Source organism: Mesorhizobium sp. LNHC221B00 (assembly GCF_000502935.1).
GTDB lineage: Bacteria > Pseudomonadota > Alphaproteobacteria > Rhizobiales > Rhizobiaceae > Mesorhizobium > Mesorhizobium opportunistum.
Genome location: NZ_AYWR01000009.1, coordinates 55,420 through 169,460, shown reverse-complemented (window position 1 = coordinate 169,460; position 114,041 = coordinate 55,420). Strand labels below are relative to the sequence as shown.

Sequence of the window (114,041 nt, the reverse complement as noted above, 5' to 3'; positions counted from 1 at the left end):
CCCATTGGTCGGACACCGACGTCAACTGAACGTCGAGTTCGGGAAACAGCACCTGCCGGCAGAATTCGAGATGCTGCATCACCAGCCCGGCCTTCGCCGTGGTTGTCGTCAGGAAATAATGGTCCTCGGCCAGCCGCGACGTGGTGCCGTCGTCATACACGATGCCGTCCTCGCGCAGCATCAGCCCGTAACGCGCCTTGCCGACGGCGAGGTTGGAGAAGGTGTTGATGTAGACGCGGTCGAGGAAGGCGCCGGCATCCGGGCCATGCACGTCGATCTTGCCGAGCGTCGAGACATCGCAGAAGCCGACGCCCGAGCGCACTGCCTTGACCTCGCGCGTCACCGATTCCAGCCAGTCCTTCTCGCCGGCGCGAGGGTACCATTGCGCGCGCTTCCAGAGGCCGGTGTCGACGAAGATGGCGCCCTGTTCGGCGGCCCAGTGATGCGACGGCGTCAGCCGCGTCGCGTGGAAAGTCTCGTCGCGATGATGGCCGGCGAAGGCGCCGATGGCGACGGGTACGTAAGGCGGCCTGTAGATCGTCGTGCCGGTCTCCGGAATGGAGCGGCCGCTCACCGCCGCCATGATGGCGAGGCCGGCGACATTCGAGGTCTTGCCCTGGTCGGTCGCCATGCCGAGCGTGGTGTAGCGCTTCAGATGCTCGACCGATTCGAAACCCTCGCGCTGGGCGAGTTCGATGTCGGAGGCAGTGACATCGTGCTGCTGGTCGACGAACGCCTTGCCCTTGCCGCTGACGTGCCAGAGCGGCGTCAGCGAGAAAGCCTCGTCGTCGGCGATCGGCGCGGAGCCTGGCTTGCCGCTGCGCCCGGCGTCGAGCGCGGCCGTTGCGCCAGCGGCGAACCCTTCGGCCAAGCAGGCCCCGAGCCCGAAGGCGCCTGAAGCCGCGCCGGCGGCGACCATGCCGGGAGGCGCGCCATCGGGTACGAAGGCAGCAATGTCATCGCGCCATTTCGGCCGGCCGCGATGATAGGAGGTCAGCCCGACCGCCGGGTTCCAGCCGCCGGAAACAGCGAGCCCGTCCGCCTCGACCTCGGCGCGCGCGCCGCCGGTCAGCGACACCGCGATTTTCCTCACGCCATCCTTGCCGCCGTCGATGCCGCTGACGGCGCCATGCAGCACCGGGAAGCCGCCCTTGGATGCCAACGAACGGTGGGCCGGAGATACATCGGGCCGTGCGTCGATGACCGCCGCGATCTGCAGTCCGGCGCCGAGAGCCGCCTCGACCGTGCGCCAGCCATCCTCATTGTTGGTGAACAGCGCGATGCGCTTTGCCGGTGCTGCCGCGTAGCGCGTGACATAGGTCCGCATCGCGGAGGCCATCATCACGCCCGGCGTATCATTGCCGGCAAAGACGATCGGCCGTTCGATGGCGCCTGCGGCGACGACACAGCGCTTGGCCACGATCCGCCACAAGCGCTGGCGCACCTCATGCTCCGGCGGGGAGGGCAGATGATCGTTGACCCGCTCGATCGCGCCATAGGTGCCGCCGTCATAGACGCCGAACAGTGTCGTGCGGGTCATGATTTGGACGTCGGGCATGTCGGCCAGTTCCGCCAGCGTCTTCGACAGCCACTCGGCCGCCGGGACGCCATCGATCGTGCCGCCATCCGACAGCAGGCGGCCGCCAGGGACGAAATCCTCTTCGCACAGGATGACGCGGGCACCAGCGCGGCCGGCAGCCAGTGCCGCCGCCAGGCCGGTTGGGCCGGAACCGGCGATCAGCACGTCGCAATGCGCCCAGGCCTTGTCGTAGTGGTCGGGATCGGCAATGCCGGCGGCGCGGCCGAGGCCGGCGGCGCGGCGGATCGCCGGCTCGTAGATCGCTTCCCAGAACTTGGCCGGCCACATGAAGGTCTTGTAGTAGAAGCCGGCGACGAAGATCGGCGCGAACAATTGGTTCACCGACATCACATCGTGGCGCAGCGAGGGCCAGCGGTTCTGGCTGGCGGCCTCAAGCCCTTCATAGAGCTCGGCCGTCGTTGCCTTGGTGTTCGGTTCGCGGCGTGCGCCGGTGCGCAGTTCGACCAGTGCGTTGGGCTCTTCCGAACCTGCAGTCAGGATGCCGCGCGGGCGGTGATATTTGAACGAGCGGCCGACCAGCTTGACGCCATTGGCGACCAGCGCCGAGGCCAGCGTGTCGCCCTGGAAGCCGGAAAAGCTCTTCCCGTCAAAGCGAAAATGCAGCGACGCCGAGCGGTCGATGAGGCCGCCGGATGAGAGGCGATGGGATTGAGAGGTCACGATGTTCAGCCTCTCATCGATTTGACGTCATGGCGAAGGCCAGCGCTGCCCCTCATCGCCCTGCCGGGCACTTCTCCCCGTATAGGGACGGGGAGAAGGGGGCTGGCCGCTATGCCGGCTCCCTTCTTGTAACGCCGGTGATTGGCGAAAGCATTGGCGAGAGCGCCCCTCTCCCCGTCCCTATACGGGGAGAGGATGCCGGCAGGCAGGTGAGGGGCAGCACTGAAGTGGCGAGAATAGCTCATTTCCCAACCTGCCTCGCACCAACACCCGCCGCCGCCTCAACCGAAGAAATCTCGTGCGTCAGCGTGTTGCGGGTGATCTTCAGCCAGGCCCGGCAGCCGCCGCCATGATACCAGTGTTCGCTGGTGTCACCGGCGATGTTGTCGCGCAGATAGACGTAGTCGAAGACCTCGTCTTCCGAAGCGCCGGCTACTGGGCGCACCGGCTTGGCATCGCCGAGATAAGTGAACTCGCCGAGTTCGCGTTCACCGCAGAAGGGACAGACAATACGCATGTGACTCGTCCTCAGTGAAGGTTCGGTTGGGCGCCCTGGCCCTTCTCGTCGATCACGGCACCAGTCCGGAACCGGTCGAGGCGGAACCTTGCCGCCTCCTTGTGGGATTCTTCGCGAGCCAGGAGGTGTGCAAAGACGAAGCCCGAGCCCGGCGTCGCCTTGAAGCCGCCATAGCACCAGCCTGCATTGAGATAGAGCCCGTCCACCGGCGTCTTGTCGATGATCGGCGAGCCGTCCATCGACATGTCCATGATGCCGCCCCACTGGCGCAGCAGGCGCACGCGGCCGATCATCGGCATCAGCGCCATGCCGCCCTCGCAGACATCCTCCATGACCGGCAGGTTGCCGCGCTGGGCGTAGGAATTATAGCCATCGATGTCGCCGCCGAAGACCAGCCCGCCCTTGTCCGACTGGCTGACATAGAAATGGCCGGCGCCGAAGGTCATGACACCGGGAATGAGCGGCTTGATCGCCTCGGAAACGAAGGCCTGCAGCACATGGCTTTCGATCGGCAGGCGCAAGCCGGCCATCGCCGCGACGCGCGAGGAGGAACCAGCCACCGCCATGCCGACCTTGCCGGCGCCGATCTTGCCGCGCGAGGTCTCGACGCCGGTCACCTTGCCGTTGGAGTCACGGACAAAGCCCGTCACCTCGCAGTTCTGGATGATATCGACGCCGAGCGCGCTTGCCGCATGGGCATAGCCCCAGACCACGGCATCGTGCCGTGCCGTGCCGCCGCGCCGCTGCAGCAATCCGCCCTGCACGGGAAAACGCGCATTGTCGTAGTTCAGGAACGGGATCATCTTCTTGACGGCGGCGAGGTCGAGCAGTTCGGCATCGATACCGTTGATGCGCATGGTGTTGCCGCGCCGCGCATAGGCGTCGCGCTGTGCGTCGGAATGATAGAGGTTGATGACGCCGCGCTGGCTGACCATCGTGTTGTAGTTGAGGTCCTGCTCCATCCGCTCCCACAGCTTCATCGACAATTCGTAGAAGCCGGTATTCCCGGGCAGGCCGTAATTGGAGCGGATGATGGTGGTGTTGCGGCCGGCATTGCCGGAGCCGATCCAGCCCTTTTCGAGCACGGCGACATTCCTGATGCCGTATTCGCTGGCGAGGAACCATGCGGTCGCGAGGCCATGGCCGCCGCCGCCGATGATCACCACGTCGTAGCGATCCTTCGGCGTGGCATCGCGCCAGGTGCGCTGCCAGTTCTTGTGGCCGGAAAGGGCGGCGCGGGCGAGCGAGAAGATCGAGTATTTCATTGCGTCATTCCAAGGCCGCTCGCCCTACGCCGGATTCTTTTTGACGCATCGGATTTACCCGAAAACCGCTTCACACTTTTCGGTCCGATGCTTCTAGATATCCAGCGTGTGGTCGCGCTCCCATTGCGTGAAGTGCGAAGCATAGGAATTCCATTCCTGATGCTTCAGCTTTAGGTATGCCGACGAAAATTCCTCACCCAGCGCCGCCTTGAGCGATTTGTCGTTGTCGAACTCGCGCAGCGCGTCCAGCAGGTTGAGCGGCAGCTTTGGTGCGTCCGTGACGGTATGGCCAAGCTGGTACATGTCGATGTCGTAGCGCTTGCCCGGATCGGCCTTGGAGCGGATGCCGTCGAGACCGGCGGCGATGATGACGGCTTGCAGCAAATAGGGGTTGGCCGCGCCGTCGGGCAGGCGCAGTTCGAAGCGGCCGGGTCCCGGCACGCGCACCATGTGGGTGCGGTTGTTGCCGGTCCAGGTGACCGTGTTCGGCGCCCAGGTCGCGCCCGAGATGGTGCGCGGCGCGTTGATGCGCTTATAGGAATTGACCGTCGGATTGGTGATCGCGGCAAGCGCCGAGGCGTGCTTCATGATGCCGCCGAGGAAGTTTTTGCCCTTGGCCGACAGGCCGAGTTCCATCGAGTTGTCGGCGAACACATTGGTCTTGCCGGTCTCGTCCCACACCGAGATATGGGCATGGCAGCCATTGCCGGTCAGCCCCTGGAAGGGCTTTGGCATGAAGGTCGCGCGCAGGCCGTGCTTTTCCGCGATCGACTTGACCATGAACTTGAAGAAGGAGTGCTTGTCGGCGGTCGCCAGCGCATCGTCGAAGGCCCAATTCATCTCGAACTGGCCGTTGGCATCCTCGTGGTCGTTTTGATAGGCGCCCCAGCCGAGCGCCAGCATGTGGTCGCAGATCTCGGCGATGACATCGTAGCGCCGCATCACCGCTTGCTGGTCGTAACAAGGTTTCGAGGCCGTGTCGTATTCGTCGGAAATCGTCTTGCCGTCGGGCGAGATCAGGAAGAACTCGGCCTCGACGCCGGTCTTCACATGCATGCCGTCGCTGGCGGCTTCCGTGATCAATCGCTTCAGTGTGTTGCGCGGCGCCTGGTCGACCTCCTTGTCGTCCATGATGCAGTTGGCGGCGACCCAGGCGACTTCGGGCTTCCATGGCAACTGGATCACCGAGGCGGGATCCGGAACCGCCAGCATGTCGGGATGCGCCGGCGTCAGGTCGAGCCATGTGGCGAACCCGGCAAAGCCGGCACCATCCTTCTGCATGTCGGCGATTGCCTGCGCCGGCACCAGCTTGGCGCGCTGCCCACTGAACAGGTCAGTGTAGGAAATCATGAAGTATTTGACGTTTTTCGCCCTTGCGAATTCTGCAAGATCAGCTGTCACGGAAGTTCCCCATTTTGTCGATTGTTGGCCCTAGAGCATAGGGCCTTCGGCCCTTCGTTGATTAGAAGCCGTTCTTCCCCGGTATCCAGTTGGTGCCGGCCAGCGGCACGCCGGCCATGGCGGCTGCCTCGATCGTCAGCGCGACGAGGTCCTCGGGTTCGAGATTGTGCAGGCTGTTCTTGCCGCAGGCGCGGGCGATGGTCTGTGCCTCGAGCGTCATCACCTTGAGGTAGTTCGCCAGCCGGCGGCCGGCGGCGACCGGATCGACCCGCTTCATCAATTCCGGGTCCTGCGTGGTGATGCCGGCGGGGTCGCGGCCCTCATGCCAGTCGTCATAGGCGCCGGCCGTCGTGCCGAGCTCGTTGTACTCCGCCTCCCAGCGCGGATCATTGTCGCCGAGCGCGACAAGTGCGGCCGTGCCGATCGAGACCGCGTCGACGCCAAGCGCCAGCGCCTTGGCGACATCGGCGCCGTTGCGGATGCCGCCCGAGACGATCAGCTGCACCTTGCGGTGCATGCCCAGATCCTGCAGCGCCTGCACCGCCGGCCTGATGCAGGCAAGCGTCGGCTGGCCGACATTCTCGATGAACACTTCCTGAGTGGCGGCAGTGCCGCCCTGCATGCCGTCGACGACGACGACATCGGCGCCGGCCTTCACCGCAAGCGCTGTGTCGTAATAGGGCCGGGCGCCGCCGACCTTGACGTAGATCGGTTTTTCCCAGTCGGTGATTTCGCGCAATTCCAGGATCTTGATCTCGAGATCGTCCGGGCCCGTCCAGTCGGGGTGACGCGAGGCCGAGCGCTGGTCGATGCCTTTCGGCAGCGTGCGCATCTCGGCGACGCGATCGGAAATCTTCTGGCCAAGCAGCATGCCGCCGCCGCCCGGCTTGGCGCCCTGGCCGACGACGACTTCGATCGCGTCGGCGCGGCGCAGGTCGCGCAGGTTCATGCCGTAGCGCGACGGCAGATATTGATAGACCAGCTGCTTGGAATGGCCGCGCTCTTCCTCGGTCATGCCGCCATCACCGGTCGTGGTCGAGGTGCCGGACAGTGTCGCGCCGCGCCCGAGCGCCTCCTTGGCCGGACCGGACAGCGAACCGAAGCTCATGCCGGCGATGGTGATCGGGATCTTCAGCTCGATCGGCTTCTTGGCATGGCGCGAACCCAAGACGACACTGGTGTCGCAGCGCTCGCGATAGCCTTCGAGCGGATAGCGCGAGATCGAGGCGCCCAGGAACAGGAGGTCGTCGAAATGTGGCAGCTTGCGCTTGGCGCCGGCGCCACGGATGTCATAGATGCCGGTCGCCGCGGCGCGGCGGATTTCGGAAAGCGTGTAGTCGTCGAAGGTCGCGGATTTGCGCGGCGTCGTCGGCGGGTTGCGATAGGTCATGCTGCCTCAATACGCGTCGGCGTTGTCGATATTGAAATTGTAGAGGGTGCGCGCCGAGCCATAGCGCTTGAACTCAGACGGCTTGACGCCGGTGATGCCGGCGCGGTCGAGCAGCCCCTGCAGCAATTGCAGATGTTCGGGCCGCATCTCCTTGGCGATGCAGTCGGCGCCCAGGCTGCCGACGTTGCCGCGCACGAAGAGGCGCGCCTCGTAGATGGAATCGCCCAGGGCATCGCCGGCATCGCCCAGCACCACCAGATTGCCGGATTGTGCCATGAAGGCCGACATGTGGCCGATATTGCCATGCACGACGATGTCGATGCCCTTCATCGAAATGCCGCAGCGCGACGAAGCGTTGCCCTCGATGACCAGCAGGCCACCCTTGCCGGTGGCGCCGGCATACTGGCTGGCATCTCCCTTGATGGTGATCGAGCCCGACATCATGTTCTCGCCGACGCCGGGGCCGGCCGAGCCATGCACGGTGATGGCGCTGCCGGAATTCATACCGCCGCAATAGTAGCCGACGCTGCCGCGCACATCGATGGTGACCGGCTGGTCGACGCCGACGGCGACCGAATGGCTGCCTTTCGGGTTCAACACTTCCCACGCGGTCTCGTTCGAGCCGGGAGTCAGGTTGTGCAGCGCCTGGTTGAGCTCGCGCAGTGACATCTGGTCGAGATCGAACACCCGAGAGGCGTGGTCGCTCGCCGCCGTCTTTGAAAGGTTAATTGCCGGCATGAATTCAATGCTCCCAGAAATAGACAGTTGCGGGTTCCGGTTCCCAGACCCTCGCATTGTCTATGCCGGGCAGTTTGGTCAGCGCGCGGTATTCCGAGCCGAAGGCGACATACTGGTCGGTCTCGGCCATCACCGCGGGCTTGCAGGCGATCGGATCGCGCACCACGCCAAAGCCGTTCTTGGTGCCGACGACGAAGGTGAAGAAGCCGTCGAGGTCGGAGAGCGTACCCTCCAGCGCCTCGCCCAGGTTCTTGCCATGCGCCATCTGCGATGAGAGATAGGCGGCCGCCACCTCGGTGTCGTTCTCGGTCTCGAATTTCATGCCTTCGCGGATCAGCTCGCGGCGGACATTGTTGTGGTTGGACAGCGAGCCATTGTGCACCAGGCAATGGTCGGCGCCGGTCGAGAATGGGTGCGCGCCCATCGTCGTCACCGCCGATTCCGTCGCCATGCGGGTGTGGCCGATGCCATGCGTGCCGGTCATCTTGCGGACGTCGAAGCGGTCGACGACCGCTTCTGGTAGGCCAACTTCCTTGTATATCTCGACGACGTCGCCGGCGCCCATGATGCGAATATCGGGACGCAGCGCCTGGATGGCCTCGCGTGCTTGGTCGATCTTGGCGGGCTCGGTCCTGACGACGGCGTGCGTCGATTTCACCGCGATCTTCACCGGCGCGCCGATAGCCTTGGCAAGGTCGGCTTCAAGGCCGCGGAAATCATGTTCCGGCTTGGCTGACTGGATGGTGATCTTGGCCTCGTTGCCTGACGGAGCGCCATAGATTGCAATGCCTGCGCTGTCGGGGCCGCGATCGCTGAGCGATACCAGCATTTCCGACAGCATGGCGCCGAGCTTCGGCTCCAGCGCCTTGTCCTTCAAGAAAAGTCCGACGATTCCGCACATGTCAGCCTCCCGACGTTTGTGGCTCCGAAATGATGTATCGAATGAATGTCCTAAATTCAATCGTATGAAAAAAATTTTCCTCTAGTTACATATGCGGCGCAATGCCGCCTTGTGGGTCATCGCCTCTGTCGCGGGTCTTGTGAATCCAAAGCGCATGGCGGACCCGGGCGAGTTTGTAAGCGTCGAGGATGGACAGCGCGTAGATCAGGACGCCGCCGGCATGGCGGCCGATGAAGCTGGCGTCGGGCGGCGCGAACTTGGCGGTCACCCACGCCAAAATCACCATGAAGAAGAGAAACTGCAGGCCACGCACCGGCACGCCGAGAATGACATGTCCACTTGCCGGCAACAGGATTGCGGCGCCGAGAACAAGGTAGGGATTGGTCGGGGCGGAAATCGTGGCGGAGTCGGTCATGCGGCCTGCCGTTCATGTCTGTTGATGGCATCGCGAAGCGCCGACATCGACACCAGCAGCCTTTCGATCAGCGCCGGATCGAGTGCCGTGCCGCCAAATTCGGCTTGCCGGAAAACACCGTAACGGGCCCGCTCGGCCTCGGCCAGCAGCCAGACGATGCGCACACCGTTCGGCGTGATCAGCAATTCCTTGGCGCGTCCTTCGGTGAAGATCTCGATATGGCTGGCGATGAGGCTCTGGGGAAAGCGCGCGCCTCTCTTGTCGGTGCGCAGGATTGCCTCGGCTGGAAATCCAGGAGCCTTGGGCAGCGTATGCTCGAGGTGATCGAAATTGGAGAACGTCGTCGGCGAGCCTGGCCGCATCATCATGTCGAAAATGGCTGGGACCGTGACCTTTTCGGTGAGCGAGACGCTGAGCCAGCGCGCCGGCAGCTTTCTTGTCGCCAGCGTATCGACAATGGTGCGCAGCTGAACGCGCTGGCCGTTCCACGAGCCTTCCCAGGTGATCACGCCGATAGTGCCGTCCGAGACATTGGCGGCGTCGGCGATGACAGCGCGAACGCGGGCCTCTTCGCCGGCGAGCGCCGCTAAATCTCTCTTGCGGCTGCGGCGCGCCAGCCACGCAAGGTGAAGGACGAGAGCCAGGACAATTACCCCGGCGAGCAGTGCTGACGTCACCTCGGACATGTTGTCATGCCAGGTCTGCCCGGGATCCGGACGGACCTTCTCCCATCAATAGCCCTGCGGTTTTGGCCACGGCATGGTGAACTGTTCGCCGCGCCGCACGAATTTGTAGCGGTAGAAATGGAACCACAGCGAGATCAGGAAGTAGAAGGCGACCATGGCGATCAGCTGCGAGCCGAAGCCGAGGAAGATGGCGAAGAAGGTCACCACGCACAGGCAGAACAGCACGATCGCCGGCAGCGGATGGAAGGGGTGGGTGTAACCGCGGCGGATCGAGCCCAGCGGCCACTTCTTGCGGAACATCATGATGTTGATGCTCATGAACGTGTATTGCAGCACGCCCGACAGGATCGAGAAGGTGATCGCCTGGTTGAGGTCGGCGATGAAGGCGAAGGCCAGCGCGATCGGCAGCAGGAACAGGATCGAACGGTAGGGCGTGCGGTATTTCGGATGCACGGCCGAGAACCAGCTCGGCAGATATCGGTCGCGGCCAAGCGAGAACCACGCGCGCGCTGCGTCATTGATGCAGCCATTGGCCGATGCCAGAGCCGCAAGCAGCGTGGCGACGAACAACAGGTTTTCCAGCAGCGGGCTGCCGGTCAGCTTGCCCGCGTCCCACAGCGGGTAATAGGTGATGCCGAGATATTCCCAGGGCATCAGCGAGGCGCAGACATACCAGGTCATGGCGGCTGCGATCAGAAGCGTGATCATGCCGGCCATGGTTCCGTAGGGCAGCGAGCGGGCCGGCGAGCGCACTTCCTCGGCGGCCTGCGTGGTGCCCTCGATGCCGAGATAATACCAGATGCCGAACTGGAAGGCGGCGATGACGCCGATCCAGCCATAGGGCAGCGCATTGCCGGGCGTGACCAGCTCGTTGAGCTTCAGCACCGCCCCTTGCGTCCAAGGGCTGACCGAGAAGAACAGGATGACGATCGAGACATAGGCGATCGCGGTGATGACGAAATTGACGTTGAGCGTCATCAGCACGCCGCGGTAGTTGAGCCATGCCAGCACCACGATGGTGGCGGCGATGAAGGAATTGTGCGTGAGCCCTTCGACGCCGGCCTTGGCGACGATGGTGTCGCCGAGCAGGATGGCATCCGACACTTCCAGCATCGTATAGGCAAAGACCAGGAACAGCGCGACGTTGAAGGCCATCAGCGGTCCGACGATGTGCTTGGCCTGCGCATACTGGCCGCCGGCGGCGGCGACTGTCGACGTCACCTCGGAATCGATCATGGCGACCGAGGTGTAGAGCAGCCCGACCACCCAGCAGACGATCAGGGCTGCCAGCGCGCCGCCCTTGTCGGCCGAGAAGTTCCAGCCGGTGAACTCGCCGACCAGGACGATGCCGACCCCGAGCGCCCAGACATGGGCCGGGCCGAGTACCCTCAGCAGCGATACCCGGTCGCCGTGAATGGTGGTGGTGATGGTATTCTCAACCGCGGCGGTCATCGATCAATCCCCACTCAGATCCGGTGTTTTTCGGAGGCGGCTTCAAGCTCGCCTTCGCGCGACGAGGTCAGAACGTCCTCGGAGTAGGTCGTATCGACCTTGAACCAGTCGTAAAGCATCCACAGCGCGAGCACGATCGAAATGCCCCAGCATGCGTAAGAGAGTGCCACCCACATGATCTTGCCCCCGATTGCGCGTCGTCGAAACTTTTATTTGTCTTCGAACTTCTCGTTGATGACATCGCGATATTCACGGTCGGATGCCCGGAACAAGAACACGAAATAGCCGATCAGGACCGCTGCCATGACGATCAGCGTCGGCCAGTCGATGATGTAGTGGAAGCGGTTCTGGATGATGTCGTGCGCCGTCTCCGGCGTATAGCCGAGCTTTTCCCAGATCGACGCCATGGTCGGATTCTGGCCGAGCGCTTCCCATGTCTTGGCGTCGAGCGCGTCGATGGATTTCGCGGCACCGGCAAGGCCGAGCTTCAGCGGCAGCCACAGGGCCACGAAGATGGCGACGACAACGACGGCGATATCGAAGACTTGCCCGGCCTTGCTCTGCTCCGGCGGCGTGTAGCGCGGCATGTTCTTGATCCTCAGGAGTTGCTGTTGCGGGCCGCGTCGGCATTCTTGATGTCGAGGCCGTAGATGAATTCCTTGTCTTCCTTGTAGTGTTTGACCATCGCCAGGATGGCGGCCGTGTTGAAGATCAGCACGGCGGCGGCGGCAATCGCGACGACGGCCTTGATGCCGCCATGCGGAATGTATGGCCATGTCATGAAGAGGACGAAGAGGATCGTCGCCCACAGGCAGATGATCAGCAGCGCGGATCCGCGCAAGTCGGAACGATACAGCGCCTCGATGCGCTGCTGCAGGTCTGACATCGGTTTTCCCCTTTTTCCGGCGAACGGTCTTGAATCCTCCGCGCGCCGCTCTCTTTCAAGAGAGTGAAATTTTTTTCATAAATTCAGGCCGATTTCCGCAATTGTCAAGACGAATTTACGCAGAGTTAATCGTTTGGTTGGGTCGGTCGATTTTGCCTGACAATGAAATTATTTGCATTCAGGGGATTGCGGCTCTCTCGTGTTTGCGGTCAATATTCAACCCAAAGCTCCGGCCTCCGCGCCAAGGAGCAGGGAACAAATGGATTTTTGAACGGAGGACGAGCGGATGACGGCATCCTGGAGATTTTCGACCCTGGCGGATCGCCATCGCGCGCTGGGTTCGAAGCTCGAAGACTGGAGCGGCATGGGGACCGCCTGGACCTACGACAAGGACGCCGACGAGGAATACATCGCCATCCGCACCAAGGCCGGGCTGATGGATGTGTCGGGCCTCAAGAAGGTCCACATCACCGGGCCGCACGCTTCGCATCTCATCGATCTCGCCACCACGCGCGATGTCGAAAAGATCTATCCCGGCAAATCGGCCTATGCCTGCATGCTGAACGAGGCGGGAAAATTCACCGACGACTGCATCCTCTACCGCACCGGGCCGAACGCCTGGATGGTGGTGCACGGCTCGGGCACCGGCCATGAGGAGTTGCAGCGCGCGGCGATGGGCAGGGACGTGTCGTTGCGCTTCGACGACAATCTGCATGATCTGTCGCTGCAGGGGCCGGCCGCGGTCGACTATCTCGCCAAGCATGTTCCGGGCATCCGCGATCTCAACTACTTCCATCACATGCAGACGCAGCTGTTCGGTTTTCCGGTGATGATTTCGCGCACCGGCTACACCGGCGAGCGCGGCTACGAGATATTCTGCCGTGGCCAGGATGCCGGTACGATCTGGGACAGGATCCTCGAGGAGGGCAAGAGCGCCGGCATCATTCCCTGCCGCTTCACCACGCTCGATATGCTGCGCGTCGAAAGTTATCTGCTCTTCTACCCCTACGACAATTCGCAAAAATACCCGTTCGAGAACGAAGGTCCCGGCGACACGCTGTGGGAACTCGGCCTCGACTTCACCGTCAGCCCTGGCAAGACTGGTTTCCGCGGCGCCGAGGAGCACTATCGCCTGAAGGGCAAGGAGCGCTTCAAGATTTATGGCGTGCTGCTCGACGGCAAGGAGCCGGCGGACGAGGGCGCGCCGGTCTACCGCGACGGCAAAAAGGTCGGCGTGGTGACCTGCGCAATGTATTCGCCGCTGGTCGAGAAATCGATGGGCATCGCGCGCCTCGACGTCGACTGCGCCGTCAAGGACACCAGGCTCGAGATCCGCAACAAGAGCGGATCGATCAAGGCGACGGCGCAGCCATTGCCGTTCGATGATCCCAAGAAGACCAAGCGCACGGCGAAAGGCTGAGGCACAAACAACAGCGAGGGGTTCGAGGCACGAAGACGTAAATGGCAGCCAAAAGCATCATCAGCCGGCCGGTCTACGGAACGCTTTCTCCGCAGCCCGGCAAGCACCATCTTTTCATCGCCGATGCCGAAGGGGCGCTCGCTATTTCAGACATGGCCGCAAGAGCCCCGGCCGGGTTTTTCGACGATGCCGAGATCGTCTTCATCCCCGGTCCCGATGGCAAGCACGTCGCCGCCCTCGAGGCGCTGAAGCCGGCGCAGTTCCACCAGGCGCCGTCCTTCGCCAGCCTGCTGCCGAGGCTCAGGCATACCTTGGCCAACGCCCATATGGGCTTGCGCCTCTACCTCGCCGGCACCGAAGGCCTGATCGGCCAGGCGATGCAGGTGGCGCTCGAAGCCGGCATCGATCACACCTCGATGCAAACAGAACATCGCGGCTCGCTGGCACGGCGCATGCAGTGCGTTCATTGCAAGGGCATCACCGAGAATGTGACGACGCAGCCGGCGACCTGCGCGCATTGCGGCCTGCTGCTTCTGGTGCGCGATCATTATTCCCGGCGCCTCGCCGCCTTCCAGGGCGTCTGCATCAATGCCGAGGACCGCAGTGAAATTCCTCCGATCGAGGAGGCCTTCCCATGAGCACCGGCACCACCAAGCTCGATGTCGTCGTCAGCGATGTCGTCCCGGTCAATGACCTCGTCACCCGTTTCCATTTCCGGCGGCGCGACGGTGAATTGCTGCCGACCTTCTCCGGCGGCGCCCATGTCGTGGTCGAGATGCGCGACGGCGAGCGCACAAGGCTCAATCCCTATTCGCTGATGGGCTCGCCGCTTGATACCGCCGAATACACGATCTCCGTGCGCCGCGACGATGTCGGGCGTGGCGGCTCGCTGTTCATGCATCGCAATGTCAGCCCCGGCCTGGAGATGGTGATCAGCTATCCCGTCAACTTGTTCTCGCTCGACCTCAGGGCGAAGAAGCATCTGATGCTGGCCGGCGGCATCGGCATCACGCCGTTCATGGCGCAGACCGCACAGCTGGCGGGAGAGGGCGGCAATTTCGAGCTGCACTACACCTGCCGCACGGCCTCGCTCGGCACCTATGCCGATGTCCTGCGGCAGCGCTACGGTCGCAGGGTCCAGCTCTATCATGACGACAGCGAGGAGCGCATCGATCTCGACCGGCTCTTGTCTTCGCAGCCGCTCGGCACGCATCTCTACGTCTGTGGCCCGGCCGGCATGATAAACTGGGTGCGCGACCGCGCGGCAAGCCTGGGCTGGCCGTCGGAGACCGTGCATTTCGAGCATTTCGCTGCACCGCAGCCAGGATTGCCTTTTGACGTGACGCTGGCCGTCAGCGGCAAGGCGATCCGGGTCGGCGAACAGCAGAGCCTGCTCGAGGCGATCGAGGCGGCCGGTGTCGATCCGCCCTATCTCTGCCGCGGTGGTGTCTGCGGCCAATGCGAAACCAATGTCATCTCATCCGATGGCAAGTTCATCCACAACGACCACTGGCTGAGCGAGGAAGACCACCGCTCCGGCTGCAAGATCATGCCGTGCGTGTCTCGCTTCGAGGGCCGGTCGCTGGTCTTGGAAAGATAGGAGGCGAAGATGGGCATCACCTTTCGCAAGGAAACGTTCCGCGACGACTTCACCTTCAAGAACAGCCCTGAGCACATTAGGCGGTTCCCGTTTCCGTTCCACGAAGACAGCTACATGTATGCCGTCAACATCGAGCCGCATGTCGTCGGCCCGAAGGGCAGCGTGCTGGAGAACCTGATCGACGTCGACGAGCACTATGTCGCCGAGATGCAGGACCGTGCGCTGGTGCTGGCCGAGGATCCGCTGCGCTGCCAATCGCTGCCGCACATGACGCTGGCCGGCTGGGACCTGCTGGAACTCCTGATGGAGCAGCAGGCGCTGGGCTATCCCGAACATTTCACGCTGACCCGCGATGGCGACCGCTGGCGTTGGATCAACCGGCCGCTCGGTATCGACGACACCTTCACCTTCGGCGACACCTCGACCTTGCCTTACGGGCCGATGGAATACATCACCCGCCAGAGCCAGGGCGATTTCTGCATCCTCGACCAGCGCGACGGCAATCTGTGGATGGATGCCGGCATGGTCACCACCCAGGCCGACTGGTCGCTCGACTTCGACATCGGCATGAATTTCTTCGAGTGGCACGCGCCGGTGCCGCTGGCACACGAGAAGGGGATTTTCGTCAGGGCGCTGAAGTTTCTCACCAACATCCAGCAAGGCAAGCCGGCAAGGCGGCTGAACTGGACGATGACCATCAATCCGCGCCTCGACACCAGCCCGGAGAACTACCACAAATGGGGTCCGGACCGGGCGACGGTGACGCCGGAGAATGTCGGCGACAAGGTGCATCTGCGCGTCGAACTGCAGAGCTTCTGGCGGCTGCCACGCTCGAACGGCATCGTCTTCCCGATCCGCTGCTATCTGATCAAGATGGACGAACTGGTGACGCAGCCGAAATGGGCACGCCGCCTGCACCGCGTCATCCGCGACCTGCCCGATGAGCTGGCCAACTACAAAGGCCTGACGCGGTATAGGCCGACACTGGTGGAGTGGCTGTCGAAGCTTGATGATGGCAGCCCGACGAGCGCGGGGTTTGGCCCGGATTGAATTACTGATGTCGGCGCTGCCCCAAAGCAGCCAATCTCCCCCCAAGAGGGGGAGATGCCCGGCAGGGCAGAGGGGGGCGCCGTAGAGCGCCGGCCCTGCCCAATGTCCCGCTTCCGCGATGCTCACGACGCGTCGCTTAGCCCAGCCACAATCACGACGTGCTGGCAGACATTGTCGATATCGCGAATGACATCGTCGTTCCAGAAGCGCAGGACCGTCCAGCCAAGCGCTTCAAACTTGGCGGTTCTTGCAGCGTCCGATTCCGACGTTTCCGCTTGGCCATGCTGGGACCCATCAAGCTCGATGATCAGCTTTTTATCCGGGCATGCAAAATCGGCGATATGGCCAGCGATAGGCATCTGGCGCCGAAACCCCAGTCCCATCAGCCTGTGTGCCCTGATCGCATTCCAAAGCTTGAGTTCGGCATCGGTCATCACCTTGCGCATCCTGCGTGCATTGCGGCGATTGTTGGCGGACACCAGATTATGCGTCATCGCGGTTCGCCCCCCCCTCTGTCCTGCCGGACATCTCCCCCTCAAGGGGGTGTTTGGACCGGGGACATCGCGAACAGGTGTGCGAGGACATCGCGAACAGTTTGGCGTGCTTTGCGCCGGGAGGTTCGCGATGCCATTTGGGGACACCAGTGTGATGGATGGGAAGTTGGAGTTTGTGCGTCTTGCTGCGCAGGACGGCAGCAATGTCAGTGCGCTTTGTCGTCGTTTCGGGATCGGCCGCACCTGTGGTCACAAGTTGATTGCGCGGTATCGCGCCCATGGCGAGGCCGGGCTCGCGGAGCAGTCGCGCCGCCCGGCGACGAGCCCGTCGCGCAGCGTCGATGCGGTCGAGGCGGCGGTTCTTGGCATGCGCCGGGCACACCCGGCCTGGGGCGGACGCAAGATCACCAAGGTGCTGCGGCGCGAAGGAACCGGTTCGCCTGCACCCTCCACGGTGACCGGGATCCTGCATCGCAACGGCGTCGAGCTGGGCTTGCTGGGGGGTGGAGCCAAGCCGTTCGGGCGGTTCGAGCATGCCGCCCCCAACGATCTGTGGCAGATGGACTTCAAAGGCCATGTGGCATTGCGGCAGGGCGGCCGGCTGCATCCGCTGACCGCGCTCGACGATCATTCGCGCTTCTCTGTCGTGCTGCAGGCTTGCATCAACGAGACCGGCGAAACGGTCAAAGCCCACCTGATTGCCGCCTTTCGCCGCTATGGACAGCCGCAGCGCATGGCTTTCGACAACGGTCCGCCATGGGGAGATGGTGGACGAAGCAACTTCACACGTTTCACCGTCTGGCTGATCGAACACGGCGTCGCCGTCTCCCACTCCAGGCCCCTGCACCCGCAGACGCTGGGCAAGGAGGAACGCTTTCACCGCTCGCTCAAGGCCGAGGCGATGGCCGGACCTGCCTTCGAAAATATCGAGGGCGCGCAGAATGCCTTCGATGCCTGGCGCGACCTCTACAACGCCGAGAGACCTCACGATGGCCTCAACGGCTGCGTCCCCCTCGACAGATACACACCCTCGCCGCGCTCCTTCAGCGAGGCCGTCGAAGCTNGATGGCCTCAACGGCTGCGTCCCCCTCGACAGATACACACCCTCGCCGCGCTCCTTCAGCGAGGCCGTCGAAGCTTTCGACTACCCAAAAGGCGCCATCGTTCGCAAGGTCCAGAAAGAGGGCCGCGTCGCCTTGTGTGGCTACATCCTGCGCCTCTCCAAGGCTTTTGGCGGAAAAGCCGTGGCCTTCATCCCCACCGGAAAGGACGGCGTCNCGATGGCCTCAACGGCTGCGTCCCCCTCGACAGATACACACCCTCGCCGCGCTCCTTCAGCGAGGCCGTCGAAGCCTTCGACTACCCAAAAGGCGCCATCGTTCGCAAGGTCCAGAAAGAGGGCCGCGTCGCCTTGTGTCGCTACATCCTGCGCCTCTCCAAGGCTTTTGGCGGAAAAGCCGTGGCCTTCATCCCCACCGGAAAGGACGGCGTCTTCCAAGCCTTCTTCAGACATCAGAAAATAGAAACAGTCGACCTCAACCTCTGCAGACGATAAGTGACAAAACTGTTCGCGATGTCCTCGCACACCTGTTCGCGATGTCCCCGGTCCAAACAGGGGGGAGATTGGCAGCTTGGGCCTTGCCGCCCTTTCTGCAACGTCGGTGATTGGCGAAACCGAGAGTGACGTCCGATCTCTCCCCTTGAGGGGGAGATGTCCGGCAGGACAGAGGGGGGCGCTGTCCCGCCGACCTCTCAATATGGCGCCGCCACGTCCCCCGTCTCGACGTAGACCGATTTCAGCTGCGAGTAGAGTGCCAGCGCCGCCAGCGAATTTTCCCGGCCGATGCCGGACTGCTTGAAGCCGCCGAACGGGAGTTCGACCGGCGTCAGATTGTAGGTGTTGATCCAGCAGGTGCCCGCCTGCAACTCGGCGATGACGCGGTGGGCGCGCGGCAGGTCGCGTGTGAACACGCCCGCTGCCAGACCGAATTCGGTGTCGTTGGCCCGGTCGATCACCTCGTCTTCGCCATCGAACTTCAGCACGCTCATGACAGGTCCGAAAATCTCCTCGCGGGCAATGCGCATGGTGTCGGTGACGCCGGTGAACACGGTCGGCTCGACGAAGAAGCCGCCATCGAAACCTTGCAGCGAAGGCACGTTGCCGCCGCAAGCCAGCGTGGCGCCATCCTGCTTGCCGATGCCGATATAGCCGACGACCTTCTCATGCTGCGCTTTCGAGACCAACGGCCCCATCTGGGTCTCGGGATCGAGTGGATCGCCGATACGGATTTTCTTCGTCCGCTCGACCAACCTTTCGACAAAGCGGTCGTGAATGCCGCTCTGCACGAAGACGCGCGTGCCGTTCGAGCAGATCTGGCCGGTCGAATAGAAATTGCCGAGCATGGCGCCGCCAATGGCGTTCTCGATGTCGGCATCGTCGAAGACGATCAGCGGCGACTTGCCGCCGAGCTCCATCGTCGCGTGCTTCATCTTGGAGCCGGCAAGCGACAGCACCTTGCGGCCGGTCGGCACCGAGCCGGTCACCGAAACCTTGGCGACGACATCGTGGCCGATGAGGCCGGCGCCGACATCGCCATAGCCCTGCACGACATTGAACAGCCCGTCAGGCAGGCCGGCCTCGCTGTAGATCTCGGCCAGCGCCAGCGCCGACAACGGTGTGTTTTCCGATGGCTTGAACACCATGGCGTTGCCCATGGCGAGTGCGGGCGCGGACTTCCAGCCGGCGATCTGGATCGGATAGTTCCAGGCGCCGATGCCGACGCAGACGCCGAGGGCCTCGCGCCGCGTATAGGCGAAGGGGCCGCCGAGGTCGACGGATTCGCCATTGTAGGCGGCGACCGCGCTTCCGAAATATTCAAGGCAATCGGCTGCTGAAGGCGCGTCCGCCACCAGCGTTTCCTGGATCGCCTTGCCGGTATCGAGCGTCTCGATGCGGGCAAGGTCGGCGTTGCGGGCGCGCAAAATGTCGGCGGCGCGGCGCAGGATGCGGCCGCGCTCGACCGGCTTCAGCCGTGCCCAGGCGGGTTGTGCTGCCCTTGCTGCCTCGATGGCCAACTCAAGCACGTTCGGCGTCGCCGCGCGCAGCATGGCGATGGTCTCGCCGGTGGCCGGATAGATGACCGGCAGTGGCGCGCCTTGCTCGTCGTCAACGTAGCGTCCGTTGACATAGTGCGATGCCGTGGGCTGGGCGCGCATGGGAAGTCTCCAAATTCTATTCGCCTGGGCCGGACGTTCGCCGGATCATGCTCTATCTGTCCGACGCCTGCCAGCGCGGATTGATCCATGGTTCCTGGTTGGACGGCGCCAGCGGCGTGCGGCCCAGTATGTGGTCGGATGCCTTTTCGCCGGTCATGATCGACGGTGCATTGAGATTGCCGTTGGTGACGCGCGGGAAGATTGAGGAGTCCGCGACCCGCAATCCTTCGACGCCGATCACCCGGCACTCCGGATCGACGACGCTCATCGCATCGTCGGCGCGCCCCATCTTGCAGGTGCCGCAGGGATGGTAGGCGCTTTCGGCGTGATCCCTGATGAAGACATCGAGATCGTCGTCCGACTGCACATGGCTGCCCGGCGAGATTTCCTGGCCGCGATAGGCATCGAATGCCTTCTGGCCGAAGATTTCGCGGGTCAGCCGGATGCAATGGCGGAACTCCACCCAGTCGTCCGGATGCGACATGTAGTTGAAGCGGATCACCGGCTTCGATTTCGGATCGGGCGACCGCAGCGTCACCGAGCCACGCGACTTCGAGCGCATCGGCCCGACATGCGCCTGGAAACCATGCGACTTGGCCGCCGCCTTGCCGTCATAGCGAACCGCCGCCGGGATGAAGTGGTACTGGATATCGGGATAGTCGATGCCGGCGCGCGAGCGCACGAAGGCGGCTGCCTCGAAATGGTTGGTGGCGCCGAGGCCCGACTTGAAGAACAGCCATTGCGCGCCGATGAGCGCCTTCGAGAACGGGTTCAGCACCGAATTGAGCGTGATCGGCTTGGTCGATTCCTGCTGGATGTAGAGCTCCATGTGATCCTGCAGATTGCGGCCGACGCCGGGCCTGTCGGCGAGCACGGCAATGCCGTTTTCGCGCAAATGCTCCGCCGGGCCGATGCCGGACAGCATCAGGATCTTGGGCGAATTGATCGACGAGGCGGCGACGATCACCTCGCGTCGCGCCTTAACGACCTGAATCTGTTTGTGAGCTTCGATCTCGACGCCGATGGCGCGTTGATTCTCGATGATCACCCGGCGGGCAAAGCCCTTGACCAGATTCACGTTTTTGCGCCTGAGCGCCGGCCTCAGATAGGCTGATGCCGCCGACCAGCGGCGGCCGCCCTGGATGGTCTGCTCCATCGGCCCGAAGCCTTCCTGCTTCGATCCGTTGTAATCGTCGGTCAGTTCGAACCCGGCCTGGCGGCCCGCGTCGACGAAGGCGCCATAAAGGGGATTGCGCCGCGAGCCGCGCTGCACGTGCAGCGGCCCGCCGCGGCCGCGCCAGCCGTCCTCGCCGCCGTCCGAATCCTCCATGCGCTTGAAGTAGGGAAGGACGTCGGCAAAGCCCCAGCCGGCCGCGCCCTGTTCGGCCCAATGGTCGAAGTCACGGGCGTGGCCGCGCACATAGACCATGCCGTTGATCGAGGATGAACCGCCGATCACCTTGCCGCGCGGCGTCGCCAGCACGCGGCCACCCAGATGCGGCTCCGGCTCGCTGGCAAAGCCCCAGTCGTAGAGGCTCATGTTGAGCGGGATCGACAGCGCCGACGGCATCTGGATCAGCGGGCCGATATCCGAGCCGCCGAACTCGATGACGATCACAGAATGCTTGCCGTCCTCCGACAGCCTGTAGGCCATGGCCGAGCCGGCCGAGCCGGAGCCGATGATGACGAAATCCGCTTCAAGCATGGTTCATATGCGCCATAAAATCGGCGAGCGAGACGTTGCCGCCAGTTGCCACCACGAGCACGGTCTTGCCCCGCACATCCACCTTGCCGCCGAGCAACGCCGCCAGCGACGCAGCGCCCGACGGTTCGAGCACCAGCTTCATCCGCTCGAAGGCGATTCGCATGGCGCGCCGCACCGATTGATCGTCGACCGTGATACCTCGCACGCCGGCGGTCTTGACCGCCGCGAAGGGCGCGTCGCCCGGCCGCCGCGACATCAATCCGTCGCAGATCGACTTCGGGGCGATCGGCATGGTCTCGATGCTGCCATGCGCCAGCGATGAACCCATGCCATTGAAACCTTCGGGCTCGACGCCAATGATCTCGGTTGCCGGCGACACATAATGGAATGCGAGCGACACGCCGCCGATCAGTCCGCCGCCGCCGACCGAGCAGAACAACAGGTCGGCGCTGGCGTCCTTGGCCGAGAGCTGGTCGAGCGCCTCGAGGCCGGCGCCCGCCTGGCCGGCGACGATCTCCGGATCGTCGAACGGATGCAGCAGTGCCAGGCCTTCCGTCTCGGCGATCTCGCGCGCCTTGGCGGCGGCAACCTCTTCACGCGCGCGCTCGCCATGATCGGTCAGCACGACGCGTGCGCCGTAGCCGGCCGTGGCATCGCGCTTGGCGGCCGGCGCATCGATCGGCATGACGATGGTGACCGGAATGCCGAGCGCCTGGCCGGCGGCCGCCAGCCCTTGCGCGAAATTGCCGGAGGAATAGGCGACGACGCCCTTCTTCGCCTCCTCGGCGGAAAGCCGCTTCAGCCGCCAATAAGCGCCGCGTATCTTGAACGATCCCGCCCATTGCAGCGATTCCGGCTTGATGAAGACGCGGGCCGCACCGGTCTCGCGGGCAAGGGCCGCCGATTCCAGCAGCGGCGTGATCTGCGTCGCCCTGGATGTGACCGCATAGGCCTCCTTGAGATGGTCGAGGGAGGGGACAGGACTTGTCATCATTCGCCCCGCGGATACCTTTTGCTTTCCTCGAGATTGTCGAGGTTCATGTGGTTGCGCATGTAGCGCTCGGATGCCTTCTGCAGCGGCTGGAAATCCCAGGGGTAATAGGCGCCGTTGCGCAGCGCCGGATAGACTACCCAGCGCCGCGCCTGGCTCTCGCGCACGGCGGCATCGAATTTGGCCATGTCCCAGCGCGCCCGGACCTTGTCCATGAAGGCCGACACCAACGCCGCCTTGGCTGGATCGTTGGCCATATTGATCCGCTCCAGCGGATCGGCTTCGAGGTCGAACAGCTGCGGCGGGTCGAGCTCGCAGTGGATGAATTTGTATCCGCCGTCGCGGATCGCCACCAGCGGCGCGTAGGAGCCTTCGGCGGCATATTCGATCAACACAGGGGCGCTGCGTTGCCCACCTTTGGTGAGCGGCAGCAGCGACTGGCCGTCGGTCCACGGCGCGATTGCATCGATGTCGATGCCGGCGAGGTCACAGAGCGTCGGCGTCACGTCGAGATTGGAGACCGGCGCCTCGATCAGCCCGGCTGGCACACCCTTGCCGGCGATCATCAGCGGCACCCGCGCCGAGCCCTCGAAGAAGCTCATCTTGAACCACAGGCCGCGCTCGCCAAGCATGTCGCCATGGTCCGAGCAGAACAGGATGATGGTGTCGTCGAGCATACGCGTGCGCTTGAGGACGTCCAGAACCTCTCCGAGCTTGTCGTCGACATAGGAGATGTTGGCGAAATAACCGCGCCGCGAGCGACGTACCTGCTCGGGCGTGATCTCGAACGACGGATAATCGCTGGCGAGGTATAGCCGCTGTGAATGCGTGTCCTGTTCGTCCTGCGCGATAAAACCCGTTTCCGGGTCGAGCGCCTGGCAGTGCTCGTAGAGATCCCAATACTGCTTGCGCGCGACATAGGGGTCGTGAGGGTGCGACAGCGAAACGGTGAGGCACCAGGGCCGATGGTTCGCATCGTCCTGTTCGCGCGAAAGCTGATAGAGCTTCTGCGTGGCCAGGAACACGACCTCATCGTCATATTCCATCTGGTTGGTGGTCTCGGCGACGCCGGCGCCGGTGACCGAACCCAGATTGTGGTACCACCATTCGATGCGTTCGCCGGGTTTGCGGTAGTCCGGCGTCCAGCCGAAGTCGGCCGGATAGATGTCGGTGGTCAAGCGCTCCTCGAACCCATGCATCTGGTCCGGCCCGACGAAATGCATCTTGCCAGAGAGGCAGGTGTAATAGCCGGCGGCGCGCAGATGGTGGGCGAAGGTCGGGATCGACGAGGCGAATTCGGCCGCATTGTCATAGACCCCGGTGCGCGACGGCAACTGACCGGTCATGAACGAGGCACGGCCCGGCGCGCAGAGCGGCGAGGCGGTGTAGTTGTTGGCAAAGCGTGCCGAGCGGGCAGCGAGCGCCCTGAGATGCGGCACGTGCAGGAAGTCCGCCGGCCCGTCCGGGAACAAGGTTCCATTGAGCTGATCGACCATGACGATCAGGAAATTGGGTCGCTTCGCTGTCACTGCTTCCGCCGCTCGCCGAGTTTGATTTCGAGATAGTCTTCGACGAGCGCGATCGCGGTCGCCGCGTCGGGCACGCCGTCCTTCAACGCCCGCCTGATATAGAGCCCGTCGATCATCGCCGCGGTCGCCTCGGCGGCGCGGTCGGCCTCGGCCCTGGGCAGGATGCCGATGAGCCCGCTCATCAGGTTCGAGTGCAGCCGCCGCGCATAGACCCTGAGCAGGCGGCGCAGCGCGGACGACTTCTGTGCCTCGACGTAGAAGGCGAGCCATGCGGCGATGGTTTGCGGCTGGAACTGGATGTCGGAGAAGTTGACGGCCACCACCGCCGAAACGCGTTCACGCGGGGAAGCGGCGGATTGAAGCGCACGCCGCATGTCGATGGTCAGTTCGGCCAGTATGTGCCGCATCGTCGCCAGCAGCAATTCGTCCTTGGCGCCGAAATAGTGATGGGCAAGCGCCGAGGATACGCCAGCCCGCCCGGCGATCTCGGACATGGTCACGTCGAGCGAACCGCGCTCGCCGATCGCAGAGATCGTCGCGTCGATGAGCGCCTTGCGGCGCAGTGGCTCCATTCCGATTTTCGGCATGCTGTTCCCGGCTTTTGCGGGGCAGATTATTTTTTATTGACGCGTCAATCAACAAAAAATCAACGCTGGCGCAACCTGTACCAAGCGATTGTCCGGTTCCGGCCCCTTCACTGCCGAGGCAGGAATGTTTATATTTGAACAATACAGACGACGTGAGCCGTAAGCCAGTGCCAGGCTGGCGCTAACGATGGAGACCGCCATGACCGCATGCATCGTCGGATGGGCGCATTCGCGCTTTGGCAAGCTCGAAGGCGAGACGCTCGAAAACCTGATCGTCAAGGTGGCGACCGACGCACTCGACCATGCCGGCATCGGCCCGGACGAAGTCGACGAGATTGTCCTCGGCCATTTCAACGCCGGCTTTTCGGCGCAGGATTTCACCGCCAGCCTGGTGCTTCAGGCTGATGACCGGCTGCGCTTCAAGCCGGCGACACGTGTCGAGAATGCTTGCGCCACCGGGTCGGCGGCGGTCAGGCAAGGCATCCGCGCCATCGACGCCAATGCCGCTCGCGTCGTGCTGGTGGTCGGTGCCGAGCAGATGACGACGACGCCCGGTCCCGAAATCGGCAAGAACCTGCTGAAGGCATCCTATCTGCCGGAGGATGGCGAGACGCCGGCCGGCTTCGCCGGCGTCTTCGGCAAGATCGCGCAGGCCTATTTCCAGCGCTATGGCGACCAGTCCGACGCGCTGGCGATGATCGCCGCCAAGAACCACAAGAACGGCGTCGACAATCCCTATGCGCAGATGCGCAAGGATTTCGGCTATGAGTTCTGCCGGCAGGAAAGCGAGAAGAACCCCTTTGTCGCTGGTCCGCTCAAGCGTACCGACTGTTCGCTGGTTTCGGACGGCGCCGCCGCCCTTATCCTCGCCGACACGGCGACGGCTCTGAAAATGCGCCGGGCGGTTGCCTTCCGCGCCAATGAGCATGTCCAGGATTTCCTGCCGATGTCGAAGCGCGACATCCTGACCTTCGAAGGCTGCGAGCAGGCCTGGACCCGGGCACTGAAGAGTGCCGGCGTGACGCTCGACGATCTCTCTTTCGTCGAGACGCATGACTGCTTCACCATTGCCGAACTGATCGAGTATGAAGCGATGGGCCTCGCCAGGCCGGGCGAGGGCGCGAAGCTGGCGCTGGACGGCACCACGGCCAAGGACGGCCGCCTGCCGGTCAACCCCTCCGGTGGATTGAAGGCCAAGGGCCACCCGATCGGCGCCACCGGTGTCTCCATGCACGTGCTGACCGCCATGCAGCTTGTCGGCGAGGCCGGCGGCATCCAGGTGCCCGGCGCAAAGCTCGGCGGCATCTTCAACATGGGCGGTGCTGCGGTCGCCAACTACGTTTCCATTCTCGACCGGATCAGGTAAACCGCCCGCATCTACGGGAGGTGGCATGACAAATCCGGTTCTGATCGAGGTTCTGCGCGGCGCCGTCGTCGAGAGCGCGCATCGTGGGGCCGTCGCGGTCTTCGATGCCGACGGCAAGCCGTTGCTGGAGATCGGTGATACCTCGAAACCGGTGTTTCCACGCTCGGCGGTCAAGGCGATCCAGGCCTTGCCGCTGGTCGAAACGGGTGCTGCCGATGCCTACGGCTTCGGTGACCGCGAGCTGGCACTCGCCTGTGCGTCCCATTCGGGCGAGCCGGCGCATGTCGAGTTGGCACGTTCGATGTTGGCTAGGGCCGGGCTGGATGGCTCAGCGCTCGAATGCGGTGCGCATTGGCCCTCGAACCACGACGCGGAGATTGCGCTCGCCCGGGCCGGCGGCTCGCCCAACGCGCTGCACAACAACTGCTCCGGCAAGCATTCCGGCTTCCTCTGCACCTGCGTGCACTCCGGCATCGCGCACAGCGGCTACGTCAAGGCGGGACACGCTCTGCAGGAAATGGTGCGCGACGCCATGGAGGCCGTTACCGGCGCTGTGCACGGCGCGGATGAGCGGGCAACCGATGGCTGTTCGATCCCGACCTATGCCGTGCCGCTGAAAAGTTTCGCGCTCGGCTTTGCCCGCATGGCCACGACGAATGGCTTTGGCCCTGAGCGAGCCAAGGCCGCGAAACGCCTGCTCTCGGCCTGCATGGCGGAACCGTTCTTTGTCGCCGGCACCGGCCGTGCCGATGTCGCTTTGATGGAAGCCGCACCCGGGCGGATATTTGCGAAAGGCGGCGCCGAAGGTGTCCACTGTAGCGCGATACCTGAACTTGGCCTCGGCATAGCGATCAAATGCGATGATGGTGCCGGCCGCGCCGGCGAGGCCATGGCTGCTGCCGTCCTTGCCAAGCTGCTGCATGCGGACGAGGCCCTGTCGGCGAAGCTGGCCGCAATGGCAAATGCCCCGATCGAAAGCCGGATCGGCGCCAAGGTCGGAGCGCTGAGGCCGACCGCAGCCCTCGATTGAGGACGGTCTTCAGCTGACGTGATTGCGCTCGACGGTCAGATGGGCATAGCCGGTATTGTCGGATGACGTCAGGTCGCCTGTCGCGGGATCGGCCCAGCGCTGGCCGACGATGGCGCCCTTCAGCGGGCCGTCGATGACGTTGTCTGATATGATGGCCGTACCGGCGCCCTCGACCACGCTGACGACGATGCCGGTTCCAGCCTTGCGGATGATGTTGCCGGTGGCAACGACATTGCGTAGGTACGGCCCCCAGCCGATCTGCATGCCGTAGAGCGGTGCGTTCTCGATGACGTTGTTGGAAACGGTGGTGTCGGCCTCCACGCCGATGCCGACGCCGAACCCAGGCGCGTCGGCGGGGTAGGGGCCGCTGGTCGACAGATTGCGCACGATGTTGCCCGAGCAGACACCCATGCGGCCGCCTTCGTTGAAGTTGACGATCGAGATGCCGTTGGCCGCGCTGTCGACGATGTTGTTGCTGATGACGGCGCCCTCGAAGGAGAATTCGGAATAGACGGCCGTTTCGCCCGAGCGCGAGCAGGTGTTGCCTGATACCTGCAGGTTGCTGGAACTGTTGGCGCGGATCGCCGAAAAAGCGCAGTCGGAGACGACATTTCCCGAGATGATGACATTTCCGGCTCGGAAGGCGTTGATGCCGTTGCCGTTCTGGCCGGTTCCGCCGCTGCGCGCGCCGATGCGTTCGACGCGGTTGCCGGTGACCATGGTGCCGTCTTCCGCCGCCTGCCAGCGGTGTACGAGGATGCCGCCATTGGCACAGTCGGAGACGGTGTTATCAGTGATCGACAGGCCGGCGGCTTCGACCGAATAGATGCCGGCATCGGCGGCGCCCGATATGTCCGAGCGTTCGATGCGGCCCGCGGCGTGTTCCAGCGCAAGTCCGTTCTTGCCGCTGCCGGTTACCTGGCAATTGTCGACGACCAGATGCGCGACCCGGCGCAGATCGAGCAGTCCCTGCGCATAATCGCCCATCGACCGGTTCGAACCATCGAAAACCAGCCCGCTCAGTTCGATGTGGTCGGCCTGTTCGGCCATGAACAGATGGCCGTCGCCGCCGTAGACGATCCGCGTTGCCCCAGGCACGCCCGAAAGACGCACGCGGCTGGGCAGCGAAAGATTGGACACCACATAGGTGCCGGCTGGCAGGAAAACCGGCAAATCGCGGCTGTTTGCGTCGCGCAGCAGCTTGGCAAAGGCTTTGCTCTGGTCGTCGAAAGTGCCGGGCTGCACGCCGAGTTCGGTGGCGTTGATCGAGCCGCGCATCGAGGCTTTCTCGATGCCGGCAAGGGTGGCAGCCGCCGCCTTGCCAAGCGAGAGGCCGATGACGGCAAAGCCGGCGGTCTGCATCAGCAGCGTTCGTCTGTTCAACATCGGCACAGGGTCCTGGTGTTCAACCCCGGCATCGCAGGAATCGTGCCAGACGACTGGGCTGTCTTTCGCGGGGCCGGCAATGGCTTGTCGAACAGCCACTCGGAGCCTAAATTCAATTGATGAGCAGAGCTTTTACTCGCGAGGAAGACAGCGAAAACGCCATCGCCGGCGTCGGAGAGCGACCGATCAGCACGCACCGCAATCTGGTGACGCAGCGTGGCTTGGCGCAGATCGAGGACAATCTGGGCGATTTGCGCGACATTCTGGCGAAAGCCGAACGGAAAGGCGACCGCGAGCGCATAGCGGTGGTATCGCGCGACCTGCGCTACTGGACCGCCCGGCGCGAGAGCGCTGAACTGTCCGTGCCCGAGCCGGGCAGCGACCTCGTTCGCTTCGGCATGGGCGTCACGCTCGAGGGCGATGACGGCAGGAAGGTGCACTGGAAGATCGTCGGCGAGGATGAAGCCGATCCGACCAAGGGCTCAATTTCCCATGTGTCGCCGATGGCCGTCGCTCTGTTCGGCAAGAAGGTCGGCGACTTGGCCGTGGTCAACGGCAAGGAATGGGAGATCGCTAAGCTCTCGGATGGCTGACGCCAGTCGGCTTTGTCTACTTGGCCAATGTTTCGCTCACCCCGCCAGCAGCCGATCCATCAGACGATCCGCCGCTTCCGGAATAACCGTACCCGGCGGGAAGATCTCGGCAGCGCCAGCCCGCAGCACCGCGTCATAGTCCTGGGGCGGGATGACGCCGCCTGCCACGATCAGCATGTCGCCTCGGCCGAGCTTTTTCAGCGCATCGCGCAACTCGGGGATCAGCGTCAGGTGCCCCGCCGCTAGCGAGGAGGCGCCGATAATATGGATGTCATGCTCGACCGCCAGTTTCGCGATCTCTTCCGGTGTCTGGAACATCGGGCCGACCGTGACGTCGAAGCCGAGATCGGCGAAGGCCGTGGCGATCACCTTCTGCCCGCGGTCGTGCCCGTCCTGTCCCATCTTGGCCACCAGGATGCGCGGCTTGCCGCCAAATTTCTTCCCGAAAGCATCGAGCTTGTCCTGCAGCCCGTCGACCACCGGGCTGTCGCCAAGCGCCTTGCGATAGACGCCGGAAATGGTCTGCACCGTAGCAATGTGCCGGCCGAAGACTTTCTCCAGGGCAAACGAGATTTCGCCGACCGTGGCATTGGCGCGCGCGGCGCGGATGGCGAATTCCAGCAGGTTTTCATTGCCCTGCGCGGCATGGGTCAGCGCGTCGAGCGCGCTTTCGACGGCGGCGACGTCGCGTGTGCCCTTCAGCCGCTGCAGCTTCGACAATTGCCGGGCCCTGACCTCGGCATTGTCGATCTTGAGCACGTCGACCGCGATGTCGTTCTCCGGCCGATGCGCATTGACCCCGACCAGCATCTGCTCGCCGGAATCGATGCGTGCCTGCGTGCGCGCCGCCGCTTCCTCGATGCGCAGCTTCGGAATGCCCTGCTCGGTCGCGGCGGCCATGCCACCAAGCGTCTCGACCTCCTCGATATGGCTCAGCGCGCGTGCCGCCAGATCATGCGTCAGCCGTTCGAGGTAAGCCGACCCGCCCCACGGATCTATGATGCGCGTGGTGCCGGATTCCTTTTGCAGGATCAACTGCGTGTTGCGGGCGATGCGCGCCGAATGGTCGGTCGGCAGCGCCATAGCCTCGTCGAAGGAATTGGTGTGCAGCGACTGGGTGTGGCCCTGCGTGGCCGCCATCGCCTCGATCATGGTGCGGATGATGTTGTTGTAGGGGTCCTGCGCCGTCAGCGACCAGCCGGACGTCTGGCAATGGGTGCGCAGCGACAGCGAGCGCTCGTCCTTTGGCGCAAAATTCTTCTTCATCAAGGTCGCCCACAGCAGGCGCGCGGCTCTGAGCTTGGCGACTTCCATGAAGTAGTTCATGCCGATCGCCCAGAAGAAGGACAGGCGCGGCGCGAAGCGGTCGATATCGAGGCCCGCCGCGACACCGGCACGGGCATATTCGATGCCGTCGGCGATCGTATAGGCAAGCTCCAGGTCGGCCGTCGCACCCGCTTCCTGCATGTGGTAGCCGGAGATCGATATCGAATTGAACTTCGGCATGTTCTTCGACGTGTAGGAGAAGATGTCCGAAACGATCCGCATCGATGGTTTTGGCGGATAGATGTAGGTGTTGCGAACCATGAACTCCTTCAGAATGTCGTTCTGAATGGTGCCCGCCAGATCCTTCTGCGCGACCCCCTGTTCTTCCGCCGCGACGATGTAAAGCGCCATGATCGGCAGCACCGCGCCGTTCATCGTCATCGACACCGTCATCTCGCCGAGCGGAATCCCGTCGAAGAGTTGCCGCATGTCGAGCATGGAATCGATGGCGACGCCCGCCATGCCGACATCGCCGGCGACGCGCGGATGGTCGCTGTCATAGCCGCGATGGGTGGCGAGATCGAAGGCGACCGACAGGCCTTTCTGACCGGCGGCTAGATTGCGCCGGTAGAAGGCGTTGGACTCCTCGGCCGTCGAGAAGCCGGCATATTGCCGGATCGTCCACGGCTGCTGGACATACATGGTCGGGTAGGGACCCCGCACGAAGGGCGGCAGGCCCGGATAGGTATCGAGAAATGGCAGGCCCTTGAGGTCGGCCTGACTGTACAGATGCTTGACGGCGAGACCTTCGGGCGTCGTCCGCTGCCCCTTGACCTCGACGGGAGCCCGCCGTGGCGGCGTCCAGCCGATCTGACTGAAATCCGGAATCAAGAAGCGGCCCCGATGGATTGGTCGATGCGTACGGGAAATAGCGGTTCGCACAGGACGATGCCTTCGGTGAAGGCTGGCCGATGCTGCGCGTCCAGCGTCTCGACCGGGCGTTCGCCCTGCTGCTGCGGATAGAGCGTGGTGCCGATCAGGGCCCGCTCGCCCGTCTTGAAGGCGGCGTCGCGCCGTGCGGCGGCAGCACGGACACGCTGCTGGATATGCCCGCCATGAAGGCTGGACAGCACACCTCCTTCAGCCTCGATCGCCTGCAACTCCGCCCACGCTGCCTCGCAGAGATCGGTGGTCAAGGCTTCGACCGCGCCGGAACCAAAGGCAGGATCGGCGACATGATCGACATGGCTTTCATTGGCCATGATCAGCTGCGTGTTGCGCGCGACGCGGCGGGCAAAAGGTGCCGGCAGGCCGTGCGCGATCGTATGTGGCAGGATGGAGATCGAATCGGCGCCCCCCGCGGCCGCGGCGAAGCAGCCGATCGTCGTGCGCAGTATGTTGGTTTCCGGGTCCAGCGCGGTCATCATGCGAAACGATGTCTCGGCATGGATGTTGGCCGTGGAATTGGGGATCGAGCAGGCCTCCTGCACCCGAGCCCACAGCCTGCGCAGTGCCCGGACCTTGGCCATAGAGAGGAACTGGTCCTGGTCGACGCTGAGCGCGAAGCCGATATGAGGTGCGGCATAGACGAGCGGCTGCCGCGCCTTCTCGAACATCCTCAGATACGAGACCGCCGAAGCCAGCATGATGCCGAGCTCCTGGGCTTCCGTTGCGCCGGCATTGTGGAAGACGCGTCCATCCGCCTCGAGCAGCACGCCGGGAACGCCCATCGAGAAGAAATGCGCCAGCGATTGCGGCATCGATTCCTGCAGCGCCTCGATCGACATGCGCAGCCGGCCGGTTCCGGCAAGGATTGCCGCCGGGTCGATGCCGAACGAAAGGTTGAGCTTTGCCGGATCGGAGCGGCGCTTGCTCAGGAACGCCACCAGCCAGTCGGCCATCGGGCGGCTCCAGGGATGGGTGTCGATGCGGATCTGGACGCGGTTGAGGGGCACGCCATCCAGCACCGTCTCCAGTGCCTGCGCCGTTCTCGGCAGGCCGTAGCCGAATGCGTTCGGAGCCCCTTCGAAGACCAGCGACAGTCCGGTCGCGCCCTGTGCGATGTCTTCCAGGGCCTGGGCCTTGGCGCGATCGATATCGGGGTCGTCGACGCGCTGGCTGACGATCCAGGGCGATCGGGGATTGGTACGCACGATCGGCTCGGTTCCGGTCGCGCGGTCGTAGAGCGGCTCGATGCGGATGTTGTCGTCGGTGTGCGAGACCAGCTTTTCCTCGAAGGACGCACCGGCCAACGCCTTTTCCGCCAAGGCCAGCCATCGCTGGCGCTCGGCATCCGCTGGTTCTGCATTCCTGGTCAAGGCTCCGGCGCCCATCCATTTTCCTCGCTTTACGTGGCCGCACCAGCCCGGTCACATCAGTCTACGGTCCCCGGTCGGTTATCGCAATGCAATGTGCTTCGAGGTCCCGAATACGATCCCTTCAGATATAGGTTCGCCTGCGTGGACGGACCATGAACGATTGCCAAACACCAGCAAAATCCGCAAGTTCCAAAAATCCGATTTTGGCGATTGGTCCGATTTGGACGATTGGCCCGGACGTTTGGCCCGGACATTTGGCCCGGACATTTGGCCCGGACATTTGGCATTGTCGCTGCGCGGCAGCCTGACTATACCTGCGGCTTGGCCAATGGCTTTAGACACACCCGTTTGCGGAGACCGGATACATGGCTGACGACACCAGTATTTTCATCGGCGCCAGCCGCAAGCCCGACGACAGCTATCAGCGTCCCGAGCAATTGCTGCTGCAATATGGAAATCGCCACGGCCTGGTCACCGGCGCCACCGGCACCGGCAAGACCGTCACCTTGCAGATCTTGGCCGAAGGTTTTTCCAATGCCGGCGTGCCGGTGTTCTGCGCCGACATCAAGGGCGACCTGTCCGGCATCGCCATGATCGGCTCGGCCCAGGATTTCCTGGTCAAGCGAGCCGAACAGGTCAAGCTCGACCCTTATGACTTCCAGGAATTTCCGGTCATCTTCTGGGATCTGTTCGGCGAGCAGGGTCATCCGATCCGCGCCACGGTCTCAGAAATGGGGCCGCTGCTTCTGTCGCGCCTGATGAACCTCACCGAGGCACAGGAAGGCATCATGAACATCGCTTTCCGCCTGGCCGACGAGGAAGGCCTGCTGCTGCTCGACATGAAGGACCTGCAGGCGCTGCTCGCCCACGTCGCCGAGCGCGCCGACGAGATCGGATCGCGCTACGGCAATGTGACGAAGCCTTCCGTGGGGGCCATCCAGCGTACCCTGCTGGTCCTGGAGCAGCAAGGCGCGGCAAACTTCTTCGGCGAGCCGGCCTTGCGAATCTCCGACATCATGCGCACCACCCGCGACGGGCGCGGCGCCATCAGCGTGCTTGCCGCCGATAAGCTGATGATGAACCCGCGGCTCTACGCCACCTTCCTGTTGTGGCTGATGTCGGAACTGTTCGAGGTGCTGCCCGAAGTCGGCGACCCCGACAAGCCGAAGCTGGTGTTCTTCTTCGACGAGGCGCATCTGCTGTTCGACGAAGCGCCGAAGGTGCTGATCGACCGCGTCGAACAGGTTGTCCGCCTGATCCGTTCGAAAGGGGTGGGCGTCTATTTCGTCACGCAGAACCCCCTCGATATTCCCGAAAAGGTCCTGGCCCAGCTCGGCAATCGCGTCCAGCACGCGCTGCGCGCCTATACGCCGCGTGAGCAGCAGGCGGTGAGGACGGCGGCAGAGACGTTCCGGCCGAACCCCGATTTCGACTGCGCCACAACCATCACCCAACTCGCCACCGGCGAGGCGCTGGTCTCGACGCTGGAGGCCAAGGGCGTGCCGTCCATGGTGCAACGCACTTTGATTCGCCCACCGTCGTCGCGGCTTGGGCCCATAACCCCCGCCGAGCGGCAAAAGCTGATCGCTGAAAGTCCGGTCATCGGCCAGTATGATGAGGTCATCGATCGCGAATCGGCTTTCGAGATGCTGCAGAAGAAAGCCAAGGAGGCGCAGGACGCCGAACAGCAGGCGCAGCAGGCTGGCACAGGCGGCTCGCGCTGGACCATCCCGGGCTTCGGCAATGACGATCCGCCGCAATCCGGCGGCAGGCGGGCACCCGCGCCGCGCCCCTCCAATCGCCAGACCGTGGCCGAGGCCGCGATCAAGTCGGTGGTGCGTTCGGTCGGCTCATCTGTCGGTCGCGCGATCGTGCGCGGGATCCTGGGGAGCCTGTCGAGGGGACGCTGAGCTTCCGGCCGGGGAGGGAGCCAAGGCCCCACTCCCTACAGCGCCGCGCGTCCGCTGGACACATGGCGCCGGAGCCCGTCCATAGATGTTGTCGGCTCAGAAAATCGAATCCGTGATCGCCTTGACCGGCCCGAGCAGTACCGATCCGTCCGGCACGCCGGCGTCGATCGGAATGGCCTTGTGGTTTGTCGTCGCCGCCGCAACCATCGGCTGCCTGGCATCGCTGGTCACGATGACCGGTGATTTCGACGGCACGCGGTCGTAGAGATCGATGATGTCCTGGTTCATCAGGCGCACGCAGCCCGACGAAACCGATTTGCCGATCGAGCGCCACTCCGGCGAGCCGTGCAAGCGGTAGAGCGTGTCGACGTTGCCTTGGAAGAGATAGAGCGCGCGCGCGCCGAGCGGGTTTTTCAGCCCGCCGGGCATGCCGCCATTGTCGGCGCTGTATTGCTTCAACTCCGGCTGCCGGGCGATCATTTCATCCGGCGGTGTCCATTTCGGCCATTTCTGCTTCCACTGGACGACGGCGTCGCCCGACCATTCGAAGCCGGCACGACCGAGACCGACGCCATAGCGGATGGCCTGGCCGCCCGGGCGGACCAGATAGAGGAAATGGCCTGTCGTATCGACGACGATGGTTCCCGGCTTCTGTCCGGTCGGGTCGGGAACGATCTGGCGCAGGAACTGCGGATCGATCCTGTCGACCGGGATGGCCGGCAGATCGAAGCCACCATCGCTGACCGCGGCATACATCGAGGCATAGTCGGCAAGCGGTGGCTCGACATAGGTGGGCGGCGGCGGTTCCACCGGGCCTGGCCCGGTGGTGGCGCATGCGGAAACCGCGATCGAGGCGGCGCCCAGCGCGGCGGCGTTGAGGAAGCCGCGACGGCTCAGGCGAAAGGATTCGATTTCGGTTATGGACATAGTTGCCTTCTTTAGGACTCAAATTCCAACAAAGCGTGAATACACCGACCGCTGTTGCGGGTGCTTGACAACACCTGGCGCGATAGGCGGTTCCGATTCTGGCCCGAACGTGGACAAACAAAGGCGAAGCTGTGACCGTCCCGCCACTGTGGCGCCATGGCCACAGCCTGTGACCGGCCACAGCCTGTGGCCTAGCCGCCGGATACCAGGGCTTCGAGGCTCGGCAAGATCAAGGCCGGCGGAAAGTCCCGGTATTCCTCTGGCTGGTTGGAACGGTTGATCCACACCGTGCGGAAGCCGAATTTGGTGGCGCCTGCGATGTCCCAGCGATTGGAGGACTGGAAGGAAACCGCGCCGGGATAGAGGCGCCAGCCGGTGGCGACCATGTCGTAGACCGCTGGATCGGTCTTGAAGCGCCGCACCGCATCGACCGAATAGACGTCGTCCAGCACCTGGTCGAGCGCGGCGGACTTGACCGCGGCCTGCAGCATTTCGGGCGAGCCGTTGGAGAGGATCGCCAGCCGGGCGCCCGAAGCCTTGAGCGCTTTCAGCACCGCCGGCACTTCGGGATAGCAATCCAGCCGCCAGTAGGCTTCCAGCAGGTTCGCCTTGAGCCCTGGATCGGCCGAGGGCACCTTGCGCAAGGCGAAATCGAGCGCTTGCTCGGTCAACTGCCAGAAATCGGCATAGCCGCCCATCAACGTTCGCACCCAGGAATATTCGAGCTGCTTGGCGCGCCAGATTTCGGACAGCAACTGGCCGTCCGGCCCGATCTGGTCGGCATGGCGGCGCACTGCGGCATGCACGTCGAACAGCGTGCCGTAGGCGTCGAAAACATAGGCCGCGTATTGCATAGCGACAGTTTTGGGGCGAGGCGGGGCAAGGTGCAAGCCCCGATTGCATCGCGCCTGCCTCTGGCCTCAACAAAACTCCCCTATGCCGGTTGACGGCGCCGGCCAAAGCGTCATCCAATGCTGCCATACGATTGATCGGAACGGGAAAAACGCGATGACACTGGCGGCCGCAGCGCAATCCGCGACATGGACTTTCGTCGATGGCGACTGGTACGAGGGCAACGTCGCCATCCTGGGGCCGCGCAGCCACGCCATGTGGCTTGGCACCAGCGTGTTCGACGGCGGCCGCTGGTTCGAAGGCGTGGCGCCCGACCTCGACCTTCATGCCAAGAGAGTGAACGCCTCGGCCATCGCGCTCGGCCTCAAGCCGAACATGACGCCGGAGCAGATCGTCGGGCTGACCTGGGACGGCTTGAAGAAATTCGACGGCAAGACGGCTGTTTACATCAGGCCGATGTACTGGGCCGAGCATGGCGGCTACATGGGCGTGCCGGCCGATCCTGCTTCGACCCGTTTCTGCCTCTGCCTCTACGAATCGCCGATGATCCCGCCGTCCGGTTTTTCGGTGACCGTGTCGCCGTTCCGGCGCCCGACCATCGAAACCATGCCGACCAACGCCAAGGCCGGTTGCCTTTACCCCAACAATGGCCGTGCCATTCTCGAGGCCAAGATGCGCGGCTTCGACAACGCGATGGTGCTCGACATGCTTGGCAACGTCGCCGAGACGGGCACCTCGAACATCTTCCTGGTCAAGGATGGTCATGTCTTTACGCCGGCGCCGAACGGCACCTTCCTGTCCGGTATAACCCGCTCGCGCACGATAAATTTGCTTGGCGAGTATGGCTTCAAAACCACCGAAAAGACGTTGTCCGTGCGCGAGTTCCTGGAGGCGGACGAGATATTCTCCACCGGAAACCATTCCAAGGTGGTGCCGATCACCCGCATCGAGGACCGCAATCTGCAACCCGGGCCGGTGGCCAAGAAGGCGCGCGAGCTCTATTGGGACTGGGCGCATTCGACGACAACCGGCTGAGGCGCCGGCCCGGTCGTTTTGTCGCTGCCCGGTTTGTTGCCGCAAAACCGTGTGACAGTTTTCCGCAACCCGCCTAGAAAGGGACCGGCGCTTCATTTCCGGAGTTGTTCCAGCTCAATCCAGACCTATGTTAATCCGGTATCAACACCGGATTTTTCCACGAGGGAGTACCATCCATGGCTTTCGAATTGCCCGCTCTGCCCTACGACTACGAGGCCCTGCAGCCCTATATGTCGAAAGAGACGCTGGAGTATCACCACGACAAGCACCACAAGGCCTATGTCGACAACGGCAACAAGCTGGCCGCCGAAGCCGGTCTTGGGGATCTGTCGGTCGAAGAGGTGGTTAAGCAGTCGTTCGGCAAGAACGCCGGTCTCTTCAACAATGCCGCGCAGCACTACAACCACATCCATTTCTGGAAGTGGATGAAGAAGGGCGGCGGCGGCAACAAGCTCCCCGGCGCACTGCAGAAGGCGGTCGACAGCGACCTCGGCGGTTACGACAAGTTCAAGGCCGACTTCATCGCCGCCGGCACGACGCAGTTCGGTTCTGGCTGGGCCTGGGTCTCGGTCAAGGACGGCAAGCTGGCGATCTCGAAGACCCCGAACGGTGAAAATCCTCTCGTCCACGGCGCATCGCCGATCCTCGGCGTCGACGTCTGGGAACATTCCTATTACATCGACTATCGCAACGCCCGGCCGAAATATCTCGAGGCGTTCGTCGACAGCCTCATCAACTGGGACCACGTCCTGGAGATGTACGAAAAGGCGAAGTGATCGATCGTTAGAAAAGCCCCGGCACTCCGGGGCTTTTCTTTTCCGCGTCGAAGTCACGCAATAGCAAAGGTCCGGCAGAAATCATTCAGGCGAAGGGGAATATTCCACCCGTCGCATCCGTTAACGTTTCGTCCCGAAATGCCTTCATCATGGAGCCAATGAATGAGAAAGCTTGTCATCGCCATCTCAATGCTCGCCTTCGCCGGTTCGGCCGCCTTTGCCGATCCGATCCTCGACCGGCAGGCTCTGATGAAGGAGCGCGGAAAGATCGTCGGCGGCTTGGCGAAAGTGGCCAAGGGCGAGGAGCCCTTCGATGCCGCGGCCGTGCTGACGCAACTGCAGGCGCTGCAGGCGAATGCCGAGAAGTTCGACGCCGACGCTTTGTTCCCGAAAGGCAGCGATACCGGCGACACGACCGCGGCGCCAAAAATCTGGGAAGACATGGCCGGCTTCAAGGCCACCGAGGACAAGTATCTTGCCGACGTCAAGGCGGCGGTCGCGGCGGCTCCCGCCAACGTCGACGCGCTGAAAGCGCAAGTCGGCGCCATCGGCTCGGATTGCGGCACCTGCCACCAGACCTATCGCGTGAAGAAGGGCTGATAGCGGGCAATGTCCCTGCTGAAAAAACTCGTCGGCGCCCTCGTCATCCTGGGTGGCGTCGGCGCGGTTGCAGGCTGGATCCTGTCGGCGCCGACGACGCTGGACACGCAGGCCCTGGCCAAGCTTGGGCCAGGTGACGCAGCCAAGGGCAAGCGCATTTTCTACGCGGGCGGCTGCACCTCCTGCCATGCAAAACCGGGCTCGCAAGGCGATGCCCGGCTTCAGTTGGCGGGCGGCCTCGAACTCAAGACGCCGTTCGGCACCTTCGTTCCCCCCAACATTTCGCAGGATCCCAAGGACGGCATCGGCGCATGGTCGATCGAGGATCTCGCGAACGCCATGCTGAAGGGCGTGTCGCCCTCGGGTCAGCATTTCTATCCGGCATTCCCTTACGCTTCCTACGCGCGCATGAATCCGGCTGATATCGCCGACCTCTACGCTTTCCTGAAGACGCTGCCCGCGGTCGCCGGCAAGGCGCCGGACAACTCGCTGGCATTCCCGTTCAACATCCGACGTGGCATCGGCCTGTGGAAGCGCCTCTATCTCAGCGATCAGCCGGTCATTCCTCTGCCCGATGGCACGCCTGAACCGGTGATGGCTGGCCGTTATCTGGTCGAGGGACCCGGCCATTGCGGCGAATGCCATACGCCGCGTGACCTTGCCGGAGGCACCAGGAAAAGTGAATGGCTGGCCGGCGCCGTCGCCGCCGAAGGCAAGGGCGTCGTGCCGAACATCACGTCGGGCGAGGGCGGCATCGGCAACTGGTCGGAATCCGACATCGCCAACTATCTCGAGACCGGCTTCACGCCCGATTTCGATTCCGTCGGCGGCGCCATGGTCGACGTGCAGCGCAACATGGCCGAGCTGACGCCGCAGGATCGGGCGTCCATCGCCGCTTACCTCAAGGCTGTACCGCCACATCCAAACGGCTATCCGGCGCGCAAGCCGGCGAGCTGACTATCGACTATAGGTGGCGGTCCCCCAGGAAATCAAAGCCCGTCTCGAAGAAGTGGTTGTAGTTGCAGGTCAACTCCTCGCCCGCTGCGATGTCGCGCAAGGCATAGGTTTCCTCAGGCGAGGAGACGTCGCAATTCGGCTCGTCGTCATGGTTCATGTAGCGGGCATCGTCCGCTTCGAAGACGATATAGGCCGGGTCGCGCCTGTCGGGGTAGGAATAGCGGTCGAGATAGTTCTTCACCGGCCCCGTCTCGCCCTCATAGGTTTCCACGTCGATGATCCGGTCGAACCTGGGGTCGAGCTTCCAGACCAGTGTGCCCTTGGGGATGTGGTTCTTGGCAAAGACGCCGATGCCCTGGATCGGCGATTTGTCGAGATAGACGTCGACGAGCAGCATAGTGGACCCTTATGCGAGTATGGGCTCATCGCCCGGGAAAATCGTGCTTTGGGTAGCGCGCGACCGTCGCAATTGCGAGCGGAAATCAGCAGCTCGGAATTCAAAAAATCATGATCGTCGTGCCTGGCAGAAGATGCGAGCCGCCCGCCGTCAGCGCTGCTGCAAAGCCAGGCGAACACCCAAGGCGCAGTAGATGCCGCCGACAACCTTGCCCTGCCATTTCAGCACCGTCGGGTTTCGGCGCAGGAAGGTGCCGAGCCGCCCGGCGCTCACCGCAAAAACGACCGTGCTGAAAAGGCCGAGCAGAACGAAGATCACCCCGAGCGTCATCAACTGGAGCATCACCGATCCGTTTTCAGGCCGCACGAACTGAGGCAGGAAGGCAAGAAAGAAAAGCGCGGTCTTGGGATTGAGCACTTCGGTCAGGACAGCTTGCCGGAATGCCTTGCCGGCGGAGATCGCAAGCTTGCCGGCAGTCGGATCGGCGGGCGTCTTTTCGAAGATCGCGCGGATGCCGAGATAAACGAGGTAGGCAGCGCCGATATACTTCACGACGCTGAACAGCGTCGCCGAGGTGGCGATGACGGCCGAAATGCCGATCATCGCCATGGCTGTGTGAAACATGTCGCCGGCCGCGATCCCTGCACCCGTTGCGATCCCGACCTTCGTGCCCGAACTCGTTGCGCGGGCGATCGTCAGCAGGGTGGCCGGACCCGGAATAAAGACAAAGCCGAACACAAGGGCGACATAGGCGATCAATGTGGACAGATCGATCATCGGCGGGTCTCCTAGGCAGGCTGGGCCTTGCCCGTCACCTTCAGTGTAAAGGCATAGGTATAGGCTATCTCTTCCAGGCGTGAAAACCGGCCCGAAGCACCGGCGTGGCCGGAATCCATATTGATCTTGAACAGCACCGGATTGTCGCCGCTCTTGCGGTCGCGCAGCCGCGCCACCCATTTGGCAGGCTCCCAATAGGTGACGCGCGGATCGGTGAGGCCGGCGAGCGCCAGGATCGGCGGGTAGTCGAGCGCCGCGACGTTGTCGTAGGGCGAGTAGGCGGCGATCGTCCGGTAGTCGTCGGCTGACGCGATCGGATTGCCCCATTCCGGCCATTCAGGCGGGGTCAGCGGCAGGGTCGCGTCGAGCATGGTGGTGAGCACGTCCACGAACGGAACCTCGGCGACGATGCCGCCGAAACAGTCCGGCGCCATGTTGGCGATGGCGCCCATCAGCATGCCGCCGGCCGAGCCGCCTTGCGCGACGATGCGGTCATGCGCCGTATAGCGCTCGGCAACGAGGTGACGCGCACAGGCTATGAAGTCGGTGAACGTGTTCATCTTGTGCTCACGCTTGCCGTCATCGTACCAGCCGTAGCCCTTGTCCTTGCCGCCACGGACATGAGCGATGGCAAAGACGATGCCGCGGTCGACCAAGGAGAACCAGTTGGTGTTGAAGGCGGCCGGCACGGCGATGCCGTAGGAACCGTAGCCATAGAGCAGACAAGGTGCGGATCCATCCAGCGGCGTGTCGCGGTGGTGCAGAAGGGAGATCGGCACCAGTTCGCCATCGGCGGCGGGCGCCATCAAGCGCCTCGTGACATAGTGGTCCGGGTCGTGGCCGGACGGCACTTCCTGGGTCTTGAGCAGCACCCGCTCGCGCGTGCGCATGTTGTAGTCGAACACCTGCGACGGCGTCGTCATCGACGAATAGGAAAAGCGCATGGTCTCGGTGTCGTATTCGTACGACCCTGAAAGGCCGAGCGAAAAGGCTTCTTCATCAAAAGAAATCAGGTGCTCCTCTCCATTCGCGCGATCGCGCACGACGATGCGCGGCAGGCCCTCCTTGCGCTCGAGCCGGACCATGTGGTCTTTGAAGCCGATCACCGACAGGACCAGCCGGCCCGGCTCGTGCGGCACCAGCTCCTGCCAGTTGGCACGCACCGGATCGCTTGCCGGCGCGGTCATGATCTTGAAGTCCTTCGCCCCATCCGCGTTGGTCAGGATGAAGAAGATGTCGCCGCCTTCCTCCAGCTCATATTGAAGGCCGGTCTCGCGCGCCGAAACAAGCTTGGGTTCGGCAAACGGATCGCTTGCGCTCAACAGCCGGTATTCCGAGGTCTCGTGATCGTTGATGCCGATCATGATCCATTCGTTGTTGCGGGTGCCGTCGACATTCATGAAGAAACCGGGGTCGGTCTCCTCATAGATCAGACGGTCGTCCTCAGGGTTCTGTCCCAATGCATGGAACAGCACCTTCGATGGCCGGTGGTTGGGGTCGAGACGGGTGTAGAAGAACCCGTCATTGCCGGCGTCCCACACGCCCGACCCGCCCGTGGCTTGTATCTGGTCCGCCAGATCCTTGCCGTCGGCAAGGTCGCGCACGCGCAGCGTGTAGAATTCGGAGCCCTTGTCGTCGAAGGCCCACAGCAGCTTGGCGTGGTCGGACGAATGATCGACACCGCCGAGCCGGAAATAGGCCTTGCCCTCCGCCTCTGCGTCGCCGTCGAGCAGGATCCGCTCGGTGCCGCCGTCGCGCGGCGTGCGGAAATAGCGCGGCTGCTCGCCGCCGAGCTTGAAGGAGGAACCATAGGCATAGGGCCCGTCCTTCATGGGAACCGAAGAATCATCCTCCTTGATGCGGCCCTTCATTTCTTTGAAAAGCTGCTTCCGCAGGTCTGAAGTATCGGCCATCAGCTTCGACTGGTAGGCGTTCTCGGCTTCGAGTTCGGCACGTATCCCCGCATCGAGCAGGGAAGGATCCCGGAACATCTCCTGCCAATTGTCGGCCCGCAGCCAGGCATACTCATCTGTTCGCGTGATGCCGTGATGCGTGTCGGTAACCGTCCGCTTCTCGGGCACCGGCGGGCTGACGGATGGAAATGCGGAAGTCTTGGTCATTGCGTCTCGCTGTGCCCGTGTCTCTGGTCTTTGCCGGCCCGTCTCATGCGACCGTATTCGCGGCTTGGCAAGTGGCCAATCGAGGCGGCCCGCCGGCGGACATCTCGCCTGGTTGCCTTGCGCGAAAAAGACGATCAGCAACCTGTGGTTTTGTGGACAGATGTGAACAACCAAGGTTGCAAGCGCGATGGCTAAGCAAATCCGAGCATTCAAACCCGTTTCGTGAGTTATCTCGAATGTAACGGCGAGCTGACGCCACGTCAGCCTTTGCCCGTTTGGCCGAAAAATATCGAAAAATTACATGATGCACGAAAGATTGAAGCTGAACGACGAATAGTTGATCAACATTCGTAAATATAATGCAGTGAGTGAATTGACTTACTTGAGCCATGGCCGCATTGATGTGCCCGCGACACGAATCGCAGAAGCTCTACCTGCACAAAATTCGTGCAATGCCCTGCCTGCAAAAATGGGCACAATCGACGTCACTCTTGTTGGGGCCTGAAGACCATGGATATTGTCGAATCACCTTCCCGAAACAATGAAGCGCTGATCGAGCTCACCGCCGATGTGGTGGCTGCCTATGTCAGCAACAATCCGGTGCCGGTCGGCGAACTGCCGAACCTGATATCCGATGTCCACGCTGCCCTCGGGCGTGTGGGCGGAACCGCCGAGCAGCCCCCTGCCGACAAGCAGAAGCCGGCTGTAAACCCGAAGCGTTCCGTCCATGACGACTACATCGTCTGTCTCGAGGACGGCAAGAAGTTCAAGTCGCTCAAGCGTCACCTGATGACCCACTATGATCTGACGCCGGAGCAGTATCGCGAAAAGTGGAACCTCGACCCGAGCTATCCGATGGTTGCCCCCAACTACGCGGCGGCCCGTTCGCAGCTCGCCAAGAAGATGGGCCTTGGCCGCAAGCGCAAGGCGCGGTAATCGCTCCTCGTCAGGCCTAACCGACATCAACGGCGCCTTCGGGCGCCGTTTGATTTTGCGGCTTGGTAGACGGGCAGAGGATGTAGACGGACAGGGTATTCAGGCGGTCTGTTCGAGCGCCATCTCGGCATCGCGCTTGATGCGCTTGACCATCGAGCGGAGGCCATTGGCGCGCTGGGGCGACAGGTGTTCGTCCAGGCCGAGCGCCTTCAGCGTCGCTTCGGCATCGGTCTTCTGGATTTCGCTGGCGGTCCGTCCCGAAAACAGCGCCAGCACGATCGCGACCAGTCCGCGCACGATATGGGCATCGGAATCGCCCCTGAACGCAATGACCGGATCGGGACCCGGTCCCCGTTCGGTGGTCAGCCAAACCTGGCTGACGCAGCCGGGCACCTTGTTGGCGGCGTTGCGTTCCTCATCGGGAAATGGAGGCAATGCTTCGCCGAGTTCGATGACATAGCGATAGCGGTCCTCCCATTCGTCAAGGAAGGAGAAGTCGTCGCGGATCGTCTGGATCGAGGCCGTCATGACCCGGATATAGTGACCCGGCGGCGCCGCGTCACGAAAAAACCCCAGTGGCGCCGCGTCACGGAAAAACAAGGACACCGCGGGCGTCGAGAGGGCAGACGGCCCGCGGTGCGCCGTCGAGACGGCTTAATTCTTTACCGGCAGGTTGACTGTCTCAGGCAGCACGATGTTCTCGGCCACGCTGCCGGTCATTGTCGAAGTGTCGGGGCCGGCGGACTTGTCGTCCAGCATCGCCGCCGCGATCTTGGCGGTCTCCTTGGCGCGTGCCGTGATGGTGTGCATGGCGGACTTGCCGGTTTCGCAGACATCGGGCTTGCGCTCGCAAATGCCGGCAATGTCACCGACTGCGTCGCGTGCCGCGAACAAGGCCTGGATCGGCCCGACGCTTTCCTGCCCTGGTTCGTCCGAACCGGCAGTCAGGGGCAGCGCCAGCAGCACCAGGGAAAACCAGAAAGCCATTCTTATCAGGAAGAACATGCCTTGCCTCTCGTCGTGACCGGACCATGCATCACATGGCATGACCTCTTTTATGGCAGGATGTTGGCACAGAGGCACGAAGGACGGCTTGCGGGTCATCCGACAATTTTCCTCAAATTTTAGGCAAATTCGAAACGAAGCATTTTGCGATTGATTTGTCTCATATCGGGGCGATTTTCGTTACCGACCAATAACCATTTATCTGGCTGTTTCCATTGCGCTTTTATAAAACTCGAGCGTTTTCGTGCCCACCCCTGGTCCACTGTGGGCAGGCATTCCCGGATAACCCTCCATTTACTATGGCGGCATTTGACCGGGTTTTCGAGGGCAAGCATCCCGATATTTGACACGGGCCGGGCTTTGGTCGGGCCTGCCCTTATCCATTCCTTAAACGCTGGATGAGAGTTTCAGAGCCAATCAAAACAATCTGCGGAAGCAGAGCTGTTCACGACGAGTGCGAGTGCGTTGAGTTGATGCCGATCAAGGCCAGATACGCTGAATTGCCTGGCGCGATTGCCGCCGGTTGCGAACGTATGGTCCATCCCTCCATTCTCGGTCAGGGCGACCGCGAGCGCCAGCGCCGCTTCATCGGCGTCATGCTGGCGGCGCCGTTCTTCGCAGCCGGTGCCGCGGTCACGCTGGTTACATCGGGCATGGGCGCCGCGGTGACCATGGCCGCCATCTTCGCGGCCTTCGGTCTGTGCTGGTTCATCGCCCTGCTGGCGGCGGCGACCGGCAGGATGGCCGTGGCGGCACGGATCGCACTGGCGATGGCGGCCGTCGCGCTTGGTGGCCTTATCAGTGCCGCCGGCGGCTTGAGCTCTCCTGTCGCCATGCTCGTCGTGGCGCTGCCGTTCGAAGCCTGGTGGATCGGCGCCTCGCGCCGTGCGGCGCTGGGGGGGGCTGCCTCGGCCGTCGTCGCGATTGCCCTTCAGCCGCTGTCCGCGGCCTTCCTTCCATTCGCGGGCGCGCAGATCGCCGCCTGGCATTGGCTGGTGCCGCTGGCCTGGGCGCTCACGGTCGTGCCGCGCATATCGGCGTTTCGCGACACCGCCGGTGCGGCCGATAGAGCCGATACGGGGGATCGGCTGGAAGATATCATCGATGCGGTGGTCCTGCGCGTCGCTCGCCATGGCGAAGTCCTGGACGCCTCGGCCAGAGCACGGACGCTTTTGAAATTGCCGCCGGAGTTGCTTTCGGGAACCGGCTTCTTCGACCGCGTCCATCTGTCCGACCGTGTCGCCTATCTCAGCGCCTTGGCCGACATGCGCGATGGCGCCCTGTCGCGCCGCCTCGAACTGCGCATCAGGTTGCCCCAGAACGGCAATGGCCAAGGTGACAATCGCCTGATGGCTGACAATTATCGGCCGTTCGCGCTCGAACTGGTGCGCGGCGAAGAGCAGGGCGATGTCTTCACGCTGGTCCTGCGCGAGAATGACGAGACCGCCCGGCTGCGCGAAGAACTGGCGCGGGCCAATGAGGCGGCGGCCGCCGCCGAAGTGGCCAAGGGCCGGTTCCTGGCGGTGGTGAGCCATGAACTGCGCACGCCGTTGAATGCCATCATCGGCTTCTCGGACATGCTGCTGCACGAGATGTTCGGCGCCTTCAAGGACCCGCGCCAGAAGGAATATGTCGGCCTGGTGCGCGATTCCGGCCAACATCTGCTGGCCGTCGTGACATCCATACTCGACGTATCGAGGATCGAATCGGGCGCCTACGCAACGGAACCGGAGCCGTTCCGGTTCATGGAAGCCGTGGAAATGTGCCAGTCGATGATGCGGCTGCAGGCGCAAGCCAAGAACATCGACCTGCAGACGCAGATCGCGCCGGACGCCGGCGACATCAACGCCGATCGCCGGGCCGTGCAGCAGATCCTCATCAATCTCGTTTCCAACGCGGTCAAGTTCACGCCTGACGGCGGCGATGTCGTCGTCGGCGCCAAGCGGATCGGCTCGCGTCTGCATTTCTGGGTCAGGGACACCGGCATCGGCATCGCCGAGGAGGATTTCGCAAATCTCGGCAAGCCCTTCATGCAGATCCAGAACGACTACACCCGCCGTTTCGAGGGCACCGGTCTTGGTCTTTCCCTGGTGAAGGGCCTGGTGGCGCTGCACGAAGGCACGATGTCGATCGAAAGCATGCCGGGCGAGGGCACCACGGTGACCATCAGCCTGCCGGTCAACGGGCCGAAGGGGCGCCCAGTCAATCAGACCGGAGTGCTGACGATGCCGGTGATGAGGGCGAAAGGGGACAGGGATGGCTCGCTCCGCAAGACGGCCTAAGGCGGTCAAACGCCGCAGCAATGCCTTCCAGGACGGCGCCATTGCCGTCGGCGGCATGATTTCGCGCAATCCTGTCCTGGTGGGCGGATCGACGGCATTCCTGGTGACGCTGTTCTATGTCTCGGCGAATGCGCTGTGGTATCAGCCTTTCCCGCATGCCGGGGCGTTTTTCGCCACCCGCAGCTTCCAGGGATTTCCGCATACGGCCGCCGACGAGCCCGAGACCACGATCAACATCGTGCGGCCTAATGCGGCGCCCGCCCCGATCAAGGGCGATCCGGTGGTCGAGCAGGTGCAAGGCATATTGAAGGACCTCGACTTCTATTCCGGCACGGTCGACGGCATTTCGGGCCCCAATACGCGCAAGGCCATAGAAGCCTACCAGCAGAAGGTCGGGCTCAACGCCTCCGGCGAGATCGACGCGCTGCTGCTGGATCAACTGGGCGCGACGCCGAAGACCGCCGCCGTGCCGAAACCGCAGCCGCGTCCGGGCACGCCGGCCGCCGTTCCGGTGTCTTTGCAGACAGGTTCTGGGCAGACAAGTTCTGGGCAGAATGACTTGGAGACGAATGCAGCGTTGCAGGGGCCTGATCCTCGCATCGTCAAGATCCAGGCCGGACTGAAGGCGTTCGGCAATGACGACATGCAACTGGATGGGGTCGTCGGCGCCCGCACCAAGGCGGCGATCAAGGAATTCCAGTCGCTGTTCGGGTTGCCGCAGACTGGCGAACCCGATGAGATCGTCTACGTCAAGATGCGCGAGATCGGCCTGACCAACTAACGGCGAAATGACGGCTCGCCGAGCCGCGGAAACAGCGATACATAGCCCCGCACGCTTTGCGGAGTTTTCATGCGCGTCACATCGGATCTGTGGGTTTCGGCCCTGTTGCGCCGGATTTTCAGCGCCGGCGGATTTGCCGCCGTGGTCAAGCGCGGGGCGACCGAGGCAGGTGCTGTTTTCGTGCTGGCGCGGGACAGGATGGGTGAAATGGCCCTCTATGGACCGGCGCCGCAGACCAGCTACGATTCGGCCAGGCCCGACGATCGCTTCTTCACCCTGCTTGCCGCCGGCGACGATGCCGCCGTGCTCGACGCGCGCCTCGAAAGGGAAAAGAAATTCGATCCCGACATTTGGGTGGTCGAAATCGAGGCCGGCGCCGTCCCCGTCGAGCAGCTTATTTCCGTGAAGATGCCCTGAGGCCGGAGGACGTCACGGCATCGTCGCTGTTCGATGCCGTGCGGCTGTCGCCGTTTGCAGGCGCGGCCTCGCGAACCACTTTATGCAGCATTTCGGCCTTCCAGCCCCGCACCCTCTCCAGCGCCACGTCGCGATGCAGCAGCCGGTAGCGGTCGAGGTAGGTGCGGATCGCCTGCGGATGCGGGAACAGGCCGGGATAGACGGCGACCGTGATCAGGAATGCCCGATCCTCGCTGAAATCGAGCGAGCGCAGCGCCGCAAGCAGCGGGGCATAATTCTGGTTGGCGGTCAGCGATCGCGCGGTCGAGAAATCGATGTCGAGGGCATCCGCAAGCGCGGTCTGGAAGAAGGCGGCGTTTCCCGTCAGCGCCGTCTCGCGCAGTTTGACATAGGTATCCGAGCCAGGGAACGCATCGACCTGCGCGGCCAAGGCCTCGTCGCCGGTGCGCATCATGGAGCGCAGCCTGCGCCGTGCGTTCTCGGCGGCAATGCCGGAGGCCTGTTGTGCTGCCGCACTGTCTTGCGCCACGTCCGCGGTGGTGGTGGCCGCGATCGGCGCCGTCGGCGCCGCTGGAGCTTGCGCCTCTGGATCGCGCACGCGCACCAGGGTCGGTCTTTCAAGCGCCCTGATCAGGTCGGCGATGGTCGGGTTCAGATCCTTGCGCCGCGCGATGGCGCGTGCGTGCGGCAGGCCATGCCGGCCGATCAGCGCAATGAGGTCGATATCACTGACTGCGCGCGAGCGGATGAGCAGCGGCGCGGCGACGTCGACCGGTTCCTCGCACAGGCGGCGCACCAGCGCGGCGGGCGCATATTCGCATTCGGAAAGGGCGGCTGCCACGTAGCGTCGCGATTCAAGGGACACATCGTCGAACAGCGGCAGCGTCAGGTCCTCGAGCTGGCCGATCTCGCGGCGGGACGGGCGTGTCAGCGAGCAGAATGCCGACACAGCGGCGCGGAACAGCCTTTCGGCCCTTCCCGATTCCGTTCGAACAGCGATTTGCCTGAAGTCCGAAGATGACACGAAGGATACGCCCGATACTCGATACACACTTGGCCACGCTCAACCGGGCTGTGCCGGTTTCGCGATTGCCTCGGTCAGAACGTGCTGACCTCGGAACAAAGATCAAGTTAGCGATGATCCGTTAGCGCTCCGTTAACCCTCTGCCGGCCTTAATAACATTTGGAGGCGTTGCGTTGTGCTCCGGGGAAACCGAGAGGAATGCGCGAATCATGGGCATGGTACTGTCTTTCGTGCCGCGAACGGCACCGACCAATCGAGTAAAGCAAGCCACCGAAATACCGGCGGCGGTGATCATCTTTCCCGGCATCCGCTACGAGCGGTCCCAGGCCTGCGAGGTGCGGCCTGTCGATCCGGACACGCCGGGATCATCGCGGACGAAGCCTGTTCCGCACCATTGAAGCGTGGTGCTCAAACGGATCTAGGCGGCGCTAGAGGTCCTGCAGCTCGCAGGAACTCTGATCGAGAAAGCGCGACACGATCGGCTTCCAGCTGTCGTCCGGCACGAAGCTGCGGATGACGAAAATGCCCTCGTTGATCGGCGCCTCGACGAAGATCGCTCCCTGCATATCCTCGGGAAGGTCCTTGCGCACGTCGATCATCTGCGCCGGCGTCAGCACCACGGCATCCAGTTTGCCGCCTGTCGCGGTATGGTCGTTGAAGGAATAGATGTTGTGGCCGCTGCGGTCATAGACCGACACCGACCAGAAGGGCACGTTTCCCGGCGCCCTGATCCGGACAATTCCCTCGTCAAGGTCGAAACGGCAGGCCGTGGCATAAAACAGCGGATCGACCGATTTCACCACCGGCGCACCGCCCGCCTCGGCATCGAGCCGGTTCATCCTGTAGAGATCCGAGGCCATGGAAAGACGCGACCAGGCGTCACGTTCCGAAAATTCCGGCACCAGAAGCAAGACGACGATGTGGACGATGCCGGCGCCGACGAGGCCGAGCAGGACGGCGTGAAAGAGCCTTCGCATCGCGGCATGGACACTACGCATCGCAGCCCACCTTCACGATCTTGGGCAACGAAACGTCCGACAGGCCGGTGCTGCTGGCGATCGGCGTGTCGTAGAAGGTCAAGACGAAATACATCCGCCCAGAACCGTCGGTCAGAAGCCAGTTGCCGGACATTGGGTGGTGGCCGGCGGAAATGATCACCGAATTGTCGGGCTGGCGAACCACCTCGTAGGACTGAAGTGCCGCAAGTCGCGGTTTGCCGGTTTCGACGACGCCGAGCGATTGATCGGCGGCATAAAGCGTCCAGAAGCGGGCGGTCGGAAACCCTCCCTCTATCGTGTAGGTGCATTGCCGCTTGAGCTGATCGCCGGCAGCGTCATTTTCCGCGACGAAGGACAGGCCTTCCGCACGGCCGAGCGTTAGCACACCCTCGCGTGCCACGCGCGCCTTGGCATAGGGATCCGCGGCCGGCGTGCCAATGTCGGGAAAAGCGGTCCATTGGCCGATCCTGATCGCGCCGACACCGTCCTGGATCTTCAGCGCATACCAGACGCTGGCGCTGCCGCCGCCAATGGCTATGGCAAGCGAAAGCAGCATCAGGAAGGCATTTTTGAGCATGAAGGGCCGGGTTCACAGAGATTGCCGCTCGGGGATATCGCGGCGCGGGGCCTCGTGGCAAGCCGGCGAGATGGATTTGCCTGTCGGCCTGCTCCGCGCCGGACGGTGTCACAACGCCGAAAGCGTTTCGGGCGTGGTGGAGGCGTCGAGCCTGGGGGCCGTCTGGAACAGTTGGGTCATGTCCCTCAGCGTCTGCGTGGTTCGGCTGGACAGCACCGGCGGGCGTTCGGCGGCGGCTTCGGCTGCCGCCTGGTCCTCGCTCTTCTTCTGGGCTTCCGCGGCCTTGGCCGCGATCTCCTCGTCGACGAACGGTTTGTCGATGCCGGGGATCGGCTTCAAGTCGATGTTCTGATGCGCGTAGACCATCAGCCGCTGCCACACCATCGCCGGCAGCGAGCCACCAGTCATGTTCTTGGTTGGGGTGAAGTCATCGTTGCCTAGCCACACGGCCGCCGTGTAGTTGCCGGTGAAGCCGACAAACCAGGCATCGCGGTAGGATTGCGTCGTGCCAGTCTTACCGGCGACGACGATGTTGGGGATCTGGGCGCGCCGTGCCGTGCCTATCACCGGTACGGCCGTCAGCATGGTGTTCATGGATTTCAACGCCTGCTCGGAGAGCACACGATGCGGCGGCGGCGCGTCCTTGGTCCAGTCATACACCACGTCGCCAGTACGGGTGACGAGCTGCGTGATGCCATGCCTGGAGCCGACGAAGCCGTTCTGGGCAAACACGCTGTAGCCGGTCGCCTGGTCCATCACGGTCATGCCCGAAGTGCCGAGCACCATCGTCTTGTGTCCCTCGAGCGGCGATTCCACGCCAAACGCTTCCGCCATCGCCTTGATGGGAGCGATGCCGAGATGGTCCTTGGCCAGTCGCACCGGCACCGTGTTGATCGACTTCGCCATCGCCATGAGCAACGTGACGTTGCCAGCCGACCCGCCGCTGTAATTGTGCGGCGACCAGTTGCCCCAGCTGATCGGCCCGCCCGAGATGATCGAGTTCGGCGTAAAACCGTGTTCCATCGCCGTGGCGTAGACGTAGGGCTTGAACGACGAGCCGGTTTGGCGCAGCGCCTTGGTGGCGCGGTTGAACTGGCTGGCGCCGTAGTCGCGGCCGCCGACGATCGCCCGCACGGCGCCGTTGGTCTCGATGACCACCACGGCACCCTCGGTGACGTTGTACTCCTTGCCGAACTGGCGCAGGTGGAACTCGACGGACTCCTCCGCCGCCTTCTGGATGTTGGCGTCGAAGGTGGTGTGGGCAACCAGCGAATGCTGGCCAGGCTTGGCGATCTTCTTGACCTCATCGAAGGCCCAGTCGAGATAGTAATCCGGGCTCTTCTGTTCGCCGCGATCGACGACGTCGGCGGGATGCAGCCTGGCCTGCAGCACCTGGCCCTCGGTCATGAAGCCGGAATCGACAAGGTTGGACAGCACCACATTGGCGCGCGCGCGCGCCGCCGGCAGGTTGATGTGCGGCGCATATTTGGTCGGCGCCTTGAACAGGCCGGCCAGCATGGCGGCCTCGGCGAGGTTCAGGTCCTTGACGCTCTTGCCGAAATAGAAATCCGCCGCCGCCTCGATGCCGAACGTGCCGCCGCCCATATAGGCGCGGTCGAGATAGAGCTGCAGGATTTCCTTCTTCGACAAATTGGCCTCGAGCCACAGCGACAGGAAGGCTTCCTTGATCTTGCGCTCGAAGGTCCGCTCATTGGTCAGGAACAGGTTCTTGGCCAGTTGCTGGGTGATGCTGGAGCCGCCCTGGACGACCGAGTTCGCCCGCACATTCTCGAAGATGGCCCTGGAAAGGCCGAGCACGTCGATGCCGTAATGGTCGAAAAAGCGGCGATCCTCGGTGGCGAGCACCGCCTTGATGACATGATCGGGCATCTCGTCGACCGGCACGGAATCGCGCTGGATGATGCCGCGCTGGCCGATCTCGTTGCCGTAACGGTCGAGGAAGGTGACGGCGAAGTCGCCCTGCGCCCGCCAGTCGCCCGACGTATCCTGGAAGGCCGGAATGGCCAGCGCCAGCATGACGACGATGCCGCCGGCACCGAGCGTAAAGCCTTCGCTCAAAAGTTCGACGATGCCGCGGCGCCAACCCTTGAGCCGGAAACGCCGTGAGAAGATCGTCGCGGCTTCCCAGAACTGGCGCGCCTTGAACCCGATCTCGTAGAGCGAGGAATCGAGCCAAGCGTCCAGCGCCAGCAGCCGGGCGGCGAGCGGACCTCTTCTCTTGCGTGGCTCAGGATCGACCATTCAAAAACCCGGCTCGGCTGTGACGCAACCTGAAAACCGCAAGCAGGCAATTTCAGGGCCGCGCCCTGTCCTGACTATTCATCCATTTTGCCGGCGCTCACAAGGGCGGCGAGGACACAGCCGCAAGGTTTGTTGGAAATGATTATCGCCGCAGTCCGAGCGACGAAGCCGCCGCGATGGCCGCCAGCAGCAGGACCCGCGTTCCGGTGATCGCGTCCGCGGGCTCCACATATTCCGCCTCGTTGTGGCTGAGCCCATCGCGGCACGGCACGAAGATCATCGCGGCAGGCGCCACGCGGGCGATGAACAGTGCGTCATGGAAGGCGCCCGATATCATCCGCTTGTGCGACAGCCCAAGCGACCTGACGGCGTCTTCGACGATCTTGATCATATCGGCGGAGAAAGCAGCGCCGGGCATGTCGAAGGATCGTTTGATCGTTGCCATGCAGCCCTGTGCCTCCGCCTCGGCCGTGCAGGCCTGGCGCGCCTCGGCCTCGATGGCATCAAGCCGCTCAGGCCGCGGATGCCTGAGGTCAACGGTGAAGGTCACCGACTGCGGTATGGCGTTGATCGATCCTGGTTGAGCGGCGATCCGGCCAACGGTCAGCCGCGCGCTGCTGTCGAGCGGCATGATCGTCGTCTGCAGCCTGTGTATCGCGGCAATCGCGGCGACCATCGGATCCCTACGGTAGGCAAGGCCGGTGGTGCCGGCGTGACCGGCAGTGCCCTCGATGGAAACCTCCAGCCAGCGCGTGCCCTGGACGGCGGTCACGACACCGATCGGCAACTGCTCCTTTTCCAGGGAAGGCCCCTGTTCGATATGCAGCTCGATGTAACCTGATATCGGCACGCCGATCGGACGCAGGGCAGCCTCCGGCAAGGCTGCTATCGTCGCGTCGAGCTCCTTTGCGAGGGAGGCACCGTCGCTGCCGACGATCGATTTCCATGCGGCGGTGTCGGCGCCGGTGAACGCCATGGAGCCCATCACGCCCGGGGCAAAGCGGCTGCCCTCTTCATTGGCCCAGGCGACGACCTCGATCGGCATACGGGTCTCAGCCCTCGCGTCCTCGAGGGCTTCGAGCACCTCGAAGGCGGAAAGCGTGCCGAGCGCCCCATCGAAGCGGCCGCCCGTAGGTTGGCTGTCGAGATGGCTGCCGATCAGGAGCGGCGGCAGTGCTGCGTCCGCGCCCTCTCGACGGACGAAGAGGTTCGCGATCCCGTCCTGGAAAACGGTGAACCCGCGCTCCAGCGCCAGTTCCGCCAGCAGGCGCCGGGCGCCTCGATCCTTGACGCTGAACGCCTGCCGGTTAACGCCTCCGGCCGGCGTCGCGCCGATCCGGGCAAACGCGTCGAGCCGTCGGAGCAGTCTTTCGCCGTCGATCTGCGGCGCAAGCCTCATCGCTTGAGACCACGGATGAAGGCGCTCACCCGTTGCGGGTCGACCTGGTTCCACCAAACCCCGTCATGCTTCAGGGAACTCGCGACAATGACGCCGTCGACGATGTCGAGGATGTCGTTGGCGTTGTCGGGCGTCACGCCGCTGCCGACAAGCGTCGGCAATCCGGCCGCGTCCTTGATCATCCTGATATAGCCGAGGTCGGCGGCATGGCCGGTGCGCTGTCCGGTGGCGATGACCGCATCGGCATCGAAGAACACCAGGTCCTTGACCTGTTCCTCGACCGGCCGGTCGCCGACGATCGCATGGGCGCCATGCTTGACATGCGCGTCGGCGAAGATGCGGATGCCGTTGGCCCGAAGCCTGGCACGGAAGCGCATGGCGCGCGCCGCTTCGCCTTCGATAAAGCCCTCATTGGCGACATAGGCGTTGGCCCATTGATTGACGCGCACGAAGGAAGAACCGGAGGCACTGGCGATCGACAGCGCGGGAATGGCGGCATTGGCGAGCACGTTGATGCCGACCGGCCGGCCAAGCTCGCGGCGGATACGGTCGGCGATAACGGACATGTAGGCGGAGGTTTCTGGGCCGATGTCATCTGGCTTGGCGAACGGCACGTCGCCGTGGTTCTCGACGATCACGCCGTCGCAACCGCCATCGAGATAGGCTTTGGCATCGTCGAGGCCGCGTTGGTAGATGGCCTCGATCGCCTCGCCATCATAGCGCGGCGCGCCCGGCAGGGGTGCGAGATGGACGACGCCGATCACCACCTTGCTTCTGCCGAAGATCGATCGCAGCGCGTCGTTCTCGCCCTGCTTGGAGCCGATGGATTTGGGGGATTTTGTCATGCGGTTTCCGCTTCCGTCGTTTCCATGAGCGTTTTCATCTCCTGCCTGTCGGGGCAGGAGCCGAGCGTTCCGGCGCGTCCGACCGAGACGGCCGCTGCGCGAACCGCAACCCTGGCCGCCGCAGCGAGATCCATGCCAGCGGCAAGGCAGCCGGCGAGGCAACCGCAAAACACGTCACCCGCGCCGCTGGTGTCCGTCACAGCCACCTTGGGCGCCATGATCCGCTCGATCCGTCCTTCACCATCGGCGACGAGGCAGCCAAGCGCCCCAAGCGTCACGACAGCGGTGCCTGCGCCTCGACGGATCAGCTCGCGGGCGGCCGCGTCAGGATCGCCTGTTCCGGTCAGTTGCGCCGCTTCGCCCGCATTGGCGATGACGAGGCTGACATCGCTCAAATGCGGCGTCGTGCCAGTTGCGAGCGGGCTTGGATTGAAGATGGTCATGACGGCCGCTTCATGCGTCGTCCGCAGACAGGCCGTCGTTGCATCCGGATGGAGATTGCCCTGCATCACGACGATGTCGCCGCGTTCGATCGAGGCCGCGAAACCACTTTCTGCCAGGGGATCGAAGGCAGTGGCGCAACTGGCACCCGTCACGATGAGGTTCTCGCCCCGCGCATCGACCATGATCGTCGAACGGTCGCTCTCCTTGGGCAGCATCGTCAGATGGCTGGTGTCGAGGTCGCGGCGCAATTGTTCCCTTATCCATGCCCCGGCGGCATCATTGCCGATCGCCGTCCAGAACCGGACGTCGGCTCCGGTGCGCGCGGCGGCCACCGCCTGGTTCGCACCCTTGCCGCCAAGCCCGTCGGCATGTTCCGATGCGTTCAGCGTCTCGCCCGGCCGCGGGAACCGGTCCAGCCGAAACGTCGTATCGACGCAGACATTGCCGACGACATGGACGCGCATGGCTAATCCCTTGCTAGTCCTTGGCCGTTGCCCAGCCCAGCATCTGTTCGAACAGTGTCTTGTAGCCGTGCCAGGCGATGAAGCCCGGAGGCAGCCAGTGCGGGCCGACATCCGAGGTCCAGGCGACGGTCCGGCCCTTGCCATATTTGCCGGTTACCAGCAGCGGCAGCGAACGGTAGTCGGAAGATACGGTGGCCAGAACCTCCGCACCGTCCTTGACCGTGACCTCGTTGAAGCCGAGCAGGATCGGCCAATCCTTGCCCAAGCCCTTGAGAATTGGATGGTCCTGCGGACCGACGACGGCCGGCGCATAGCCCTCCGGAACCTCGACACGGTCGTCGATGGGCAGGCACGTGACCGGCAGGACATCCTCGACCGGCGTCTTGTGATAGCGCGCGCCGCCGTTGATCCCTTGGAAACTGTAATAGCCGCCGAACATCAGCAGGCCGCCGCCATTGCCGACATACTCGCGCAGCAGGCGCAGCCGGTTCGGCGTCGGCTTGGAATGAATCCAGGTGTCGGGGTGAAGCAACAGCGTGTTGGCGCCGAGATCGGAAAGCACGACCGCGTCATAGGCCGAAAGCGCGTCCATGGTCTGCGGGAAATTCCGCTGCGCCTCATGCGCCGGCATGAAGGTGACGTCGAACGGGCCGTCCTTCAGCGCGGCCAGCAGTTCATCGGCGCCGGTGTGATAGGTCACGGTCGGAAACTGGTCGAAGCCCTTGATATGGGTCGCGGTCGAGACCCAGGACTCGCCTGCGAGAAGAACTTTCTTCCTGGACATGTATACTCCCTCGATTGCTTTGATCCGCGGCTCAGGGGCCTTCGGCGAACACGGTCTTTGGATTGTCGATGAGCATGCGGTCGATGGCCGACTGCTCGACGCCATGGCGTTTCAGCCTCGGCACGAAATGCTTGAGCAGGAAGCCGTAGCCGAAGCCGCCAAAGCGCGTCAGCATGATCTTCAAAAACACGTCTTGCGACAGAAGAAGCCGATCGATCAAGCCCATGTCGATCAGCGAGCGGATTGCCCGCGCATTCTGCTCATCCGAAGGCGACTGCGCATCCTGGTCCGCATAATAGAAATCCATGCCGATCATGTCGTATTCCAGGAAGACGCCGCGCGCGGCAAGGCTTCTCTGGTAGGCGAGATCGTCGTGGCTCGGGTTCATATGGCAAAGCACCGTGTGCCTGAGATCGGCGCCTTCCGCCTCGACGACGTCGAGCACGTCATGCGCCAGCCGTTCCCAGCCGGGCAGGTGAATGGTCAGCGGCACGCCGGTTATCCTGGCCGCGCGCGCCGAGGCCCGCAGCGACTTGCGTTCCTCGTCGGTGAAATCCTTGCTGACACCGACCTCGCCGATGATGCCGGCCATGATCTCGGGCTGCGCCGCCCCGCCGCCGACATCGTTGACGAGGAATTCGGTGACATCGTCGACGTCCATCGCCTTCAGCCAGTCGGGGTGGGTGTGCTGCAGGTAGAAGCCCGTGCCCATGACGATCCGCAATCCGGAACTGCGGGCGATGCGCGCCAGCTTCACCGGATCGCGGCCGATGCCGAAATTGGTCGCATCGACGACGGTGTGGCCACCGAGGGCCCTGTACTTCGCCAGCTCCGAAAGCGCCAGGTCGCTGTCGTCGAGCGAGACGTTGTCGCGGTTCATGTAGGGGTTCATCCGCAGCTCGCCGATGATCTCCATGCTGACCGGCTGCTCGGCGATCTTCTTCTCGTCGGGATGACAAGGACATTTCCAGGATGTCGAGCCATCGAGTAGGATATGCTCATGCATCAGCGTCACGCCCATGTCGACGATCGCGACCGGGCCGGTAACGGTCATCACGGTGCCGGAGCGAACACCGATCGGCGCCCTTTGCCTTGGCGTGTCGTCGAACAGATGCTCCATGTCAGCGGCTCCGCGTTGCGCCCTTGAACAGCCGGAAATTCAGCCAGATGGCAACGAGAATGATTGTGCCGGTAACGATCGGCGTCAGGAAGGGCGACATATGTGCCAGGATCAGGCCGTTGCCGATGACCGCGACGGTCAGCGCGCCGAGTATGGTGCCGATGATCGTGCCGCGCCCGCCGAACAGGCTGGTGCCGCCAAGCACCACGGCGGCGATGACATCGAGCTCGAAACCCTGGCCGGAATTCGATGAGCCGGAGCCGAGCCGGGCCGCCAGGATGACACCGGCGACCGCCGCCGCCATGCCCGACAGGATGTAGACGAACAGCGTCATGAAGCGTGTGTCGACACCGGCGCGGCGCACGGCTTCGGCATTGGCCCCGATGCCGGTGACATAGCGGCCGAACGGCGTCTGGTTGAAGGCGAGATAGGCGACGATCAGGACGAGTAGGGCGAGCAGCGCCGGCACCGGCACGCCGAGGAACCAGGCCCTGCCGATGTTGACGAAGAAACTGCTCGGTTCGACCGGGATCGAATAGCCGCCGGTGATCAGCAGCGCTACGCCACGGATGACGGAAAGCCCGGCAAGCGTGACGATGAAGGCCGGTATGCGCTCATAGGCGATGAAGAAGCCCTGCAAGGCGCCGATCGCCGCTCCAAGCGCCAGCATGGCGACGACGACCAGCGGCCACGGCAGGCCAGCTTGCAGGGCAACGGCCGAGAGCGTTGCCGTCAGCGCCAGCACCGAGCCGACCGAGAGATCGATGCCGCCGGTGGTTATGACGAAGGTCATCGCCGCCGCGACGATCAGCAGCGGCGCCGACTGGCGCACGATGTTGAGCAGATTGGGCGTCGTCAGGAAGGAACCGGTAACCAGAGAGAAGATCACGCAGACGACGATGAAGAACAGCGCGATGGAGACGACGCTGCCATTGGCTATCGCCACATCCTTCCATGTGCCCTTGTGGGCGCGTTTGGGTGGCGAAACGCCAAGCTCGGCGGACGGCGAGGTGGCGTTCATGGCTGTACCCCCTCATCGCGGCTGGCACGCGCCGACCGCGCATTGAATTTTCGGCCGACGATCAGGTTGACGACCTCCTCGATGCTGGTGTCGCCGATCTTGCGTTCTGCGACATTGCGGCCCTCGTACATGACCTGGATGCGGTCGCAGACCAGGAACAGATCCTGCAGCCGATGGGTGATGAGGATGACGCTGACGCCGCGGGCGCTGACGGCGCGGATGAGCTCCAGGACCGCCTCGACTTCCGCCACCGCAAGGGCCGCCGTCGGTTCGTCCATGATCAGCACCGACGGGTCGAAGGAGGCGGCACGGCCGATGGCGATCGACTGCCGCTGGCCGCCGGAGAGGTTTTCCACCTTGAGCCTGGTATCGGCGATGACGATGCCGAGCCGGTCGAGCATCTCGCGAGTCTCGCCATGCATGCGCCTGTTGTCGAGAAAGGGGACGCCAAGAACGTGGCGGCGCGGTTCGCGGCCGAGAAAGAGATTGCCCGCCACATCCACCGTGTCGCAGAGCGAAAGGTCCTGGTAGACCATCTCCACCCGAGCGGCGCGGGCATCGGCCGGCGAGGAAAAGGACACGGCCTTGCCATCGATCTCGATGCTGCCGGCATCCGGAATGACCGCGCCGGACAAAACTTTGCTCAGCGTGGATTTGCCGGCGCCATTGTCGCCGACCAGGCCGAGCACCTCGCCGGGCTTCAATGTCAGCGAAACATCATCCAGCGTCTGGATGGGGCCGTATCGTTTGGAAATACCGGTCATCCTGACGCGGTAGGTCTCGCCATCGCTCATCATGGTTCCAGTTCTCGAAGGACGACATGTTCAATCGGTCGTCGGGCCGCGCGGCCAACCAATCAGGTCGATGCGCGGCCCGGCGGTCCGGGGAGGATACTACTTGAACATGTCCTTGAACTGGCCGACATTTTCCTTGGTCACGATGGTGATCGGAACATTGATGATCGGATCGATCTTCTCGCCCTTCTTGAGCTTGCCGAAGGCCTCGATGGCGGCCTTGCCTTCGCCAGCCGGATCCTGCTGGACGACGGCGACCACCCAGCCTTCCTCGAGACCTTGCACCGCCGATTTGGTCAGGTCCCATCCGAACACCTTGACGTCGCCGGTGCGGCCCTGGCTGGTGACGGCGGAAACCGCACCGAGCAGTGCCGGCTCGCCGGTCGCATAGAGCGTCGTCATGTCGGCATTGGCGGTCATCAGGTTTTCCGAGGCGGAAAGGGCCACGTCCTGCACGTTCTGACCGTCGACCGTATCGAGGAAGGTGACCTTCTGGCCGCTGTCGGCGACGGCCTTCTTGAAACCGTCGAGGCGCTGGTTCTGGATGAAGGAGTTGAGCGCGCCGACAACGCCGATCTTGGCGGTTCCATTCATCTTGGTCTTGACATAGTCGGCGTAGAATTTGCCGATATCCTCACCCGCCTTGGTGTTGTCGACGCCGACGAAGGCGACATTATCGCCATTCGGGATCTGCGCGTCGATGGCAATGACCGGAATGCCGGCGGCCTTGGCCGCGGTGATCGCCGGTTTCACACCGTTGACGTCGATGGCGACGAGAATGATGCCGTCGACCTTCTGGGTGATGTAGTTCTCGATCGCGTCGTTCTGCGCGCTCGGCACGTTATTGGCGTTGAAGATGACGAGGTCGACGCCGGCAGCCTTCGCAGCGGCTGTCGCTCCGTCATTGATCTGGTTGAAGAAAAGAGCCTGCTGGTTGATGGTGACGAGTGCATAAGTCTCGGCCATGGCGGAGCCAGAACCAAGCGCGAAGGTCATGGCGATGGCCGCGGCGCAGCCTGAAAGGATCTTTGTAAGACGCATTCCGGTTCCCCTTGGTTTTGCGAAAAAGGCCCTTGATCGGGCTCACATGGCGCCTGAGCGCATGGGCATAATTCAAGATACTTGATTTCTTGTCAAGTGACTTGAATTAGCGTCGGCGAAGGGAGACCGGGGCGCGCCTGTCAGAATGTCGCGGGCGTGTTCACCCAGAAAATGCTGGCGCGTTCGTCGCCGACATTGCGGTACCAATGGGGCAATTCCGAATTGAAGACGAAGGAATCGCCGGCGGACAGGCGAAACGTCTTCTCACCGACCATCAGTTCGATGGCGCCTTCCAGGAGATAGCCGACTTCCTCGCCGGCATGCTGGATTGGGCCGGCGCTTTCACCGCCCGCCTCGATATGATGGATGTTGCACTGCAGGAGATGACCCGGCGAATAGGGGATGACACGCTCGAGCGAAATGCCTTCGCCGCGCCGGAGCGGATCGAGCGCGATCAACGGCCGCGCTCCAGCCCGAAAGACGATGCCTTCCTCGCCATCGGACTCCTCGAACATCCAGCCAATGTTCGTGCCGAGCACCTCGACAAGCCGGTGGAGCATGGGAAGCGACGGCGAGACCTTGCCGTTCTCGACCTTGGAAAGCAGGCTCTCGGAGCAGTTGGCGGCGGTGGCGAGCGCCTTCAGGGTCAGGCCCCGTGTCTGCCGGGAGAGCTTCAGCCTCGTGCCAAGCCGCAAGAGGCTGGTGGCGGTCGAGCGCTCGTCACTGCCCTTGCTGTTGTGGGTATCGATCTTGTTCATTGGGGGAGGCGAACATCTCCGCTGGTTGGGCCGACTCGTAAAACTGATCCGACGCGTTGTCCATCCTGCGATCATGGGCAACGCATCGATCGGCATCACGGACCCGTCCAGGGCAAACGTCGCGCACGCCTTCTCGATACTGGCGAGCGCGCGGTCTCAGGCCGCTTCGCGCTTCAGCGCCTGCGCCATGCAGTGGATGCCGCCGCCGGTCTTGGAGATCTCGCTCATGTCGACCGCCGCGACCTCGAAGCCGCGCGCCTTGAGCTGGCCGATCAGCGTTTGGCTGGAGGTCGGCGCGATGACCCGGTCCTTGCCGAGCGACATGAAGTTGCAGCCGAGTGCCATCGTGTCCTGGAACGGCACGTCGATGATCTCGTGGCCCTTGCCCTTCAGCCAGTCGACGATGCCCGGCTCGGTGCAGGCGAGGCAGACGGCGGTGAGCTTCTCGGCGATCGGCACCACCATCAGGTCGATATGGACGTAATACTCGTCGATGAAGGCGATGCGTGTCTCCCAACCTTCCTTCTCGAACCAGGCCTGTACCTGGCGGGCGCCTTCCTCCTGCGTGCGGGCGCCACCGCAGCCGATCAGCACCACGCCGTCCTCGATGACGTTGAAGTCGCCGCCCTCGAACGTGCCCGCCGTGACCATGTCGTAGATCGGGATGCCGAGTTTCTCGTAAGTGCGGATGGCGGCGTAGTTCTCGCCGCGCCGCCACCAGTTGGCCATGGCGGTGACGATGGCGCCATATGGCGTCATCACGCTGGAATCGCGCGAGTAGACTTGCATCGGCAGTTCCGGCGTCGGCTCGTGCCAATGGATGTTGACGCCGAAATGCTCGTAGGCGGCGACCAGGTCCTTGTGCTGCGCCTGCGCGATCTGGACGTTGCAGGGCGCCTCGCGCAGATGCTTGCGCGACAGCGAACTGGTCGACAGATGGCGCAGGAAATTGGGCGAGCCGAGCAGGACGTCGGTCAAGACATCGGTTTCGTTGGCGAAGCCCCAGACGGTCAGCGGCTTGGTGCCGCCGGCCGGGTTGCGGCGCTGCAGCGAGAACGGTTCGGCGACGATGCGATCATGGACGGTCATGGGGCTCTCCTCGTGCTTTGATCATGTGGTTTGCTCGGTATCCACCAGTCGCGGCCGCGCGCGGTGGTGATATATTCGGGCCAGCGGAAATGGATCGGCGGTTCGTAGTCGCAGAGCGGCGCGATCCAGTTCGTACCGCCGATGCCGCCGCCGGTACGGGTGACGAACTCGTCCATCGCCGCATCGCGTGCGGTTTTGTCCTGGAGCAGGCGCAGCGCCGCCAGCGCGACCGTCTTGGCCGCACAGATGACCATCGGATCGATCGTCGCGGCAATGCCGCCAAGCGCGTTCATCACCCAGGCCGGGTAGGGCTGGCCGCTTGCCGAACGCAGCGCCGGACGGGCGACATAGAGCCTTGCCGTCGGTGCATGCCAGCTCATATCGGTGTAATCGTCGGAGGTCGAATTCAGCTGCGAGGGCGGCAGATCACGGCGCAGGACTTCCTCGGCCTCCTGTGGCGAAATCAGCCGTTCCAGCTCGTCGATGAACGGGTTCTCGGTCGCGGTACCCCCGGCATTGACCTGGATTTCGCGCCCGAGCGCCTTGGCGGCTTCGTCCCAGCGCGGCGGCCCGACCGTCGACAGCGCCGTATAGGCGATCTCGGCCATGGCGTGGTTGGCAAGCCCCGGCCGCGACTTCGATACCCAGTGACGCTCGAATCGACAGCCGCTGATAGCGGCGGAGGCTGTGGCATTGCGATCGAGCACGGCAGTGACCTGTTCGGCCATGGCAATGGTCGGCACGCGGATCATGTATTGGATCTCGGCCAGGCCCGCCGGCAGATTGTCGGCGGTGGCCTGGCCGGCGGTCAGGATCGCCTCGCTGATCGACCAGCCGCCCTGGTGCGGCAGCATCGAATCGCGCAGCGCCTTGGAGGTCATGTACATCGTCATCAGCGCGTCGTTGGCGCCGGGCGCCCGCACCGCCGAATGCGCCTGCGGGATCGGTGCACCGTCGCCTGCGCGAACCCAATTTTCGGGTTCGTCGCAGACGAAGCGGTAGATCATCGAATAGGCCGCACCGCAATGCGTGTCCCAGCGCGCCGTGTTGCAGAGCGGCAGCATGTAGAAGGGATGGAATGAAATCATGCCGGAAAGGCCGTCATAATAGCCCTTGGCCGCGTGGATCGGCTTCGAGCCGCGCACCTTCTCGGCGGGTTCGCCCGTGAAGCGCAACGTGCCCGCAATGCCATGCCGCTGCATGGCCGCCTTGACGGCAAGCAGGCCGCCGAGGCTCGCCATGCCGAGCCCTGAATGCGGATCGGTGTGTCCCCCGGCCTCGAAGCCAAGGCCGGGCCGCGGCTGCTTCACGGTCACTGCGTCCTGGCAGTTGCCGGGCACCGCGTCATATTCGGCATAAAGGCCGATCGTCGGCCCGGCGCCATTCGTCCAGTGGGCGCAGAACGCGGTCGGCATGCCGCCCGAGCCTTCCTCGACGGAAAAGCCCTCATGCTTCAGCCGCGCGACATACCAGGCGGCCGACTGGTATTCGCGCCATGCGGTCTCGCCGAAATCGAAGATGGTGCGCGTCCACTGCGACAGCGACGGCCGGATGCCGTCGAGGCAGGCAAGCGCGGTCTCCTGCGCTGATGTCGTCACCGGTTTGTCCATGCGTCAAAGAAAGCAGTGAAGCGGCTCGCCAAAAAGTGATATGTTTTCCCGGTTCGTGCAAATTCGGTTCACCTCTTGAGAATTCCCTCCACACAGGCGCTGCGCGCCCTCGACAGCTTCGCCCGTCATGGCAGCGTCTGGCGCGCTGCCGACGAATTGCACCTCACCCGCAGCGCGGTGAGCCATCAACTGCGTCTGCTGGAGCGCGATCTCGGCTTCGACCTGCTTGAGCGCATCGGCAAGGGCGTGGCGCTGACGCCGCGCGGCCAGCGTTATGCCAGCGACGTGCGCAAGGCGCTGACAGTGCTTGGCGATGCGGTGACGCGCGATGCCGGCACCGGCGTCGGCGGCTCGTTCGCCATCTCCTGCACGCCGGGCTTCGCCTCGTTGTTTTTATGCACCCATATCGGCGAGTTCCGGCAGATGTACCCTGACGTGGCGCTGCGCATCCTGACGCCCAGGCGGCTCGACGATGTCAGCAATGCCGACGCCGATGCCTTCATCGCTTTCGGTGTCGGCAACTGGCCGAACCGCGCCGTCGAGCCGCTCTGTGAAATCTCGTTCACGCCGCTCTGCAGTCCGACGCTGCTCAACAAGGTCGGCGGCTTCTCCAGGCCGGCCGATGTGCTGCGCGCCAATCTGCTTCACCTCGACGACACCGAGGATTGGGCGCGCTGGCTGGCGCTGTCCAAGGTGGAAAACCCCGACACCGAGGGCGGCATCTTCTTTTCGGACATGAACCTCGTCTTCTCTGCGGCGATCGCCGGCCAGGGCATTGCCATGGGCGACGAACTGACGAGCCGGCGCGCTTTGAGCGAAGGCCGGCTGGTCAGGCCGTTCGACATCGCGATAAAGTCCCCGCGTTCCTATTACCTGGTCTCCGAGCACGCAAAAACGAGCCATCCGGTGCTGGAGGCGTTCGGGGGCTGGCTGAGATCGAAGCTCTCGGAGAACCCGGTCAGGCCGTATTGACCGAGCATAGATGAATCAAATTTGCCGATCAGGCGAAAACTATTCGGTTGCGGTGAGCCTCCGGCCTGCCTACGATTTCCTCTTGGGACTGAGGAAGAAGGCAGGATGCAGCAACCCGGCCGGGCCGCAGAGATCAAGGCAATCGGGATCGGCAAGAGCTTCGGCTCGTTCCGTGCGTTGGACGATCTGACGCTCAATATCGGCCGCGGCGAGTTCCTGACCCTGCTTGGCCCCTCCGGTTCGGGCAAGACCACCTTCCTGATGATCCTCGCCGGCTTCGTGCAGCCGACCGAGGGCCGCCTCCTGAGCGACGGCACAGACATCACCAACCGTCCGGCCGAGCAGCGCGCCGCCGGCATGGTGTTCCAGGGCTATGCGTTGTTCCCGCATATGAGCGTCGAGGCCAACATCGCTTTCCCGCTTAAGGTCCGCAAGAAATCGGCCTCCGAGATCAAGAAGCGCGTCGGCGAGATGATCGAGCGCGTCGGGCTGGTTGGCCATGAGAAGAAATTGCCGTCGCAGCTCTCCGGCGGCCAGCAGCAGCGCGTGGCTCTGGCTCGCGCGCTGGTGTTCGAGCCGGGCGTGCTTTTGCTCGACGAGCCGTTCTCGGCGCTGGACAAGAGCCTGCGCGGACAGATGCAGGCCGAGATGAAGCGCCTGCATCAGGAAACCGGCACCACTTTCGTCTTTGTCACCCACGACCAGAGCGAGGCGCTGGCCCTGTCGTCGCGCGTCGCCATCTTCAACCACGGCAAATTGCTGCAGGTCGGCGCGCCTGATGAGGTCTACGACCGGCCGGACAACCGCTTCGTCGCCGAGTTCCTCGGCGAGATCAACATGCTGCCGCTGAAAGGAGTCAAGCCCACCGGCAGTGGTTCGACGGGCGTCTGCGAGGACCGCGCGGTCAGCATGCATTGCAAGGCCGAGAAAGTCCGTGGCGACGCAATCCTGGCAATCCGCCCCGAATATATGTCGATCGCAGGTGAGGCCGCCGCCGGCGAGAACGGCATTGCCGCGACCGCCACCGCCTCGACCTATCTGGGTGCGGCGACCAAGCTCGACCTCACGACGCGGCAGGGCGCCAGGGTGACTGTCTCGGTGCCCAACGAGGTCGCGGCCGCGGCGCTGAGCAAAGGCAATTCCGTCTGGCTGACCTGGCCGGCGGAAAAGGGTTTCCTCCTTCCGGAAGGAGGACAATGACCGCCGGCGTGGGCCGATGGGACACGCAGGCTTCCGGGAATGATCAACGACAAAAAAAGGGGAACTGACATGACAAACGATACCAAGAAACAAGCCATCGAGACGCTGTCCGCCAGGGCCGGTCGCGGCGAGATCTCGCGCCGCCAGTTCACGCAACTGGCAGCACTCGTGCTCGCCGGCACGCCGATGCTTTTGCGCTCGACCGGTGCCTTTGCACAGGCCAAGGAACTGGTTCTGGTGAACTGGGGTGGCGACGCCATCACGGCTTACGACGCCGCCTACGGCCAGGCTTTCACCAAGGACACCGGCATCACCGTCAAGATGGACGGCTCCGGCCCGACCGAGGGTGCTATCGCCGCGCAGTCCAAGAGCGGCGCCCCGACCTGGGACCTCGTCGACGTCGATCCATTCTCGGCCATCACGCTCGGCGCCCAGGGCGCGCTGGAGCCGATCGACTACAAGATCGTCGACAAGACGAAGATGCGGCCGGGCTTCGGCTGGGAGTATGCCGCCTCGACCTATTTCTTCTCCTACGTCATCGCCTATGATTCCGAGAAATACGGCAAGGACGCACCGACCGGCATGGCCGATTTCTTCGATGTGAAGAAGTTCCCCGGCAAGCGCTCGCTCTACAAATGGGGCGTTTCGAGCTGGGAAGCCGCACTGCTGGCGGACGGCATCGCCCCGGCCTCGCTCTATCCGCTCGACCTCAAGCGCGCGCATGACAAGATCGCTGCCTTCAAGGAGAACGTCGTCGCCTATTGGGGCGGCGGCGCCGAGAGCCAGAGCGTGCTGCTCAACGGCGAGGCGTCGATGGCCATCGTCTGGTCGACCCGCGCCTCGCTGATCGAGCAGGACTCGGGCGGCAAGATCAAGTTCATCTGGGACCAGGGCCTGATCTCGCCCGGTGCCCTTGCCGTGCTCAAGAACAACCCCGGCGGCAAGGACGCGGCGATGAAGTTCATCGCCAGCGCGCAGGATCCGCAAAAGCAGCTCGTCATGTTCGACAAGCTGGGGCAGGGCCCGGCCAATCCGGCCGCCGACGCACTGATCCCCGCCGACAAGAAGCGCATCAACCCGGTCGACCCGGAGAACATGAAGAAGCAGATCGCGCTCGACATGGACTGGTACGCCAAGAACTACGGGCCGGCGCTCGACGAATACACCAAGATCATCTCGGCCTGACCAAGGCCGGGATCATCGGGTCCAGATGAGAGCATATCTCTCCGACAGGATGGGAGCGGCGCTGTTGATGGCGCCGCTGCTCCTGTTTCTTGTCCTCGCCTATGCATGGCCGTTCCTCGGTGTCGTGAAGTGGAGCTTCACACTGCCGACGCCGGGGCTCGGCCAGTACGAGGCACTGCTCACCGACGATCTGGTGCAGTCGGTGTTCATCCGCACATTGCGCATCGCGGCCATCGTCACGGTCGTCTCGGTTGCCGCCGCCTATGCGATAACAGTCGTCTGGGTGCGCGGCACGCCGGCGCAGCGCCTTGTCGCCGAGTTCTGCATCCTGGTGCCGTTCTGGATCTCGGTTTTGACGCGCGCCTTCGGCTGGGTGGCGCTTTTGTCCAATCGCGGTCTGATCAACACCTGGCTGCAGGCGATCGGCTTCATCTCCGAACCGCTGACCCTGGTGCGCAACGAGTTCGGCGTCATCGTCGGCATGACGCATTTCCTCATTCCGTTCGCCGTCTTTCCGCTGGCCTCGGCCATGCGCAGCCTCGACGACCGGGTGCTGCTGGCGGCACGCGGGCTCGGCTCAAGCCGTGTGCGCACTTTCTGGACCGTGTTCGTGCCGATGACCCGCTCCGGCATCATCGGCTCGGCGATGATCGTGTTCGTCTTCTCGCTTGGCTTCTTCGTCACGCCAGCGATCCTCGGTGGCGGCCGCAGCGTGATGATCGCCGAACTGATCTATCTCCGCATCTTCCAGAGCCCGGATTGGGGGCTGGGTGCGGCGATCAGCGTCGTACTGGTGCTGTTCGTCGGTGCGCTGATGGCGCTTCTGTTCCGTTATGTCAGACCGAAGCAGTTGATCTGATGCCGACCTATCGCCCCGGACCCGTCTCGCTGGTCCTCGCCGTTCTGGTGGCGCTGTTCCTGCTTTTGCCGCTGCTCGCCGTCATCCCGGTGTCGCTGACGCCGAGCCGCATGCTGGCGATGCCGTCGGGCGAACTGTCGCTGCGCCACTATCGTTCGCTGATCGAGGATCCGCGCTGGCTTCAGTCGATCCTGCTGTCGATCAGGATCGGCATCGTCAGCAGCGCTATTTCAACCGTGCTGGCGCTCTGCTTCAGCCTTGGCGTGTGGATGTTCCAGCCGCGTTTCACCGCGGCCCTCGTCGGCTTCGTGCTGCTGCCGATGGTGGTGCCGCCGGTGGTCTCGGCGGTGACGCTCTATTTCCTGCTCACCTCGATCTCCGGTGTCAGCTCCTTCTTCGGATACGATACATGGCTTGGCGTCGCCATGGCGCATTCGGTGATGACGGTGCCTTTCGCCACGGTGCTGATCCTGGTTTCGCTCAGCCAACTCGACCGGCGCATCGACCTTGCCGCGCGCGGCCTCGGCGCCTCGGTGTGGGAGCGCGCCACCCGCGTCATCATGCCCAACATCAAGTTCGGCATCGTCACCGCGGCACTGCTGTCCTTCGTGCTGTCCTGGGAAGAGATCGGCGTCACGCTGTTCATCACCTCGGTCAACGCCATCACCCTGCCAAGGCTGATGTGGATGGGCCTGCGCGACAACATCGATCCGGCAATCGCCGCCCTCTCGGTGATCCTGATCATCATCACCGTGCTGGTGCTGGCGGTGCGCAGCTTCGTGGTCCGGTTGCGCGGCAGGCCTTGACCGCGGCCAGTGGTCATCCTTCAAGGGTTTCGGGCTACCCCATCGCGCGGCGGATCGTGCTGGACAGGCTGGCAAGGAATCTCGGCCGGGACGATGCGTCGAGCTTCCACGACAGCACCGCCATGGCCATTTGCCGCGGCAGCATGCCGACCGACAGGAACCAGCCGGCAAGCACGGCGCGGCGGCGCAGGGACGCCGACATTTCGAGGCTGGCGACAGCGCCCGTCGCGGCGAGCGCCAGCCGGGAATCATCGGCCACGGGGTGCCGGTGCCTGTCCGCGCAGAGCGACGCCAGCCGTTCTTCCAGGTGGACCGGATCATGGCGAACAACGTCTGCCGGCACGACGGTCAGGCCTACCTGCGATGCCTGGTCCGACAGCGCCTCCATGCGGTGGAAATCGTGCTCCACCCGCCAGCGCGCCCGCTCGGCGAGCTTTTCACCGAAAACCGAATGGTTGGCGCCGTGGATCCGGTAAGCCCCGACACATTCATCGATGGACTGGACGTGGCCATGGAGTGGCGCCAGCGTCGCAAGATAGCCGTCGGCGCCCTGACGGAAATCCGGTTCCGGAATCGGCATGATCGATTCCAGGGTCGTCCGGTCGAAGGCCAGCCCGCTGGTCACGGTCGTCTGGTAGCGTCCCTTGTGCATCAGTTTCGGCACGACATCACCGCTGTCGAAGGGCAGTTCGGGCGGCGGAAAGACGTCCTTGATGTGTTGCCGCTCATCGACAATGTGTAGTCTGGATTGCACCTGGGTAGTTGCCGCGTCCCAGGTGTCGACGATCCTGGAGACGGCCCCCGGATAAAGATAATCATCGGCGTCGAGGAAGAGGATGATTCTGCCCGAACTGGCGGCAAAGCCGGTATTGAAGGCAGCCGCATGCCCGCCATTCTTTCGTCTCGGACAAGCAAGGATCCTGTCGCCGTAGGATTCCATGATGGCCGTGGAATTGTCCTGCGATGCATCGTCGACGACGATGACTTCGACGTCGTCGTGGTCCTGCTCCAAGGCGCTGTCGATGCTGCGTTCAAGGAAACGCGCGTAATTGTAGTTCGGGATAATGATGGATACCGGGATTTTGTGGGCGGTGGACTGCATCGCATTCGACCTCGCGTCTTACGTTGATTTTGGCAAAACCCGCCCGTGGGCTGGCTCCTCTTCAAGCTCGTGCCGATCCGTCGGGAGACGGATCACCTCTCTCTTTTGCGACTTCATGCAAAGCCGCAATTGCCTTCGGGGATCGCGGTGGCCGACTGGGTCAAGTGTGTGGCCGGCCAGCAAACGCCGACGCTCCCGGCCATCGGCCAAGGTTGACGAAAATGGCGTCGCGTTCGATCGCAGTGGGACCGAAGCGGACGCCTTGAAGGCACGGTCGATGCTGGCCTTCAAATGCGGCTGGAACAAGCCCGCCGTCTGAAAACTGGCATGTGGATGTTTGCGCTTGGCGATTTCATCGTTAGTTTGCGCGACATCGACTGAACGGGGTATCGGCAGGTTCTGAGACGAATCGCCATCGTCTTCGCGTCGCGAACGTTTATATCTGGCGGAACATGCAGACGGACAGGCTTGCGAAAGCCGATGTCGGTGGCGCAAGGCTTGAGGAAAAGGACGATGACCGCGCCCGGCGATTTGCAGCAGGCACTTTTTCTGAGACTGAAAGGCGACGCCTCCCTGTCGGCGTTGCTCGGCGGTGCCGGGCTGCTGGAACGGGCGGCCGACAATGCCGCTTTTCCCTATGTGACCTGCGGTCAGACCAGTGCCTTCGACTGGGATACCGGCGTCGAGAACAACGACGATCAGCTGATCACGCTGCATGTCTGGTCGAAAGCCCAGGGCGAAGCCGAAACGCTTGCCATCATGGACGCCATCAAGGCACGCCTTGCAGACGCGGTGCTCGTCATCGGTCCTCGCGGCCAGACGCGTCTGTCGCTCGAGTTCACCGAAGCCCGCTACGACGAGGAGCTCCTGGTGCATCACGGGCTGCTGCGGTTTCGCGCCCTGACGCAGGAAAATGCCTGACGCGCTTTCAATATGACCGAAACAGAGTCTAGACTGCCATTTCCCGGATTTCGTCGGGTTGGGGCGTCGAAATCACGATTGGTCATCTGTGTTTTCAGGGGGTGTAGCGGACATGTTTTGTGCTTCGATCACCGTTCATTTCACGTTCAGCACCGATGCGTTACAACGCTGGCCATGAAAACGCTCCGCTCCCATTTCCGAACCGCGACACTGGCGCTATGTGCTGCCGGGCTGTTTGCGTCGCAGGCGGTGGCGATGCCGGTCATTGCCCCCGACCAGGTCAGCCCGATCGTTCTGGCCGCATCCGACTGCTATGCGATCGGCCAGCAGGTTGCCCAGCAGAATGGCGGAACGCTGGCCAAGGCCTCGCAGTCGACGCGCGGCGGCCAACCGGTCTGCGTCATCGTCGTGCTGGTGCCCGGCAAGGACGGGCAGCGTCCGCGCCGTTCCGAGATCGTCGTGCCGCAGAACTGACCCGATCTTTCATCTTACAGGCCTCGTTTCCCACGCCGTCGGAATCGGCCTATATCTGACCCCAATCTTCAATCCGACCCCAACCTTCGATTTCAACAGGTATCGATCTCCGCATGCGCGTACTCGTCGTCGAGGATGACAAGGATCTCAACCGCCAGATAGCCGACGCGCTGGTCGATGCCGGCTATGTCGTCGACCGTGCCTTCGATGGCGAGGAAGGCCATTTCCTCGGCGACACCGAGCCTTACGACGCCGTCGTGCTCGACATCGGCCTGCCGCAGATGGACGGCATCAGCGTGGTCGAGCGCTGGCGCCGCGGCGGCCGCAAGATGCCCGTGCTGATCCTGACGGCGCGCGACCGCTGGAGCGACAAGGTTTCCGGCATCGATGCCGGCGCCGACGACTATGTCACCAAGCCGTTCCATATCGAAGAAGTGCTGGCCAGGGTCAGGGCGCTTATCCGCCGGGCCGCCGGCCATGCTTCGTCCGAACTCACCTGCGGGCCGCTGCGTCTCGACACCAAGGCGTCGAAGGCCGATGTCGACGGTGTGCCGCTGAAGCTGACCTCGCACGAATTCCGCCTGCTCGCTTACCTGATGCACCATATGGGCGATGTGGTCTCGCGGACCGAACTGGTCGAGCATCTCTACGACCAGGATTTCGACCGCGATTCCAACACCATCGAGGTCTTTGTCGGGCGGCTGCGCAAGAAAGTGGGCATCGACATGATCGAAACCGTGCGCGGCATGGGCTACCGCATGCGTGAGCCGGAGGCGTAACTCGGAACCGCTCAAACCAATCGCAAGGACGCCGCTTTCGCTGCGTTTGTGGCCGCGCTCGCTGACGTTCCGCGTCATCGCCTTCTCCACGGTCTGGGCGATCCTGACCCTGGTCGTCATCTTCACCCTGATCACCACGCTGTACCGCCAGGCCAGCGAACGCGGTTTCGACAGCCTGCTTTCGGCGCATCTGTTCAATCTGATCGGCTCCATCGGCATTTCCGATACCGGAGCGCTCACCGGCGCCCCCGATCTCGGCGACCTCCGCTTCTCCGAGCCCAATTCGGGCTGGTACTGGTCGGTGGAACCGGCCTCGGAAGGCGTGCATGGCGATCTCCATTCTTCTTCGATGACCAGGGCCATCCCGTCGCCAAGCGTCGCCGAAGTGCCTTTCAATGCCAGCTTCCAGCGCAGCTATTCGGCCGAGGGTATCGACGGCGAGCAACTCGAAGTGTTCGAGAGCGAATTCGTCCTCGACGCCAAGAACCGTGCCGCGCGTTTCCGTGTCATGGGCAACCAGAGCGAACTCGAACAGGAAATCGGAACCTTCCAGCGCCGCCTGCTGACCTATCTCGGCCTGTTCGGCATCGGCATGATCGCCATCAACGCTATCGCCATCCTGCTCGGTCTGCAGCCGCTGCGCCGGGTCAGGAACGCGCTCGCCATGGTGCGCGAGGGCACCGCGCAGCGGCTCGACGGCCGCTTTCCAGCCGAGATCGAACCGTTAGCCAACGAAACCAACGCATTGATCGAAAACAACAAACGCATCGTCGAGCGGTCGCGAACCCAGGTCGGCAATCTCGCCCATTCGCTGAAGACGCCGCTCGCGGTGCTGCTCAACGAGGGCCGCGCGCTTGGCGGCGCCAAGGGGCAGTTGATCGCCGAACAGGCCGCCTCCATGCAGAAGCAGGTCGATCATTACCTGCAGCGCGCCCGCGTCGCGGCGCAGCGCGACAGCGTCGTCTACCGCACGCCGGTGGCGCCGCTGGTGCAGCGCATGGTGCGGGTCTTGCAGAAGCTCAATCCGCAGACAAGCCTGTCGCTGACGCTGCCGGCATCCGAGATCGTTTTTGCCGGCGAGCGCGAGGATCTCGAGGAACTGCTCGGCAATCTTCTTGAAAATGCGATGAAATGGGCAAGGAGCGCGGTGTCGGTCTCGGTCGTCCCCTTGGTCGGCAAGGATGACCATCTGTTCGAGATCAGCATCGACGACGACGGCCCCGGCATTCCCGAGGACAGAGCGCGCGACGCGCTGAAGCGCGGAAGACGCCTGGACGAGACAAAACCGGGCACAGGTCTGGGGCTTGCCATTGTCGCCGACCTCGTCAACGAGTATGGAGGCGTTCTCGCGCTCGAACGGTCCGGCATGGGTGGATTGAAGGCGGTGGTGCGGTTGCGGAGCCTTCAGTGACGTTTCCCAGGGCCAATCGACACCGATGGACGGCACATGTTATGGCGGCATATCGATTGGTCCCGGAGCGGCCGGCAATGGCCAAATTTCCGACAAATATCAATACTATGGCGACGCTCACTTCTCCGATGACGCGGCCCCAGGCGCATCCATGGCAGGCTCCAACTCAAGAAAACCGGTTGTTGGCATGAAGATTCGCGTCGCGCTTGTTTCCGCATTGCTGGCCGTGTCCGGCTGCACCACCTTGAGCGGCAAGGGCCCCACCGTCGCGCCGACGCCGACCTCGACGCCTCCTTCGGGCGGCAAGGTCACCACCTCGATCATATCCGCGATGGGCGGTGGCCTGATTGGCGGTTCGATCGGCAGCAGCCTCAGCGCAACGGAGAAGCGCAGTGCGCTCGAGGCCGAATACAAGGCGCTCGAATATACGACAAGCGGCCAGAAGGTGACGTGGAAAGGCGACCAGGCCTCGCGCTATGGTGAGGTGGTGCCGGCCCAGCCCTATCGCGTCGGTTCACAGGACTGCCGCCAGTACACGCAGACGGTGTTCACCGGCGGAGCCGGCGTCACCGCCCGCGGAACCGCTTGCCGCAACACCGACGGCAGCTGGACGCCGCTGACCTGATATCCGGTTGGGAGCTGGTCGCTTGACGTCGATCAAGGACGTCAGGCGCGTCTGCCGTCAAAGCGTCGCAGGATGGACATGTTGGCAGGGCAAGTCTCTGCCTTTATTGGAAGAGCCATGCTGTTCTGGGTCATAGCCGCAATCCTGACGCTGGGCGCGAGCCTGGCGGTGCTGTTGCCGTTGGCTGCCGGCCCGAAAGGCGGCGCGTCGAGCGGCGACCACGATCTGGAAGTCTATCGCGATCAACTGTCCGAGCTTGACCGCGACGCCGCGCGGGGCCTGATCCAGCCGGCGGAAGCGGCCGAGGCGCGCGCCGAGATCGCCCGCCGCATCCTGCGCCTCGACAATGCGGATCCAGCCGGCAAGGCATCGGCCAGGCCGGCGTCGGCCACGTCAAGACTTGTCGCGACCGTCGCGGTGCTGGCGGTGCCGTTGGTCAGCTGGGGTCTTTACAGCCAGCTCGGTTCGCCCGACCTGCCGTCACAGCCACTCAGCGAGCGTTTGGCCAAGAACCCGGCCGACAGCTCGGTCGACGAGTTGGTCGCGCGGGCGGAGGCTCACCTTGCCGCCAATCCTTCCGACGGCCGGGGGTGGGATGTGCTGGCCCCGGTCTATCTGCGCATGCAGCGCTTTTCCGACGCGGCCGCCGCCTACCGCAACGCCATTCGCCTCGACGGCGACAGTGCTGTCCGCCAGGCCGGCCTTGGCGAAGCGATCGCCGGTGCGGCAGGCGGCATTGTTTCGGCCGATGCCCAGGATGCTTTCGAGGCGGCGCTGAAACTTGATCCGGCCAATGCGAAGGCCAGTTTCTATCTGACGGTGGCCTGGGCGCAGGAGGGGCGAACCAAGGAAGCGGTTGCCTCCTGGCAGGCGATGCTCGGCACGCTGCCGCCGGATTCACCGTGGCGCGGCGCCGTCGAGCAAGCATTGGCCAAATCCGGCAACCCTGAAGTCGCTTCAAGCGCGGCCGCGAAAGGTCCCGATGCCGCCGATGTCGACGCCGCGTCCTCCATGTCGCCGCAGGACCGCGAAGCCATGATCAACACCATGGTCGCGGGTCTCGACGACAAACTGCGGCAAAATCCGCGTGACGCGGAAGGATGGATGCGGCTCGTTCGTTCCTACGTCGTGCTGGGCAAGGCCGATGAGGCGCGCGATGCTCTTCATCGCGCCATTGCCGTTTTTGGGGCCGACAGTGACGAAGCGAAGAAATTCACCACCTTTGCCGCCTCGCTCGGCCTGGCGGCGACGGAGTAGAGCATGACGCGCAAGCAGAAACGATTGTCGGTCATCGTGGGCGGACTGGCTTTCCTGGGCGCCGCCACCGGACTGACCTTCTACGCGCTCGGCCAGAAGGCGTCCTATTTCTACATGCCGGCCGATCTCGCCACAGCCAGCGTCCAGCCCGGACAGCGCATCAGGCTGGGAGGGCTGGTCGAGAAGGGCACCATCGAGCGCGGGCAGGGCGCGACCGTCGCCTTTTCGGTCACCGATACACATAAATCGGTCAAGGTCACTTACACTGGCATCCTGCCGGACCTTTTCCGCGAAGAACAGGGCGTCATCACCGAGGGCACCTTCGGCCCGGACGGCGTCTTTGTCGCCGACAGCGTGCTGGCCAAGCACGACGAGCGCTACATGCCCAAGGAAGTGGCCGATGGCCTGAAGGCCAAGGGCGTCTGGCAGGAGAGCAAGAGTGAATAGCTCTGGCAGGAGAGCAACGGTGAATTACAGGTACAGTCATGGTTGAAACCGGACATTTCGCCCTGGTCCTGGCGTTCGCGCTTTCGCTGGTGCAGACGATCGTGCCGCTGTTTGGCGCGCGCCTGAACAACCAGCGCCTGATGGCTGTCGGCGGCCCGGTCGCGGTGACCGGTTTTGCGCTGACGGCGCTCTCTTTCGTCGCGCTGGCCAGCGCTTATGCGAATTCCGACTTCTCGGTGGCGAGTGTCTGGGAAAACTCGCATTCGTTGCAGCCGCTGATCTACAAGATCACCGGGACCTGGGGCAACCACGAAGGCTCGATGCTGCTCTGGGTGCTGATCCTGACCTTTTTCGGCGCGCTTGTCGCCGCTTTCGGCTCCAACCTGCCGGCAACGCTGCGGGCTAATGTTCTGGCCGTGCAGGGCGCCATCGGCGCTACCTTCTTCCTGTTCATCCTGGCGACGTCCAATCCGTTCATCCGGCTCAATCCGGCGCCAATCGAGGGCCGCGATCTCAACCCGGTCTTGCAGGATCTCGGCCTCGCCATTCACCCGCCGCTGCTCTATCTCGGTTATGTCGGCTTCTCGATCTGCTTCTCCTTCTCGGTCGCGGCCCTCATCGAAGGCCGCATCGATGCCTCCTGGGCGCGCTGGGTGCGGCCATGGACGCTGGTCGCCTGGATGTTCCTGACCGGCGGCATCGCCATGGGCTCGTACTGGGCCTATTACGAACTCGGCTGGGGTGGCTTCTGGTTCTGGGATCCGGTCGAGAACGCCTCCTTCATGCCGTGGCTGGCAGGCACCGCGCTGCTGCATTCGGCCATCGTCATGGAAAAGCGCTCGGCCTTGAAGATCTGGACACTGCTGCTTGCCATCCTCACCTTCTCGCTGTCGCTGCTCGGCACCTTCCTGGTGCGCTCGGGCGTCCTGACCTCCGTCCATGCCTTCGCCACCGATCCGACACGCGGCATTTTCATCCTGTGCATATTGACGCTGTTCATCGGCGGCTCGCTGTCGCTGTTTGCGTTGCGCGCCTCGAAGCTGACAGCCGGCGGCCTGTTCCATCCGATTTCGCGCGAAGGCGCGCTCGTCCTCAACAATCTGTTCCTGACGACGGCGACCGCCACCGTGCTCGTTGGCACGCTTTATCCGCTGGTGGTCGAGGCCCTTTCCTCGGACAAGATTTCGGTCGGAGCGCCATTCTTCAACCTGACCTTCGCACCACTGATGGTGCCCCTGCTGGTGATGGTTCCCTTTGGGCCGCTGCTGGCCTGGAAACGCGGCGATGTCTTCGCGGTCGCGCAGCGCCTGATGGTGGCATTCGCGGGTGCCCTCCTGACGGCACTGGTCACCGCCCTGTTCATCGACGGCGCTTCGGTATTGGCGGCCATTGGGGTTGGTCTTGCCGTCTGGCTGATCCTTGGTGCGCTCACCGACATCGCCGTCAAGGCGGGGTTCGGCAATGTCACGACGGGGAACATGGTCCGGCGCCTGCTTGGCTTGCCGCGCTCGGTCTTCGGCACGGCTTTCGCCCATCTCGGCCTTGGCCTGACCACGCTGGGCATAGTCGGCACGCTTTGCTTCGGTACCGAGAAAATCCTGTCGATGCATGCCGGCGAGACGGTGGAATTGTCCGGCAACACGCTGCGTTTCGTCGGGCTCTATCCGGCCCAGGGCCCCAACTACAGCGAGGATCGCGGCCGCTTCGAGCTGATCGGTGTCAGCGGCAGTCCCATCGGCGAAATCAGCTCGGCCAAGCGCTTCTTTCCGGTGCGGCAGACGACGACGACGGAATCCGGCATCAAGACCCTTGGTCTTTCCCAGCTCTACATTTCGCTCGGTGACGAAGGCAAGGATGGCTCCGTCGTGGTGCGCTTGTGGTGGAAGCCGCTGGTGACGCTGATCTGGGGCGGTGGCCTGATGATGATGGCGGGCGCGGCCATGTCGCTGATGGACAGGCGCTTGCGGGTCGGCGCGCCCTCGCGCCGCCGCAAGCCGGCGGTCGCGCCAACGGGTCTGCCATGAAGGCAAGGTTTTCGCTGACGTCGATTGTCCTGCTTCTGGCGCTGCTCTTCGCCGGCGCGGCGCAAGCGGTGAAGCCTGACGAGATGCTGGCCGATCCGGCGCTGGAGGCGCGAGCCCGGGCGCTGTCGGAAGGCCTGCGCTGCATGGTCTGCCAGAACCAGTCTATCGACGAATCCGATGCCGATCTGGCCCGCGACCTGCGCATCCTGGTGCGCCAGCGCCTCGTCGCCGGCGATACCGACCAGCAGGTGATGTACTATGTGGTTTCGCGCTACGGCGAGTTCGTGCTTTTGAAGCCGCGCTTTGACCTGCGCAACGCGCTGCTTTGGGGCACGCCCCTCATTCTGCTTCTGGCAGGCGGCATCTTTATCGCCTTCAACGCCCGTTCCCGCCGGCAACTGGCGACGAAATCCCTCTCCGCCGATGAACAGGCGGCGCTGGACGCGATCCTGCGCCGGGACTGACTGCGAAATGGCGTGAAGGGTGAGGTCTTCCGACAGACAGGGTCGACCGCCAACATTACCAAAGTTTCATGCGTCGGAAATGGCGTTGTAATGTGCGCCATTCTAATTCTCCTTTCCTGAGGATGCCTATCAAGGCGCGTCCCTTCGAAAAGAGGATCAGAGACCCATGAATATTGCCCCCAATTCATATTCCCGCACCCGCAAGCGTCTCCTGGCTGCCGTCGCATCCGTTGCGGTTGCCGGTGCGATCGGCGTAGGCGCGCTGACCAGCGGAACCAGCCCCGTCCTGGCCGACGCGGTGCGCGTCGAGGCGCCGCAGGTTCCAAGCTTCGCCGACGTCGTCGAGCGCGTTTCCCCAGCCGTGGTCAGCGTCAAGGTCAAGGCCAAGATCCAGCCGACCGCCGATGACGGCTCCGACGATCAGGACGGTCTCGACAATCTTCCCAACAATCCGCAGCTGCGCCGCTTCTTCAAGGAATTCCGAGGCTTTGGCGACCAGGGCGGTCAAAACGACGAAGGTCACCGCCGCTTCGGTCACCGCGACCGCAACAACGGCCAGCCGCGTCCGGTGGCGCAGGGCTCCGGCTTCTTCATTTCCGAGGACGGCTACCTCGTCACCAACAACCACGTCGTTGAAGAGGGCACCGCCTTCACCGTTGTGACCAATGACGGCAAGGAGCTCGACGCCAAGCTGGTCGGCACCGATCCGCGCACCGATCTCGCCGTGCTCAAGGTCGACGGTGGCGGCAAGTTCACCTATGTCGATTTCGCCGACGATTCGAAGGTTCGTGTCGGTGACTGGGTCGTGGCTGTCGGCAATCCGTTCGGTCTCGGTGGCACGGTCACCGCCGGCATCGTGTCGGCGCGCGGCCGTGACATCGGCGCTGGCCCCTATGACGATTTCCTTCAGATCGATGCCTCGGTCAACCGCGGCAACTCGGGTGGCCCGACCTTCAATCTCAACGGCCAGGTGGTCGGCATCAACACGGCGATCTTCTCGCCGTCGGGCGGCAGCGTCGGCATCGCCTTCGACATCCCGGCCTCGACCGCCAGGCAGGTTGTTGGCGACCTGATGAAGAACGGTGCCGTGCAGCGCGGCTGGCTCGGTGTCGAAATCCAGCCGGTCACCTCGGACATCGCCGAATCGCTCGGCCTGAAGTCCAACAATGGCGCGTTGGTGTCCAGCGCCCAGGACGATGGCCCCGGCAAGAAGGCCGGCATCACCGCTGGCGATGTGATCACCCAGGTCGATGGCAAGGACGTCGCTTCGCCGAAAGAGCTTGCCCGCCTGATCGGCGCCTATTCGCCGGGCAAGCCGGTCGACGTCACCGTCTGGCGTGACGGCAAGAGCCAGACGGTCAAGGTCGATCTCGGCAAGCTGCCCGCCAGCGACAAGCAGGCCTCGAACGACCAGCAACAGCAGCCTGCCGCTCCGGCAAAGCCCGATACGCTTGCCGATCTCGGCCTCACCGTCACCAAGTCCGAAAACGGCAAGGGTCTCGTGGTGACCGACGTCGATCCCGACAGCGATGCCGCCGATCGCGGCATCCAGCCGGGCGACGTCATCACCGCGGTCAACTCGACCGAAGTCAACGGCACCGAGGACGTCACCAAGGCGATGACCGAAGCGGTGAAGTCCGGACGTAAGGCCGTGCTGATGCAGATCACGCATGACGACAACAACCGCTTCGTCGCCTTGCCGGTCGCCAAGGGCTGAAACGACTTTTCCGATGCGGCGGTATCAAACACCCCCGAACCGCCGCATGGGAAAGCATGGAGCCGGGTACGTTAGTCAGTCATCGTGCTCTCCTCCGGCGGCAGCGGGCCTCCCATCGCCCGCTGCCGCACATCTTATAGGCTGTCCAGAAGCGCTCCCTCCGGCCACGTGCGAGGAGATGCCGCGATTGCGGATAGCGACATGCGCTAAAACAGGCATGTCACGATGAAGACACCAGAGAACAAGATTTAATTGCGCACGCTCGGTATCATCTTGATCGCGATGCGCTTTGGCAAAGGCTAGAATGCAGATGCCTGCTACTCAACCTTCCAGCGAAATCGCGTATAACGAGCCTATGAAGATTCTCGTCATAGAAGATGATCGCGAGGCTGCGGATTATCTGCAGAAAGCCTTCAACGAGGCTGGTCATACCGCGCATGTCGCTGGTGACGGCGAGACCGGCTTCGCGCTTGCAGATGCCGGCGACTATGACGTGATGGTGATCGACCGGATGATGCCGCGCCGTGACGGCCTGTCGGTGATTGCCGGCCTTCGCTCAAGGGGCAACACCACGCCGGTGCTGATCCTGTCGGCGCTGGGTGAGGTCGACGACCGGGTCACCGGTCTGCGCGCCGGCGGCGACGATTATCTGACCAAGCCCTATGCATTCTCCGAACTTCTGGCCCGCGTCGAGGTGTTGAATCGCCGGGCCAGCGCCAAGGAGGCCGAAACCGTCTACCGGGTGGGCGACCTCGAGCTCGACAGGCTGTCGCATTCGGTCCGCCGGGCGGCGCGCGAGATCACGCTGCAGCCGCGCGAATTCCGGCTGCTCGAATATCTGATGCGCCATGCCGGCCAGGTGGTGACGCGCACCATGCTGCTCGAAAACGTCTGGGATTATCATTTCGATCCGCAGACCAATGTCATCGACGTCCACGTCTCGCGGCTGCGCGGCAAGATCGAGAAGGGCTTCGACAAGCCCATCCTGCATACGGTTCGCGGCGCAGGCTACATGCTGAAGAGCGGCTAGAGTATGATCCCGAAAAGTGGGTACCGGTTTTCTCGGACGAACGGTTTCCGTTTGTCTAGAGATCATGCTCCAACAAAGAGCTGGATCAGCATGAGGGCTCTACCAAACGTCATGCTGATCTAGGCGGCGGCATGGCCTTATCCGTGCCAGCCATCATGAAGACGACGGCAGCGCGGCTTTCGGCGCTCTACCTTCTTTTGTTCGCGATCTGCGCCGTGTCGCTCGTCTTCTACATGACCTCGCTGTCGGCACGCATGCTGACCGCGCAGACGCAGGAGACCATCAACGACGAAGTGCTCGGTCTCGCCCGTGCCTATCAGCGTGGTGGTCTGCCGGTGCTGGTCCGTGTGGTCGAGGCGCGCTCGCGCCAGCCTGGCGCCAACCTCTACCTGATCGCCGATGCCAACGGCCAGATCCTGACCGGCAATGTGCAGAGCCTGGAGCCGGGCGTGATCGAGGCCGAGGGTTGGACGACCGAGCCGTTCTCCTACAAGCGTTTCGGAGAAGGCGAGCTTGATCGCCTGCGCAGCGGAACGTCCGACCAGACAACATCTCCTTCAACTGGCGAAAACGCAGCGCAGGCCGAGGGCGAGAAGGGTCACAACGCCATTGCGCTGGTGCTGCGGCTGCCGAACCAGATGATCATGCTGGTCGGCCGCGATCTTGGCGAGCCGGAGCGCTTTCGCGCCGTCATCCGCCGTGCCCTGACGCTGGCGCTCGGCATGATGGGCCTGGGCGGCATCCTGATCTGGTTCTTTGTCGGCCGCGCGGCACTGAAGCGCATCGACGGCGTTTCGGAAGCGAGCCGTCGCATCATGGGCGGTGATCTTTCCGGCCGGCTGCCGGTGACCGGCGCCGGAGACGAGTTCGACCGGCTTTCGGAAAACCTCAACGCCATGCTGGCCAGGATCGCAACGCTCAACGAAGGCCTGAAGCAGGTTTCCGACAACATCGCGCATGATTTGAAGACGCCGCTGACCCGACTGCGCAACCGGGCCGAGGCGATACTTTCCGGCAAGCACACGACATCCGATTACCGCCAGGCTCTCGAAGGCACCATTGCCGAGTCCGACCAACTGATAAAGACGTTCAACGCCATACTGATGATCTCGCGGCTGGAGGCCGGGTATTCGTCTGAGCATACTGCTCGCGTCGATCTGGCGGCAACCGTGCGCGACGTGGTCGAACTCTACGAGCCGGTGGCGGAAGAGGCTGGGGTCTCGCTGGAAGCCAAGGTCAACGGCGCTTTTATCGTCGACGGCAACCGCGAGCTCATCGGCCAGGCGCTGTCCAACATCGTCGACAATGCGATCAAGTATTCGACGGATTCCACGTCCAAACCGGCGGTCCGTGTGACGCTCGCGCGCACGAATGGCGAGATCAGGCTCACCGTCGCCGACAACGGCCAGGGCATCCCGGACGATGCCGATCGTGCCCGGGCGACCGAACGTTTCGTGCGGCTGGAGAAGAGCCGTTCACAACCGGGTTCCGGCCTTGGCCTCAGCCTCGCCAAGGCCGTCATGACTTTCCACTACGGTCGGCTTGACCTGTTGCCCGGCAATCCGGGACTATCCGTGGTCATGAGTTTCCCCACACGCGAGGATCACTGATGGCGGCCGTTGCCAAGCGCAGCAAGACCGACTGGCTGCTGAGGCCCGAGGTCGCGCTTGTTCCCCTTGACGCAAGCCGGGCGCGGCAGGAACTGGCCGAGATCGCGGCAGCGGCACGCGAGGAAGGCCTGACACGGCTGGCCAAGTTCCTGGCCGGCAAGGGGAGGGGTCAGGATTTCCTGGCCGCCGTCTTCGACCTCTCGCCATTCCTGCGCGATACGGCGCGGCGCCGGCCCCGGATCCTGGACAGTCTTTTCGACCAGCCGGTGGAGGCTCGTCTGAAAGCGATCACCGCTGCGATCGACAAGGAGCCACTAGCGGAGGCGATCTCGGAATCCGGCCTGATGATGGAGTTGCGCCAGTGCAAGGCCGAGGCGCATTTCCTGATCGCGCTCGCCGATCTCGCCGGCGAGGCCGAAACGTCGCTGACGGTGCGGCGGCTGAGCGACCTTGCCGATGCCTGCACCCGTGCGGCGGTCGACTTCCTGCTGCGTGACGCCCATGGCCAGGGCAAGCTCAGGCTGCCGGACCTCGACAACCCGTCGCGGCAGTCGGGCTGGATCCTGCTCGGCATGGGCAAGCTCGGCGCGCACGAGTTGAATTTCTCTTCCGACATCGACCTCGTCGTGTTCTTCGATCCGGAAGTCCCTGCCGTCGTCGATCCCCTCGACGCCACCGAGCTGTTTTCGCGCCTGACGCGCCGGCTGGTGCGCATCTTGCAGGACCGCACCGAGCACGGTTATGTCTTCCGAACCGATCTGAGATTGCGCCCCGATCCCGGTTCGACGCCGCTGGCGATCCCGGTCGAAGCCGCGCTGCGCTACTACGAAGCGCGCGGCCAGAACTGGGAGCGTGCCGCCATGATCAAGGCGCGTCCGGTGGCCGGCGATCTGGCCGCGGGCGCCGCCTTCCTCAAGGAGCTCCAGCCCTATATCTGGCGCAAATACATGGACTACGCCGCGATTGCCGATGTCCATTCCATCAAGCGCCAGATCCACGCCCATAAGGGATATGGCGAGATCGCCGTGAAGGGCCACAACGTCAAGCTCGGCCGCGGCGGCATCCGCGAGATCGAGTTCTTCGTCCAGACACAGCAGCTCATCGCCGGCGGCCGCTTCCCGGAACTGCGCGGCCGCGAGACCGTACCGATGCTCGGCCAACTCGCGGCGCGCGGCTGGATCACCACCGAAGCGCGCGACGCGCTTGCCCGCCAGTATTGGTTCCTGCGCCGTGTCGAACACGCCATCCAGATGGTGGCCGATGAGCAGACGCACACATTGCCGGAAGACGATGAGGGGCTGGAGCGCATTGCCCGCATGCTGGGCTTTGCCGATGCGGCAATCTTCGCCGGGGCGTTTCGTGCCTCGCTGCAACAGGTCGAGCGCCACTATGCGGCGCTGTTTGAAACGGCACCCGAGCTTTCGGCGGGCATCGGCAATCTGGTCTTCACCGGCGACGTCGACGACCCAGACACATTGCAGACCTTGCATGGTCTCGGCTTCCAGCGGCCGAGCGACATTTGCCGTGTCATTCGTGGCTGGCATTTCGGCCGCTATCGCGTCACCCAGTCGGCGGAGGCGCGCGAGCGCCTGACGGAGTTGACGCCGGCCCTGCTCAAGGCGTTCGGCCAGACACGGCGGGCGGACGAAGCCTTGATCCGTTTCGATGAATTCCTTGCCGGACTGCCGGCCGGCATCCAGCTGTTCTCCCTGTTGCAGTCGAACCCGGCGCTGCTCAAGCTGATGGCCACGATCATGGGCGCCGCACCCCGGCTGGCCGCTATCATCACGCGCCGGCCCCATGTCTTCGACGGCCTGCTTGATCCAGCCCTTCTCAGCGAATTGCCGGACCGTGCCTATCTCTCAGGCCGGCTGTCGGCCTTTATCGAAGGCGACAGGGCCTACGAGGACGTGCTCGACCGCTTGCGCATCTTCGCCTCGGAGCAGAAATTCCTGATCGGTGTGCGCCTGCTCGCCGGTTCGATCGATCCGGCTCGCGCCGGCCGCGCCTTTTCCGACCTGGCCGACCTCACCATCGAGGCCGCGCTACGGGCGGTGATGGCCGAATTCGCAGGGCGTCACGGCATGATTGCCGGCGGCGTGGTAGCGTTGCTCGGCATGGGCAAGCTTGGCAGCCGCGAATTGACGGCCGGGTCGGATGTCGACCTCATCCTGCTCTACGACCACGATGCGGACGCCGAGGATTCCGACGGGGAAAAGCCGCTGGCGCCTTCGCATTACTACACCCGCATGACGCAGCGGCTGATTTCGGCCGTATCGGCGCCGACGGCGGAAGGCGTGCTCTACGAACTCGACCTGCGCTTGCGCCCGTCCGGCAACAAGGGGCCGGTGGCCACCCATATCGACGCCTTCAAGAAATACCAGCGCCAGGAGGCCTGGACCTGGGAGCACATGGCACTGGCACGGGCCCGTGCCATCGCCGGCGATATCGGGCTCTGCGCCGAGGTCGAGGCGGAAGTCGCGGCGGTGCTGGGCCAGCCGCGCGATGCGGCAAAGGTGAGGGCCGAGGCCTCGGACATGCGGGCCATGATCGAGAAGGAAAAGCCGCCGCGCGACCTGTGGGACATCAAGCTTGTTCCCGGAGGACTGATCGATCTCGAATTCATCGCCCAGGTGGCCGTGATCACTGGCCAGGTCGAGACCGGGTCGCGTGTGACTGGTACGGCCGAGATACTGTCCCGCCTGGCCCCTCGCTTTGCCGATTCCGGGGTGAGGCAGGAGCTTTGCGAAGCCTATGGCCTCTATCTGGCGCTGACCCAGATGACGCGGCTGTGCCTCACCGGAGCCTTTGAGCGCGACGACGTTCCGCCGGGGCTTTCGGATATGCTTCTGGCGGTCACCGATCTGCCGGATTTCAGCGTGCTGGAAGCACATCTCAAGGAGACGTCGCAGAAGGTCAGGCGGGACTTTGGCCTTTTGCTTCGTGCCGGGCGACCATAGCTGGCCTGGTTCTCAGGCGGCGACCTTGACCACCGCAGGCGCCTTCTTCACCGGTATGCGCACCGACACGATCGTGCCGACACCTTCGGTCGAACGGATTTTCAGCGCGCCGCCCTGGAGCTCGGCCAGCGAACGCGAGATAGCGAGGCCGAGGCCGGATCCGGCATGGTTCTTGGAGAACTGGTTCTGCACCTGTTCGAAGGGCCGCCCGAGCTTGCCGAGCGCCTCCTTCGGGATGCCGCAGCCATTGTCCTCGATCGTCAGCACCAGCGCGCCCGATGTGTTGCGGGCCCTGACCGATATGTGACCGCCCTGGCCGGTGAATTTCACCGCATTGGACAGGAGGTTGATGACGATCTGCTTGATCGCCCGGCGATCGGCGAACAGTGTCAGCGCGTCGGCGATGCGCGTTTCCACGGTTATCGCCTTTTGCGCGGCTTGCAGCGAGACGACGCGCACCGTCTCGCTGATCAGCGGGCCAAGGTCGATCTGCTCCTGGTCCAGCGAGAACTGGCCGGCCTCGATCTTGGACATGTCGAGAATGTCGTTGATGACGCCGAGCAGGTATTTGCCGCTGCTGTTGATGTCGGTGGCATATTCCTCATAGCGCGACGAACCCAGCGGGCCGAACAGTCCTTGTTCCATCAGTTCGGAGAAGCCGATGATGGCGTTCAGCGGCGTGCGCAGTTCGTGCGACATGTTGGCCAGGAACTCGGATTTGGCCCGGTTCGCCGCCTCGGCGCGCTCGGTTTCCTTCATGTATTTGCGGTTGAGGTCGACCAGTTCGCGCGACCGTTCCTCTTCGGCCCGGCGGGCGAGGCTCAAATCATGGATCGTCGCCATCAGCCGGCGCTCGCTGTCGACCAGCTTCTCCTGGTGCAGCTTGATCTGGGTGATGTCCGAGCCGACAGAGACGATGCCGCCATCCCTGGTCTTCAGCTCGTTGACCTGCAGCCAGCGGCCGTCGGACAGCTGCCGCTCGAAAGTGGCGCCGCCTTGCGGACCATTGGTGTTGGCGAGCCGGCGCTCTGAAGCAAAGGCCAGCATCCGCTCTTCCAGCGACACCCGCGTCACACCTGGCATCACGTCGCGATCCGAGAGCCCGTTGTCCTGCTGGTATTTGGAGTTGCACATGATCAGGCGCTGCGCGGAATCCCACAGCACGAAGGACTCATTGATGTTCTCGATTGCGGTCCTCAGGCGAAGATCGGCCGCCTCCGAACGCAGCGCCAGATGGCGCTGCTCGGTGACGTCGACGGCGATGCCGATCAGCTGGATCTCCGGCGCCTCCGGATCCATGACTTGTGCGCGGGCGCGCATCCACACCCATTGGCCGTCGGCATGCCGCATCCGGAACACCTGGTCGATGTGGTCGATTTCGCGCGCGACAATTCTGTTGGCGAGCTCGAACAGGTCTCCGTCCTCGGGATGAATGATCTCGTCGACCTCGCCGAAGGACAGCATCGTCTCGCAAGGCTCGTAGCCGAGCATGTCGTACATCGAACGCGACCAGTACATCTTGCCGCGCACCATGTCCCAGTCCCACAGGCCGCAGCGGCCGCGAACCAGCGCCATGTCGATGCGCTGATGCGCTTCGAGGTAGATGCGGTCGGCTGCCTGGGCGCGCGCCGCCTGCCCGAAATAGGCATAGAGGATGATGATCAGCACGCCGGCGGTCAGCACNGACGGTCTTGCGCCAGGTGTCGAAGACGGCTTCCTGCGGCACCAGCGCCGCTGCGGCTCCTTTCCCGTCCTTGGCCACGCTTACTGCCGCGTACCAGTCTTGCCCGCCGATGCTGACCTCCATGACCCCGGCGCGGTCGCCGAACATGAACAGAGGCTGGCCGCCCTCGACGAGGCCGTCGAGCGAGTGGCCCTGCCAGGGCGTCGAGCGTGGCGTTACCGCGGTGATCTTGAAGGCGCCGTCGGTGATGACGAGCACATGGCTGCGGCCCATCGCGCCCTGGCGGCTGGTGGTCTCCAGCAGGTCCTGGATGGCGCCTGGCGGCGTATCGGTGACGGTGGCGAGCGAACTGGCCAGTTGGCCGGCCGCCAGTGTGAGGATCGCCTTGGCGTCGCGCTCCACATCGTCGCGTTCGTTCATCAGCGACAGCACGCGCAGCGCCGCGATGACGATCAGGAAGATGACGATGAGGGCCGGTATCGACCGACGCAGCAACGGTTCGGCAGCCAGAAGCCGCTTGTAGGCTGGTTCGGCGATGAGCCGCGTATTCCCGGCAAGGCCATCGCTTCGCGTCTCGCGACGCGCAAAAGCCATCCCTCCGGGCGCGCCCCACGCGTCCGCCTTCGCCATAAATGGCACTCCCCGATTTCAGTATGCCCGACTCTGCAGGCTTGACGATCCGGCAACGCCGCACTTCCGAATCGCCATTAAAGAATCAAAGGTGATTCGCCTTGTCCAGTGCTCCGGCGAAAAAAGATTAAAAATCGACTAAAATAATGCCGAAGCGGCTCGACCAAGCCCTTCTGGAACGCCACACCCAGAAAAAGGATATCAAGACCGCGAAACGTCTGGCACAAGAATAGAGCGAATGAAATGGCTGAAAAACTGACAAGCTTTGATCCGGCTGAAGGCCTGACCTCTGATGAAGCGATTGCGGCATTCATGGCGGAGGCGTTTGCTTCCGAAGATTCCGGCTATATCGCGCATGCTCTGGGTGTCGTTGCCCGCGCCAAGGGCATGGCCCAAATAGCAAGCCAGACAGGGCTTTCGCGTGAACAGCTTTACCGTTCGTTCAGTGAGAACGGCAATCCGACCCTGAAAACGACGATCGCTGTGATGAAGGCCCTTGGAATCGAGTTGACCGCTAAGGCACAGCCTCATCAGTCGGTTTGACAGACTCTGGGCACGGAAGCCTTTCGATAGGAAGCAGAGCCCTCCTAAGCCAGTGTACGCTCGACAATGTCCCTTAAGTCCGCCGACAGGTTTTCGGCATTGGCGATCGAAAGCAGCGCCTCCCGGGCCTTGGCTTGCCGGCCTTGTTCGAGCGAACGCCAGGACCTGAGCGCCGTTGCCAGCCTTGCCGCCACTTGCGGGTTGCGCTTTTCGACCTCGAGCACCGTCTGCGCGAAAAACCGATAGCCTTCGCCGTCGGGTCGATGGAAGCCGGTCTGGTTGGCGCTGGAGAATGTGCCGATCAGCGAGCGCACCCGGTTTGGATTGCCCATCGAGAAGGCCGGATGAGCGGTTAGCGCCCGGACCGTGTCCACCGCCTGCGGCCCCGGCACGCTTGCCTGGATCTGGAACCATTTGTCCATGATCAGCGGGTCGGACGAATACCTCGTTTCGAATGCCGCCAGCGCCTTTTTTGCCTCCGGCGAACCGTGGTGTCGATGGGCGAGCACGCCAAGGGCTGCCGCGCGGTCGGTCATGTTGGTCGCCGACTGGAAATGCCCGGCGGCCAATGCCGCGCCGCCAGGCAGCAGCGAGAGATAATCCAGCAAAGTGTTGCGCAGGGCGCGTCGTCCAGCGCTCGCTGCGTCGGGGCTGAACGCGGTCATGTCTGCAAGGCTGTCGTAGAGGCCGGAAAACGCCGCGCCATTGGCGGTGCCGATGGCGAGCGCAAGAGCCTGCCGGGCCGTGTGGATGGCGTCGGGATCGATGTTCCTGCCGATGTCGCGGGCGATGTCGGCATCGCCGGGCAGCGCCAGTGCCAGCGCCCGGTAGGCCGGCTCCAGCGTCTCGTCGGCGGCAATGCTGCCAGCGAGCTCGGTCAGCCGTTTCGCGAAGACCGGTTGCTTGCCGCCGAGGATCTCGCGGAAGGCTGAAATCAGCGTATCGGTGAGCAGCGTGTTGAATGCCTGCCAGCGCGAGAAGGCGTCGCTGTCATGGCGGGCAAGGAAGAACTGGTCGTCAGCCTTCTGCTCGACCGACAGCGTCACCGGTGCCGAGAAGCCGCGGTTGAGCGACACCGCCGGGCGTTCCGCCACGCCAGAGAAACGCACCATGTGCCGGCGCTTGCGGACATGGATGACGCCATCGTCGACACTGGCTCCCTCGACGCCGCTGTACGACACCGGCTTGCCGCCGGCGCCGATCAGGCCGAAGGCGAGCGGGATGTGCATCAGCCGCTTGCGGCTTTCGGAGGGTGTCGGCGGCACCGACTGTTCGATCTCGAGCGTGAATTCCTGCAAAGCCGGATTGTGCGTCGAACTGACCGTCAGATTGGGCGTGCCGGCCTGATGATACCAGAGCGCGAACTGCGACAGGTCGCGGCCGGATGCATCCTCGAACACCTTGATGAAATCCTCGATCGTCGCCGCTTCACCGTCATGCCGCTCGAAATAGAGGTCCATGCCGGCACGAAAGACATCCGGGCCGAGAATGGTGCGGATCATGCGCACCACTTCGGAGCCCTTCTCGTAAACTGTCGCCGTGTAGAAATTGTTGATCTCGCGGTAGCGGCGCGGCCGCACCGGATGCGCCAACGGACCCTGGTCCTCGGGGAACTGGTGAGCGCGCAGCGTGCGCACCTCGGCGATGCGCTTGACCGCGCGCGAGCGCTGGTCGGCGGAGAATTCGTGATCGCGGAAGACCGTCAGCCCTTCCTTCAGGCAAAGCTGGAACCAGTCGCGGCAAGTGATTCTGTTGCCTGTCCAATTGTGGAAATATTCATGCGCGATGATCGCCTCGATATTGGCGAAATCGGCATCCGTCGCGGTCTCCTGGTCGGCCAGCACGTATTTGTCGTTGAAGATGTTGAGGCCCTTGTTCTCCATCGCGCCCATGTTGAAGTCGGATACGGCGACGATGTTGAAGACGTCGAGGTCGTATTCCCGGCCGAACGCCTCCTCGTCCCATTGCATCGATCGCTTCAGCGCATCCATGGCGTAGCCGGCGAGCTTCTCCTTGCCGGGCTCGACATAGATGCCGAGCTCGACCGTGCGGCCCGACATCGTGACGAAACTGTCGGCGACCTGGCCGAGATTGCCGGCCACCAGCGCGAACAGATAGGACGGCTTGGGGAAGGGATCGTGCCAGACGGCATAGTGCCGGCCATCGCCGAGGTCGCCCTTGCCGACCGGATTTCCGTTGGACAGAAGCAGCGGCGCCTCGGCGCGCAAGGCCTCGATCCGCACCGTGTAGACGGACAGGATATCGGGGCGATCGAGGAAATAGGTGATGCGGCGGAAGCCCTCGGCCTCGCACTGCGTGCAATAGACATTGCTTGAGCGATAGAGGCCCATCAAGGCTTCATTGTTCGCCGGTGCCAGCTCGGTTTCGATGCGCAGCTGGAAACGGCTCGCGGCCGGCGGCTTGAGAATGGTGAGTTGGTCGGGGCTGGCCAGCAGGTCCGCCGGTTTCACTTTCTTGCCGTTGATCTCGACGCGCTTGAGCACCAGCCCATCGCCGTCGAGCACCAGCGGAGCCGACACCGAAACGCCATCACGACGCTCGATCGTCACTGTTGCGGTGACGATCGTTGCCTGTGGCGAGAGACGGAATTCAAGGTTCGTTTCCGGAATGAGGTAGTCGCTGGGGCGATAGTCTTCGAGTTTGAAGACCTGGCCTGTGTCGATGCGCATTCCGGGTTTTTTCCTGTCGATTGCGTTGGAGGCGGATTGTTTCCGCTGATCCAAGAAATTTGAAGTCCGCGCTCTTTACACGAAACAGCCCCTCGACAAAACTACGACAGGGCCTATTTCAGGCCTTCCTTTCCAGCATCGCGAGGCAGTCATGACCATCGTCACACCGAAGTTCGGGATGGGCGCTTCCGTGTTGCGGCGCGAGGATGCCGCTTTCATCCAGGGGCAGGGCCGCTATACCGATGACATCCAGCCGGCCGGCGTGCTGCACGGCTATGTCCTGCGCTCGCCGGTGGCCAAGGCCAGCTTCACCGTCGGCTCGACCGATGCAGCCAAGGCGGCTCCAGGCGTCCATCTGGTGCTGACGGCCAAGGATATTGCCCATCTCGGCGATCTCAAATCCGGCGTCATGCAGGAACAGCCCGACGGCACCAAGGCGCCGACCCGCGACATTCCGGTCCTGTGCCGTGATCGCGTCAATTATGTCGGCGATGCCGTTGCCTTTGTTGTCGCCGACAGCCGTGCCCTGGCGCAGGATGCCGCCGAACTGATCGATGTCGATTATGACAGCGAGGATGCTGCGTCCGGCACGGCGACCGCGCTTGCCGAAGGCACGCCGCTGGTGTGGCCCGAGCTCGGCTCCAACCGCGCCTTCACCTACCATATGGGCGACAAGGCCAAGACGGCGGCGGCTTTCGCCAGGGCGGCTCATGTCACCCGCATCGAGTTCGTCAACAACCGGCTGGTCTGCAATTACATGGAGCCGCGCTCGGCGATCGGCGAGTGGAACGCCGGCGAGAACCGTTTCGTGCTGACCACCGGGTCGCAAGGCGTGCATTCCATGCAGTACATCCTGGCCAGCGTGTTCAAGATCAAGAAGAACCAGCTGCGTGTCATCACGCCGGATGTCGGCGGCGGTTTCGGGCCGAAGAGCTTCGTCTATCGCGAATATCCGCTGGTGCTGGAGGCAGCGAAGCGGCTTGGCCGTCCGGTGAAATGGGCCGGCGACCGCACGGAACATTTTTTGACCGACGCGCAAGGCCGCGACAATGCCGTGACGGCTGAGATGGCTTTGGACAAGGATGGCCGCTTCCTCGGCATGCGGGTCGATCTGCTGGCCAATATGGGCGCCTATGTCTCGCAATACGGTCCGTTCATACCCTATATCGGCGTCACCATGTCGACCGGCGTCTATGACATCAGGGCGCTCGATGTCACGGTGACCGGCCTTTACACCAACACCTGTCCCGTCGATGCCTATCGTGGCGCCGGCCGGCCGGAAGCGGCATTCCTGCTGGAAAAGCTGGTCGATGCCTGCGCCCATGATCTCGGCCTGCCCGTCGAAGAGATCCGCCGCCGCAATTTCATCCGGCCGGAGCAGTTTCCCTATCGCACGCAGACCGGTCGTCTCTACGACAATGGTGAGTTCGAGGGCCATATGGAGCGTGCCATCGAACGGTCTGAGTGGAAGGCGTTTCCGCAGCGGCTCGAACAGTCGAAAGCCGGCGGCAAGATCCGGGGCATCGGCATGGCGACCTACATCGAGGCCTGCGCCTTCCCGGGCTCGGAGCCGGCGTTTGTCGAGCTCAATGGGGACGGCACGGTGACGCTCAAGATCGGTACCCAGACCAACGGACAGGGTCATGCCACCGCCTATGCGCAGTTCCTGGCGGAAAAGCTCAATCTCGACATCGACAAGATCCATGTCCGCCAGGGCGATACCGACGAATTGAAGGCTGGCGGCGGCACCGGCGGCTCGCGCTCCATTCCGCTCGGGGGTGTATCCGCTTCCCGTGCGGGCGAGGATCTGGCCAACAAGATCAAGCGCATCGCCGCTGACGAGCTGGAGGCTTCCGCCGGCGACATCGAGCTGTCCGACGGTGTTGCCCGGATCGTCGGCACCGACCGCACGATCGATTTTTCCACCATCGCCAAGGCCGCGAAAAACCCCGATGACCTCAAGGGGTTCGGCGAGTTCGTCCAGGACGAATGCACCTATCCGAACGGCACCCACATCTGCGAGGTCGAGATCGATCCCGACACCGGCACGACCGAGATCGTGCGCTACACCATCGTCGACGATTTCGGCGTCACGGTGAACCCGATCCTGCTCGCCGGCCAGGTTCATGGCGGCGTCGTGCAAGGCGTCGGCCAGGCGCTGACCGAAAACACCGTCCATGGCGAGGATGGGCAATTGCTGACGGCGAGCTTCATGGACTACGCCATGCCGCGCGCCGACAATTTCCCGTTCTTCCATTTCGAAACCCGCAATGTGCCGTCGACCACCAATGCGCTGGGCGTCAAGGGCGCGGGCGAGGCCGGCACGATCGGCTCGACACCGGCGGCGCTCAACGCGGTCACCGATGCGCTATGGCGCGCCTATGGTGTCAGGCATATCGAGATGCCGGCGACACCAGCGCGCATCTGGGCGACCATCCAGGAAGCGGCGCCAAGGTGACAGCAAGGGCGGGGGCGGCACCAGAAACGGCGGGCGGCCACGACACGCTGAGGGGCATTGCCCTGAAGATCGTGTCCGTCGCGGTTTTTGTCGGAATGCAAACCTGCATCAAGGCGGCCGGCGAGGTGCCGGCCGGGCAGATCGTCTTCTTCCGCTCGTTTTTTGCCATCTTCCCGATCATTGCTTTTCTGGCATTTAAGGGACAGTTGCCGACGGCATTCGTCACCAAACGTCCCTTCAACCACGTCGCGCGCGGTATTGTCGGCGTCGGCGCCATGGGGCTTGGCTTCTTCGCGCTCACCAGGCTGCCGCTACCGGAGGCAATCACCCTGAACTATGCACAGCCGCTGTTGGTCGTGGTGTTCTCCTCCGTTTTCCTTGGCGAGACGATCCGCGTCTACCGCTGGAGCGCGGTGGCAGTCGGTCTGATCGGCGTGCTCATTATTTCCTGGCCGGAACTCACTCTGCTCAATTCGGATGAAGCGCTCGACGATCAGGAGGTCCTCGGCGTCATGGCGGCGCTGGTGGCGGCGGCGATCTCGGCCGTCGCCATGCTGCTTGTGCGCAACCTCGTGCAGACGGAGAGGACGGCGACCATCGTGTTATGGTTCTCGTCGACAGCGAGTGTGCTCTCGCTGCTGACGCTGCCTTTCGGCTGGCAATCGCTGACGCCGGTGCAAGCCGCGCTGCTCATCATGGCCGGCTTTTGCGGTGGCCTCGGCCAGATCCTGATGACCTCGGCCTATCGCCACGCAGAAGCCTCGGTGGTGGCGCCGTTCGAATACACCTCGATGATCCTCGGCGTGGTCGTCGGCTACTTCGTCTTCGGCGACGTGACCTCGCTCAGCACGCTGGTCGGCGGTGTGATCGTGGTAGCCGCCGGCATCTTCATCATCTGGCGCGAGCGGCAGCTGGGCCTGGAACGCACCCGCACGCGCAAGGCAGCGCTGCCGCAGGGATAGTCAGGACCGTTCGGCCCGTTCCCTTGCCAGCCGTACCAGCACCGCCCGTGTCTGTTCATCCGCCGGGAAGAACGATTCGATCGCCAGTTCCGACAGCGTCACGTCGAGCGGCGTGCCGAATACGGTTATGGTGCTGATGAACGACAGAACCTGGTCGCCATGCGCAAGCCTGAGCGGATGCACGATCGCATTCGGCTCGACCGGCGCCGGCCGGCTGCCCTTCAAGCCGGACGGATAGCCGCGCAGCTCGCGCTCCAGATCGATCAGCACGGGGTCACCGGTGGCGTCATTCTGGTGCTTGAGGCGCTCGAGCAAATGCGTGCGCCATTCCTGGAGGTTGACGATGCGCGGCGCGATGCCGCCCGGGTGCAGGCTGAGGCGAAGCACATTGACCGGCGCCGCCAGCAAGGAGGCCTCGCTGACATCGGCGAGGAAGGGGCTAATCGCCGCGTTCGCCGAAACCAGGTTCCAGTGCCGGTCGACAGCCAGCGCCGGAAACGGCTCATGCCCCTTGAGCACGGTCTCGACGGCGGCAAGCGCCGGCGCGAGCGTGGCATCGGTGAGCGGCCGTTCGCCGAAGCTCGGCGCAAAGCCCGCGGCCAGCAGCAGCTGGTTGCGCTGCCTGAGCGGGATCGAAAGCTGCTCGGCCAGATGCAGCACCATGTCGCGCGAGGGCGCGGCACGCCCGCTTTCGACGAAGGAGAGATGGCGCTGCGAGATCTCGGCCTCCATGGCGAGGTCGAGCTGGCTCATGCGCCGGCGCGTGCGCCATTCGCGGATCAGGCTGCCGGCGGAGGTTTGGGCTGTTGTCATGAGAGGGATGACTAGGGCGGCGAGTGCCCCATTTCAATTACTTGGAAGGTTATCAGCATGGCATTTACGGCGAAGATTGGCGAAAGCGGATATTGCAGCCAATCTCCCCCCTGTGGGGGAGATGCCTGGCAAGGCAGAGGGGGGGGCACTGTCCCGCCGACTTATCGCTTTCGGCAGTTCCTTGCCATGCGGGACTAAGAGAAAGGCCGCGTTCCTTCACGCCCCCCTCTGTCCTGCCGGACATCTCCCCCACGAGGGGGGAGATCGGCTATTCACTCTAGCGCCTTCAGTTTCGCCTTGACCTCGAGGAAATCTCGCCACGCCAGTTTCTTGTGCGCCGGCGTCCGCAAGAGATAGGCCGGGTGCAGCGTCGGCATCGCTGGAATGGCGGTGCCCGACGCCGTCGTGTGCACGCGCCAGTTGCCGCGCAGGCGCAGAATACCCTCAGTCGTGTTGAGCAGCGTCTTGGCGGAAGGCCCGCCGAGATTGACCAGAACCTTGGGATTGACCAGTTCGATCTGCCGCTCGATGAACGGCCGGCAGATCTCGGTCTCGTGCGGCGTTGGCGTGCGGTTTCCCGGCGGCCGCCATGGAATGACGTTGGCGATGTAGACCGAAGAACGATCGAGCCCGATCGCAGCCAGCATGCGGTCGAGCAGCCGGCCGGAGCGGCCGACGAAGGGCAGGCCCTCTATGTCCTCGTCACGTCCGGGCGCCTCGCCGACCAGCATGACCGCGGCTTCCGGGTTGCCGTCGGCGAAGACGAGGTTCTTGGCGGTGGCCTTGAGATTGCAGCCGTCGAAGGCAGCCATGTGCTGGCGAAGCTCTTCGAGTGTGGAGGCGCTTGTCGCCATTTGCCGGGCGAGGGTGGCCTGCGCCTCGTCGGGGACGGCGGCGGTGGCGGACACGGTGCGCACCGGCGCATCCGGCACCTTGCTTGCATCCAACCCGGACGATGCTGCTGGCCGCTCCGGCGTCTTGTCTTCGCGAGGCGACGGCAAGGGCGCCGGCGCGCGCTCGACAGGCCTCGGCGCCGCCTCGGCGAAGCGGTTCACCGGAGCGTCTTCCAGCGCCTCATCGACGCCGGAGCTGGCATAAAAAGCCAGGATGTCGGCGATTTCGGTCGGGCTGTTGGGGGCGGCAGTCATGGCGCGCACATTCGTCCGCAGAGCGCCAATTTGCAAGCAAGACAATCCTTTTCCGCACCAAGGTGTATCAGCGCACCTTATCCCGTCGGTATGCGCGGATCCTGCACCAGGTAGAAAGTCCATCGCGGCGTGTAGTCGGTCACCAGGAATTCGAAACTGGCGGTCTTCAGCGGGTCGACCTTGCCGTTCTTGAACAGCAGTCGGTCATAGGGTTCGAAGTCGCGGTCGAAATCGGCGAAATTGCTCGACCAGATATTGTCAGGTGTCTTGTTGCGTTGGTCGAAGGAAAGCCCGTCGCCGAACACGCTCGGCTGGTCCAGCGTCTCCTGAAGCTCGAACTGGAATTCGATCCAGGCCTGGCCGCTGTTGTTGAGCACGTCAATGCGCATATACATGATGCCATTGGCGAACTCGCCCGCTTTGCCGAATGTCTGGATCGGCTTCGTGGTGCGGATGGTCAACGTCACCGGTGTCGCCGAATTCAGCTCTTCGGTGATGACCAGCGGATCGTCCTTGGTTCCGATGCCGGAGGCCCCGGTGATGCGGAAGCCGCCAAGTTCGTCGGAGAAGGAGTAGGCGCCTGTCGCCCAGACCTTCACCTCGTCCGCGGCGGCGTAACAAGGTGCCAACATCAGAAGTACCAGAAGAACCGCCCGGCAGGCCCGGCGGGGCGGGAAAAGAAAGCGCGTTGAAGAAAAGCCGGCTGGGCCAAGAATGCGCATGCCGGGAAGTATGGCCGATAAGCAAGCCGTCGAACAAACAAAAAAAGCGGGGCGCGGCTGATCTCATCGGACAGCAACGGCGGCCAGGCCGCAAGATGTGCGACTTTTTGGCCAAATCCGCCCAAATCCGCCCAAATCCGCATTGTCATGTATGCGCCGGTTTCCTGTCGTCAATTGATGCGCTATGCAGCGCAAGAGCCAGCAAGATAGGCAACAGCGGCAAGCCAGTGCGGAGGGGTTGATGAGCGATATCGAACGCGAAAGCATGGAATTCGACGTGGTCATCGTCGGTGCCGGACCGGCCGGCCTTGCCGCGGCCATCCGCCTCAAGCAGGTCAATCCCGAGCTTTCCGTCGTCGTGCTGGAAAAGGGCGGCGAGGTCGGCGCCCATATCCTTTCGGGCGCCGTGGTCGATCCGATCGGCATCGACCGGCTGCTGCCAGGCTGGCGCGAGGAGGACGGCCATCCTTTCAAGACGCCGGTCACGGCGGACCATTTCCTGGTGCTCGGGCCTGCCGGCTCCTTCCGTCTGCCCAACATGCTGATGCCGCCGCTGATGAACAATCACGGCAATTACATCGTCTCGCTCGGCAATGTCTGCCGCTGGCTGGCCGGCAAGGCAGAGGCGCTTGGCGTCGAGATCTATCCGGGCTTTGCCGCCACCGGCCTCATCTACAATGAAGAAGGCGCCGTCACCGGCGTCGTCACCGGCGACATGGGCGTCGAGAAAGACGGCACGCACGGTCCGGGCTTTGCGCCGGGCATGGCGTTGATGGGCAAGTATGTGCTGATCGGCGAAGGCGCGCGCGGCTCGCTCGCCAAGCAGCTGATCGCCAGATACAAGCTTTCCGACGGCCGCGAGCCCGGCAAGTATGGCATCGGCCTCAAGGAACTCTGGCAGGTCAAGCCGGAGAACCACCGGCCGGGTCTCGTCCAGCATTCCTTCGGCTGGCCACTCGACATGAAGACCGGCGGCGGCTCGTTTCTCTATCATCTGGAGGACAACCAGGTGGCGGTCGGCTTCGTTCTCCACCTCAACTACAAGAACCCCTATTTGTCGCCCTTCGAGGAATTCCAGCGCTTCAAGACGCATCCGGCGATCGCGGCTACGTTCGAAGGCGGCAAGCGGCTGGGCTATGGCGCGCGCGCCATCACCGAGGGCGGCTGGCAGTCGGTGCCGAAACTGTCCTTCCCCGGCGGTGCGCTGATGGGCTGCGCCGCGGGCTTCGTCAACGTGCCGCGCATCAAGGGCTCCCACAATGCGGTGCTCTCCGGAATGCTGGCGGCCGAGCATGTCAGTGAAGCAATTGCCGCTGGCCGCGCCAATGACGAGCTCGCCTCCTACGAGGAAGCCTGGCGCGCGACCGACATCGGCAAGGATTTGAAGAAGGTGCGTAACGTCAAGCCGCTCTGGTCGCGCTTCGGCACCATCGTCGGCGTCGGCCTCGGCGGCCTCGATATGTGGCTGAACACGCTGTTCGGTATCTCGCCCTTCGGCACGCTGAAGCATGGCAAGGCCGACTATGCGACGCTAGAGCCTGCCGCCCAGCACAAGAAGATCACCTATCCGAAGCCCGATGGCGTGCTGACCTTCGACCGCCTGTCCTCCGTGTTCCTGTCCAACACAAATCACGAGGAAAACGAACCGGTCCACCTGCTGGTCGGCGACATGGACCTGCAGAAGCGTTCCGAACACGATGTCTTTGCCGGACCCTCGACACGCTACTGTCCGGCGGGCGTCTACGAATGGGTCGACAAGGATGGTAATGCCGCGGCCGACCCATCGGCGAAGGATGTGCGCTTCGTCATCAACGCGCAGAACTGCGTCCACTGCAAGACCTGCGATATCAAGGACCCGAACCAGAACATCAACTGGGTACCGCCCCAGGGCGGCGAAGGCCCTGTCTACCAGGGTATGTGACCTCGCGCCGCCGGCTCGCTTGGAGCGGCGGCAGCAAAAAAACGTGGGTCGGGGCTGGCCGCAAGGGGTGTCCAGGCCAGCAGGGACGTTGAAACGGCCACCGGTCTATGGTTCTTTCTCCAGGGATAAGGAGAAAGGCCGATGCGCCGGACCGTTCTGACATGCCTCGTTGCTATCGGGACGCTATGCGCTCCAGAAGCCTTTGCCGGCACAAGGGCAGTTATCCAGACGCGGACCTACGACGTTACCGGAAGCTCGGGCGCGGCCTTCATCGATGCGATGGACAGCAAAGGCCCCAGGCACGGTTTCATGACGCATGCCATCGCCACGACTGCCTATACCGTCGACTGGGATCTTGGCGGAGGTCAGGAGAACGGCTTCTGCCGGCTGCGGCGGGTCAACGGCACGCTTAATCTGTTCTACACCTTCCCTCGCATTGCCTCGCCCATGACGCCGGCGCTGAAGCGGCGCTGGAGCCGGTTTTTCGCCGGCGTTCGCGGCCATGAGGAAACGCATGGGCGCATCGCCAGGCAGATGATGCGCACCACTGAGAGGTCGATCACCGGCCTGCGGGTCGCCAACGACCCGTCTTGCTACAAGACGCGCCACGAGGCCCGGCGTCGCATCCAGGCCGTCTATGCCGAATATGAGGCCAGACAAAACGCCTTCGATCGGCGCGAGCATAGCCGCGGCGGCCACGTCGAGCATCTGATCGCGGCCTTGATCCGAAAACCATGAACGAGCGAGTGCTTGGCTCGACTGATGCGTCAGCCTTGCGGCTTGGCTGGCAAGGCGCTCGCCGCGAGCGCAGTGGCGTGCCCATCCTCAGGCTGCTTCTCATCGGAGCGAACCGAGAACTCGACCAGCACCGGCAGATGGTCTGAACCGGTGTCTTCCAGCCGGGTCGCGGAATGAACGGTTACCCCGCCCTTGCTGAACACCTGGTCGATCGGCAGTCCAGCAAAGCGTCGCAGCACATCCGGCAGCTTGATGTAGAGCCACGTCGGTCCCGCTGACGGCATGACGGTCAGGCCGCCGAGGGAGGCGACCCGCCGCACCGCCGCACTCCACGGCACGGCGTTGCAATCGCCGGCCATGATGGCGGTTTCGCCGAGCGAGGAAATCGAATTCGAGAGTTCGCCGATCTGCCAGTTCTGCTCGCGCGGCCATGGCCAACTGAGATGGATGGCAGCGACGTTGACGGCGGTGCCGCCGAAATCGACCGCCGCGATCGCCATCGCACCTCGCGGCTCGCAATGCGGCGCGCTGCCGGCGGCAAAGGGCCGCCGCGACAGCAGAGCCACGCCGAACACGCCGTTGGGGTAGGGGCAGAGGATCCGGTATGGGTAGGCGCTGGTGATGTAACCGAGCTCGGTTTCCCACATCGCCGACACCTCGTCGAGGGTGATCACGTCGGGATTGGTCCGGCCAATCAGCGAAAGAACCTTTTTCGGCGTCGGATTGTCGTAGCGCAAATTCATCTGCAGCAGGTGGTAGACGATCTGGTCGGCGGGCTTGGCGACCGCTTGCATGGGCCACAGGCGCGGCAGCGTACTCATCGTCGTGGCGACGCTGGCGATCGCAAAGAGCAGCGCCACGGCCGCTTGCAGCCGAAACGAGCCGGCAAGCAGCGGCAACGCCAGAAGCGCGATCAGCAGGCACAGGTGAAGCCGAAAATGCGAGAAGGAATCGAAGGCCGGATGCAGCGTGCCGAGGAATCCGGCCAACAAGGCGAGCGACAATGCCGTCATCGCCAGGAATGCCACCCCAGCTATCATATTCGAGCGCGCGCCGCCTGTTGTCATTGAGGCCGTGTCTGTCGAGTGTCGCCTGACGATCCGTTCGATCTGCTTATCGATCAAATTGCGGCCTGAGCAAGACGACGAATTGCCTCGCCAGGACTTCGAGACCGCCTACTGGAACGCGGTCTCCGAAAAACTTCTGAGCTTGCGCGAATGCAGTCGCTCCATCGGCATTTCCGCCAGCTTTTCCATTGCCCTGATGCCGATGGTCAGGTGCTGCGCCACCTGGCGCTTGTAGAACTCGGTCGCCATGCCGGGCAGCTTCAACTCACCGTGCAGCGGCTTGTCGGAAACGCATAGCAGCGTGCCGTACGGCACGCGGAAGCGGAAACCATTGGCCGCGATCGTCGCCGATTCCATGTCGAGCGCGATGGCGCGCGATTGCGACAGGCGCTGCACCGGTCCGCGCTGGTCGCGCAGTTCCCAGTTGCGGTTGTCGATGGTGGCGACCGTGCCGGTGCGCATGATGCGCTTCAGATCGTAGCCCGACAGGCCCGTGACTTCGGCAACCGCTTCCTGCAATGCGACCTGGATCTCGGCCAGCGGCGGGATCGGCACCCAGACCGGAAGATCGTCGTCGAGGACGTGGTCCTCGCGCACATAGGCGTGTGCCAGCACATAGTCGCCCAGCGCCTGCGTGTTGCGCAGACCGGCGCAGTGGCCAAGCATTACCCAGGCATGCGGCCTCAGCACCGCGATATGGTCGGTGATCGTCTTGGCGTTGGAAGGCCCAACCCCGATATTGACCATGGTGATGCCGCCATGGTTCGGCTTCTTCAGGTGGTAGGCAGGCATTTGCGGCAGGCGGGCGGGCGGGGTGCCCTCGCTTGCCGTACTGGCGCCGGCGCGGGTCACGACATTGCCCGGCTCGACGAATTCCACATAACCACCACCGCCATTCTCCATCAAGCCGCGCGCACGGGCGACGAACTCGTCGATGTAGAACTGGTAGTTGGTGAACAGCACGAAGTTCTGGAAATGCTGCGGGCTGGTGGCCGTATAATGGGTCATGCGGTGCAGCGAATAGTCGATGCGTTGCGCCGTGAACGGTGCCAGCGGCCGGGGTTCGCCGAAGGCGACCTCGAACGTGCCGTTGGCGATCTGGTCGTCGGTGCCGTCCAGGTCCGGAACGTCGAACAGGTCGCGGATCGGCCGCTTGATGCGTTCGGCGGCAGCGCCATCGACATAGGTGCCCTCCAGGAAGGCGAAATGCAGCGGGATCGGCGTGGTCGATTCCGAGACCGTCACCGACACGCCATGGTTACGCATGATCAGGCGAAGCTGCTCGATGAGGTAATTCTCGAACAGTTGCGGCTGGGTAATCGTCGTGGCGAAATGGCCAGGTGTCGGCATATGGCCGTAGGCCTGCCGCGAATCGACCTGGGTAAACGAATTCGTGGTCACGCCGATCTCGGGATAGAAGGCCCGGTAGCGCTTGCTGCCGTCGGCGCCGGCGGCCAGTGCCGTGAAGGAGTCGCGCAGGAACTTGGTGTTGCGGTCGTAAAGCGCCTGCAGCGTCGCGACGGCCTTTTCGGCCCGGTCAAAGCTTTGCCGGCCAAAAGGCTCAGGCATGACGACTGATTCTATGGCCTGGGGGTAGATTCGCTTTTCCATAGCTCAATATAGAGACTTGGATGGGTGGTTGGGAGGGGTGTCGCTGTCGAAGGCGCCCAAAGCGCGTTTTTTCTTCACCCACGCTGCAGGCTGACCAGCAGCACGAAACCGACACCTGACTTCCTCAGCGCCGGAGCCTCGATGGTCGAACCGGCATCGGCGCGCATCATCGGCACGGCCAGGACCGGGGCGGCCAGGAGCACCAGGATAAGCGCCGCCCGCGGCAGAAGCCGGAGGGTTTTGAGGGCGTTGGCGGCGATGCGGTTCATGATGTCTGTGCTTTTCTTTTCGAGGTTTTCTGGTTTCAGTGGCGAAGGTTGGTCGGGCAGGCGAGACCGCAAAGTCTGGTGGCTTCGTCCCAGGAGCGGGCCGGACGGCCTGCTTCGGCGACGAGAATGGCGAAGAACATTCCAAACAGGCTCATCAGCAGGCAGACGATGGTGAAGCGGCGAGCAAGCATCGGTGGTGTCTCCTTCAACACGCCGGAGAATGCCCTGACGCCTGTGAACCGGCTCTGAGACCGGCGTTCATCTGCGGTTCAAATTAATTGACGGGATCTGACTGGGCTGAGGACGGCCAACAGCGGCAAGGCATCGAGCGCCGGCGCCGGCGTGAGGATGAAACGAAAACGGGGCCCGTCAGGGCCCCGTGGTCATGTCGCAAGGCTGCAGCCGATCAGAGCTTATGCCAGGTCTGGCTCTTGCAGATCAGTCCGCCGAGCACGCAGCCGCTCATCTTGAGCGAGGTGCCCGATAATGTCGCCTTGCCTGAGTAGGTCTTGTCGTTAGCCGGATCGGTGATGTTGCCGGTGTACTTGTTGTCGCCGGCCGCCTTGAGGGAGCCAATGGTCTTGCCGGCGTATTTGCCGGATTTGAGCGTGATGGAGAACGAGCCGCCGCCTGCAATGGCCGCGGTGTCGCCGGCCTGCGTTTTCCAGTTGCCCTCGATCGGATCGGCCCACGCCGCGCCCGCCATGATCAATGTGGCTGCAAGGGCCAGACTCACTTTTCGAAACATGTTCTTCCTCCCTTAGGATAGCCGGCCGGATGCTCCGCCTCGCCGGTCTGCCGCTTACGCAAACGTAAGCTAATCCAGCTCCCATCAAAACGAAAGCGGTGCCGTTGCGGAAGCGTTTCGGATTTTAAAGGCGCCTGAAAGTGGGCCTTGGGTGAGAAAATGAAACGATCGCCGGATTGGCTTCGTCTCCCGTGGTTAGCGGAGTGTTGATTCCCATTCTCAAAATTTTCGTCAAATTTTGCCAAAACCAGCCGAATTGCTGGCTTCGTATCCTTAACGAATTTTCGTGTTTACCTCTTGTTTTAACTTTGTTTTCCTCAAATTAAGCACGCCATTTAACGACGGATTCAAGCCTGCGCGGCATTCTCGAAAGCATCGAAGAGCGGCCCGGACAAGACAAACGGAGGCAGCTCTCAGGAGCCAGACAGGGGACTAAAATGGCACGTTTTGAAATGCTTGAAGCAGGTTTCGGCGCCATGGGGGCAACTGCCCAGGCCGACATCCTTTTCGAACTGGGCATGATGTATGCGACCGGTCGCGATTGCGAGACCGACGTCGTCGCCGCCCACAAATGGTTCAACATCGCCGCCATCAAGGGCTCGGCCCGCGCCGCGGAATTGCGCTCGGAACTGTCGGCGGCGATGTCGAAGGTCGAGATCGCCAAGGCGCTGCGCGAAGCTCGCGAATGGATGACCATGCACTGAGTTCCACCAGACGGGACGCCCCGGCCAAGACCGCGAAGACGGTCGGGCCACAAACAGGGACAAGGCTGCGCAGACAGCCAGGCAACAGGCCATCAACCACAAGAATGCGGCAGGCCGGGCAGGTCCAAGCCGTGCGAACGACCATGATCCCGAAATAAGGAATCCGGTTTTCGGACCAAGATCATGGGCTTGGAAAGACAGGGAAGGCGCGTTGGGCTCGGGGTGCGGGGGCACTTGCGGAACAGCTCGACGAGCGAAAAGCCACGACCAGCCGAAACAAGGCTGGCGTGGCTTTTTTGCGTGGATGAGGGGCCCCAGGCCCAATCGAGCGGCGCCAATGCGCCTAGACAGGCCCAATGAAGGATGAAATTGTCCGGCCTCTCTGGAAGAAGCGCGGCCGGGCGGCCGTGCGTGAGTGGAGGAGTTCTATCACCATGAAAAAAATGAGTATTTTGAGCGCGGCCATTTTCGGCCTGATGATGAGCGCACCGGTCGCGTTCGCCGACGACATCACCGTTTCGGTGGTCGGCCCGATGACCGGTCAGCTCGCCACCATCGGCGATCAATTCAAGCAGGGCGCACAGGCCGCCGCCGATGCCATCAACGCCGCGGGCGGTGTCAACGGCTCGATGATCAAGCTCGACATCGAGGACGACCAATGCGATCCCAAGCAGGCCGTGTCGGTCGCCAACCGGATCGTGGCCAATGGCGTCAAGTTCATCGATGGCCATGCCTGTTCGGGCTCGAGCATTCCGGCCTCGGCCGTCTATGCCGAAGCCGGCGCGCTGATGATGAGCCCGGCGTCCTCAAACCCGGTACTGACCGACGCCGCGGCCAAGGCCGGCTGGCCGACGATCATGCGTCTCTATACGCGTGACGACGCGCAGGGCGCCTTCATCGGGCCGTGGATCGCCAAGAAGTTCGCCGGAAAGAACGTCGTCATCCTGCACGACAAGAGTGCCTATGGTCAGGGCGTGGCCGACGCGGTCAGGGCAACCATGAACACCGGTGGCCTGAAGGAAGTCTACTATGACGCCATCAATCCCGGCGAGAAGGACTATTCGGCGCTTGTCACCAAGCTCAAGGATCTGAAGGCCGACGTCGTCTATTTCGGCGGCTATCATCCTGAAGCCGGCCTGATCCTGCGTCAGTCGGCCGAACAGAACCTGAAGTTCCAGCTGATCATGCCGGACTCCATTGCCTCGCCGGAATTCTGGCAGGTTGCCGGCCCGGCGGGCGAGGGCACCATGTTCGTGTTCCCGTCGGATCCGCAGGCAAAGCCGGAAGCCAAGGCGGCGGTCGAGAAGATCAAGGCCGGCGGTTTCGTGCCCGAGGGCTTCACGCTGTTCTCATACGCCGTGGTCCAGGCGTTCGCCGAAGGCATCAAGCGCGCCGGCAGCGACGATCCGGCCAAGGTTGCCGAAGCCCTGAAGAACGGCACGCCGATCAGCACCGTTGTCGGCGATGTCACCTTCGACGAGAAGGGCGACCTCAAGAATGCCAGCTACGACATCAACCAGTGGCATGACGGCAAGTACGCGCCAATCGCGCAGTAATCGCTATCATTTCGCTGTTGGAAATGGCCGGGCTTGCCCGGCCATTTTCGTTTGGTCGGCACTCTACGGCGCCCTCTCTGTCCCGACATAGCTATTTCGGTCATCCAGCAACCGGGCCTTAGCCCCGACCATCCTCCACGAACCGCACCAGCACGGTCCCGTCGGTGACCTGCGATCCTTCGGTGGCGATCTCGGCGATCAGCCCGTCATGCGGCGCGGCGATGGTGTGCTCCATCTTCATCGCTTCGAGGATCAGCAGCGGCTGGCCCTTGATCACCGCATCGCCCTTGGCCACGCGCACAAGCTTGACCAGCCCCGGCATCGGCGCGCGCAGGCTGCCGGAGGCGGCAGCGGCGTCATCGCTCCTGGCCAAGGGGTCCGGCACCGCGAATGTATAGCCGACGCCGCCTTCGAACACCGTGACGTGGCCAGGCCAGCGGGCGAGGCGCGGAACGGCGCGGAAATCATGCACATTGGTGCCGTCATAGGGTGCATCGAGCGCGACCTGGAAGCGCCCGTCCGGCCGCACCGAAACCTTTGCCACAATGTCGTCCTCGGCGAACTTCAGCCGCGTACGCCGCGCCACGCCGTGGAAATGCGCATAGCCGGCAAGCGACGACCATGGGTCGTCCGAACGCGGCGATGCTTCCGCGCTGGAGACGGCGAGGGCGGCTGCCGAGATGATTTCGCCGCTTGGCGGCGCGACCTCGGTCAGCGCCGCCTGGTGTCTGCCGATCAAGCCGGTGTCGACGTCTCCGGCGCAAAAATCCGGATCGGCCGCCAGAGCTGCAAGAAAAGCGGTGTTGACGGTGGAACCGGCAATTTCGGTTTGCGACAACGCCGTGCGGAGCGCCTCCAGCGCTGCCTGCCTGTCCTTCGCACCGACGACAAGCTTGGCGATCATCGGATCGTAATAGGGCGAGATAGCATCGCCGGCCCGCACGCCGGTCTCGATGCGCATCGTAGTCCCTTCGGCGGCTGCTTCAGGAAATTTCAGATGATGCAGCGTGCCAGTTGCCGGCAGGAATCCCTTGGCCGCATCCTCCGCATAGATGCGCGCTTCGAAAGCATGGCCGGCAAGCGCGATCTCGCTCTGCGTCTTCGGCAGCTTTTCGCCGCTGGCAACGCGCAGCTGCCATTCGACCAGATCCGTGCCGGTGATCATCTCGGTGACCGGATGCTCGACCTGCAGGCGCGTGTTCATTTCCATGAACCAGAAGCGGTCGGCTTGCAGGCCTTGCGAGGCGTCGACGATGAATTCGATGGTGCCGGCGCCGGAATAGCTGATCGCCTTGGCGGCTTTTACAGCGGCGTCGGTCATGGCCTTGCGCAATGCCGGCGTCATGCCGGGGGCAGGGGCTTCCTCGATCACTTTCTGATGGCGGCGCTGCGCCGAGCAGTCGCGCTCATAAAGATGCACGGCATTGCCAAAATTGTCGCCGAACACCTGCACTTCGATGTGCCGTGGCTTGTCGACATATTTCTCGACCAGGACGCGGTCGTCGCCGAAAGCGGCCTTTGCCTCGCGCCGGGCGCTGGATAGAGCCTCGGAGAAATCGTCGGGATGTTCGACCCGGCGCATGCCCTTGCCGCCACCGCCGGCCCGCGCCTTGATCAGCACGGGATAGCCGATTTCGCGTGCCTTGGAGGCAAGCAGCACGATCTCCTGTGCCTCGCCATGATAGCCCGGAACGACAGGAACGCCGGCCTTTTCCATCAGCCGCTTGGCGGCGTCCTTCAGCCCCATGGCACGGATCGAGGCGGCCGACGGGCCGATGAAGATAAGCCCCGCCGCCACCACCTGATCGACGAAATCAGGGTTTTCAGACAGGAAACCATAGCCGGGATGGATGGCCTGCGCCCCCGTGGCCAAGGCCGCCGCGACGATCCGGTCGCCGCGCAGATAGCTCTCGCCGACCGGCGAGGAGCCGATATGCACCGCCTCGTCGGCCATTTCGACATGCAGCGATTTCGCGTCGGCATCCGAATAGATGGCAACAGTGTGCACGCCCAGCTTGCGCGCCGTGCGGATGACGCGGCAGGCGATCTCGCCCCGATTGGCGATCAGGATCTTGGCGAACATGGAGCCTCCCGGTTTTGCCTCGGGCGGCGCTGGTTCGGCAGATGCCCGGCTATTTCGAAGCAGCGATCTCGCAGGCGCCGCCCGTCGTCACCCTGTGGCGGGCGACCGTACCCTCGCAGGATTTCATCGCCAGATCTTCGGCCACCTTCTGAGAGGGAGCGTTCAGCTTTGCGCCGCAGATGATATACAGCGACCTCACCCGTGTATAAGGCGTCGTGGCGTAGGCCGAATGGCCGTCCGCCGCAATATAGGCCTTGTATGCCTTGGTGCAGGGTGCCTTCTGCGTGTAGGGCAGAGTTGGTGGAAAACGCTTGTCTCCTTCGCTTCCCGCCAGCGACACGGCAATACTCGTGCTGGATGCTGCGAGCAAAAGAATTACTGAAAGTATTGAGGCGGATGCATTCGGTAGGTATTTCGGTTTCATTTTTGGCCCATCCCCATTGCGTAGTGCAGCGCAAGCACAAGCAGTAACGAATATTTCCTACCATCACTAGCTCCGCGGCGAAGGCTCGCGATTTCGTGATTGGATGGATGGCTTCGCCGATGTCGTTCATCTCACATCCTGAACACGCCGAAGCGGGTTTCCTCGATCTCCGCATTGAGTGCTGCCGACAGGCTGAGCGCCAGCACCTCGCGCGTCTTTGCCGGGTCGATGATGCCGTCATCCCAGAGCCGCGCGGACGAGTAGAGCGGGTGCCCCTCATGCTCGTATTTCATCAGGATCGGCTTCTTGAACTTCGCCTCTTCTTCCGCGCTCCACTCGCCGCCCTTGCGCTCGATGCCTTCGCGCTTGACCATGGCAAGCACCGTTGCCGCCTGTTCGCCGCCCATCACCGAGATGCGGGCATTCGGCCACATCCACAGGAAGCGTGGCGAATAGGCGCGACCGCACATGCCGTAATTGCCGGCGCCGAACGAGCCGCCGATGATCATGGTCACCTTCGGCACCTTGGCGGTGGCGACAGCCATCACCAGCTTGGCGCCGTCCTTGGCGATGCCGCCTGCCTCGTATTTTCGCCCGACCATGAAGCCGGTGATGTTCTGCAGGAAAACCAGCGGTATCCCGCGCTGGCAGCACAACTCGATGAAGTGCGCGCCCTTCAGCGCGCTTTCGGAAAACAGCACGCCGTTGTTGGCGATGATGCCGACCGGCATACCGTGGAGATGGGCGAAACCGGTGACAAGCGTGGTGCCGTAATTCTGCTTGAACTCATCGAATTCGGAGCCGTCGACGATGCGCGCGATCACCTCGCGCACATCGTAGGGCTGGCGCAGATCGGTCGGCACGATGCCGTAGAGTTCATCCGCAGGATGAAGCGGCGGATGAGCTTTCCTAGAGGTCAGGCTTACGGTCTTGTTTCGATTCAGGTTCTTGATGATGCGCCGGCAAATGGCCAAGGCATGCTCGTCGTCCATCGCGTAATGGTCGGCGACACCGGAAAGCCGCGTGTGCACGTCCGCGCCGCCCAGATCCTCGGCACTGACGTCCTCGCCGGTGGCCGCCTTCACCAGCGGCGGGCCGCCGAGGAAGATGGTCGCCTGGTTGCGCACCATGATCGTCTCGTCCGACATCGCCGGCACATAGGCACCGCCCGCCGTGCAGGAACCCATGACGCAGGCGATCTGCGGAATGCCGGCCGCCGACATGTTGGCCTGGTTGTAGAAGATGCGGCCGAAATGCTCACGGTCGGGAAACACCTCGTCCTGGTTGGGCAGGTTGGCGCCCCCGCTGTCGACCAGAAAGACGCAAGGCAGATTGTTCTGCAGCGCGATCTCCTGCGCGCGCAGATGCTTCTTCACCGTCAGCGGATAGTAGGTGCCGCCTTTCACGGTGGCATCGTTGACGACGACCATGACCTCGGTGCCTTCGACGCGGCCGACGCCGGCGATCAAGCCGGCCGCCGAAATCTCCTCGCCATACATCGACCACGCCGCGAACTGGCCGATCTCGAGGAAGGGCGAGCCGAAATCCAGCAATTGCGCGAGGCGCTCGCGCGGCAACAGCTTGCCACGGGAGACGTGGCGTTCACGCGCCTCCTCGGAGCCGCCGCGCTCGACGCCTGCCGCCTTCTCCGCGATGTCGGCGACCAGCGCCCGCATGCGCTCGGCATTGGCACGGAAGGTCTCGGAAGAGGGGGAGATCTGGGTTTGGAGAACGGCCATCCTACACCCCCTCCGACATGATCTCGCGGCCGATCAGCCAGCGGCGGATTTCGCTGGTGCCGGCGCCGATCTCGTAGAGCTTGGCATCGCGCAGGAGACGCCCGGTCGGATAGTCGTTGATGTAGCCATTACCGCCCAGCAGCTGCAGCGCATCGAGCGCCATCTGCGTCGCCTTCTCGGCAGCGAACAGCACGCAGCCGGCGGCATCCTTGCGCGTCGTCTGGCCGCGATCGCAAGCGGCGGCGACGGCATAGACGTAGGCGCGCGCGGCATTCATCGTCGTGTACATGTCGGCCAACTTGCCTTGCACCAGCTGGAACTCGCCGATCGGCTGGCCGAACTGCTTGCGCTCGTGCACATAGGGGATCGCCACGTCGAGGCATGCCGCCATCAGGCCGATCGGACCGCCGGCGAGCACGGTGCGCTCATAGTCGAGGCCCGACATCAGCACCTCGACGCCGCGCCCTTCCTCATGCAGCACATTGTCGAAGGGCACTTCGACATTCTCGAACACCAGCTCGCCGGTATTGGAACCGCGCATGCCGAGCTTGTCGAGCTTTTGCGCCACGGAGAACCCCGCCATCGCCTTCTCGACGATGAAGGCGGTGATGCCGCGCGATTTCCGCTCCGGATCGGTCTTGGCATAGACGACCAGCGTTTCGGCATCCGGCCCGTTGGTGATCCACATCTTGGTGCCGTTGAGCACATAGCGGTCGTTGCGCTTTTCAGCGCGCAGCTTGAGCGAGACGACGTCGGAGCCTGCGCCGGATTCCGACATGGCGAGTGCGCCGACACGCTCGCCCGAGCACAGCGGCGGCAGGAATCTTTCCTTCTGCGCCTGTGTTGCCCAGCGGTTGATCTGGTTGACGCAAAGATTGGAATGAGCGCCGTAGGAGAGGCCGACGGAAGCCGAGGCGCGCGAAATCTCCTCCACCGCGATGACATGGGCGAGATAACCCATGCCGCTGCCGCCGAAATCCGGATCGGCTGTTATGCCGAGCAGGCCGAGCGCGCCGAACTCGCGCCACAGATGCGCCGGAAATTCGTTCTGGCGATCGATGTCGCCGGCGATCGGCGCGATCTTGTCCTGGGCGAAGCGCCGCACCAGGTCGCGCAACGCCTCGATGTCTTCGTCATGCCCGAAGCTGAGCGTGTTCGTATACATGCCGTTCCTCCCCGGTAGTTGTCGCGCCAACCAGCCGCATTGTCATCGAAAGATATGTCGCCGTCACTTCGGCGATCGACAGTCGCTCGCCCGGGCGAAACCAGACGATGACACCGGTCATCATCTGGATCAGCGCCATCGCCGTCAGTCCGGTGTCATCGATGCTGAAGGCGCCTGCCTCCGCGCCATCGCGCAGGATCGAGCGCAGTTCCTTTTCATAGGCCGTGCGCATGCGCAGAATCTGCGTCAGCCTGTCGGGCGAAAGGCTGCGCAGTTCCATGTTCGACACATGCGTGGCGTGCCGTCGCTCGATATGGAAAGCGATGTGGTTGCGCACATAGGCCGCAAGCTGCTTCGCTGGATCGGCGCCGACTGGCCTAGCCTGTTCCCAGGCCCCGCGAAGCCCTTCCATGTGCTCGCGCATCAGCGTGAACAGCAGGTCTTCCTTGGTCGGGAAATAGCGGTAGAGCGCGGCGGCCTGCACGCCGACTTCCGCCGCCAACTGGCGCATCGACATAGCCTCGTAGCCGTAGCGCGCAATCAGGCTGACCGCTGCCTGGCGGACGGCCGCCTCGGTCTTTTCGCCATCGGATCCTGTGGTGCGCGCCATAGTCGCCTCATTGAACAATAATAATAAAACGAACGTTCAATTAATTCAAGTGACCGATGCTAGATCGAGTGGGCGCAAAGCCGCCTATGCGACGATCCTGAAGTCTCCTGGCGCGGTCCATGCCTCGAGTTCGTCCACATCGATCCGTGAAACCGATGCACCCGCCGGGCCTTGCCAAAGCCGTTCGATCATCGTTGAAACCGCGGCATCGTGACCGGCAAGCCATGCCGTTACCGAGCCGTCTCTCTCGTTGCGCACCCAGCCTGCCAGGCCAAGCGTTGTCGCCTGGCCTTGCGCCCAGATCCTGTAGCCGACGCCTTGCACTGTGCCATGCACGCGCGCCTGCACCGCCCTTTTCCGGTCATCCATGTTTCGGCCATCCATGTTTCGGTCATCCATGGCTCGCTCCCTTGCACAGGCTCCCTGCATAGAGGCTCCCTGACGTAGAGTCTGGCGCAGGATTGGACGAAGGCAATTGGCCCGAAGGGATTGATGTCATTTGAAGGACGGAAGATGGGTGACTTGGTCCTCTGAATAGTTGACTTGGTCAACTTTCATGTAATGATGGGACGACGTGGAAATCTCAGGGGGAAGCGCCGACATGCCAGCCGGGCGGAATACCTTGATCGGCGACATCCGTCGCTTCAACCGGTTCTACACCGGCTTGATCGGGCTGCTCGACGAAACCCTGACGCAAAGCGTCTATACGCTGACCGAGGCGCGCATCCTGTTTGAACTCGCTCAGCGACCGGGCCACATCGTCGGAAATCTTGGCGGCAAGGCAGGCTTTCTTGCGCGGGCGCTTCGACTCGATATCGGACCAGCAGCATCCGAAATCGCCCGGGAACTCCATTTGGATCCTGCCTACGTCACGAGAACCCTTCGAAAATTCTCCGCTGCCGGCCTGGTCGAAATGCGCACGGACCCCGACGCAGCATGGCCGCGCTGGCCGGACTTCAGGCGGCCGCCGATCGCGATCTCGCCCGCTTGACCGAGAGGCTTGGCGATAAGGAAGCCGCCGAGTTGTCGGATATGCTGATGCGCGTCAGCCACATGCTAGGCGGAGCGCCGGCATCCTAGTGCTCTAGTTTCCCCGTGCCGCCGCCAATGCGCCGGGCAGCTCCTCGGCGAAAATGTCGAGCTCGTGGTCGAGCCCGACGCTGACGCGGATGCAGCGGTCCAGCCGTGGCGCCATCGGCTTGCGGATGAACACGTCGCGCGACAACAACCCTTGCAGCACTTTCAGCGCGAAATTGCCGTCATGGCCACAGTCGATGGTGACGAAATTGGTCGCCGAGGCCAGCGGCCTCAGCCCGTTCTGTTCGGCGACCGCCGTGATGCGCCGGCGCCCGGCAGCCACCCGCGCCACCACGGTCTCGAGATAGGCCTGGTCGGCAAGCGCCTCGACACCGGCGATTTGCGCCATGCGGCTGACACCGTAATGGTTGC

The 114,041-nt window shown here is 63.4% G+C and carries 106 protein-coding genes and 1 pseudogene (2 of these 107 only partly in view); 44 read left to right on the top strand and 63 right to left on the bottom strand.

Annotated features, from left to right (window positions below):
* The 13 genes from X741_RS152650 to X741_RS152705 form a co-directional block, all read right to left on the bottom strand.
* A protein-coding gene (locus tag X741_RS152650) for a sarcosine oxidase subunit alpha (RefSeq protein WP_156937881.1) crosses the window boundary here: on the bottom strand, positions 1-2,263 show its 5' portion. The gene continues 719 nt to the left of window position 1, outside the view; the window shows 2,263 of its 2,982 coding nt (coding positions 1-2,263); it begins with the start codon at positions 2,261-2,263; the stop codon falls past the left edge of the window.
* A 238-nt stretch (positions 2,264-2,501) separates the two neighbouring features.
* Positions 2,502-2,777 carry a sarcosine oxidase subunit delta gene (locus X741_RS152655; protein WP_023777965.1) on the bottom strand — a complete coding sequence of 92 codons (276 nt, stop codon included), beginning with the start codon at positions 2,775-2,777 and terminating at the stop codon, positions 2,502-2,504.
* A gap of 11 nt (positions 2,778-2,788) precedes the next feature.
* A complete protein-coding gene (locus X741_RS152660) occupies positions 2,789-4,042 on the bottom strand; it encodes a sarcosine oxidase subunit beta family protein (protein ID WP_023764607.1) in 1,254 nt (417 codons plus the stop codon).
* Positions 4,043-4,135: 93 nt separating this feature from the next.
* Complete coding sequence (gene glnT / locus X741_RS152665) at positions 4,136-5,443, bottom strand: type III glutamate--ammonia ligase (RefSeq protein ID WP_023777964.1); 1,308 nt, start codon at positions 5,441-5,443, stop codon at positions 4,136-4,138.
* Between the two features lie 61 nt (positions 5,444-5,504).
* Entirely contained in the window at positions 5,505-6,833 is a 1,329-nt protein-coding gene (locus X741_RS152670) for a glutamate synthase-related protein (protein WP_010914750.1), read from the bottom strand.
* Positions 6,834-6,839: 6 nt separating this feature from the next.
* Positions 6,840-7,571 carry a GXGXG domain-containing protein gene (locus X741_RS152675; RefSeq protein ID WP_023777963.1) on the bottom strand — a complete coding sequence of 244 codons (732 nt, stop codon included), beginning with the start codon at positions 7,569-7,571 and terminating at the stop codon, positions 6,840-6,842.
* Between the two features lie 4 nt (positions 7,572-7,575).
* Positions 7,576-8,472: a glutamine amidotransferase family protein gene (locus X741_RS152680; RefSeq protein WP_023777962.1), complete on the bottom strand. Its 897-nt coding sequence runs from the start codon at positions 8,470-8,472 to the stop codon at positions 7,576-7,578.
* Between the two features lie 85 nt (positions 8,473-8,557).
* Entirely contained in the window at positions 8,558-8,887 is a 330-nt protein-coding gene (locus X741_RS01000000166535; RefSeq protein ID WP_023777961.1) for a hypothetical protein, read from the bottom strand.
* Entirely contained in the window at positions 8,884-9,573 is a 690-nt protein-coding gene (locus X741_RS152685) for a hypothetical protein (protein ID WP_023777960.1), read from the bottom strand. Before X741_RS152685 ends, X741_RS01000000166535 begins: the two co-directional genes overlap by 4 nt.
* Before the next feature lie 45 nt (positions 9,574-9,618).
* On the bottom strand, positions 9,619-11,025 hold the full coding sequence (locus tag X741_RS152690) for an APC family permease (protein WP_023764601.1): 1,407 nt from the start codon (positions 11,023-11,025) through the stop codon (positions 9,619-9,621).
* A 14-nt stretch (positions 11,026-11,039) separates the two neighbouring features.
* Positions 11,040-11,201: a hypothetical protein gene (locus X741_RS1000000168315; RefSeq protein ID WP_023764600.1), complete on the bottom strand. Its 162-nt coding sequence runs from the start codon at positions 11,199-11,201 to the stop codon at positions 11,040-11,042.
* Positions 11,202-11,234: 33 nt separating this feature from the next.
* Positions 11,235-11,612, bottom strand: coding sequence for a hypothetical protein (locus X741_RS152700; protein WP_023764599.1), 378 nt, complete (start codon positions 11,610-11,612; stop codon positions 11,235-11,237).
* A gap of 11 nt (positions 11,613-11,623) precedes the next feature.
* The gene (locus X741_RS152705; RefSeq protein ID WP_023777959.1) at positions 11,624-11,911 is read right to left on the bottom strand and encodes a hypothetical protein; all 288 of its coding nucleotides are present in this window, start codon (positions 11,909-11,911) and stop codon (positions 11,624-11,626) included.
* 286 nt (positions 11,912-12,197) lie between these two features.
* Between X741_RS152705 and X741_RS152710 the strand changes: the two genes are divergently transcribed.
* The 4 genes from X741_RS152710 to X741_RS152725 are packed head-to-tail and all read left to right on the top strand — an operon-like array spanning position 12,198 to position 15,981.
* Complete coding sequence (locus X741_RS152710) at positions 12,198-13,331, top strand: aminomethyltransferase family protein (RefSeq protein WP_023777958.1); 1,134 nt, start codon at positions 12,198-12,200, stop codon at positions 13,329-13,331.
* Positions 13,332-13,372: 41 nt separating this feature from the next.
* Positions 13,373-13,969, top strand: a complete 597-nt coding sequence (locus X741_RS152715) for a dimethylamine monooxygenase subunit DmmA family protein (RefSeq protein ID WP_023777957.1) — start codon at positions 13,373-13,375, stop codon at positions 13,967-13,969.
* Positions 13,966-14,931: a PDR/VanB family oxidoreductase gene (locus X741_RS152720; protein ID WP_023777956.1), complete on the top strand. Its 966-nt coding sequence runs from the start codon at positions 13,966-13,968 to the stop codon at positions 14,929-14,931. Before X741_RS152715 ends, X741_RS152720 begins: the two co-directional genes overlap by 4 nt.
* A gap of 9 nt (positions 14,932-14,940) precedes the next feature.
* Complete coding sequence (locus tag X741_RS152725) at positions 14,941-15,981, top strand: DUF3445 domain-containing protein (RefSeq protein ID WP_023777955.1); 1,041 nt, start codon at positions 14,941-14,943, stop codon at positions 15,979-15,981.
* A 122-nt stretch (positions 15,982-16,103) separates the two neighbouring features.
* Here X741_RS152725 and X741_RS152730 read toward each other — a convergent pair whose 3' ends face one another.
* On the bottom strand, positions 16,104-16,475 hold the full coding sequence (locus X741_RS152730) for an endonuclease domain-containing protein (RefSeq protein ID WP_023764593.1): 372 nt from the start codon (positions 16,473-16,475) through the stop codon (positions 16,104-16,106).
* A gap of 130 nt (positions 16,476-16,605) precedes the next feature.
* On the opposite strand from X741_RS152730, the gene X741_RS01000000166530 reads away from it, so the two are divergent.
* Complete coding sequence (locus X741_RS01000000166530; protein ID WP_023777954.1) at positions 16,606-18,030, top strand: IS481 family transposase; 1,425 nt, start codon at positions 16,606-16,608, stop codon at positions 18,028-18,030.
* A 197-nt stretch (positions 18,031-18,227) separates the two neighbouring features.
* Here X741_RS01000000166530 and betB read toward each other — a convergent pair whose 3' ends face one another.
* From betB to betI, 5 genes are read right to left on the bottom strand one after another with little or no spacing between them, the layout of a single operon-like run.
* Positions 18,228-19,691 carry a betaine-aldehyde dehydrogenase gene (betB, locus tag X741_RS152735; protein WP_023777953.1) on the bottom strand — a complete coding sequence of 488 codons (1,464 nt, stop codon included), beginning with the start codon at positions 19,689-19,691 and terminating at the stop codon, positions 18,228-18,230.
* A 52-nt stretch (positions 19,692-19,743) separates the two neighbouring features.
* On the bottom strand, positions 19,744-21,396 hold the full coding sequence (betA, locus tag X741_RS152740) for a choline dehydrogenase (RefSeq protein ID WP_023777952.1): 1,653 nt from the start codon (positions 21,394-21,396) through the stop codon (positions 19,744-19,746).
* A complete protein-coding gene (locus tag X741_RS152745; RefSeq protein WP_023777951.1) occupies positions 21,389-22,390 on the bottom strand; it encodes a threonine/serine dehydratase in 1,002 nt (333 codons plus the stop codon). The genes betA and X741_RS152745 overlap by 8 nt, the downstream gene beginning before the upstream one ends.
* On the bottom strand, positions 22,387-23,916 hold the full coding sequence (betC, locus tag X741_RS152750) for a choline-sulfatase (RefSeq protein WP_023777950.1): 1,530 nt from the start codon (positions 23,914-23,916) through the stop codon (positions 22,387-22,389). The genes X741_RS152745 and betC overlap by 4 nt, the downstream gene beginning before the upstream one ends.
* A complete protein-coding gene (betI, locus tag X741_RS152755) occupies positions 23,913-24,503 on the bottom strand; it encodes a transcriptional regulator BetI (RefSeq protein WP_013896483.1) in 591 nt (196 codons plus the stop codon). Before betI ends, betC begins: the two co-directional genes overlap by 4 nt.
* Positions 24,504-24,702: 199 nt before the next feature.
* Here betI and X741_RS152760 point away from each other — a divergent pair, with 199 nt between their 5' ends.
* Together X741_RS152760 and X741_RS152765 are read left to right on the top strand one after the other, a co-directional pair.
* A complete protein-coding gene (locus X741_RS152760) occupies positions 24,703-25,869 on the top strand; it encodes an acetyl-CoA acetyltransferase (protein WP_023777949.1) in 1,167 nt (388 codons plus the stop codon).
* 25 nt (positions 25,870-25,894) lie between these two features.
* Positions 25,895-26,899: an asparaginase gene (locus tag X741_RS152765; protein WP_023777948.1), complete on the top strand. Its 1,005-nt coding sequence runs from the start codon at positions 25,895-25,897 to the stop codon at positions 26,897-26,899.
* 9 nt (positions 26,900-26,908) lie between these two features.
* Here X741_RS152765 and X741_RS152770 read toward each other — a convergent pair whose 3' ends face one another.
* Positions 26,909-28,285 (bottom strand): TIGR03808 family TAT-translocated repetitive protein, encoded by a 1,377-nt coding sequence (locus tag X741_RS152770; protein ID WP_023777947.1) that lies wholly within the window; start codon positions 28,283-28,285, stop codon positions 26,909-26,911.
* Positions 28,286-28,404: 119 nt separating this feature from the next.
* Here X741_RS152770 and greA point away from each other — a divergent pair, with 119 nt between their 5' ends.
* Positions 28,405-28,878 carry a transcription elongation factor GreA gene (greA, locus tag X741_RS152775; protein ID WP_023764401.1) on the top strand — a complete coding sequence of 158 codons (474 nt, stop codon included), beginning with the start codon at positions 28,405-28,407 and terminating at the stop codon, positions 28,876-28,878.
* Positions 28,879-28,914: 36 nt separating this feature from the next.
* Here greA and scpA read toward each other — a convergent pair whose 3' ends face one another.
* Both scpA and X741_RS152785 read right to left on the bottom strand, forming a co-directional pair.
* Positions 28,915-31,035 carry a methylmalonyl-CoA mutase gene (gene scpA / locus X741_RS152780; RefSeq protein ID WP_023777946.1) on the bottom strand — a complete coding sequence of 707 codons (2,121 nt, stop codon included), beginning with the start codon at positions 31,033-31,035 and terminating at the stop codon, positions 28,915-28,917.
* Entirely contained in the window at positions 31,032-32,477 is a 1,446-nt protein-coding gene (locus X741_RS152785; protein WP_023777945.1) for a methylmalonyl-CoA mutase subunit beta, read from the bottom strand. Before X741_RS152785 ends, scpA begins: the two co-directional genes overlap by 4 nt.
* Positions 32,478-32,827: 350 nt before the next feature.
* Between X741_RS152785 and X741_RS152790 the strand changes: the two genes are divergently transcribed.
* Positions 32,828-34,372: a helicase HerA-like C-terminal domain-containing protein gene (locus X741_RS152790; RefSeq protein ID WP_023777944.1), complete on the top strand. Its 1,545-nt coding sequence runs from the start codon at positions 32,828-32,830 to the stop codon at positions 34,370-34,372.
* Between the two features lie 96 nt (positions 34,373-34,468).
* Here X741_RS152790 and X741_RS152795 read toward each other — a convergent pair whose 3' ends face one another.
* Positions 34,469-35,299 (bottom strand): L,D-transpeptidase, encoded by an 831-nt coding sequence (locus X741_RS152795; protein ID WP_023777943.1) that lies wholly within the window; start codon positions 35,297-35,299, stop codon positions 34,469-34,471.
* Between the two features lie 191 nt (positions 35,300-35,490).
* A complete protein-coding gene (locus tag X741_RS152800) occupies positions 35,491-36,153 on the bottom strand; it encodes a haloacid dehalogenase type II (RefSeq protein ID WP_023777942.1) in 663 nt (220 codons plus the stop codon).
* Positions 36,154-36,307: 154 nt separating this feature from the next.
* Here X741_RS152800 and X741_RS152805 point away from each other — a divergent pair, with 154 nt between their 5' ends.
* The 4 genes from X741_RS152805 to X741_RS152820 all read left to right on the top strand — a co-directional run bounded on the left by X741_RS152805 (position 36,308) and on the right by X741_RS152820 (position 39,519).
* Positions 36,308-37,186 carry a branched-chain amino acid aminotransferase gene (locus X741_RS152805; RefSeq protein WP_023777941.1) on the top strand — a complete coding sequence of 293 codons (879 nt, stop codon included), beginning with the start codon at positions 36,308-36,310 and terminating at the stop codon, positions 37,184-37,186.
* Between the two features lie 176 nt (positions 37,187-37,362).
* Positions 37,363-37,962, top strand: a complete 600-nt coding sequence (locus tag X741_RS152810; RefSeq protein WP_013896470.1) for a superoxide dismutase — start codon at positions 37,363-37,365, stop codon at positions 37,960-37,962.
* A 162-nt stretch (positions 37,963-38,124) separates the two neighbouring features.
* Entirely contained in the window at positions 38,125-38,562 is a 438-nt protein-coding gene (locus X741_RS152815; RefSeq protein WP_023777940.1) for a cytochrome c, read from the top strand.
* Positions 38,563-38,571: 9 nt separating this feature from the next.
* Complete coding sequence (locus tag X741_RS152820; RefSeq protein WP_023777939.1) at positions 38,572-39,519, top strand: cytochrome c; 948 nt, start codon at positions 38,572-38,574, stop codon at positions 39,517-39,519.
* A gap of 7 nt (positions 39,520-39,526) precedes the next feature.
* Here X741_RS152820 and X741_RS152825 read toward each other — a convergent pair whose 3' ends face one another.
* From X741_RS152825 to X741_RS152835, 3 genes are all read right to left on the bottom strand, one after another.
* Positions 39,527-39,916, bottom strand: a complete 390-nt coding sequence (locus X741_RS152825; RefSeq protein ID WP_023777938.1) for an SET domain-containing protein-lysine N-methyltransferase — start codon at positions 39,914-39,916, stop codon at positions 39,527-39,529.
* A 150-nt stretch (positions 39,917-40,066) separates the two neighbouring features.
* Positions 40,067-40,693: a LysE family translocator gene (locus tag X741_RS152830; RefSeq protein ID WP_023777937.1), complete on the bottom strand. Its 627-nt coding sequence runs from the start codon at positions 40,691-40,693 to the stop codon at positions 40,067-40,069.
* Between the two features lie 11 nt (positions 40,694-40,704).
* Positions 40,705-42,813, bottom strand: coding sequence for a S9 family peptidase (locus X741_RS152835; protein ID WP_023777936.1), 2,109 nt, complete (start codon positions 42,811-42,813; stop codon positions 40,705-40,707).
* Positions 42,814-43,323: 510 nt separating this feature from the next.
* Here X741_RS152835 and X741_RS152840 point away from each other — a divergent pair.
* The gene (locus tag X741_RS152840; protein WP_013896464.1) at positions 43,324-43,749 is read left to right on the top strand and encodes a MucR family transcriptional regulator; all 426 of its coding nucleotides are present in this window, start codon (positions 43,324-43,326) and stop codon (positions 43,747-43,749) included.
* Between the two features lie 99 nt (positions 43,750-43,848).
* On the opposite strand, the gene X741_RS152845 is transcribed toward X741_RS152840, so the two are convergent.
* A complete protein-coding gene (locus tag X741_RS152845; protein ID WP_013896463.1) occupies positions 43,849-44,277 on the bottom strand; it encodes a SufE family protein in 429 nt (142 codons plus the stop codon).
* Between the two features lie 126 nt (positions 44,278-44,403).
* Entirely contained in the window at positions 44,404-44,754 is a 351-nt protein-coding gene (locus X741_RS152850; RefSeq protein WP_023764389.1) for a DUF5330 domain-containing protein, read from the bottom strand.
* 533 nt (positions 44,755-45,287) lie between these two features.
* Between X741_RS152850 and X741_RS152855 the strand changes: the two genes are divergently transcribed.
* The 3 genes from X741_RS152855 to X741_RS152865 all read left to right on the top strand — a co-directional run bounded on the left by X741_RS152855 (position 45,288) and on the right by X741_RS152865 (position 48,234).
* Positions 45,288-47,036 carry a HAMP domain-containing sensor histidine kinase gene (locus X741_RS152855; RefSeq protein ID WP_031250035.1) on the top strand — a complete coding sequence of 583 codons (1,749 nt, stop codon included), beginning with the start codon at positions 45,288-45,290 and terminating at the stop codon, positions 47,034-47,036.
* Positions 47,011-47,817: a peptidoglycan-binding protein gene (locus X741_RS152860; RefSeq protein ID WP_023777934.1), complete on the top strand. Its 807-nt coding sequence runs from the start codon at positions 47,011-47,013 to the stop codon at positions 47,815-47,817. Before X741_RS152855 ends, X741_RS152860 begins: the two co-directional genes overlap by 26 nt.
* A gap of 69 nt (positions 47,818-47,886) precedes the next feature.
* A complete protein-coding gene (locus X741_RS152865; protein ID WP_023777933.1) occupies positions 47,887-48,234 on the top strand; it encodes a DUF1491 family protein in 348 nt (115 codons plus the stop codon).
* Here the strand turns inward: X741_RS152865 and X741_RS152870 are convergent.
* Positions 48,212-49,258, bottom strand: coding sequence for a hypothetical protein (locus X741_RS152870; protein ID WP_023777932.1), 1,047 nt, complete (start codon positions 49,256-49,258; stop codon positions 48,212-48,214). The two genes, X741_RS152865 and X741_RS152870, sit on opposite strands and share 23 nt — an antisense overlap.
* Positions 49,259-49,467: 209 nt before the next feature.
* Between X741_RS152870 and X741_RS0134605 the strand changes: the two genes are divergently transcribed.
* Positions 49,468-49,656, top strand: a complete 189-nt coding sequence (locus X741_RS0134605; RefSeq protein ID WP_023777931.1) for a hypothetical protein — start codon at positions 49,468-49,470, stop codon at positions 49,654-49,656.
* 30 nt (positions 49,657-49,686) lie between these two features.
* On the opposite strand, the gene X741_RS152875 is transcribed toward X741_RS0134605, so the two are convergent.
* The 14 genes from X741_RS152875 to X741_RS152940 all read right to left on the bottom strand — a co-directional run bounded on the left by X741_RS152875 (position 49,687) and on the right by X741_RS152940 (position 64,464).
* Complete coding sequence (locus X741_RS152875) at positions 49,687-50,256, bottom strand: DUF1254 domain-containing protein (protein ID WP_023777930.1); 570 nt, start codon at positions 50,254-50,256, stop codon at positions 49,687-49,689.
* Positions 50,249-50,833 (bottom strand): DUF1214 domain-containing protein, encoded by a 585-nt coding sequence (locus tag X741_RS152880; RefSeq protein WP_023777929.1) that lies wholly within the window; start codon positions 50,831-50,833, stop codon positions 50,249-50,251. The genes X741_RS152875 and X741_RS152880 overlap by 8 nt, the downstream gene beginning before the upstream one ends.
* 108 nt (positions 50,834-50,941) lie before the next feature.
* A complete protein-coding gene (locus X741_RS152885) occupies positions 50,942-53,095 on the bottom strand; it encodes a penicillin-binding protein 1A (RefSeq protein WP_023777928.1) in 2,154 nt (717 codons plus the stop codon).
* A 142-nt stretch (positions 53,096-53,237) separates the two neighbouring features.
* On the bottom strand, positions 53,238-54,494 hold the full coding sequence (locus X741_RS152890) for a Zn-dependent hydrolase (RefSeq protein WP_023777927.1): 1,257 nt from the start codon (positions 54,492-54,494) through the stop codon (positions 53,238-53,240).
* The gene (locus X741_RS152895; protein WP_023777926.1) at positions 54,491-55,339 is read right to left on the bottom strand and encodes a BtpA/SgcQ family protein; all 849 of its coding nucleotides are present in this window, start codon (positions 55,337-55,339) and stop codon (positions 54,491-54,493) included. Before X741_RS152895 ends, X741_RS152890 begins: the two co-directional genes overlap by 4 nt.
* Positions 55,336-56,247, bottom strand: a complete 912-nt coding sequence (locus X741_RS152900) for a ribokinase (protein WP_023777925.1) — start codon at positions 56,245-56,247, stop codon at positions 55,336-55,338. The genes X741_RS152895 and X741_RS152900 overlap by 4 nt, the downstream gene beginning before the upstream one ends.
* Before the next feature lie 13 nt (positions 56,248-56,260).
* On the bottom strand, positions 56,261-57,031 hold the full coding sequence (locus X741_RS152905) for a glutamine amidotransferase (RefSeq protein WP_023777924.1): 771 nt from the start codon (positions 57,029-57,031) through the stop codon (positions 56,261-56,263).
* 31 nt (positions 57,032-57,062) lie between these two features.
* Positions 57,063-58,151: a phosphotriesterase gene (locus X741_RS152910; RefSeq protein WP_023777923.1), complete on the bottom strand. Its 1,089-nt coding sequence runs from the start codon at positions 58,149-58,151 to the stop codon at positions 57,063-57,065.
* Between the two features lies 1 nt (position 58,152).
* On the bottom strand, positions 58,153-59,172 hold the full coding sequence (locus tag X741_RS152915; RefSeq protein WP_023777922.1) for an ABC transporter permease: 1,020 nt from the start codon (positions 59,170-59,172) through the stop codon (positions 58,153-58,155).
* The gene (locus X741_RS152920; protein WP_023764374.1) at positions 59,169-59,966 is read right to left on the bottom strand and encodes an ATP-binding cassette domain-containing protein; all 798 of its coding nucleotides are present in this window, start codon (positions 59,964-59,966) and stop codon (positions 59,169-59,171) included. The genes X741_RS152915 and X741_RS152920 overlap by 4 nt, the downstream gene beginning before the upstream one ends.
* 99 nt (positions 59,967-60,065) lie before the next feature.
* On the bottom strand, positions 60,066-61,007 hold the full coding sequence (locus tag X741_RS152925; RefSeq protein ID WP_013896446.1) for a substrate-binding domain-containing protein: 942 nt from the start codon (positions 61,005-61,007) through the stop codon (positions 60,066-60,068).
* A gap of 140 nt (positions 61,008-61,147) precedes the next feature.
* Positions 61,148-61,765, bottom strand: coding sequence for a cupin domain-containing protein (locus tag X741_RS152930; protein ID WP_023764373.1), 618 nt, complete (start codon positions 61,763-61,765; stop codon positions 61,148-61,150).
* A 156-nt stretch (positions 61,766-61,921) separates the two neighbouring features.
* Complete coding sequence (locus X741_RS152935) at positions 61,922-62,854, bottom strand: dimethylarginine dimethylaminohydrolase family protein (protein WP_023777921.1); 933 nt, start codon at positions 62,852-62,854, stop codon at positions 61,922-61,924.
* Positions 62,851-64,464, bottom strand: a complete 1,614-nt coding sequence (locus X741_RS152940; protein ID WP_031250031.1) for a peptidase M20 — start codon at positions 64,462-64,464, stop codon at positions 62,851-62,853. The genes X741_RS152935 and X741_RS152940 overlap by 4 nt, the downstream gene beginning before the upstream one ends.
* Before the next feature lie 75 nt (positions 64,465-64,539).
* On the opposite strand from X741_RS152940, the gene X741_RS152945 reads away from it, so the two are divergent.
* From X741_RS152945 to X741_RS152965, 5 genes are all read left to right on the top strand, one after another.
* Positions 64,540-65,436, top strand: coding sequence for a LysR substrate-binding domain-containing protein (locus tag X741_RS152945; protein ID WP_023777919.1), 897 nt, complete (start codon positions 64,540-64,542; stop codon positions 65,434-65,436).
* Between the two features lie 105 nt (positions 65,437-65,541).
* On the top strand, positions 65,542-66,636 hold the full coding sequence (locus X741_RS152950) for an ABC transporter ATP-binding protein (RefSeq protein ID WP_023764370.1): 1,095 nt from the start codon (positions 65,542-65,544) through the stop codon (positions 66,634-66,636).
* Between the two features lie 69 nt (positions 66,637-66,705).
* Positions 66,706-67,821, top strand: a complete 1,116-nt coding sequence (locus tag X741_RS152955; protein WP_023764369.1) for an ABC transporter substrate-binding protein — start codon at positions 66,706-66,708, stop codon at positions 67,819-67,821.
* Between the two features lie 25 nt (positions 67,822-67,846).
* The gene (locus X741_RS152960) at positions 67,847-68,680 is read left to right on the top strand and encodes an ABC transporter permease (protein WP_023777918.1); all 834 of its coding nucleotides are present in this window, start codon (positions 67,847-67,849) and stop codon (positions 68,678-68,680) included.
* Positions 68,680-69,486 (top strand): ABC transporter permease, encoded by an 807-nt coding sequence (locus X741_RS152965; RefSeq protein ID WP_023777917.1) that lies wholly within the window; start codon positions 68,680-68,682, stop codon positions 69,484-69,486. Before X741_RS152960 ends, X741_RS152965 begins: the two co-directional genes overlap by 1 nt.
* Before the next feature lie 34 nt (positions 69,487-69,520).
* On the opposite strand, the gene X741_RS152970 is transcribed toward X741_RS152965, so the two are convergent.
* Positions 69,521-70,588 (bottom strand): glycosyltransferase, encoded by a 1,068-nt coding sequence (locus tag X741_RS152970; RefSeq protein WP_023777916.1) that lies wholly within the window; start codon positions 70,586-70,588, stop codon positions 69,521-69,523.
* A gap of 513 nt (positions 70,589-71,101) precedes the next feature.
* Here X741_RS152970 and X741_RS152975 point away from each other — a divergent pair.
* From X741_RS152975 to X741_RS153035, 13 genes are all read left to right on the top strand, one after another.
* Positions 71,102-71,509, top strand: a complete 408-nt coding sequence (locus X741_RS152975) for a DUF3168 domain-containing protein (protein WP_023777914.1) — start codon at positions 71,102-71,104, stop codon at positions 71,507-71,509.
* Between the two features lie 174 nt (positions 71,510-71,683).
* Positions 71,684-71,983, top strand: a complete 300-nt coding sequence (locus tag X741_RS152980; RefSeq protein WP_023777913.1) for a hypothetical protein — start codon at positions 71,684-71,686, stop codon at positions 71,981-71,983.
* A gap of 113 nt (positions 71,984-72,096) precedes the next feature.
* On the top strand, positions 72,097-72,762 hold the full coding sequence (locus X741_RS152985; RefSeq protein WP_023777912.1) for a response regulator transcription factor: 666 nt from the start codon (positions 72,097-72,099) through the stop codon (positions 72,760-72,762).
* On the top strand, positions 72,746-74,173 hold the full coding sequence (locus tag X741_RS152990; RefSeq protein ID WP_023764361.1) for an ATP-binding protein: 1,428 nt from the start codon (positions 72,746-72,748) through the stop codon (positions 74,171-74,173). Before X741_RS152985 ends, X741_RS152990 begins: the two co-directional genes overlap by 17 nt.
* Before the next feature lie 187 nt (positions 74,174-74,360).
* Positions 74,361-74,798, top strand: a complete 438-nt coding sequence (locus tag X741_RS152995) for a hypothetical protein (RefSeq protein WP_023777911.1) — start codon at positions 74,361-74,363, stop codon at positions 74,796-74,798.
* A 117-nt stretch (positions 74,799-74,915) separates the two neighbouring features.
* Positions 74,916-76,055 carry a c-type cytochrome biogenesis protein CcmI gene (gene ccmI, locus X741_RS153000; RefSeq protein WP_023777910.1) on the top strand — a complete coding sequence of 380 codons (1,140 nt, stop codon included), beginning with the start codon at positions 74,916-74,918 and terminating at the stop codon, positions 76,053-76,055.
* Between the two features lie 3 nt (positions 76,056-76,058).
* Positions 76,059-76,502, top strand: coding sequence for a cytochrome c maturation protein CcmE (ccmE, locus tag X741_RS153005; RefSeq protein WP_013896429.1), 444 nt, complete (start codon positions 76,059-76,061; stop codon positions 76,500-76,502).
* A gap of 38 nt (positions 76,503-76,540) precedes the next feature.
* Positions 76,541-78,526, top strand: coding sequence for a heme lyase CcmF/NrfE family subunit (locus X741_RS153010; RefSeq protein WP_023777909.1), 1,986 nt, complete (start codon positions 76,541-76,543; stop codon positions 78,524-78,526).
* Positions 78,523-78,990 carry a cytochrome c-type biogenesis protein gene (locus X741_RS153015; RefSeq protein WP_023777908.1) on the top strand — a complete coding sequence of 156 codons (468 nt, stop codon included), beginning with the start codon at positions 78,523-78,525 and terminating at the stop codon, positions 78,988-78,990. The genes X741_RS153010 and X741_RS153015 overlap by 4 nt, the downstream gene beginning before the upstream one ends.
* A 166-nt stretch (positions 78,991-79,156) precedes the next feature.
* Positions 79,157-80,707 carry a Do family serine endopeptidase gene (locus X741_RS153020; RefSeq protein WP_023764357.1) on the top strand — a complete coding sequence of 517 codons (1,551 nt, stop codon included), beginning with the start codon at positions 79,157-79,159 and terminating at the stop codon, positions 80,705-80,707.
* Between the two features lie 355 nt (positions 80,708-81,062).
* Positions 81,063-81,737 (top strand): response regulator transcription factor, encoded by a 675-nt coding sequence (locus X741_RS153025; protein ID WP_023764356.1) that lies wholly within the window; start codon positions 81,063-81,065, stop codon positions 81,735-81,737.
* A gap of 131 nt (positions 81,738-81,868) precedes the next feature.
* Entirely contained in the window at positions 81,869-83,347 is a 1,479-nt protein-coding gene (locus X741_RS153030; RefSeq protein ID WP_023777907.1) for a HAMP domain-containing sensor histidine kinase, read from the top strand.
* A complete protein-coding gene (locus tag X741_RS153035; protein WP_023777906.1) occupies positions 83,347-86,307 on the top strand; it encodes a bifunctional [glutamine synthetase] adenylyltransferase/[glutamine synthetase]-adenylyl-L-tyrosine phosphorylase in 2,961 nt (986 codons plus the stop codon). Before X741_RS153030 ends, X741_RS153035 begins: the two co-directional genes overlap by 1 nt.
* 12 nt (positions 86,308-86,319) lie before the next feature.
* Here the strand turns inward: X741_RS153035 and X741_RS01000000166525 are convergent.
* Positions 86,320-88,621 (bottom strand): annotated as a pseudogene (locus X741_RS01000000166525) (ATP-binding protein).
* 243 nt (positions 88,622-88,864) lie between these two features.
* Here X741_RS01000000166525 and X741_RS153040 point away from each other — a divergent pair.
* A complete protein-coding gene (locus X741_RS153040; RefSeq protein ID WP_023777905.1) occupies positions 88,865-89,164 on the top strand; it encodes an addiction module antidote protein in 300 nt (99 codons plus the stop codon).
* A 44-nt stretch (positions 89,165-89,208) separates the two neighbouring features.
* Here the strand turns inward: X741_RS153040 and pepN are convergent, their stop codons facing one another.
* Positions 89,209-91,854 (bottom strand): aminopeptidase N, encoded by a 2,646-nt coding sequence (gene pepN, locus X741_RS153045; RefSeq protein ID WP_023777904.1) that lies wholly within the window; start codon positions 91,852-91,854, stop codon positions 89,209-89,211.
* A 151-nt stretch (positions 91,855-92,005) separates the two neighbouring features.
* Between pepN and X741_RS153050 the strand changes: the two genes are divergently transcribed.
* Entirely contained in the window at positions 92,006-94,312 is a 2,307-nt protein-coding gene (locus tag X741_RS153050) for a xanthine dehydrogenase family protein molybdopterin-binding subunit (RefSeq protein ID WP_023777903.1), read from the top strand.
* Positions 94,309-95,274, top strand: a complete 966-nt coding sequence (locus X741_RS153055) for a DMT family transporter (RefSeq protein ID WP_023777902.1) — start codon at positions 94,309-94,311, stop codon at positions 95,272-95,274. The genes X741_RS153050 and X741_RS153055 overlap by 4 nt, the downstream gene beginning before the upstream one ends.
* Here X741_RS153055 and X741_RS153060 read toward each other — a convergent pair whose 3' ends face one another.
* The 4 genes from X741_RS153060 to X741_RS1000000170350 all read right to left on the bottom strand — a co-directional run bounded on the left by X741_RS153060 (position 95,275) and on the right by X741_RS1000000170350 (position 98,106).
* A complete protein-coding gene (locus X741_RS153060) occupies positions 95,275-96,087 on the bottom strand; it encodes a helix-turn-helix transcriptional regulator (protein ID WP_023777901.1) in 813 nt (270 codons plus the stop codon).
* Positions 96,088-96,359: 272 nt separating this feature from the next.
* Positions 96,360-97,235 (bottom strand): uracil-DNA glycosylase, encoded by an 876-nt coding sequence (locus X741_RS153065; protein ID WP_023777900.1) that lies wholly within the window; start codon positions 97,233-97,235, stop codon positions 96,360-96,362.
* A gap of 77 nt (positions 97,236-97,312) precedes the next feature.
* Positions 97,313-97,957: a hypothetical protein gene (locus X741_RS153070; protein WP_023777899.1), complete on the bottom strand. Its 645-nt coding sequence runs from the start codon at positions 97,955-97,957 to the stop codon at positions 97,313-97,315.
* Positions 97,867-98,106, bottom strand: a complete 240-nt coding sequence (locus X741_RS1000000170350; protein WP_198023958.1) for a hypothetical protein — start codon at positions 98,104-98,106, stop codon at positions 97,867-97,869. Before X741_RS1000000170350 ends, X741_RS153070 begins: the two co-directional genes overlap by 91 nt.
* Before the next feature lie 92 nt (positions 98,107-98,198).
* Here X741_RS1000000170350 and X741_RS153075 point away from each other — a divergent pair, with 92 nt between their 5' ends.
* Together X741_RS153075 and X741_RS153080 are read left to right on the top strand one after the other, a co-directional pair.
* Positions 98,199-99,878 carry an electron transfer flavoprotein-ubiquinone oxidoreductase gene (locus X741_RS153075; protein ID WP_023777898.1) on the top strand — a complete coding sequence of 560 codons (1,680 nt, stop codon included), beginning with the start codon at positions 98,199-98,201 and terminating at the stop codon, positions 99,876-99,878.
* Positions 99,879-100,019: 141 nt separating this feature from the next.
* Complete coding sequence (locus X741_RS153080) at positions 100,020-100,616, top strand: DUF922 domain-containing protein (protein WP_023777897.1); 597 nt, start codon at positions 100,020-100,022, stop codon at positions 100,614-100,616.
* Between the two features lie 29 nt (positions 100,617-100,645).
* Here X741_RS153080 and X741_RS153085 read toward each other — a convergent pair whose 3' ends face one another.
* The 5 genes from X741_RS153085 to X741_RS153100 form a co-directional block, all read right to left on the bottom strand.
* Positions 100,646-101,656 (bottom strand): endonuclease/exonuclease/phosphatase family protein, encoded by a 1,011-nt coding sequence (locus X741_RS153085; RefSeq protein WP_023777896.1) that lies wholly within the window; start codon positions 101,654-101,656, stop codon positions 100,646-100,648.
* A gap of 135 nt (positions 101,657-101,791) precedes the next feature.
* Positions 101,792-103,252 carry an AMP nucleosidase gene (locus X741_RS153090; protein ID WP_224688229.1) on the bottom strand — a complete coding sequence of 487 codons (1,461 nt, stop codon included), beginning with the start codon at positions 103,250-103,252 and terminating at the stop codon, positions 101,792-101,794.
* A 116-nt stretch (positions 103,253-103,368) separates the two neighbouring features.
* A complete protein-coding gene (locus X741_RS153095; RefSeq protein ID WP_023764342.1) occupies positions 103,369-103,563 on the bottom strand; it encodes a hypothetical protein in 195 nt (64 codons plus the stop codon).
* A 35-nt stretch (positions 103,564-103,598) separates the two neighbouring features.
* Positions 103,599-103,754: a hypothetical protein gene (locus X741_RS1000000170345; protein WP_013896407.1), complete on the bottom strand. Its 156-nt coding sequence runs from the start codon at positions 103,752-103,754 to the stop codon at positions 103,599-103,601.
* Positions 103,755-103,969: 215 nt separating this feature from the next.
* Positions 103,970-104,311, bottom strand: a complete 342-nt coding sequence (locus X741_RS153100; protein ID WP_023777894.1) for a DUF2147 domain-containing protein — start codon at positions 104,309-104,311, stop codon at positions 103,970-103,972.
* Between the two features lie 437 nt (positions 104,312-104,748).
* Here X741_RS153100 and X741_RS153105 point away from each other — a divergent pair, with 437 nt between their 5' ends.
* Positions 104,749-105,015: a sel1 repeat family protein gene (locus X741_RS153105; protein ID WP_010915070.1), complete on the top strand. Its 267-nt coding sequence runs from the start codon at positions 104,749-104,751 to the stop codon at positions 105,013-105,015.
* Positions 105,016-105,449: 434 nt separating this feature from the next.
* Positions 105,450-106,571, top strand: coding sequence for a branched-chain amino acid ABC transporter substrate-binding protein (locus tag X741_RS153110; protein WP_023764340.1), 1,122 nt, complete (start codon positions 105,450-105,452; stop codon positions 106,569-106,571).
* Between the two features lie 118 nt (positions 106,572-106,689).
* Here X741_RS153110 and X741_RS153115 read toward each other — a convergent pair whose 3' ends face one another.
* The 6 genes from X741_RS153115 to X741_RS153140 all read right to left on the bottom strand — a co-directional run bounded on the left by X741_RS153115 (position 106,690) and on the right by X741_RS153140 (position 112,961).
* Positions 106,690-108,654: an acetyl/propionyl/methylcrotonyl-CoA carboxylase subunit alpha gene (locus X741_RS153115; protein ID WP_023777893.1), complete on the bottom strand. Its 1,965-nt coding sequence runs from the start codon at positions 108,652-108,654 to the stop codon at positions 106,690-106,692.
* Positions 108,655-108,703: 49 nt separating this feature from the next.
* Positions 108,704-109,078, bottom strand: a complete 375-nt coding sequence (locus X741_RS153120; protein WP_023777892.1) for a hypothetical protein — start codon at positions 109,076-109,078, stop codon at positions 108,704-108,706.
* Between the two features lie 131 nt (positions 109,079-109,209).
* Positions 109,210-110,817 carry a carboxyl transferase domain-containing protein gene (locus X741_RS153125; RefSeq protein WP_023777891.1) on the bottom strand — a complete coding sequence of 536 codons (1,608 nt, stop codon included), beginning with the start codon at positions 110,815-110,817 and terminating at the stop codon, positions 109,210-109,212.
* Between the two features lies 1 nt (position 110,818).
* Entirely contained in the window at positions 110,819-111,982 is a 1,164-nt protein-coding gene (locus tag X741_RS153130) for an isovaleryl-CoA dehydrogenase (protein WP_023777890.1), read from the bottom strand.
* Positions 111,951-112,592, bottom strand: a complete 642-nt coding sequence (locus tag X741_RS153135) for a TetR/AcrR family transcriptional regulator (RefSeq protein WP_023777889.1) — start codon at positions 112,590-112,592, stop codon at positions 111,951-111,953. Before X741_RS153135 ends, X741_RS153130 begins: the two co-directional genes overlap by 32 nt.
* A gap of 84 nt (positions 112,593-112,676) precedes the next feature.
* A complete protein-coding gene (locus tag X741_RS153140; RefSeq protein WP_023777888.1) occupies positions 112,677-112,961 on the bottom strand; it encodes an acylphosphatase in 285 nt (94 codons plus the stop codon).
* Positions 112,962-113,214: 253 nt separating this feature from the next.
* Between X741_RS153140 and X741_RS16875 the strand changes: the two genes are divergently transcribed.
* Positions 113,215-113,583, top strand: coding sequence for a MarR family transcriptional regulator (locus X741_RS16875; protein ID WP_245272700.1), 369 nt, complete (start codon positions 113,215-113,217; stop codon positions 113,581-113,583).
* Positions 113,584-113,676: 93 nt separating this feature from the next.
* On the opposite strand, the gene X741_RS153145 is transcribed toward X741_RS16875, so the two are convergent.
* A protein-coding gene (locus X741_RS153145) for a pyridoxal phosphate-dependent aminotransferase (protein WP_023777886.1) crosses the window boundary here: on the bottom strand, positions 113,677-114,041 show its final stretch. It continues 748 nt past the right edge of the window; 365 of the gene's 1,113 nt are visible here — the last part of the coding sequence; its start codon lies beyond the right edge, outside the window; the stop codon is at positions 113,677-113,679.

Coding starts and splice junctions, on each gene's coding strand:
- X741_RS152835 (WP_023777936.1), bottom strand. CDS start 42,813: ATGACCAAGACTTCCGCATTTCCATCCGTCAGCCCGCCGGTGCCCGAG.
- X741_RS152670 (WP_010914750.1), bottom strand. CDS start 6,833: ATGACCTATCGCAACCCGCCGACGACGCCGCGCAAATCCGCGACCTTC.
- X741_RS152685 (WP_023777960.1), bottom strand. CDS start 9,573: ATGTCCGAGGTGACGTCAGCACTGCTCGCCGGGGTAATTGTCCTGGCT.
- X741_RS153015 (WP_023777908.1), top strand. CDS start 78,523: ATGAAGGCAAGGTTTTCGCTGACGTCGATTGTCCTGCTTCTGGCGCTG.
- X741_RS152810 (WP_013896470.1), top strand. CDS start 37,363: ATGGCTTTCGAATTGCCCGCTCTGCCCTACGACTACGAGGCCCTGCAG.
- X741_RS153085 (WP_023777896.1), bottom strand. CDS start 101,656: ATGATAGCTGGGGTGGCATTCCTGGCGATGACGGCATTGTCGCTCGCC.
- X741_RS152825 (WP_023777938.1), bottom strand. CDS start 39,916: ATGCTGCTCGTCGACGTCTATCTCGACAAATCGCCGATCCAGGGCATC.
- X741_RS152855 (WP_031250035.1), top strand. CDS start 45,288: ATGGTCCATCCCTCCATTCTCGGTCAGGGCGACCGCGAGCGCCAGCGC.
- X741_RS153105 (WP_010915070.1), top strand. CDS start 104,749: ATGGCACGTTTTGAAATGCTTGAAGCAGGTTTCGGCGCCATGGGGGCA.
- X741_RS153025 (WP_023764356.1), top strand. CDS start 81,063: ATGAAGATTCTCGTCATAGAAGATGATCGCGAGGCTGCGGATTATCTG.
- X741_RS152960 (WP_023777918.1), top strand. CDS start 67,847: ATGAGAGCATATCTCTCCGACAGGATGGGAGCGGCGCTGTTGATGGCG.
- X741_RS152690 (WP_023764601.1), bottom strand. CDS start 11,025: ATGACCGCCGCGGTTGAGAATACCATCACCACCACCATTCACGGCGAC.
- X741_RS152930 (WP_023764373.1), bottom strand. CDS start 61,765: ATGAACAAGATCGATACCCACAACAGCAAGGGCAGTGACGAGCGCTCG.
- betI (WP_013896483.1), bottom strand. CDS start 24,503: ATGCCGAAAATCGGAATGGAGCCACTGCGCCGCAAGGCGCTCATCGAC.
- X741_RS152820 (WP_023777939.1), top strand. CDS start 38,572: ATGTCCCTGCTGAAAAAACTCGTCGGCGCCCTCGTCATCCTGGGTGGC.
- X741_RS152770 (WP_023777947.1), bottom strand. CDS start 28,285: ATGTTGAACAGACGAACGCTGCTGATGCAGACCGCCGGCTTTGCCGTC.
- X741_RS152795 (WP_023777943.1), bottom strand. CDS start 35,299: ATGTCCATAACCGAAATCGAATCCTTTCGCCTGAGCCGTCGCGGCTTC.
- X741_RS01000000166535 (WP_023777961.1), bottom strand. CDS start 8,887: ATGACCGACTCCGCCACGATTTCCGCCCCGACCAATCCCTACCTTGTT.
- X741_RS152675 (WP_023777963.1), bottom strand. CDS start 7,571: ATGCCGGCAATTAACCTTTCAAAGACGGCGGCGAGCGACCACGCCTCT.
- X741_RS1000000170350 (WP_198023958.1), bottom strand. CDS start 98,106: ATGACAATGCGGATTTGGGCGGATTTGGGCGGATTTGGCCAAAAAGTC.
- X741_RS152705 (WP_023777959.1), bottom strand. CDS start 11,911: ATGTCAGACCTGCAGCAGCGCATCGAGGCGCTGTATCGTTCCGACTTG.
- X741_RS152975 (WP_023777914.1), top strand. CDS start 71,102: ATGACCGCGCCCGGCGATTTGCAGCAGGCACTTTTTCTGAGACTGAAA.
- X741_RS153130 (WP_023777890.1), bottom strand. CDS start 111,982: ATGTATACGAACACGCTCAGCTTCGGGCATGACGAAGACATCGAGGCG.
- X741_RS153080 (WP_023777897.1), top strand. CDS start 100,020: ATGCGCCGGACCGTTCTGACATGCCTCGTTGCTATCGGGACGCTATGC.
- X741_RS153120 (WP_023777892.1), bottom strand. CDS start 109,078: ATGAAACCGAAATACCTACCGAATGCATCCGCCTCAATACTTTCAGTA.
- X741_RS152915 (WP_023777922.1), bottom strand. CDS start 59,172: ATGAACGCCACCTCGCCGTCCGCCGAGCTTGGCGTTTCGCCACCCAAA.
- X741_RS153135 (WP_023777889.1), bottom strand. CDS start 112,592: ATGGCGCGCACCACAGGATCCGATGGCGAAAAGACCGAGGCGGCCGTC.
- X741_RS152760 (WP_023777949.1), top strand. CDS start 24,703: ATGACCGCATGCATCGTCGGATGGGCGCATTCGCGCTTTGGCAAGCTC.
- X741_RS153090 (WP_224688229.1), bottom strand. CDS start 103,252: ATGCCTGAGCCTTTTGGCCGGCAAAGCTTTGACCGGGCCGAAAAGGCC.
- X741_RS152965 (WP_023777917.1), top strand. CDS start 68,680: ATGCCGACCTATCGCCCCGGACCCGTCTCGCTGGTCCTCGCCGTTCTG.
- X741_RS1000000170345 (WP_013896407.1), bottom strand. CDS start 103,754: ATGCTTGCTCGCCGCTTCACCATCGTCTGCCTGCTGATGAGCCTGTTT.
- X741_RS153140 (WP_023777888.1), bottom strand. CDS start 112,961: ATGGATGACCGGAAAAGGGCGGTGCAGGCGCGCGTGCATGGCACAGTG.
- X741_RS153110 (WP_023764340.1), top strand. CDS start 105,450: ATGAAAAAAATGAGTATTTTGAGCGCGGCCATTTTCGGCCTGATGATG.
- X741_RS152715 (WP_023777957.1), top strand. CDS start 13,373: ATGGCAGCCAAAAGCATCATCAGCCGGCCGGTCTACGGAACGCTTTCT.
- betB (WP_023777953.1), bottom strand. CDS start 19,691: ATGCGCGCCCAGCCCACGGCATCGCACTATGTCAACGGACGCTACGTT.
- X741_RS152790 (WP_023777944.1), top strand. CDS start 32,828: ATGGCTGACGACACCAGTATTTTCATCGGCGCCAGCCGCAAGCCCGAC.
- X741_RS152970 (WP_023777916.1), bottom strand. CDS start 70,588: ATGCAGTCCACCGCCCACAAAATCCCGGTATCCATCATTATCCCGAAC.
- X741_RS153115 (WP_023777893.1), bottom strand. CDS start 108,654: ATGTTCGCCAAGATCCTGATCGCCAATCGGGGCGAGATCGCCTGCCGC.
- X741_RS153040 (WP_023777905.1), top strand. CDS start 88,865: ATGGCTGAAAAACTGACAAGCTTTGATCCGGCTGAAGGCCTGACCTCT.
- X741_RS152950 (WP_023764370.1), top strand. CDS start 65,542: ATGCAGCAACCCGGCCGGGCCGCAGAGATCAAGGCAATCGGGATCGGC.
- X741_RS152865 (WP_023777933.1), top strand. CDS start 47,887: ATGCGCGTCACATCGGATCTGTGGGTTTCGGCCCTGTTGCGCCGGATT.
- X741_RS152840 (WP_013896464.1), top strand. CDS start 43,324: ATGGATATTGTCGAATCACCTTCCCGAAACAATGAAGCGCTGATCGAG.
- X741_RS152995 (WP_023777911.1), top strand. CDS start 74,361: ATGAAGATTCGCGTCGCGCTTGTTTCCGCATTGCTGGCCGTGTCCGGC.
- X741_RS1000000168315 (WP_023764600.1), bottom strand. CDS start 11,201: ATGTGGGTGGCACTCTCTTACGCATGCTGGGGCATTTCGATCGTGCTC.
- X741_RS153075 (WP_023777898.1), top strand. CDS start 98,199: ATGAGCGATATCGAACGCGAAAGCATGGAATTCGACGTGGTCATCGTC.
- X741_RS153070 (WP_023777899.1), bottom strand. CDS start 97,957: ATGCGCATTCTTGGCCCAGCCGGCTTTTCTTCAACGCGCTTTCTTTTC.
- ccmE (WP_013896429.1), top strand. CDS start 76,059: ATGACGCGCAAGCAGAAACGATTGTCGGTCATCGTGGGCGGACTGGCT.
- X741_RS152720 (WP_023777956.1), top strand. CDS start 13,966: ATGAGCACCGGCACCACCAAGCTCGATGTCGTCGTCAGCGATGTCGTC.
- X741_RS153050 (WP_023777903.1), top strand. CDS start 92,006: ATGACCATCGTCACACCGAAGTTCGGGATGGGCGCTTCCGTGTTGCGG.
- greA (WP_023764401.1), top strand. CDS start 28,405: ATGAGCAGAGCTTTTACTCGCGAGGAAGACAGCGAAAACGCCATCGCC.
- ccmI (WP_023777910.1), top strand. CDS start 74,916: ATGCTGTTCTGGGTCATAGCCGCAATCCTGACGCTGGGCGCGAGCCTG.
- X741_RS153060 (WP_023777901.1), bottom strand. CDS start 96,087: ATGACAACAGCCCAAACCTCCGCCGGCAGCCTGATCCGCGAATGGCGC.
- X741_RS0134605 (WP_023777931.1), top strand. CDS start 49,468: ATGGGCATGGTACTGTCTTTCGTGCCGCGAACGGCACCGACCAATCGA.
- X741_RS152860 (WP_023777934.1), top strand. CDS start 47,011: ATGGCTCGCTCCGCAAGACGGCCTAAGGCGGTCAAACGCCGCAGCAAT.
- X741_RS152920 (WP_023764374.1), bottom strand. CDS start 59,966: ATGAGCGATGGCGAGACCTACCGCGTCAGGATGACCGGTATTTCCAAA.
- X741_RS152940 (WP_031250031.1), bottom strand. CDS start 64,464: ATGGACAAACCGGTGACGACATCAGCGCAGGAGACCGCGCTTGCCTGC.
- X741_RS153100 (WP_023777894.1), bottom strand. CDS start 104,311: ATGTTTCGAAAAGTGAGTCTGGCCCTTGCAGCCACATTGATCATGGCG.
- X741_RS152655 (WP_023777965.1), bottom strand. CDS start 2,777: ATGCGTATTGTCTGTCCCTTCTGCGGTGAACGCGAACTCGGCGAGTTC.
- X741_RS152660 (WP_023764607.1), bottom strand. CDS start 4,042: ATGAAATACTCGATCTTCTCGCTCGCCCGCGCCGCCCTTTCCGGCCAC.
- X741_RS152725 (WP_023777955.1), top strand. CDS start 14,941: ATGGGCATCACCTTTCGCAAGGAAACGTTCCGCGACGACTTCACCTTC.
- X741_RS152880 (WP_023777929.1), bottom strand. CDS start 50,833: ATGCTCAAAAATGCCTTCCTGATGCTGCTTTCGCTTGCCATAGCCATT.
- X741_RS152875 (WP_023777930.1), bottom strand. CDS start 50,256: ATGCGTAGTGTCCATGCCGCGATGCGAAGGCTCTTTCACGCCGTCCTG.
- betA (WP_023777952.1), bottom strand. CDS start 21,396: ATGCTTGAAGCGGATTTCGTCATCATCGGCTCCGGCTCGGCCGGCTCG.
- X741_RS152890 (WP_023777927.1), bottom strand. CDS start 54,494: ATGAGGCTTGCGCCGCAGATCGACGGCGAAAGACTGCTCCGACGGCTC.
- X741_RS152800 (WP_023777942.1), bottom strand. CDS start 36,153: ATGCAATACGCGGCCTATGTTTTCGACGCCTACGGCACGCTGTTCGAC.
- X741_RS152925 (WP_013896446.1), bottom strand. CDS start 61,007: ATGCGTCTTACAAAGATCCTTTCAGGCTGCGCCGCGGCCATCGCCATG.
- X741_RS153020 (WP_023764357.1), top strand. CDS start 79,157: ATGAATATTGCCCCCAATTCATATTCCCGCACCCGCAAGCGTCTCCTG.
- X741_RS152680 (WP_023777962.1), bottom strand. CDS start 8,472: ATGTGCGGAATCGTCGGACTTTTCTTGAAGGACAAGGCGCTGGAGCCG.
- X741_RS152745 (WP_023777951.1), bottom strand. CDS start 22,390: ATGATGACAAGTCCTGTCCCCTCCCTCGACCATCTCAAGGAGGCCTAT.
- X741_RS153035 (WP_023777906.1), top strand. CDS start 83,347: ATGGCGGCCGTTGCCAAGCGCAGCAAGACCGACTGGCTGCTGAGGCCC.
- X741_RS152935 (WP_023777921.1), bottom strand. CDS start 62,854: ATGACCGTCCATGATCGCATCGTCGCCGAACCGTTCTCGCTGCAGCGC.
- X741_RS152815 (WP_023777940.1), top strand. CDS start 38,125: ATGAGAAAGCTTGTCATCGCCATCTCAATGCTCGCCTTCGCCGGTTCG.
- X741_RS152910 (WP_023777923.1), bottom strand. CDS start 58,151: ATGGAGCATCTGTTCGACGACACGCCAAGGCAAAGGGCGCCGATCGGT.
- X741_RS152895 (WP_023777926.1), bottom strand. CDS start 55,339: ATGACAAAATCCCCCAAATCCATCGGCTCCAAGCAGGGCGAGAACGAC.
- X741_RS153010 (WP_023777909.1), top strand. CDS start 76,541: ATGGTTGAAACCGGACATTTCGCCCTGGTCCTGGCGTTCGCGCTTTCG.
- X741_RS152985 (WP_023777912.1), top strand. CDS start 72,097: ATGCGCGTACTCGTCGTCGAGGATGACAAGGATCTCAACCGCCAGATA.
- X741_RS152700 (WP_023764599.1), bottom strand. CDS start 11,612: ATGCCGCGCTACACGCCGCCGGAGCAGAGCAAGGCCGGGCAAGTCTTC.
- X741_RS152980 (WP_023777913.1), top strand. CDS start 71,684: ATGAAAACGCTCCGCTCCCATTTCCGAACCGCGACACTGGCGCTATGT.
- X741_RS153065 (WP_023777900.1), bottom strand. CDS start 97,235: ATGACTGCCGCCCCCAACAGCCCGACCGAAATCGCCGACATCCTGGCT.
- X741_RS152805 (WP_023777941.1), top strand. CDS start 36,308: ATGACACTGGCGGCCGCAGCGCAATCCGCGACATGGACTTTCGTCGAT.
- X741_RS152955 (WP_023764369.1), top strand. CDS start 66,706: ATGACAAACGATACCAAGAAACAAGCCATCGAGACGCTGTCCGCCAGG.
- X741_RS153095 (WP_023764342.1), bottom strand. CDS start 103,563: ATGAACCGCATCGCCGCCAACGCCCTCAAAACCCTCCGGCTTCTGCCG.
- X741_RS152785 (WP_023777945.1), bottom strand. CDS start 32,477: ATGGGCGCCGGAGCCTTGACCAGGAATGCAGAACCAGCGGATGCCGAG.
- X741_RS152765 (WP_023777948.1), top strand. CDS start 25,895: ATGACAAATCCGGTTCTGATCGAGGTTCTGCGCGGCGCCGTCGTCGAG.
- X741_RS152850 (WP_023764389.1), bottom strand. CDS start 44,754: ATGTTCTTCCTGATAAGAATGGCTTTCTGGTTTTCCCTGGTGCTGCTG.
- X741_RS153030 (WP_023777907.1), top strand. CDS start 81,869: ATGGCCTTATCCGTGCCAGCCATCATGAAGACGACGGCAGCGCGGCTT.
- X741_RS152710 (WP_023777958.1), top strand. CDS start 12,198: ATGACGGCATCCTGGAGATTTTCGACCCTGGCGGATCGCCATCGCGCG.
- pepN (WP_023777904.1), bottom strand. CDS start 91,854: ATGCGCATCGACACAGGCCAGGTCTTCAAACTCGAAGACTATCGCCCC.
- X741_RS152885 (WP_023777928.1), bottom strand. CDS start 53,095: ATGGTCGATCCTGAGCCACGCAAGAGAAGAGGTCCGCTCGCCGCCCGG.
- X741_RS152905 (WP_023777924.1), bottom strand. CDS start 57,031: ATGTCCAGGAAGAAAGTTCTTCTCGCAGGCGAGTCCTGGGTCTCGACC.
- X741_RS153125 (WP_023777891.1), bottom strand. CDS start 110,817: ATGGCCGTTCTCCAAACCCAGATCTCCCCCTCTTCCGAGACCTTCCGT.
- X741_RS152900 (WP_023777925.1), bottom strand. CDS start 56,247: ATGCGCGTCCATGTCGTCGGCAATGTCTGCGTCGATACGACGTTTCGG.
- X741_RS152845 (WP_013896463.1), bottom strand. CDS start 44,277: ATGACGGCCTCGATCCAGACGATCCGCGACGACTTCTCCTTCCTTGAC.
- X741_RS152830 (WP_023777937.1), bottom strand. CDS start 40,693: ATGATCGATCTGTCCACATTGATCGCCTATGTCGCCCTTGTGTTCGGC.
- X741_RS152730 (WP_023764593.1), bottom strand. CDS start 16,475: ATGACGCATAATCTGGTGTCCGCCAACAATCGCCGCAATGCACGCAGG.